This window comes from Cohnella sp. 56, assembly GCF_037963805.1.
GTDB lineage: Bacteria > Bacillota > Bacilli > Paenibacillales > Paenibacillaceae > Cohnella.
On record NZ_JAZDQE010000011.1, the window covers coordinates 57,672 to 170,664 of the forward strand.

The window sequence follows — 112,993 nt, forward strand, 5'->3', positions numbered from 1 at the left end:
GTCCTCCTCGAAGTCGACGCGCCCGAAATAAGGTGACGGCAGCAGCCGCTTGATGCCGTTCCACTGTCGCACCAGCCGGCTATGTCCGCGCTCTCGCTCGGCCAGCAACGCGGATTGCTGCTGGACCGCATAAAAGCTGTCTTCAAAATCGTCGGTCGTACTCGTGTTGATCGTCAGCTCTTCCCAGAACCGCTTGCGGAGATCAGCGGCTTGATCGCGAAGCCCGGTAACCTCCGGCTCCAGCTTTGCCGCTCTCGCTTGCAGCTTGCTTCTGACCTCGACCAGTCTCTCCTGCTCCTGAAGCCAATCCTTCGCTTCCATCTCTCTTGAACACACTCCTTTTTCCGTCGTTTGGGTTAAAAAGAGTATTGACAAATCAAAGCAGAGGATGTAAGATTAAAGTGGGAATAAAGTGAATATGCTCCTTTCTTTAAAACGTCAATGGCGCTATTGAGTATATCATGGCGTTATTTTGCTTTCAATTATTTTTTTGTGATAAAAAAGAGGGACGCCCCTATGTTGGCGTCCCTCTTTGAATTGCCGCCTGCTCAGCTAACCGCTGTCCCCGTACACCTCGAAGCCGTGGCCGCGCTTCTTCTTGGCCTTGTACATCGCATGATCGGCCGTCCTGAGCAGCGACGAGACATCCTGCCCATGCGCCGGATACAGACTGATGCCCAGGCTCCCCCCGATCGCGATGCGAATGGTGTCGATGTCCAGCTCGTCCTCAACCGCGCGGAGCAAGGCGCGCGCAGCGTCGATCGTACATGCGCGGTCTCCCATGATCAGCGCCACGAACTCATCCCCGCCCAGGCGGAAGACGCAATCGATCTCCCGCAGCGCCTCCTTCATCCGGCGCCCCGACTCAATCAGCACACCATCGCCGACCTCATGGCCCCACGTATCGTTCACCTGCTTGAACCGATCGAGATCGATCAGAATGACGCCGAATACTGCAGAATTTTCATCCTTTGCCCGAATCAGCTCCTCCGTCCGACGCTGGAACGACAGGCGGTTCGGCAGCCCGGTCAATAGATCGTGATGCGCCATATGTCTGATGAGCAGCTCTTCCTGCTTTTTTTGCGTGATGTCTCTTACGACAGCCATGACGATCGTTTCATCGCCGTGACGGATGCTGTCCGTATCTATGAGCACGTTTTTGGTCGCGCCGGTGAACGTGCGGATGGCATACTCGAAGTCGATGACACGATTGTTGCTGAAGCCGGAGCGGAACGTATCCAAAAAGTAGGGCTGTCTCGTTTCCGGGATAAACTGGATATAATTTTGTCCGACCAACGTTCTGGACGAATCCCAGTCCAGCAGCTTGTACGCTTGCGGGTTCGCTTCAAGTATGTTGGCTTTTTCATCGAAGAGCAGAATGGCAGACTGGGAGATCTGGAACAGTTTTTTGTATTTCAATTGCTCGGTAGGCAGAAAATCGTATCGGACCATAAGCAGATGAATATAGATCGTAAAGATCAGCACGGAAAGCTCGCTGATGGAATCCGGTATGAACACGATCGGCCTTAAAGCCTTAATGAGCACGGCGAACAATATAAAAGTCGTCATATAAGCGAAAATGCCGTGGTACAGCAATTTGAAGCGTTTTTGCCGATGGTCGTTCCCGGCTCTTTTGATCCCCAGCCAAGCAATCGTTAACGTTGAGCAGGACATGAGCAGCAGCAAACCGAGCAGTCCGTAAAATGAAAGCGCGGGAATCTCTTGCCGCCAAATGCCGTGCACCTCCGTACGCCTGAACAGCCGCTCCCCGTCGCCGCTTAGCAATAAAGCGGCGTAAATCGCCAACGGAACATAGCAGAGAATGCTGGCCTTATGTACATATTTGTAGGCAACGCCGCTGATGCGAATAAAGAAATGCAGGCTCAGGCTCCCGCACAAAAAGGTAAAAAAATAGCTTCCGTACAACGCGATCGGGATCGTATAGGCGGGCGGCAACTGGGACTTTAAAAACTCCGATACGAAAAGAAGCGCGATGCATCCTGTCAAAATCGCGGCCAGCAAGTAATCAAGCTTGCGTGCATTGCGGCGAAACAGATCGACCGACACGCAGCCCGCATAAAAAGCGGGAATTAAAAAAAGGAAAAAGGGAACCAGAGATTGCGCCATGACGATCGCCTCTTCGCTGACAAATCTTTCATTTGAACCATTCGTAATCATAACGTGACGAAGTTCAAATGGAAAGCGTATTCGCAAAAAAAGCGATGCCGTTCACGTTGACCGTTCCTCCCGGATGCTCCGTGTCCGGTAGGCTCTCGGCCTTACGCCCATATATTTATAAAATTGCTCCGCAAAATGGTTGTAGTTCTGATAGCCCACATCGAGCGCGGCCTCCGTCGCATGCCTCCCCTGATGCTCCATGAGCAGCGCCGCATGCCGGATTCGCATGCGATTGACATGCTCGATAATTGTAAAGCCGGTCTCCTGCTTGAATAAATGCGCCAGCCGCGACGCGGACAGGCCGGCTACTTCGGCCAGCCGCTCCAGGCGGATGTGCTCTCGCATCGAGCGGGATAAATACTGAAGCACATCTTCGATGCGGGCATCCAGCTTTTTTTGCCGGCTCCGCGCCATCAGCAGCACAATCTCCCGCAGTCCGTTCAGGCACAAGTGCTGCCATAGTCCTTGCTGCTCGCGGGAATCCTGCAAAATGGCCGCAAACGCCCGCTCGACCCGCTCCCTCGCAGGACCGTCCGTCACCGATTGAACGAGTACTTCCTCCCGGGGCAAATAATCGATCTCGGGCATTCCCTGAAAGTGAACCCAATAAAAATCCCATCGCTGTCCGGCCACCGTACCGTATTCGTGCGGTACCCCGGCGCGAAGCAGGCCCACCTGTCCCGCCTCGCATATTTTAATCCCTTCAGGCGTGCGGAAGTACCCCTTCCCGGCTATCGTGTATACGATCAGCCAATCCTTCATGCCTGCGGGACGTTTGAAAAAATACGTGTCGTCCTGATCGTAGCGGTCGCCGAAGACCGGGTTAAAAACCGATTCGGAATATGTCTCAGACGGTTTGGGCGTTGCCATACTTCCCTCCTGCCGTTGTCGTGGCGTAGCAAGATTCCGTTAGTATTCAGCAGCAAACTTACTTCCTTCAAGTTACGAAAGGCTGTATCTTTTTGTCAAGGACATTATCCGACGAAAGGAAGAATGACGATGAACGCAGCGCCGCGATATTTGACCGAAGATCAGCTTCGGCAATTCCGAACCGAGGGCTATGTGATCGTAAGCGGACTGTTCGATAAAGAGCAGCTCGAGGAGATCGACCGAACGTTCGAAGCCATCGGCAACACCTTCGTACCGGGCCACTTCGAGCCGAGCGACGATGCGCAGGATCCGCTGAAGCGGTATCCGAGAGTGATGCATCCGCACAGATTCAACGACACCGCCAAAAAGTATATGCTCCACCGGCCGGTGATGGATGTATTGTCCGACCTGTACGGCGAGGAAGCGCTGGCGGCGCAAAGCATGTTCTACTACAAGCCGCCGGGTTCGCGCGGGCAGGCGCTGCACCAGGACAATTTTTATTTGCAGGTAGAGCCGGGCAATTGCATTGCCGCCTGGACCGCAATCGATGCGGCGGACGAAGAAAACGGCGGCCTGCTGGTCGTCCCGAAAACGAGCGATTATGAGCTTGTATGCCCCGAACTGGCCGATTCGAAGGAATCGTTCACGATGCATTACGTGAAGCCGCCAAAAGAGGAAAAGGTCGTGCCTGCGGTCATGAACAGAGGCGACGTGCTCTTCTTCAACGGCAATCTCATTCACGGCTCTTACCGCAACAAAACGAAGGACCGGTTCCGCCGCGCCTTCATCTGCCACTACGCCAACGCTTCAGCAACTAAAATCGCGGAGTTTTATCGCCCCCTGTACCGGCAGGACGGCACGGCCATCGATCTGGAGATTAATTCGGACGGCGGCCCGTGCGGCATCGAGTTCGATACGGCCTATCCTCATTAACAGACCCTTTGCCGTCCGCAAGCCCGAATCGGGTAAACGGGCGGCCTTTTTTTGTTCATAGGCCGTGTCGGAATATTTTCCTGATGACCAGACACGCTGACTCTTGAATTAGCTTTGTCCCCTTTGATATGATGGAAGCAAAAAATGAGTGATCACTCACTCAGATGGAGCTGAGCTATGACAAATGCACAAGGAACGCGCTTCGGCGGATACTCTGCTGACACTGCCGATATCGCAGACACCGCCGCTAAGCCGACTGGAAGCGCCGCGATCGAATTAAGCGAGGTCGCGCGGAGCTTCGACGACCGCGCCGTGCTGCGGAGCATCTCGCTGGTCATCGGCAGGGGCGAGCTGTTCGGCTTGCTCGGACCGTCGGGCTCGGGCAAGACGACGCTCATCAAGCTGATCGCGGGCATCGACGCCTCGCCGGACGGGCAGATTCGGGTGCTCGGCGAACGGGTGCCCTCCCTTCGCCTGTTGTCCCACATCGGCTACATGGCGCAGGCGGACGCGCTGTACGGCGAGCTGACCGCAAGCGAGAACCTGCAGTTTTTCGGCGCCATGTTCGGCCTGTCCGGAGAGCGGCTCTCCGGACGAATCGCGTCCTCGCTGTCGACTGTGGGCCTCACGGCGGACGCGGGGAAGCTCGTCTCGCATTTCTCGGGCGGCATGAAGCGGCGGCTGTCGCTGGCCGTGGCGCTGCTGCACGAGCCCGAACTGCTCATCCTCGACGAGCCGACAGTCGGCATCGACCCGGTGCTGCGCGTATCCATATGGGAATCGCTCGCGGCGCTGCGCGACCGGGGCACGACGATCTTGCTCACGACGCATGTGATGGACGAGGCCGACCGCTGCGACCGGATCGGACTCATCCGGGACGGCCTGCTGACTGCCGTCGGCAGCCCGGAAGAGTTGAAGACCGCCGCCGGCGCTGCCACGATCGAGGAAGCTTTCATCCGGCTGGGAGGTGGCGAGGCATGAGAATTCGCGCGCTCACCGTCCGCATTTTCCGGCAGTTTATTCGTGACAAGCGTACGCTCGCACTGTTGTTCGCCGCGCCGCTGTTCATCCTGACGCTCGTCTACTTTGTCTTCGGAGGCGGCGGCACCGTCCCGAAGATCGGCGCGGTCGGCTTGCCCGAATCGCTCGTACAGAGCCTGTCCGTATCGAAGGCGGACATCGTTCCCTATGAATCGGCCGACGAAGCGCGCCGGGCTCTCGATCGCCGCGAGCTCGACGCGGTGCTGTCGCTGTCCGCCGGCAAGCCCGCCCTGCTGCTCGAGGGCAGCGATCCTTCGCGCAGCCGGGCAGTGCTGCTGGCCTTCGCCGCCATCCGCGGACCGGCAGCCGAGTCGCAGGTACAGCCCGAAGTTACGTATCTCCACGGCAAGGCGGGCATGTCCTCCTTCGATTCGTTCGGACCGGTCATGATCGGCTTCTTCTCCTTCTTTTTCGTTTTCCTGCTCGCCGGGGTCGCTTTTTTGCGGGAGCGCACGACGGGTACAATGGAGCGTCTGATGGCGACGCCGATTCGCCGATACGAGATCGTGCTCGGCTATTTGAGCGGCTTCGGCCTGTTCGCGATCGTCCAAGCCGCGCTGATCGCCGTGTTCGCCGTCTATGTGCTCGGCATGTACATGACCGGCTCGATCTGGCTCATCCTGCTCATCAACCTGCTGCTGACGCTCACCGCGCTCACTCTCGGCACGCTGCTGTCCGCTTTCGCAAGCTCGGAATTTCAGATCATTCAGTTCGTGCCGCTCGTCATCGTTCCCCAGGCTTTCTTCTCCGGCCTCTTCCCGCTCGACGGCATGTCGCCGTGGCTTCATAAGCTGACCTATCTGATGCCGCTCTACTACGGCGGGGACGCGTTGAGAGACATCATGATCCGCGGCGCAGGCTTCGGCGGCATCGCCGTCGACGTCGCCGTCCTGCTCGGACTGTCGCTGCTGTTCGCCATGCTGAACGTCGTCGCGCTGAAGAAGCAGCGCGCGATTTAACGATGCTCAGCGGCTTATGGTACGATGAATGCAGCAGGCGCGGACGCGGCCACGCGTCCCCGCTTCAGTAAACCGAAGGAGCACTGCAGATGAACGCCGATAACGAAGCGATGGAACCATGGATGGAGGAGCTGCTGCGCGAGGGCGCCTTGGGTGAAGGGCAGACGATCAAGACGGAGAAGCAAGCGCGCATTCTCGCGGCGGCGATCGAGGTGTTCGCGGCCAAAGGCTATGCGGGCTCTTCTACGAGCGAGATCGCGCAGCGGGCGGGCGTTGCCGAGGGGACGATTTTCAGACATTACCGGACCAAAAAGGATCTGCTCGTCTCGATCGTCACGCCCGCGATGATGCGCATGATGGCGCCGTTCGTCATCCGCGGCTTCGGCAGCGTGCTCGACGGCGAGCACGACAGCTTCGAGCAGTTCGTCCGCCGCATGATCGACAACCGGATCGAGTTCGTGAACCGCAACAAGCGGTTGTTCCGCATCGTCGTCCAGGAGCTTCCTTTCCACCCGGAGATGCGGGAGCAGTTCAAGACGATTATTCTGTCCCAGGTGATGGCGCGCGTGACGGTCCTCGTCGAGAAGTTCCGCGAGCAAGGCAAGATCGCCGCGCTCCCCGCCCCGACAGTCGCGCGCCTCATCGCCTCGACGCTCATCGGCTACGTGCTCATGCGTTTGACGATGGCGGACGATCCGGCATGGGACGACGCGGCCGAGCGCGAAGCGACCGTCTCGTTTCTGGTGAAGGGGCTCTCCCCCGCCTGAATTTCGCCGCTGCGTTTGGCGGAGGCTCATTTAGGGGTATAAGATGAAGTTGCGGCGCTCTCACACTATTCGATGAAGGCGGGGATATCAATGATCGTCACTTTTTTGGGACATGCCTGCGTGAAGCTGGAACAGGACGGGCATTCGCTCATCATAGATCCGTTCCTGAGCGGCAACTCGCTGGCAGCCGCCGCGGCGTCCGAAGTTGAAGCCGAACATATCCTGCTGACGCACGGACACGGCGACCATGTCGGCGACACCGTCGCCATCGCGAAGCGCACGGGCGCCCAGGTCGTCGGCACTCCCGAGCTGGCCACGTTCCTCGGCTGGCAGGGCGTCGAGAATACGGTCGGCATGAACATCGGAGGCACCTACGATCTGGGCTACGCCAAGGTGAAGATGATCCAGGCGTTCCACAGCTCCGGCTATACGCTGGACGACGAGCAGCGGATCGTCTATCTCGGGATGCCGACCGGGCTCATTATTACCTGGGGCGGTCTCACAATCTTGCATGCAGGAGATACCGGGCTGTTCGGCGATATGAAAATGATCGGGGAGCGACATGACATCGACCTCGCCTTCCTCCCCATCGGCGACCACTTCACGATGGGACCGGACGACGCTCTGACGGCGGCCGAGTGGTACAAAGCCAAGCAGGTCGTGCCCGTCCACTACGACACCTTCCCGCCGATCCGCCAGAATCCCGCGGCCTATGTGTCGGCGCTCGAGCAGAAAGGCATCAAGGGCACCGTGCTGAAGCCGGGACAACGGCTCGAGCTGTGACACCGCCTGCACCAGCACACCGCACCGCGAACCGCACAAACTTGTGCGGTTTTTTGCCATGCTGACGTGGCTTGCGAGGTCGCTTCGCGCCGAACCCTCGCCGGCTGCGCCGCTTCATACCACAAAAAGAGGCCTGGCCGCGAGCGGTTTCCCGCTTCGGGTCCAAGCCTCTTTTACGCGAGTGACGTCATTACGCGTAAAACAAATAGTAGACGGCGATACCGATCCCGATGCCCCAGAGCGCGCCCGCGAACACTTCGATCGGACGATGGCCGAGCAGCTCCTTCAGCTCCTTGACCGGGTGCAGCTCGCCGTGCAGGTCGGGCATCTTGCGCAGGAACCGGTTGAGCACCGATGCCTGCAATCCCGCATGCCGGCGGACGCCAGCGGCATCAAACATAATGATCAAGCCTACGACGGCCGCCACGGCGAACAGCGGCGAATCGAGCCCTTCGTCGATGCCGATGGCAGTCGACAGACCCGCCATCGCGGCGGAATGCGAGCTTGGCATGCCGCCGGTGCTAAAGGCCATGCCGGTCTTCCAGGAACGCCTGCCGATAAACTGGATCGGCACCTTGACAGCCTGCGCCGACAGAATGGAGACGATCGCGGCGATGAGCGGAAAGTTGGCGAATAAGGACATGACGGCGGTCTCCCTTCTCTCCAGTGAGCGGCTCACCGATCGTTCGGAGGCCTGCCTTCGAGAACTATTATAGCTTATTACACCTGAGAGGGGCATCCGATTCGCCGACCGTCAGCGCGACTTCGATTTTATCTTTTTGACGAGCGCGGGCAGATGCTTCATCGTGCGCAGCATGTCTCCTTTGCACATCGGGCACTTCTGCTCCTCGCTAGCGAATTCGTCGCGCACCCATGCCTTGCAATCGGGGCTTTTGCATTTCCAAATCTTAGTAAGTATAAGTTTGCTGCCTTCGTCTTGCGATGCCAATCTCGATGCCTTCCTTTCACATTCCGTTTAGAGTCAACTGACCTACTATAGGCTGTCCGGACGGCGGAGTCAAGTATGCGAGCCTGCACCGGTGTCCGGGTCTGAAGTCGTGATACCTGAGTCCCTGTCAGCAGCTGCATCGGGATCACTGCTTGAAGCCGCGACGCCTAGCGCCGCACCGGAGCCGAACTGGCTCTCGAACATCCGGTAGTACGCGCCCCGACGCGCCATCAGCTCCTCGTGCGTTCCCCGCTCGGCGATGCCGCCCTCCATGATGACGAGGATCTGGTCGGCCCCCCGGATCGTATTGAGCCGGTGCGCAATGACGAAGCTGGTCCGCCCCTTCATGACCGTCAGCAGCGCCTCCTGAATCTGGAGCTCCGTGCGCGTATCGATGCTGCTCGTCGCCTCGTCCAGGATGAGAATCGACGGCTGCGCGAGCATCACGCGCGCGATGGCGAGCAGCTGCTTCTGGCCCTGGCTCAGGCTGCCGCCGTTCTCGGTGAGCTGCGTGTCGTAGCGTTTGGGCAGCCGCCTGATGAAGCTGTCCGCGCCGACCAGTCGCGCCGCCTCGATCATCGCTTCCTCGCTGGCGTCCGGATTGCCGTATTTGATGTTGTCCCGGATCGTCCCGGAAAACAAATACGTATCCTGAAGCACGACGCCGAACGCGCTTCGCAGGCTGCCCCGCTCGTAGTCGCGGATGTCGCGCCCGGCAATCCGGATCGTCCCTTCCGTCACGTCATAGAACCGGTTCAGCAGCTGCACGATCGTCGTCTTGCCCGCGCCCGTAGGACCGACAAGGGCGACGCTCGTGCCCGCCTCGGCCTCGAAGCTGACGTCTCTTAATATCGGACGCACCGGATCGTAGCCGAACGATACATTCTCGAAGACGACATCCATCGCGCCTGCGGACAGTCGCGCCGCTCCGGTCCGGTCAGGCTCCTCTTCCGCCTCGTCCAGCACCTCGAACACCCGCTCGGCGCCGGCGACGCCCGATTGCAGCACGTTGTACACGTTTGCGATATCGTTGAGCGGCCGCGCGAACTGCCGGGAATAGCTCAGGAAGCTCGCGATGACGCCGACCGTGATATGCCCCTTCACCGCCAGCACGCTGCCGACGACGGCAACCGTCGCGAAGCCGATGTTGTTGATGACGCTGAGCAGCGGCATCAGCAGGCCAGACCATATTTGCGCCTGAATGCCGATCTCGCTCAGATTCCGGTTGACGGCGTCGAACTCCGCGACCGTACGTCGTTCTCTACCGAATGCCTTGACGAGCGAGAGGCCGGTGACGCTCTCCTCGATCTGTCCGTTCAGCCTGCCGAGATAGGCTTGCTGGGCCTTGAACAGCTTGCCGGTCCTGCGTGTCACGACGCGCGCCAGCAAATAGACGAGCGGCACGGTCACGAGTCCGGCGAGCGTCAGCAGCGGGCTGAGCACGATCATCATGATGAGCGAGCCAATGATGGCCACGCCGCCGGCCATGAGCTGCACGACGGTCTGCGACAGGCTCGTGCTGACGTTGTCGATGTCGTTGGACAGTCGGCTCATAATCTCGCCATGCCTGCGCGTATCGAAATAGGAGAGCGGCAGCCCGTGCAGCTTGCCGAACAGCGCACTGCGCAGCTGGCGCACGGCCCGCTGTGAGACGCCGGCCATGAGCCAGCTCTGTACGAAGCTGAGCGAAGCGTCCATCGCATAGGCGACGGCCAACAGGAAAATGAGCGTGCGCAGCGCGCCGAACCGGACTTGTCCCGCGCCGTCCATCGCATCGATGGCCAGGCCGATCAGGTACGGCCCGAGCAGCGCGGCGCCAGCGCCGGCCAGCGTGAATGCGAATACGATCGCGAGCCACCGGCGCTCCGCCCGCAGGTAAGTCAGCAGGCGGCGCACCGTCGCGCCGAACGCTTTGGGCTTCTGGACGGGCCCGCGCCCGCGGGGGCCCGCGCCGCCCGGCCCGCGCACGGCAACGGCCGGCTCTGCGCCCTGACGCGAGCCGCGCGAATCAGATGCCTGAGACATGGGGAATCGCCTCCTCTCCGAACTGCGAGCGACAGATGTCGCGGTATACTGCGCAGCCGCGCAGCAGCTCTTCGTGCGTACCGAGTCCGACCAGCTCGCCGTCGTCCAGTACGGCGATCCGGTCCGCATCGATGACCGAGGAGATGCGCTGCGCGATGAGCAGACAGGTCAGCTTCCCGCCATAAGCTTTGAGCGCAGCCTTGACCTTGCCCTCCGTGACCGCGTCCAGCGCGCTCGTGCAGTCGTCGAGGATCAGAATGCGCGGACGCCGGACAAGCGCGCGGGCGATGGACAGCCGCTGCTTCTGGCCGCCGGACAGGTTCACTCCGCCCTGCCCGAGGACCGCCTCGTAGCCTTCCGGCAGCGACATGACGAAGTCATGCGCGCTGGCCGCCTTGGCCGCCGCCTCGAGCTCGTCCTGCGTCGCCGCCTCGTTGCCCCATCGCAAATTGTCCGCGATCGTACCCGAGAACAGTACGGTCCGCTGCGGCACGACGGCGACCTGCTCGCGCAGGGAGGCGACGTCGAGCAGACGATGGTCGACGCCACCGATCCGGACGACGCCTTCCGTCTGATCGTACAGGCGAGGCACGAGGTTGACGAGCGTGCTCTTGCCGGCGCCGGTCGAGCCGACGATGGCGAGCGTCTCTCCCGGACGGCAATCGAGCGTCACGTCCCGCAGCACCCGTTCGCCGGCCGCACCCTCGTAGGCGAAGCCGACGCGCTCGAAGACGATGCCCGGCGCCAAATCCGCGGAGTCCGCCCTATCGACACGTTGAGCCGCTTCAGCGAGAACCGCTCCACCGACAGTGTCAGCCGCGCTAACAGACATCGCCGAACCGGCAACGTCCGCAGACCGCCGGTCCGGCGAGGATTCGCCCTCCGGCAGCGCCAGCACTTCGGCGATGCGGCCGGACGAAGCGCGCGCCCGGATGAACATGTTGAACACCCACGAGATGGTCATGAGAGAAAATAAGATCTGCGTCATGTAGTTTACGAATGCGATAATATTGCCGACCTGCATATCGCCGTCGTTCACCCGGATCCCGCCGATCCAGACGATGACGACCACGCCGAGATTGACGACGAGCGTGATCGCCGGCCCGAAGCCCGCCATCGCCCGCAGCGTCGTAATCGAGCGCGTCTGGTATTGTTCGTTGATCGTCTCGAACTTGTCCGCTTCGAAGCCGAAGCGATTGAAAGCCTTGACCGAGCGGACGCCCGACAAATATTCGCGCATCGCGCCGTTCAGCCGGTCAAGCGCCGTCTGTACGCGGAGGAACAGCGGAAAGCCGACCCGCATGTTCAGCGCGATCAGTCCGATGACGAGCGGCACGACGACGACGAGCACGAGCGACAGATGCGGATTCAGCCGCACGGCCATGATCAGCCCCCCGATGCAGAGCAGCGGCGCCTTCGCGAAGATACGCATCATGCCGTTGGCGAAGTTCTGCACCTGGGTGACGTCGTTCGTCAGCCTCGTGACGAGCGAAGCCCGGTCGTAGCGGTCCGCGTCGCGCAGCGACAAATACTGGATTCTGCGAAACAGATCGCCGCGCAGATCGGCGCCGAAGCGCTGCGATACCCGGCTCGAGACAACGTTGCGCCCGAGCGCGGACAGCGCGCCCGCAGCCGTAATCGCGAGCATCCACAGCCCGTATCTGGCGACGATATCGAGGTCGCGCGAGAGCACGCCCCGGTCGATCATATGTGACATAAGCGTCGGCAGCAGCAGATCGCAGACCCCTTCGAGCGCGACGAGCGCCAGCGACAACGTAAACGGCCAACCGTACTTCGACATGTATTTGCGCAAATAGTGCAACTCCGGCTTCCTCCCCGATCCCGATCGTCCTGCATGCTACTGCGCTGGCGTCCGCCAGATGACAAGCTTCAGCTCCGTGAGCTCCTCGATCGCGTATCTGACGCCCTCCCGGCCGAGCCCGCTCTCCTTGATGCCGCCGTACGGCATATGGTCGAGCCTGTAGGTCGGAATATCGTTGATGAGCACGCTCCCGGCCTCCAGCGTCTCCGCCGCATGCAGCGCCGTGTCCAGCCGGTTCGTATAAATGCCGACCTGCAGACCGTAGTCCGAGTCGTTCGCGCGGGCGATCGCCTCCGCTATCGTATTCACTTTGTTCACCAGCACGACGGGCGCGAACGCTTCGCGGCGCGACAGCATCGCATCGTCCGGCACGCCGGTCAGCACCGTCGGCGCCAGCACGCCGCCATGCGCCTCGCCTCCTGCGAGCAGCGTCGCGCCGCGTACCACCGCTTCGTCAATCCATCCCGCTGCGCGCTCGACCTCCCGCGGATTGATCATGGCGGAGATATCCGTGTCCGGATCGAGCGGATCGCCGACGACCAGCTTCGAGGCCGCATCCGCAATCCGCGCCGCGAGCTCGTCCGCGACGGCCGTCATCGCATACACGCGCTGGAGCGAGATGCACACCTGCCCCTGATAGCCGAATCCACCCTCCGCGCAGCGCCTGGCGACGGCCGCGATATCGGCGTCGTCGTCCACGATGACCGCGCTGTTCGATCCCAGCTCCAGCGTGACGCGCTTAAGACCCGCCTGCGCCTTGATGGCGGCTCCAACCGCAGCGCTGCCCGTGAACGAGATCGCCCCGACGCGCCGGTCGCCGACGATCTGCTCGCCGACGCGCTTGCCGTCGCCCGTCACGATATTCAGCGCGCCGTCCGGGAGGCCGGCCTCCGCGAGCAGCTCCGAGATGTAAAAAGCCGACAGCGGCGTCTGCGGCGCCGGCTTCAGCACGACCGCGTTGCCGGCCGCCAGCGCGGGCCCGACCTTGTGGGCGACCAGGTTCATCGGAAAGTTGAACGGCGTGATCGCGCCGACGACTCCGATCGGCTCCCGGCGGGTATAGGCCAGGCGCCCTTCGCCGCCCGGAGCCGCGTCCATCGGCAGCGTCTCGCCGCCGATGCGCTTGGCCTCCTCGGCCGCGAACTTGTACGTCAGCACCGTGCGGTCGATCTCCGCATACGCCGCCTTGAGCGGCTTCGCGGCCTCCTGCGCCACGATGCGGGCCGCCTCGTCCCTGCGGCTCGCCAGCAGCTCGGACAGACGCTCCAGTATAGCCGAGCGTCTGTGCGCCGGCAGCGCGCGCATCGCTGCGGCCGCGCGAGCGGCCGACCCGATCGCCGCATCGACGTCCTCGGGCGCGGCGTCCGCAATCTCTGCCAGCAGCGCCCCATCGTAAGGCGCTCTCAATTCGACGTACGCCTCGGTCTCGCGCCAGGCACCGCCGATCCACAAATGCTTCGTGCAGCTCAATGCCCTTCGCTCCTTATAAAACAGAATGAAAACAACCATACTTCCCAAGAATAGCACTTGCGGTCATCGGGTTCAAAAGCAAACGGTCGATTGCGGACGCTTCTTCATCTGTTCTTCATGATTTGCACACGGTCTTATGTTATGATTTTATCAGAACTTAGATTAAGTCTAAATATAATTATGGAGGAATTACACATGACAACCGCTCAAAAAACCGTCAAGCTGCACGCCGTCCTGAACCGCCAGGTCGCCAACTGGAACGTCCTGTACACGAAGCTTCATCATTTCCATTGGTACGTCAAAGGAAATCACTTCTTCACGCTGCACGTCAAGTTCGAGGAACAGTACAACGAGGCGGCCGAGCGCCTGGACGCGCTCGCCGAGCGGCTGCTGGCGATCGGCGGCAAGCCCGTATCGACGCTGAAGGAGAGTCTCGCGCTCGCCACTGTCCAAGAAGCGGCCGGCGGCGAGTCCGCCGAGCAGATGGTTGCCGCGACAGTCGCCGACTATGAGTCGCTGATCGCCGAGCTGGCCGAGGGCATCGCAGCCGCGGAAGCCGAAGGCGACAGCGCCACGGCGGACCTGTTCGTCAGCCAGACCGCAGACCTGCAGAAGACGGTATGGATGCTGAACGCCTTCCTCGGCCAATAATCCGGACCGGATGAACAACGTACGACAGCGAGCCGGCCGCCTGATCCCAAGATCATGCGGCCGGCTCGCTGCGTATTGCATCGTGATCGGGCCGTTCAATTATGCAGGTTCAGCGCGCATACGCGTATACAGGTTCAACGCGCGGATAGCTCCTCGCCAAGCACCCTGAACGCCTCGCGGAGCTTGTCCTTGGGTACGCCAGCGTATCTGTCGCCGACAGTCGCCTCAAATGCGGAGCTGTGCTCGCCGGTCGCCTTCACCCAGGACGACAGACCGATGCCCGTGCGCCTGCAGACCGCTTCAAGAGCGGCCTCGAACGCACCTTTCGACCGCTCGGCATGTACGTGGAACATACTCGACACGGGCTCTGCGGGCACCGTGCGCACGGACGGGCAGCCGTTGAACAGCGCGGCAAGCTCCCGGGCCTCCTCGTAATATTGCGCCATCCGCCCGACTCGCAGCTCAAAGTAATAATCGGAGCTGATAATATACGGATACAGACTGATCAGATCGCCGCCATGCCTGCGCTTCCATATGTTGGCGTCGGCGACAAACGACGCCTCTCCGGCAAGGATCGCCCCCGCAATCCCGCCCAGCCCCTTGTAAAAAGATACGTAAACGCTGTCGAACAGACTGCAGATGTCGGCGGCCGACTTGCCGTAATAAGGCAGTATCTCGAACAGCCGCGCTCCGTCCAGATGCAGCCTGATCCCCCGGCTGCGGCATAGCTCTGCAATCGCCTCCAGCTCCTCGTACGGCGGCAGCTGCCCGCCGATCTCGCGCTGCGGCAGCTCGAGCAGCAGGCAAGCTGTGTCCTCCTCCTCGCCGAGCGCCCGCACGTCCTCGACCCGAATGAGCCGGTCCGCGTCGCCGAGCAGCGTCGGTTGGATGCCGTGCAGCTCCTTCAGCCCGTCCTCCTCGTGGATCTCCAGATGGCAGAGCGGATGAAATGCGACCCGCTTGCTTTTCTTTTCGTCGCACCAGATTCGCAGCGCGATCTGCTGGGCCATCGTGCCGCTCGGGAAAAACGCCGCCGCCGGCTTGCCCACAAATGCCGCGATTTTCGCCTGGAAATCTTCGATTATTTTACCTTTGCCGTACATGTCGGCGTCTTGAAGCGCGTCCGCGCCCTCGAGCGCTTCAAGGAGCATGCCGAGGTTGCGCCTGCCGTGGCCGACGACGGGATATTCGCATTGTTTAAAAGCATCAGCCAGCCCTGCGCTGCCGTCCATACCGTATAGCCTCCGTTCGATGTCGATTCGCGTGCTGTCTCTACCGGTTTCCTAGTCTACAGCGGCGCGCCGACAAGCGCAAGGCGGCCGCTCCCATGCAGAGAGTCGGCCGCCTCGCGCGGTTGTCGCTTATGATGTTCATGAAGTCATCGTGATCGATCCGGCTAGGCGTCCAGCAGATCGGAGATCAGCTTGGCAAAAGCCTGCGAGCCCGTCTTGCCCATATGGACGCCGTCCTTGCCGAAGTACTCGTCGTGGCCGGCGCTGGCGCCATGCCAATCGCCGATCCTGACGTTCGGATAATCGCTGCCGACGTCCTTCAGCATCTCGTTGACCGTATCCTGCCATTTGCGGGGTACGCGGGTGTTCATCAGAATCACCTCGTCCGCATCGGCCAGTTCGTCCAGCAGCTTCGACAGCTGCTTTTTCGTAAATGGGCCGTTCGTGCCCAGCTCGATGACGACGCGCTTGCCGAGCTGCCCCTGATCCCGGAGCGAGCCGATCGTGTCGATCGCTTCGCGCATCTGCCGGCCGACCTTCCCGTCGACGACGATGCCGGGCAGCAGATCCTCGAGATACGGCTTCACGTTGATCATGACCGAATCGCCGATGACCGTGATGCCGGCGCCGCTGTGCGATGCGCCCTGAGACTGTCCCGCGCCCGACGACGTCTGCCCGCCCCCGCCCTGCTTCGCCGGTGGTGTCGGCGACGGAGAAGGCTTCGCGGACGGCTTGGCGGATGGCTTGGCGGACGGCTTCGCGGTCGGGTCCGGCGACGTCTGTCCGGGCTGGCTTGGCGTCGGCGTCGCTAACGGCGGCTCCGTGTGCGCCGGTGGCTGCGCGACCTGTCCTGCGCCCGGCACATTCACCGGCGGCTTCGCCAGCGGATGCGCGTCGCCCGTGCAGGAGACGCAGAGCAGGATTAGCGTCACGACGGACAAAGCAGCTGCGGGACGGTTCGGTCCGCGTGCCGGACGGCCAGCCGTTCTGCCGCGGCCGGCGGCCAGGGCCAGCCTGCGCCAGCCCTCGCGGACGGCTGCCATGCCGTGGTGGCGAATCGGATTCTCCACATAGCGGTACGACAGCGCTGCGAGCAGGATGCTCGCGCCGAGCTGCAGCGCGGTCCGCAGCGGATGCCAGGATACGGTATCCGTCTGGCTGCTCGTCAGCACGATGACCGGATAATGCCACAGATAGATGCCGTAGGAGCGTTGGCCGAGCCAGCGCATCGGCAGACAGCCGAGCCAGGCGCCGAGCCGGCTCGCCGGGTGGGCGAGCGCGGCGACCAGCGCGGCGGTGCATATCGTCAGCAGCACCATCCCGCCCCGGTACAGGAAGGGATCGTACTCGCTGGTGAAGCGCATCATCAGCAGGACGGCGAGCAGTCCGGCCCCGCCGACCGCATCGAGTCCGAGCCGGAAGCCGCGGCCGACGGCGGCGACGAGGCGGCCGCTCGGCCATACGAGCGCCAGCGCCGCGCCGAGCAGCAGGCCGAATGCGCGCGTATCCGTGCCGTAGTAAATGCGGCTCGGGTCTTCGCCCGGCACGTAGAGGACGGCCATCGCGATCGCCGACGCGGCGGCTCCGGCGGTGACGAGCAGCGCCGTCCGGCCGCGCCGGCCGAGCAGCGCTGCGGCTGCGGGCAGCAGCAGCGGCCACAGCAGGTAGAACTGCTCCTCGACGGCGAGCGACCACAGATGCCCGAACGGCGACGGAGGTCCGAAGCTCTCGAAGTACGAGACATGATGATAGATCAAATACCAGTTGCTTGTATAGGTGACGGCCGACCACACGTCGCCTGCGAGCGGCGCCAGTCGGTCACGGTCGAATAACAGAAGATAGATTAATACGGCTGCCATGACGAGCAGCATCGCCGGCAGCAGACGGCGCGCGCGGCGCAGCCAGAACCTCTTCAGGTCCAGCCTCCCCTCGCGGTGCAGCTCGGCGGCGATCTGATCGGTAATGAGGTATCCGGACAGCACAAAGAAGACGCCTACGCCCAGTAGGCCTCCCGAAGCCCATCCGAAATCCAGATGATAGGCGATAACCGCAAGTACGGCGATCGCGCGCAATCCATCGAGACCCGGCATGTAGCGGGATGTAGCGGATTTAGTTTTCGGCATGCTTAGCGGACTCCTTTGCAGCTCTTGACACTTGCAGCTAATAAAAAACAACTTAAACGCGAACCGTGTTGAAAGTCGTGCTTCATGTGAAATGGCGCTCTCTCGGTTAAGTAGTCGAACGGTCTTGCTTGTCGTGCGGGTACTGCCTCCATGCGGCTTTCCAACGATCACTTGCGTGTCAAGGACTAGCGCTGCTTTCGGTCTGGCATCCGGCTATGCGACTGCTTCGGCAACCCTCCTTTTCTCCGGCTCGCCGGACAAGTTTCGTCATTTTTGACATTCAATCATTAGACGGCGCAGGCCTGTCCGATGTTCACGGAAAAACGCGATTTTTAAATTTATTTTGTAAAATAAAAAAAGTCAGGGGGATCGCCCTGACATGCCTTAAGATCGCTTGCTGCAGCCGCAGTTTCCCCCGCCTTCGGAACAACCGGGTCCGCTATAGGCTGTCTACGATAGCAGCGCCGGACGAGCCCATCGCCGGCAGCCCGTTGTGCGCGCATGAAAAAAGCCGCCCGCCGATAGCTGCGAGAGGCTCACGATTCCGTCAGGCGCCGCCGGATACGCCGAACCGGCGGCGATAGCCGCATTTTCTGCACAGCTCCTCGACGACCTCGCGCCGCGAGAAGCCGTCGTACATGCGCGTCGCCCGCTCCCCTTCGATGATGTCGGCGAACGATCGCTCATGAATGTTGCCGAGATTGATGACGCCCTCGCCGTCAAGGCAGCACGGAATGACCGTGCCGTCGGATAGCACGCCCGCCTGGTTGCGCAAGCCGTGGCAGAAGCCGCGCTCCTCCTCCTCAGGCTCCGCGAGATCCGGCCACTTGAACTCGTGATCCTGGTTGAGGTAGATGCGTTCGGCCAGCTTCAGCCCCTTGCCCCGCTCCCAGCTCTCCTCGATCGGCTGCGAGAGTCCGAATTCCTGTTCGAGCAGCGCCAGAATATCGCGGTTGCGGCCGCGCGCCGTATTTTCCGCATTGTCCGTCTCCAGATTCCACAGCCGTAGCGAGATCGTGACGCCTCCGTCCGCAGCCTCCCTGGCGAACGCGAGAATGCTCCGGACATATGCCTGCTTGTTCGGCCCTTCCATATGTACGCCTTCGCTGTGCAGCGAGAAATTGATCTGTCTGAGCGCCGGCTTGCCGAGCAGCTTGGGACCCGCCTTGTGCAGCAGCGTGCCGTTCGTCGTCAGGTTGACCTTGAAGCCTTTGTCGCCGCTGATGTCGAGCAGCTGATCGAGCTTCGGATGGAGCGTCGGCTCGCCTTTGACATGCAAATAAATATGATCCGTGAAGGGTTTGACCTGATCAAGCGTATAGGCGAAGTCCTCGACCCGTATGAACTTCGCTTGGCGCTCGGTCGGGGGACAGAACGAACAGGACAGATTGCACACGCTCGTCACTTCGATATAAAACTTTTTGAATCGTTTAGCCATCTTGCCGCTCCTTTGCTGTGGTCGTGCCGTTGCTGTCATACGCCCCTCGTTCTCCTGCGTTCGACCAGCAGCTGGGCCGCGAAGATGCCGGTCAGCACGAGGCAGAAAGCGATATAAGAGCCGATCAGCACATGAATGTCGGTATCGGGGAACAGTATCGACGAGCTGACGATGCCGAACAGCCAGATATGCGACATGACGCCGACGAGCGACGAGACCAGGTAGGCGCGGTTCGATATTTTGGACAACGACGCCATGAAGGAGATGACGTTGTTGGGCATGATCGGCAGCGTACGCAAAAAGATGATGGACCACACGCCGTATTTCATAAAATAGTTTTGCCACTTTTCGTAGCGGCCGGCCTTCGCCTTCATCTTGCGGTCGAACCAGTCCGCGAACAAATATTTGCAGGCATAATAGACGGCCAGCGATGCCGCGATGCCGACCAGCCAGCTTGTGATCAGGCCGTTGACCAGGCCGAGCGCGGAGATCTGCAGGAAGATCAGCGTCGAGAAAGGGAAGATGCCGAAGAAGCCTTGAATGACGGCCAGCGGCACGGTGAGCAGGAGCACGTAGAAGCCCTGCAGATTCGTCGTCTCCAGCAGCCAATCGATCGCATTGTTAATGATGTCGCTCACACGCAATCCCCCTAGACTTGGAGCGGGGAGCGCCCGCTCGGGCGGCCCACTATTGTACCTTAACACGGAGCGCGGGACGGAAGCAAAATAAAACGCATTCCCTAAAGTTTTCCTTAATGTGATGAAAAACGGTTTGAGCTGCCGTGCAGGCGGTGTAAGTTTAACAGGGAATTCCAATGTCAATGCCGTTTTCCATACTCAATCCATAAAGGGAGGCAAACAAAAATGAACAAACAATGGAAGCATACGAAAAACTGGCTGAAATGGTCGGCGCCGCTCGGTCTGGCGGTCGTCCTGGCTGCATGCGGCGGCAAAAACGACGACAATGCGGGCGCTGCGGAGTCCGGTGCTTCGGCGTCGGCAATCGCTAGCGCGAGTCCGAGCGCGCCCGAGCCGAGCGCATCGAGTCCGGACGCGAGTCCGTCCGGGAGCGAAGCCGCCGCTTCGCCGGATACTGCGGTTCAACCGGGCTACCTCTTATATGAAGATGCCGAGAGCGGCGTCAGTATGCAATATCCCGAGGATTGGACGACGCAGAACAACGTGCCGGGCGTTACCGCGGCCTTCCTCTCTCCTGCCGAGAGCGCGGACGACGCTTTTCATGAGAACGTAACGATCGTCGTGCAGGATCTGACCGGTGCCGAGTCGGGCACGATGGAGCAATATGCCGACCAGACCAAGCAGGCGCTCGAGAAGATGATAACCGATTTTAAGCTGATCGAATCCAGGGCGTCCGCCGAGGATAAAGGGTTCTTCCTGGAATATACGGGCAAGCAGGGCCAGCTAGACCTGCACTGGCAGCAGGCGGCCGTAATCGAGAGCGACAAAGCGTATATCATCACCTATACGGCAGAGCCGGGCAAGGTCGATAAGTACAAGGACGTCGTCGCCACTATGGTCGACACGCTCTCCTACAAATAACAGCTCGCCAGCTCGCCGATAATGACGCAATAAGGACCGATCGTAGCCGCTCGCGGCCGATCGGTCCTTATTGCGTCATGCGCCCGCTTACTTAAACGACTTCCAATCCAGGCCGCTGTTGTCCAGCAGATGTCCGAAGTCGCCGGCAAGTCGCTTCTCTTCCGCTTTTCTCGCCGCTTCTTCGGCAGCGCGCTTGGCCTCGGCCCGCTCGCGCTCCTCCGCCTTGATGGACTCGGCGCGTTCCTTCAGCTTCTGCAGCGTGTCCGCGCTCAGCAGATCCTTCAGCGTAGACTGCGGCGCGGCGGCTTCCTCCCGGGCTCCCGCATTCGTTCTCGGCTGCGGCCGCGTTTTTTTGTTCGGCATCCTCATCACCTCTCGTCCATGGTGGCTCTAGCATAGCGCGGTTGTGCAATATTCGTCCAGCGCGTATAATAGTCAAACAAATGTTCGCATGCCGCTTCATGACGCATCGGTATCGCTTCGTTGGCCCAGCATGCACGACGGAGGTATTGTTTATGAAAGGTTCCACGCATCTGGCGATCGGTCTCGTCATCGGCGCGGCTGCGGCCGTCTACCATCAGCCGACGGCCGTCCAATCGGCCGCCTACATCGCCGCGGCCGGATTGTCTGCGCTCGCGCCCGATCTGGACGGCACGAACATGCTCAGCGCCAAGCTAAGCGGCCTGTCCCGCGCCATCCACCGCGGCGCGCTCGGCGGCGGCGCGATCGCGGCGGCCGCCGCCGCCTATCTGTATGCTACGGGTCAGACAGTGCCGCTCCTGCTCGTCTGGGTCGGCATCCCGCTCATGCTCGTGCTCATGTCCGTCTCCTCCGGCACGATCCGCAACGGCCTCGTCTCGCTGGTCGGCATCGGCCTCGCCGTCGCCGGCGCGCGCGGCGGCGACGTCTGGCTGATCGGCCTGGGCGCTTATACGGCCTGGGCGCCATGGCTCAAGCACCGCGGCATGACGCATACCGTGTGGGCGCTGCTCTATTGGTACTGGCTCGGCCGGGAGGCGGAGAGCGGGCTGGACATTCCCGGTCTCGCAGTCGTCGGCGCGGCCGGCTATGCCTCCCATCTGGTCGCCGATACGCTCACCTCGCTCGGTGTCAAGTGGCTTTATCCGCTCTACCGCAAGTCGATCAAGCTGCCGTTTTTTTAATGCATGTGGTCTATGACCGCTTCGGCAGCAGCCTTACATACCGATCTGAGAGACCCATCAGCTTCATGATATAGTCGTAATCCCGGCGGTACGGTGCCACATCTCCGACCGGCTCCAGCGTGTCCAGCGAGACGGCCGTCCCGTCGTCGAAGCCGGTGCCCGGCACGAACAGCACCTGATCGTTAAAAAAGGAGCCTGTCGGCAAATAGTACCGGCTGCCGACGATGTTGTGCTCGATATTCAGCAGGTCATGGCCGAAGGCGACGATATTCCCATCCGCCGGACGCACGCCGAGCAGATTGGCGATCGTCGGCATCATATCGAGCTGGCCGCCGACCCGCTTGATCGGCTCTCCCTGCTGCTGGCCGGGCACATGCACGATAAACGGAATATTGAAGCGCGAGATGCGCGAATCGTACCGGATGCCGAGCGTCTCGCCGACCCATGCCGGGTCGTTGTCGTCCGGCTGCAGGCCGAAGTGATCCCCGTAGACGGCGAGCACCGTGCGGTCCCACAGTCCGTCCGCCTTCAAGCCGTCGATGAGCCGGCCGATCGCGTAGTCGGTATAGTTCGCGGCGATCAGATAGTCGCCGAGCTGCGTGCCCTCGAGAGACGCCGGTACGGTCAGCCGCTGCTTGTCCGCCGGGACCTTGAACGGGAAGTGGCTCGATGCGGTGACGAACTGCGCATAGAACGGCGTGCCGGACGCGCCGAGCTTGGACAGCTCCGACAGACCGAAGCGGTACAGCTCCTCGTCCGAGGCGCCGAACTCGTTGAAGTGATCGTTGACGTAGTTCGGCTTGTCGAAGTAGCCGTCGAAGCCGAGCGCCGGGTACAGCCTGTTGCGGTCCCAGAACTTCACGTCGTTGACGTGGAACGTATATGCCTTGTAGCCGCTCTGCCGCAGCAGCCTTGGCAGGCTCGGCAGCGCCCGGTCACCGTAGCCGGTGGACATCGCGATCTTGGCGGTTGGAAAGACCGACGTATTCGCCATGAACTCGGCGTCGGACGTGTTGCCCTGGCCGATCTGCTGGAACACACGGGAAAAGTAAAAGCCCATGTCCGCAAGCTTGTTCAGGACGGGCGTCACCTCCTGCCCGCCGACGGACAGATGGATCGGGAAGTTCTGGAACGCCTCCAGCTGGAGGACGATCAGGTTCATGCCCTTTGCAGTGCCGAAAAAAGCAGGCGCGGCGCCGTCCGCGCCTGGCTGCGTCTGCCCCGCGCCGCTGCCGGACGAACCGGCGTCGCGGTACGGGTAGGTCGCCTGCAGCGTCCGGACCTCGCTCGCGGTATCGGCGAGATTGGCGGCATTGGCGCTCCGCGACGCCTGGCCGGCCTGGATCGCCGCGATGACCTGGTAGCCGAGGAAGCCTTCGCGGTCGGCGGCCGCCAGCTCGTTGTCGATGGCCAGGCCCTGGCGAATGCCGCCGGCGGATATGCCGGCGCAAGCGACGATCACGATCAGCGCCAGCCAGCGGCGTCGGGACAGCGAGCGGACAGCAGGCAGTCTCCGGGCGCGGACACGTCGGCGGACGAAGCCGAACAGCGCCAGCACGGGCAGGTCCAGAAAGAACAGGACGTATAACGGATCCATCGTCGAGCGGACGCTGTCCTTGACCTGCGGCACCTGATGAAGCTCCAGCAGCGCCGTATAGGTCGGCATCGAGCCGAAATGAGCGAAGTAAAGCGCCGCTGCGAACAGCAGCAGCGATACGAGCGCGTTCAGGCACCAGTAAGCGATCCGGCCGCCCCTGGCAGGCAGAGCAAGCGCGATGAGACCGGTCAGCACGGCGACGGCCGAGGCGTCGGCCCCGATATGGCTCCAAGCCACCTCGCCGAAGCAAAAATACCGCAGCAGCAGCAGCTTGGCCAGCAGCAGCGCGGTATAGACGACAAACGGCGAACCGAGGCGTCGGGCAACGCCCCGGTTCGCCCGGACGCGAGCGAGAGCTTTGACCTCGGCGAGGACGTCGCGGGAGGCGCGAAGCTCGGGGACAGCGCCCCCGCTCCGCCTCTCGCCTGCGCCCGGGTTAGGGCCTGTCGGTGACATAGGCGGTCAAGAGCGTGGCCGTGCCGACGATCGCGTCCGCATGGGTGCGCTCCATGCCGTGCGACGCGTGTACGCCGGGTCCGATCAGCGCCGCGCGGATGTTGGCGCCGCCGCGCAGCGCGGCGGTGGCGTCCGAGCCGTAATGGGGATAGATGTCGACGGCATGCCCGATGCCCTCCCGCTTGGCGAGCGCGACGAGACGGGTCGTCATGCCGTAATCGTACGGGCCCGAGGAGTCCTTGGCGCAGATCGATACGTCGCGCTCTGTGCCGGACAGATCGTCGCCGAGCGCGCCCATGTCGACGGCGATCATCTCCTCGATGTCGGTCGGCACCCAAGCCGCGCCGTGTCCAACCTCCTCATACGTCGAAAAAACAAGCCTGAGCGTACGTAACGGCGTGCCGCCGGTCCGCTTGAACCATTCGAGGACGCCGAACAAGGCGGCGACGGCCGCCTTATCGTCCAGATGACGGGACTTGATCCAGCCGTTCGGGTAGATACGCGTCCTCGGATCCCAGGAGATGAAGTCGCCGGGCGCGATGCCGAGCGCAGCGGCGTCTTCCTTGGAGCGGACATCCTCGTCAAGGCGGATCTCCATGTTCTCCTCGTCCCGCTTCCACTCCCGCGCGTCCGAATGAACGTGAACCGACGGCTTCGTGGACAGCACCGTCCCCTCGTAGACGCGGCCGTCTCTCGTATGCACGCGGCAGTATTCGCCCTCGACCGTCTGCATCGCGTATCCGCCGATCGGCGTCATGCGCAGCGTCCCGCCGCTCTTGATCGAACGCACCATCGCGCCGAGCGTGTCGACATGCGCGGTCAGGCCGATCGAAGGGCCTTCCTTCTGTCCTTTTACCGTGACGATCACATTGCCCTTGGGCGTCGTCTCGCTCGCATAGCCGAGCCGCTCCGCCTCCGCCCGCAGCATCTCCGTGATCTGCATGCAGTAGCCGCTCGGACTCGGGCAGTCCAGCAGCCGCTCCAGCCAGTTCACCATATAGGCGCGGTCCAACGTTTTATAGATAGCATCCGTCATCTGAACGACCTCCTGTGATAGTTGCTAATCTGTCTGAACAGCGCACGGCCGTCCGCAGGACGGCTCGCGTCCGGATCGAAGTCGCGGATCATCGCCGAGTAAGGCTCCGGAACCCAAATATATTGATGAACGTACGAGGTACGCTCGAAGCCGCATTTCTCCCAGAAGCGCATGCGCGCTTCGTTGTCCGGCGTCTCGTCGGCCTCGGCCTCGATCAGCAGGCCGCGGAGCTTCAGCCGCTGCGCCCATGCCGCGATCCGTCCGACGAAGTCGGCGCCGATGCCGCGCCCGCGCAAGTCCGCGCGCACTGCGATATAATCGATCAGCAGCAGCTTCGGCTCGTCCAGCACGCCGCAGATCGCCATCGCCGCCAGCTCCTCCGCGTCCTCCATGACGGCGAGCACGCACAATTCTCTCTCAAGCATGCGGGACAGCACCGCGTCCGGCTTGCGTCCCTCCGCTGCGAAGGACTGATGGTAGAGCGCGAGCGCCCGCTCCCAGGTACCGGCGTCCGGCCGTTCGTGCAGCTTCAGCTCCAAGATGCTCGTCCCCCGCTCAGGCCGCCGTTTTGAGGCGGGCATATGCTTTCATTATATTAGTTCACTCATTTTAAAAAGTCCAACCGTCCGGGGCGTTCGCCAGCTGTCCGAACGCGCTCTGTATCGTGTTCGGCGGCATTGGCGACGGGTTGCGCTGGCGTTTTGAGATTAAATGTGCGATTATATAGCACAGATAAAGTGGAATGCATAATTAACTACGAAAGGCGGTGTCCCTATGAAACTAAGCATATTGGATCAGTCCCAAATCGCGGAAGGACGAACCGCATCCGACGCCTTGCACGAGACGACCGAGCTGGCGCGGGAAGCCGACAAACTCGGCTATCATCGGTATTGGGTCGCGGAGCATCACGCCTCCCATGCGCTCGCTTCGTCGAGTCCCGAGGTGCTCATCGCCCATCTGGCGGCAAATACGCGGCGCATCAAGGTCGGCTCCGGCGGCGTCATGCTCTCGCACTACAGCGCATACAAGGTAGCCGAGAACTTCAGAGTGCTCGAGGCCCTGCATCCCGGACGGATCGACGTCGGGCTCGGGCGGGCGCCGGGCGGCATGCCGATCTCCACGCGCGCGCTGCAGGAGGGCAAAGTCTCCCATATCGACAATTATCCGCAGCAGGTAGCCGATCTGATCGGCTACTTGAACGACGCGCTGCCTGAGAAGCACCGGTTCAAAGGGCTGACGGCCTCCCCCTCGATTCCGACGGCGCCCGAGCTGTGGCTGCTCGGCTCGAGCTTCGGCAGCGCGGCAATCGCGGCGGAGATCGGGGCGGCATACGGCTATGCGCAGTTTTTTGGCGTGCCTGACAGCGAGCTGTCGGTTCAGCATTACAAGGAGCGGTTCAAGCCGTCCGCGCTGAACGATTCGCCGAAGCTGCTGGCCGCCGTCTATGTCATCTGCGCCGATACCGATGAAGAGGCGCGGCGGCTGGCCTCGAGCACCGAGCTGTTTTTCCTGTCGCTCGAGAGCGGGCGGCTGCTCGACCGGTTCCCGAGCGTCGCGACCGCCGAGGCGTATCCGTATACCGATTACGACCGCATGCGGATCGAAGCCGGCGCCCACCGCCGCATCGTCGGCTCGCCGGACACGGTGAAGCGGCAGCTCGAAGCGATGTCCGAGCGGCTCGGCATCGACGAGCTGATGATCGTCACCGTCACGCACGACTTTGAAGCGCGGCTGCGCTCCTATCGCCTCGTCGCCGAGGCGTTCGGACTGGGCGGCAGCGACTGAGAGGCGCCTGATGCTCGCCCAGCGCTTCCCATCGACAGCACGCATGCCGGGGCGGCCCATAACGGTACAGACGCAAAGAACCGCCCGGCTCGCAATGGCCGGGCGGTTCCTCTATTTGTATCTTGCAGCACGCTAATCTATTATTGCTTGGCGAACGTGTCCGTCAGCACCGGCACGATCTGCGACTTGCGGGATACGACGCCCTTGAGCACGGCTTTGTTGCCGTCCAGCTTGACGTTGTATGCTTGCTCGACGACCGCAGCGGACTTGCCGAGCGCGATGCCGACCGAGTCGTTGTTCAGAATGTCCGTGACCACGAACAGGAACAGGTCGAGGCTCTTGCTCGCGATAATGCCGTTCAGCTTGTCCTCAAGCTCGCCTTGACGCGACAGCACGTCGTTCACGTCAACCGCGTTCACTTGGGCGATCTCGACCTTGGCTGCGCCCATCGTGAATTCCTTCGCGTCGAGCGAGACGAGCTCGTCGATCGACTTGTCGCTCAGGTTCGCGCCGGCCTTCAGCATATCCAGGCCGTACTTGTCGGCGTCCACGCCGGCGATCTCGGCCAGCTCGCGAGCGGCAGCCACGTCCTCGGGCGTGCAGGTCGGGGACTTGAACAGCAAGGAGTCGGAGATGATGGCGGACAGCATCAGGCCAGCGACGTTTTTGTCGATGGCGACGCCATTTTCCTTGTACAGCTTGTTCAGGATCGTAGCCGTGCAGCCGACCGGCTCCGCACGGTAGTACAGCGGCGCACTCGTCTCGAAGTTCGCGATCCGGTGATGGTCGATGACTTCGATGACTTGCACCTGGTCGATGTCGCTCGCGCTCTGTTGGCGCTCGTTGTGGTCGACGAGGATGACTTGCTTGGCCTCGGCGGCTACCGTCTCGACGAGACGGGGAGCGGCGGCGCCGAAGGTGTCGAGCGCGAACTGCGTCTCGGCGCCGACATTGCCGAGGCGAACGGCTTCGGCTTCAACGCCGAGCTTGTTTTTAAGCGCCGCGTAGGCGATCGCAGAGCAGATCGTGTCGGTATCCGGGTTTTTGTGACCGAAGATCAATACTTTTCCCATCTTCATACTCCTCTTTAATAGAATTGGCTAGCAAATTATAACTCACAATGCGCCGGGCAGGCAAGCCGGCAGCGTCGTCAGCCCCGTCATTTACCGCAGCAGCGTCCTTCCTTTTCCCCCGATACGCCTTGGCCCTATGCCTCGCTCCGCTCAGATCAATCCGCCTTCAACTGGACATGCACCTCTTCGCCTTCGCTCCACTCGGCATACAGCACCGTCTTCACATCCTCGACGCCCTTGGCCAGCAGCTCGCGGACGAGCCAGCCGCCGTCCTTGCCGAGCTCGCGCAGCCCTGCCGTATCGATGTTGCCGTTAATGACGAGCGCCACCGGGAGCACCACTCTCGGCTGCGGCGGCTTGAGATCGGACCGCGATTCGTCCTCCGGATCCGACTTCAGCATGACGCTCAGGCTGCCGTTCGTCTCCAGCACGGCATACTCGACCTGGCTTAAGGCGAACACGCCGCTTTGTCTCAGCATCGCATGCAGCTGGTCGAAGTCCAGATTGTTTTTTTGCATCGCGCCGTACAGCACCTTGCGGTTATGTATGAGCAGCTCCGGCTTGCCGCTGGCGAAGCGGCCGAAACGAAAAAAACGCGCGCCGATTTTTTCAAGACCGATTGACAACAGCGTCCACAGCACAAGCGAGAACAGCAGATGGACCAGCTTGACGTCTTTGTCGTAAATCGTATTCCCGACCAGTTCGCTCAGCATAAGCGAAGATACAAAATCGAATGCGGTCAGCTGGGATATTTCCTTTTTGCCGAGCAGCCGCGTCATCGTCCACAGCCCCAAAATGCCGATAACGAGCTTGCAGGCGATCATTTCAAACGTAATCATGGCATCGGCACCTCTCCGTCAAATGCTATCTATATACCCGAAAAGGCGCGCCCGCCAACAAGCGCATACAACCAAAAAATCCCCCTCGCCTGCGCGAAGGGGATCGGAATCACGATGATTACGGTCTGCTCTCATAATAAGCTTGCAGCGACTGTATAACGCCCAGCGGGTTGCGCAGCAGCGGGGAAGCGCTGTAATAGATGTCTCCGCCGACTTCGGGGTGGCCCTCGTTATATTTAAGCTGGTTAACGATCTCGGCCGGGCTCTGCCAGCCGGCTTCCGACGTTCCTACCTTGTGGACGGCATGCCCGATATACAGCTGCACTCCCGTCCCGGCGACCTCGGCTGACCACCAGTCGACGAGCTTGTCGTAGCGCGCGGCCGAGTAGGACATGCTCCAGTACACCTGCGGCGCGACATAATCGATCCAGCGCTGTCTGATCCAGGTGCGGACATCGGCGTACATGCTGTCGTACGCGGTCACGCTCGCCTTCGTATCGGACCCGGTCGGATCGGATGCGCGGTTGCGCCACACGCCGAACGGGCTGATGCCGAACGACACGCCCGGCTTGGCGCCGTGAATCGACGTGCCCAGATCGCGGACGAACGAATTGATGTTGTCGCGTCTCCAGTCGGATTTGAGCAGGATCGAATTCGGATTGTGCAGGGCGAACGTGGCATCGTCGCTGAACACGCCGCTCGACGGATAAAAGTAATCGTCCAGATGCACGCCGTCGATGTCGTAATTGTTCACGACCTCCATCACCGTATCGATAATGTGCTGGCGCGCCTCGGGAATGCCGGGATTAATATACCGGACCGTCCCTGTCGTCACGATCCACTCCGGATGCAGGATGGCGACATGGTTGAGCGCGAGCGTATCCGTCTTCGTGTCCGTGCTCGCCCGGAACGGATTGAACCAGGCATGGAACTGCATGCCGCGCTTGTGTGTCTCCTCGATCAAAAATTGCAGCGGATCGTATCCCGGATCGCTTCCTTGCTTGCCCGTCAGCACCTTGGACCACGGGACGAGGCTCGAACGATACAGCGCGTCGGCTGCGGGACGAACCTGCACAAATACGGCGTTCAATCCCATGTCCTTGAACCTGTCCAGCATTGCCGCATATTCAAGCTTCTGCTGCGCCTCCTTGCCGGATGCGGCAGCCGAAGGCCAGTCGATATTGAAGACGCTGGCGACCCATGCGCCGCGCAAGCCTGCGGTGTGCGTGCCTCCGCCATCTCCATCTCCGCCGCCGTTATCCCCGCCGCCGGAGCCGCCGCCCGTCTCCGCGGGCGTCTGCATAATGACGGATCGCGCCGCCGCGTCCCATCTGACGTTGAGTCCGAGCTGCTCGCCGATGAAGCGCAGCGGCACCATGATCCGGCCCGCCTTGTTCTGGACGGTCGCGCCGAGCAGGACGTCAATGCCGTTCACCGCAGCCGTCAGCCGTCCGCTAACGAGCACGATCGTATTGGCGCCTTGATTGATCGTCGCCTGCCTGGACTTCGAATCCCAGGCGATCAGCGCGCCCATGCCTTCGCTGACGGTGCGGATCGGCACCATCGTAGCGCCGGCCTTCGAATCGATATACGGAGGGACGTCGGCCGGCAGTCTCTCGCCGTCCAAATAGACGGAGATATCCGCGAGCTTGGCCGCCGCCGCGGCATGCGGCGCGAACAGTGACAGCAGCAGCAGCGCGCACAAGTACGGCAGCCATTTGTTGCGATAAGCGATCAATGATACAGCCTCCAAGCCTTGTATAATAAAAGCATCACTCCTTGTATAGACGACAACCTTCGCCGTTTGTTGCTAAAAAATAATACATGGCTGCCAGATCGTCCCTCATGTAAAGGGAAGGCTGGACCGCTGCTGTCGCAAAAAAACGCGGCGGATGAGAAATCTCTCATCCGCCGCGCTTCATGGCCCAAGGCCGGCCGTCTCAGTTGTCGGAATCGGCGCTGACGCCGGTCGGCTGCGTGTCCGACGCATTGCCGTATTCCTCGACCGACTTCCAGGCGTCGGCATCGTCGAACCGGCCCGCCTGCCGCTGGCGATGCTCGCCGGCTCCTGTAGGCGGCCGCGTCATGACTTCCTCCTCGACCGGTCGATACAGCCCCGGCGCCTGCTCCTCGGCCGGCACATGCTCGATCGCGTAGCGCGCCGCGGGCAGTGCCTCGAGCCGCTCATAGCCGATCGGTTCGCCGCTGATCTCGCACAGGCCGTATGTGCCGTCCTCCATCTTGGACAGCGCGCGCTCGATCTCTTCCCTGCGCTCGGCGAAGCGGTCGTCGATCGCCGCGTCGCGCTCCCGCTCGAACGTCTCGGTCCCGAGATCCGCGGGGTGGTTGTCGTAGGACGACAGCTCGCCCGTATCGTCGGTGAGGGTCGTCGGGCCGTCCTCGCCCTCCATCAAGAAGTGGCGGTCGATGTCATGCCGCTCGGCGAGGAGCGACTCCTTCAGACGAGCCAGCTGTTCTTCGCTCAATCCGTTCATTCGTTGACACCTCCCGGCACGCGTCCCTGACGGTGTTCAAGCGGCTTCTGCATGCCGATCAGCTCGGCGACCGCACGCGCAGCCGCTCTTGACGAAGCCGGATTCTGGCCCGTCACGAGCCCGCCGTCGACGACGACATGCTCGGCGAAGTCAGGGCCGGCATCGAAGTGCGCCTCCAGCTGCTTCAGCTTCGTCTCCAGCAGGAACGGCAGCTTGCTCTGCAGCGGCGAGTTAGCCTCCTCCGCATTGGTGAAGCCGGTCAGCCGCTTGTTCTCCACAAGCGGGTTGCTCGTGTCGAGCTTCGCGCCGACGAGTCCGGCTACGCCGTGACAGACGGCGCCGATCGGCTTGCCCGCCGTCACGAAGTCCGTCAGCAGATTCTGCAGGTGGACGTCGTGCGGAAAGTCGAACATGGCGCCGTGGCCGCCGGCGAGGAAGATGGCGTCGTAATCCTGCGTCTTCGCCTTCTTCAGCTCCGTTGTCGACGACAGCCACTTTTTATAATGATGTTCGGCGTGCTCCCCGGCATCCTTCAGACTCGCCGGATCGACCAGTGCTTCGCCGCCCTTGGGACTTGCGATCGTTACTTCCAAGCCCTGCGCCTTGAACTCTTCGATCGGCTCCGCGACCTCCGACCACCATACCCCCGCGATCGGGCCGTCTTCGAGCTGACGACCGTTTGTCACGACGATCAACACTTTATTTGTTTTTCCCATATTGCTCACTCCCTGGTGGCAGATTGGCTAGGCTATAGCCCTTCTTACCCGCCAGGCCGGATGTGTAATCCGATCGGGAGCCTTCAAGACGTTCGCGTCCGCTCGGGCACGGAGCCCGCCGCCGTCAGCCGCCGCTTCGCTTCCTCATAGACGTCCGCCGGGAGCGCGCCGCGTCCGGCTTGTGCGACATTGTCCCGCAGATGCGCCGGATTTTTGGTGCCGACGATGATCGTGGATACGTCCGGGTGGCTCATCGTGAAGCGAAGCATGAAGCTCGTGCGGCTCTCTCCCTCCGCCAGCAGCTCGTCCAGTCCGGCGCGGTCCCACCATGCCCACTGGTCCTCCTGGCCGAGTCCGGCGCCAGGCTCGCCCCGGCCGACGCCGCCGCGCACGATGACGCCCGCGCCGCGGGCCGCAGCTTCGGCGATCCAATACTCGTGCGCGCGTTCAAGCGCCGAGTACGGCATCTGGATCGTATCGAAGTCTCCCGCTTCGATAAAGTGCGGGGCGGCCGGCAAAAAGCTCGAGATGCCGATCCAGCGTACCTTGCCCGCTTGACGGAGACCGTGAAGCCACTCGACGAGCTCTTCGCTGCGCGCATCTTCGGGCATCGGACCGTGCAGCTGCAGCAGGTCCACGTAGTCGGTATTCAACCGGCGCAGGCTCTCGTCGAAGCTGTCCGTCAGAAACCGGCGGTTCCAGCAGTGCGGCGTCTCGTCATGCGTGCCGCGGTCGATGACCTCCCTGCCGCATTTGGTAGCCAGCATATATTCATGGCGCCGATGGCCGATATGACGGCCGATCAGCGCTTCGGCTTCGCCGTAGGAATAGGCGGTATCGATAAAGTTGATGCCCTGGTCGAGCACTTCGTTCAGCACGCGGCCCGCTTCCCCGTCGTCGACCGGCCGGCCGCTCCACACGCGCGATCCGCGCAGCTCCATAGAGCCGTACCCGATGGCCGTCACCTGCATCCCCGTTCGTCCGAGCGTTCTTGTCTCCATATCCGTCTCCTCTCTCCCGATGAACGGCTTATCCGTCGGCGTCGACCGCTCAGCGCATATCTCCGTTGTTCCCGATCAGCCATTCTCCCGATATGCCCGGCGACGTCATCTGCACCGGATCGAGAATGATGTCAATCTCCTCCTGGGTCAGCAGATTGCGCTCCAGAATGATGTCGCGGAGCGGCTGACCGGTCCTGAGCGCCTCCTTCACCAGTCCGGCAGCGACCTCGTAGCCCAGATGCGGGTTGAGCGCCGTCACGATGCCGAAGCTGTCGCGCACGTAGGCCGCGCAGCGCTCTCTGTTCGCCTCGAGCCCCTCGAGCGCGTACTTCATGAAGACGTCCACCGCATTGCGGAGAATGCGCAACGACTGCAGCAGGTTCATCGCGATGACCGGGCCCATGACGTTAAGCTCGAATTGTCCGGCTTCGCAGGCCAGGCAGATCGTATGATCGTTTCCGATCACCTGGAATGCCGTCTGGTTCACGACCTCCGCCATGACCGGATTCACCTTGCCCGGCATGATGGACGAGCCCGGCTGGCGCGGCGGCAGCGCGAGCTCGCCGAGGCCGGTGCGCGGACCCGAAGCCATCATGCGGATATCGTTGCATATTTTGGACAAATTGACCGCGCACACCTTGAGCGAAGCGGACAGCTCGGTATATGCGTCCGTATTCTGCGTCGCGTCGACGAGATCGTCGGCGGAGACGAGCGGGATGCCGAGATCCTCGGCCATCAGCCGCACGACCTCAATGATGTATTCGGGCTTCGCATTCAGGCCGGTGCCGACGGCGGTAGCCCCCATGTTCACGTGGAGCAGGTGGCCGGTCGCAGTGGCGATGCGCGTGACATCTCTGCCGATGACGGCGGCATAGGCGCCGAACTCCTGTCCGAGCCGGATCGGTACGGCATCCTGCAGATGCGTTCTGCCCATCTTGATGACGTCATCCCACAGGCTGGCCTTCGCAGCGAGGCCGGAGCGCAGCTCCGCCAGCGTCTGGAGCAAACGGTGAGACTGTATGTATGCGGCAATCTTAAGCGCGGTCGGAATCGCGTCATTGGTCGACTGGGACATGTTGACGTGATTGTTCGGGCTGCAGTGGAAATAGTCGCCCTTCTCCCTGCCCATCAGCTCGAGCGCCCGGTTGGCGAGCACCTCGTTCATATTCATGTTGATCGACGTGCCTGCGCCGCCTTGAATCGAATCGACGATGAACTGGTCGGCGAAGCTCCCCTGGGCGACTTCGTCCGCCGCCTGGGCGATCGCATCGGCGATCGGCTGCGGCAGCAGACGCGTCATCGCGTTCGCCTTGGCGGCCGCCTTCTTGACATGCGCCAGCGCCACGATCAGTTCATGCTTGACGGGAATGCCCGTGATCGGGAAGTTCTCGACGGCCCGCATCGTCTGAATGCCGTAATAAGCTTCTTGCGGCACTTCCTTCTCACCCAGGAAGTCCCGTTCAATCCGGTAGGTCATCGCAGATTCCCCCGCTTTCCGCGTCTATGCGCGAATAGTAGTATATGTTGACGATTGTAACATAATCGCCGACAATATCCATCCTATCGGCAAAGAGCCGGCACGCAATCGCGTGCCGGCTCCCAGGAATAAGGTCGTTTAATTAATGTCATTAAAAAATCTGTTCGATCTTGATCAAATTGGTGGCGCCGGACTGGCCGAGCGGGGTGCCGGCCGTAATGACGACGAGGTCGCCGGAGCTTACCAGCCCTTGGTTGCGGCCATGTCTGACGGCAGCCGCAATCAGATCGTCCGTGGTCGCTTCCTTGGTGCCCATGACCGGCACGACGCCCCACAGCAGACAGAGCTTCATCAGCGTCCTGACGTCATAAGCGATGGCGACGACAGGCGCCTTGGGACGGTACTTGGACACCATGCGCGCGGTGAACCCGCTCTCCGTCGGCGTCAGAATCGCCTTGACGCCGAGCTCGAGCGCGGAGCTGACGACCGCCTGGCTGATGACTTCGGTTGTCGTCTGCGGCTGAACCCGGGTCCGCTGCAGGAATTCCTCCTGATAATCGAGCATCGACTCGGCCTTGAGCGCGATGTTCGACATCGTCGCCACCGATTCGACCGGATACTTGCCCGCTGCGGATTCGCCCGACAGCATGACCGAATCGGCACCCTGGATGACCGCATTCGCGACATCGCTCACCTCGGCGCGCGTCGGACGCGGATTGACCTGCATCGAGTCGAGCATATGCGTCGCCACGATGACGGGCTTGCCGGCCCGGTTGCACTTCTCGATCATCTGACGCTGGATCATCGGCACATCCTCGACCGGAATCTCGACGCCCAGATCGCCCCGGGCGACCATGATGCCGTCGGACGCTTCGATGATCGCATCCAGATTGTCGACACCTTCCTGATTCTCGATCTTCGAGATGATCTGGATGTGAGACGCGCCCAGCTCCTCGAGCAAGCCGCGAATTTGCAGGATGTCTTCGGCTCTGCGGACGAACGAAGGCGCGATGATGTCGATGCGCTCCTCGACGCCGAACTTGATGTGCATGATGTCGCGCTCGGTGACGCCGGGCAGCGTCGTCTTGATGCCCGGCAGATTGACGCCTTTGCTCGATTTGATGACGCCGCCGTTCACGACGCCGCAGACGATCTCCGTTTCCGAGACTTCTTTAACCGTCAGCTCGATCAAGCCGTCGTCGATCAGAATCCGGTTGCCCGGCTTGACGACGAGCGGCAGCTCGCTGTAGTTGACCGAGATGCGCTTCAAATCGCCGATGATCGTCTCCGTCGTCAGCACGAGCGTATCGCCCGCCTTCAGCTCGCCCGGCTCGGCCAGCTTGCCGATTCGCACCTCCGGTCCCTTGATATCCATCAGAATGGGGACGAGCGCTTGCTGCGCCGCTGCGGCTTCACGGATGCGGACGATGCGGCCGCTGTGATCGGCCAGCTCGCCGTGCGCCATATTCAGCCGGGCCACGTTCATGCCTGCGCCGATCATCCGTCTCAAGGTATCGACCGAGTCGCACGCCGGTCCCATCGTACATACGATTTTTGTTTTCCTCAAAGCTGCTCTTCCTTTCCGATTGCCGAAATTCGACCTGTCTTGTACATTTTAGACTTATTCCGACCGCTTGGATACGAACTATAGTATGATTGAATGACTATAGTACGATAAATTAAGGAGAGTTTCCGCATGCTCATCGATTGCCGGCTGGACCGCGGACTGCATTCGTCGAATCGCTACCAGGCCGACCGCTCCTATGGTCTTCTGTTTGTTTTGACGTACGGGAAAATCCGGGTGTCGTTCGAAAATATCGCTTGGGTTGCGGAGAAGGGCGATTTTATATACATTCCTCCGCATACGGCTTATGCGACGGACAGTCTGCCCGGCGTCTTTCACGAGAAATATGCCGTCACGCTCGACCTTGCCGCGGCTCCTGCAGGACTGCCGCTCTTCGATGACGGGCTGCCGCGTATCGCCAAGCCCGGCCGGTACGAATGGATGACCGATCGGCTGAGAGTCGTACATACCGAATGGCAGGAGCAGGCGCCGTATGCGAACGTCCGCTGCTCGGCAATCCTGCTCGAGCTCGTCGCCCTGTGGAGCCGGGAGCTGGAGCGGGAGCCGCTCAGTCCTTCGGCACTGCTGCTGGCCGAGCGAATGAAGGCCTATATCGCCGGTCATTACCGGGAAAGGATAACAAAAGAAGATCTCGCCGCCGCAATCGGCCGCTCCCCCAATCACGCCGCCACCTTGTTCAAGCGCACGACAGGTCAGACGATCAGCGAATACGCCCATGCAGCGAGAATCAAGACGGCTGTTAACATGCTTAAACAATCCCGTCTGACCGCAGGCGAGATCGCCGAATATGTCGGCTATCGGGACTTGTCTTATTTCCATCGGATATTCAAAAAACTGACGGGATACGCGCCCGCACACTTCATGAACGAGAGGGATGGCAGGGAATAATGGGGTTGTATGGCGCTTGAAGTCGATTAATGGCCTAAAATGTTGCTTCACGTGAAACATTTCGTATCTTAATTACCGCGCGCATAAACCCGCGAATAGAAGGAACTGCCATTCGCTATAATAAGTTCCATCAACGGAGGTGATCCAACATGGCAAGAAGCAACCGGCTGATCGTGCCGGAATGCCGCTCGGCGCTCGAGCAGCTGAAGTACGAGATCGCAAGCGAGCTAGGCATCAATATCCCGCAGGACGGATACTACGGCAACATGCTGACGCGCGAAGCCGGACAACTCGGCGGCAACATCACCAAGCGCCTCGTCCAAATCGCCGAACAGCAGCTTGGCGGCAGATATTAATCCCGTTAACTATCGGGCGCTTGACGATATCAACCGCCAAGGAAATTCGTTTCCTTGGCGGTTTTCGTATGGGACTGACGCTTCGGCGTTGGCTGACTGATCGCCGCTCCGATAGAGAACGATTTGCCGACTCCATGCCGAATGACGCTACTGCAGCTGCTATTCAGCAGCGAATTTCTTCGGGGAGACCGTTACTTGAGAGGATATTTGTCAAAACGCAGTTAATCCCGGGCGGCTCGGCAAATTTTTAGCACTTATCGCAACATGCGAATGCGGGCTCAGGCTTGGGCTCGGGTTTGGGAGGAAGGCCGCCAAGGGCGAGCCTCATTACAAAGAGCCATCCGCGGCTAGCGCAGCATGGCTCCCTGAACGGTTCTATGAAATCAAACTTTAGACGACCTCGTAGCCTTGATCCTGAATGGCGACCTTGATATCCGCCAGTGCGAGCTTGCTCTCGTCATAGCTTACATCCACCGATCCGCCCGCCAGATCCACCTTCGCTTGCGCGCCGATCTCCTTGAGCGCGCCCTCGATGCTGTTCGCGCAATGTCCGCAGGACATACCTTCAACTTTCAGGGTCGTTTGCATTTCCGACAGCTCCTTTATGTGTTGGTATTTATAATATAATATACCCCCGTAGGGTATGTCAACTGCTGACTGGGATTTTATTTGTATCGTCTTGACCCACGCCGCACAACGAACAATCTTCCCGCATCTCACCGCGAATACCCCTGCGCCGCAGCCGTCGCAGGGGTATTCGGCATCCGCCCTTACAATGTTCAGAGATAACGCGCGAGCGCCGTCCGATACACATCGATCGGGCGGAGCCCGACGAGCTTCTCCACCGGCTGGCCGTCGTTGAACAGAATGACGGTCGGATTGGACATCACGCCATAGGCAGAAGTCGTCTCGGGCGACTCGTCCGTATCGACCTTGACGATCTCCACCCGCTCGCCGTATTCGGTCGCCAGCTGCTCAATGACCGGCTCCAGCGCTCTGCACGGCGGACACCAGGTCGCCCCGAAGTCCACCAGCGTGACGCCCGAGCTCCGGACCGCCATCCCAAAATCAATATCGTTCACTTCTCTCATGCCTCGTCGACTCTCCTTCGCCGGAATCCGATTCGCCTCTGAAGGAAGAGATGCGGTCGACCAGATTGTCGCGAATACGCGCCAGCTGTGCGATCTGGGCCTCAATGTCGGCCAGCTTGCTCTCGTAAACCGGGAGCACCTCGGTGCAGAACTGCTCCGGCCGGCTCAGTACGCAATGCAGGAAGCCCGCGATCTGCTCCGTCGTCAGCCCCAGCTGCAAATAAAACCGGATCGTCCGCACCTGCTCCTCGGCCAGCGGCGAATATTCGCGGTAACCGTTCGCTTCCCGCAGCGGCGCGATCAGTCCCTGCGCCTCATAGTAGCGCAGCGACCGGATGCTCGCGCCCGTCCTGCGCGACAGCTCGCCGATCTTCATGCCGCTCCTCCTCCTTCCCTCCAGGCTGATCCCAGCATACACCCTGCCATTAATGTCAGAGTCAAGCCACCGTGGCGAAGTCGTCAATCCCGCTCATAGATCGAGCCCGAGCGGCTCGCAAAAAACTCGGCGTACACCTTCTCCGCATAGGCGTCCGTCATGCCGGACAAATAGTCCGCCACGAGCCGCTCCCACGGCCAGCGGCCCTTGTGCAGCTCGAAGCTCTCCAGCCAGTCCGGCGGAATGATGAGCTTGCCGGTCTCGTATTCCTTGAAGCTGCCCCACAGCCTGCGGATCATCACCTCGCTGCGCTTGTGCAGCCGCTGTACGCGGAAGTCTTTGATCAGCGTCACCCAGGCGAGCTTCTTCAATATTTCCATCGTCCGCAGCAGCTCGAGATCCTGCGCGCCGTCGCGGATGAACGTGACCTTTTTCCAGCCCCGCGCCGGATCGTCCAGAATTCCGACCTGATTGGCAAACCTGCGCACCCAGCGCGCCTTCATCTCGCGTCTGGCCCGCGAAGGCTCCCCGCCGCATTCGACATAAATCTGCTCCCACTGCTCCAGATAGGCGCTCAGCACAGTGCGCACCATGGACGGCAGGTCGATCTGATCCCAGCTCATATGGTGGTTGCCCGGATCGTCCCTGATCTCCTGCACGAGCGCGGCCACGATGCGGTCGTCCTCGAACAGCGTCCGGCTCATCGGAATCTTGCCCGCCCGGATGCCGTCCTCCAGGTCGTGCGTCGAATACGCGATATCGTCGCACAGGTCCATCAGCTGCGCCTCGAGCGTCGCACAGCCCTCCGGCATTCCCCACAAGTCCCGCAAATAGCCGATGCCTTCCCATTCCATATGATAGACGCCCTTCAGCCTGCCCGGCTCGTCGAGGTTGTAAGGGTATTTGTTGATGCCGAGCAGCACCGAAGCGCAGAGGTCCAATCCGCTGTCGCTGCCCGCCCGCTTCTCGAGGAACATCAGAATCCGGTAGTTCTGCGCGTTGCCCTCGTACTTCAGACCGAACTCCTCCGTCAGCACGTCGTTGAGCACCTCTTCGCCCTTGTGCCCGAACGGCGGATGCCCGAGATCGTGGGCGAGCGCGGCCACCTCCACGACTTCCGGATCAAGCATGAGGCCCGGATGCTCCCGCTTGGCCAGCAGCGCCTCGTGCTTGCCCAATCTGCGGGCGACCTCGCGCGCGATTTGCGACACCTCGATCGAATGCGTCAGCCGCGTCCGGTAGTAGTCCCCGCTGCCCGCGCCGAACACCTGGGATTTGCCCTGGAGCCGCCGGAACGACGGAGATTGAATGAGGCGCGCATAGTCCTTTTCATATTCGTCGCGGTCCTCGCCGGAATGAATGTTTTCGGTATCGAACAGTCTCATCTTGCGCAGGCTCGCTTGTCCTCGGTGCAGCGTCATCGGCATCTTGCTCCTCTTCGTTCAGTGCGTCCATACGGGCCAGCCCCGCATTATATTGGGATATAGTATATGCTCCGGTCCCGCTCGAAGCAAGCCCGACGGCAGGTTGACGGCAGGTTGGGCGCGGGGGGATTGCGATGCTGCGGCCGGTTGCGGTAGGCTGGAGAGAGTGTTCGCAGAAAGGGAATGCCGAGGTCTGTCGGAGACGGCAGCGGAAAAGAGGGACAGCGCGTTGAAAGCAGCTGCGATAAAAAAAATCGGATGGGCCGCCGCCGCATACGGCCTCGTCATCGTCGGGATATGGCTCTGCAAGGACGAGCTGCTCGAGCTCATGGAGCGCGGCTCGGGCTCGCTCGCCGTCATGCTGACGCTGGCCGTCGTCCTCGCCTTGTTCCCGGTGCTGCCGTACAAGGCGTTCATCGCGCTCGCCGCCTATGCGTACGGCGCGCCCGGCGGCGCCCTGATCTCCTGGTTCGGCGCGACGGCCGCGGCGCTCCTCATGTACGGCTATGCGCGATTGTTCCTCGCGGATGCGGCCTCGGACTGGCTGTCCCGCGCGCCGAGACTGCGGGCGCTGACGGCCCGGCTTGGACGGCGGCCGTTCTGGTTCGTATTCGTCGCCCGCCTTATCCCCTTCCTGCCGCAGCCGCTCGTCAATCTGTATGCGGCCGCCGCCGGCATCCGGCCGCTGCCCTACATTGCCGGCACCGCGCTCGGCAAGCTCCCGATGATGTTCGTCTATGCGTTCGCCGGACGACAGCTGCTCGGCTACCTGTTCGGCTGAAGGGCAAACAAGGACGAAGCGGCCAGCGCCCCGTCCCTGTTGCAAATTCTGTGCTTGCGCTCTTACAGATGGCGCAGCAGCATCCGCTCCACATGCGCGAGATGCTCGTTCATGCGCAGCGATGCCGCGAGCGGCTCCTGCTCGGCTACGGCCTCCAGGATGGCCGAGTGCTCCTCGTACAGCCGGCGCGCGACCGACCTGCTCGCGTACAGCTCGACGCGGCGGATGTCGCGGATCGCCCGCTCCATCTGGCCCGTGATCGACGCGAACAGCGAGATCATGATCTCGTTGCGCGTCGCTCTGGCGAGCAGCATGTGGAATTCAAGATCGGTGCGCTCGCCTTCGATATCGTCGCCGATCCCGGCCTCCATCTCCTTCAGCAGCGCGCGCAGGGCGGCGAGATCCTCGGCTGTGCGCTTCGCGGCGGCGATCGAAGCGATCGACACCTCGAGCGTCTGCCGCACCTCGAGCAGCTCGAGCAGCGTCTTGCGCCCGTCGCGCAGCGACAGCAGCTCGGGCGGGCCTGCCGCCTCCGGCGCAGCTCGCTGCGGGTCCGGAGGCGCGGCGGCGACCCGGCAGCCGCCGCCCTGGCGGATGTCGATGAGGCCCATCGCTTTGAGCGCGCTGAGCGCCTCGCGCGTCGTCGAGCGGCCGACGCCGAACTGTTCGGAGATCTCCCGCGTCGAAGGGAGCTTGTCGCCCGGCTTCAGCCTGCCGTCCTCGATCTGCCGCCGGATTTGCAATGCGATCTCTTCATAGTGGTTGCGCTTGGTCAGACGCTTCGCTTCGATCGGTCTCGCCTCCCGTGGATGCTCATGCTCATGATCAGGCTCAGCCGACGATGAGCGCGTACACGACACCGGGACCGTGGACGCCGATCGTCAGGTCGTTCTCGATATCCGACGACCGGCTCGGTCCGGATATGAAGTGGACGCCGGCCGGCAGCGCCTCGCGGCCTGCCTCGTCCATCGGCACGAGCGCTTCGCCCAGCCGGGTGCCGAGCCGCTCGGCTGGAATCAGGATGAACAGCACGGTCGGCAGCAGCGACACCGAGCGCCCCTTGCCGGGTGCGGAGCGCACGACGACCGTGCCGGTGTAGGCGAGCGCCCCATCGGCCAGCACGACGCCGATGTCGGCTTCGGCCGCGCGCGCCTTCCAGTACACGTCCCCGTCGCTATTCCAGACCGATACCTCGGCCTGCGGCACAGCCGCCTCCAGTCCGAGCGTAGCCAGCTCCGGCTGATCCTGGCGCACGATGATGCGGGCGCCCAGCTCCTCCGCCCGCTCAGCGATGAAGCGGCCTGCCGCGTCCAGATCCGCGACGCGCTCCGTATGGCCGCCGACGCTGCGCCAGTTGGCCTGGAAGCGCTCGATGCGCTCCTCGGGCGTCCAATCGAACGCCCGCCAGAAATCCGGCGCGCCGCGCATAGGCTGCTCCGGCTTCACCGTCGTCCGCGCATGGCGCAGCCTGGCGGCGATGCCGTCCATGAACGTCACCTGCTTGGCGCGGGACGCCCGCTCCATGTCCGCCAGCCAGGCGGCGTGTGCCGGATCGGCCGGCGCGTCGCCGGATCCGGACGCCGCGCCGGCGGTCACAGCGCGTTCCTCGGACAATGTCTCGCCTGCTGCCGCCCCAGCCGGCAACGATTCGCTCCCCACCGCTTCCGCTCGCGTCGATCCGCTCCCGGTCGCGGCACCGACTGCCGCATCCCGCTTAATGTCCGCCATGTCCGCCGCCTCCTTGTTCCCGCTGCTTCACGATTTCTTCCATCCTGCGCTGCATGTCCGGCGCCATCTGCGGCCGCGTGCCGCCGACCTCGCGCTCCAGCTTCTCCCACCGGTCGCGGAACGAGCGTCTCGGCAGGCTCGGCGTCACCCGGTAGCTGTTCCAGCCCTTGAGCGGGCCGAGCTTGGTGCGAATCTCGCCGCCGCGCACGACGAGCCGCTGGCCGAGCTTGCCGATCGCGAGCGCGGCTTTCATCGCCGCGCTTGAGCCTGTCAGCGCGGCGAAGCCCTTCATGCCGGCCGTCTCGATCGCTTTGCCGTTGCCCGTCTCCACCTTGCGCCGCCGCAGGTAGATCAGCATATCGTGCAGCGGAATCTTGACCGGGCACGCCTCGTAGCAGGCGCCGCACAGACTGGACGCGTTGGCGATATCGTCCCACTCGGCGATGTTCTTGTTGAGCGCCGGCGTGAGCACCGCGCCGATCGGGCCGCTGTACGTGCTGCCGTACGCATGGCCGCCGATATGGCGGTACACCGGGCAGGCGTTCAGACAGGCGCCGCAGCGGATGCAGTTGAGCAGCTCCTGGAACTCGGGATCGCCGAGCTGGAGCGAGCGCCCGTTGTCGACGATGATGATGTGCATCTCCTCGGGGCCATCGGCGTCGGCCGTCCGCTTGGGTCCGGTGATTGCAGACATGTACATCGTCAGCTTCTGCCCGGTCGCCGAGCGCGGCAGCAGCGTCGCCATCACCTCGAGGTCCTCGAACGAGGGGATAATGCGCTCCATGCCCATGAGCGTGATCTGCGTCTTGGGCACCGTCGTGACCATGCGCGCATTGCCTTCGTTCTCGAACAGCACCATCGAGCCGGTCTCGGCGATCGCGAAGTTGCAACCGGTCATCCCGATGTCGGCCTCGAGGAACTTCTCGCGCAGCTTTTTGCGCACGAAGCCGGCGAGAATCGTCGTGTCGGCCTCCAGCCGCTCACCCGCGACCTCGGACAGCAGGTCGGCGATCTGGTAGCGGTTTTTGTGGATCGCCGGAATGACGATATGCGAAGGCATCTCGCCCGCCAACTGGATGATGTACTCGCCCAGGTCGGTCTCGATCGCCTCGACGCCGATGCCCTCGAGCGCATGGTTCAGGTGCAGCTCCTCGGACACCATCGACTTCGACTTGACGACGGTCTTCGCCGCCTTGCGCTGCGCGATGTCCATCGCGATGGCGACGGCGTCCTCGCCCTTGTCGGCGAAGTGCACGTGCACGCCGTTGGCCCTCGCATTGTCGACGAACAGATTGAGATAGTAGTCGAGGTGAGCGATCGTATGCAGCCGGATCTGCCGCCCCCGCTCCCGCCATTCCTCCCAATTGCCGTGCTCCGCCGACGCATTTTTCTTGCCGTTACGCAGCCGTTCGGTCGTGAACTTGACCGCCTTGACTAGAAATTCGTCGTTCAGCGCCAGCTCCGCCCGCTCTTTGACCGTCGCTCTTCCTTTGTGCGCGCTCATGCCAGACCCGCTCCTTCCGCCAGCACTTCGGCCAGATGCATCACCCGCACCTGCTCGCCGCGATAACGCAGATTGCCCGCGATATTCATGAGGCAGGCCATGTCGAGCCCGACCAGCACCTCGGCCTCGGTCTCCTTGACGTGGTCGACCTTCTCGGACACCATCGCGCCCGATATATCTGCCATCTTGACCGCGAACGTGCCGCCGAACCCGCAGCAATCCTCCGCATAGGGCAGCGGCACGAACTCGAGATCGCGGACATGCGACATGAGCGCCATCGGCTCGTGCTTGACGCCGAGCAGCCGGGTGCCGTGACAGGAGGGGTGATACGTTACTTTGTGCGGGAATCTCGCGCCGACGTCGGTCACGCCGAGCACGTTGACGAGGAACTGGGTGAATTCGTACGACTTGTCCCTGAGGCGCTCGGCGCGCGCGAGCTGGACCGGATCGGACTCGAACAGCTTCGGATAATGGTGGACCATGCCCGTGCACGACCCGGACGGCGAGATGACGAAGTCGCTGTCCTCGAAGGCGTCGAGTATCGTCTTCGCGCTCGCGCGCGCTTCCTGCCAGTAGCCGCTGTTGAACGCGGGCTGACCGCAGCAAGTCTGGACGCGGGGGAACTCGAGCGACACGCCGTACCGCGCCAGCACCCGCACCATCGCCTCGCCGACCCGCGGGTAGATCGCATCTCCGAGACAGGTAATGAACAATGAGACCTTCATAAAAGAACACCTCGCGTATAGATGAAATATGTCAGGTTGTCAGACAAGTTGAGTGTAGAGACAGGCGCAGACGGCGCTGCGCTTTGAGATGTTGGCAAATAATTAGTGTGATAAGAGAGGCCGGCAAGTGCTTGAGCGGGCTTGAGCGGGCTTGAGCGGGCTTGAGCGGGCTTGAGCGGGCTTGAGCGGGCTTGAGCGGGCTTGAGCGCGTATGTTTAACTGCAATTATACATCTATCCGTCTCGTCGTGGGGCGCGCCGAGTGCATAACTGCAAATATACAGTTAAATCGTCCGATTTGGGCCAGATTTGAACCCATCCTCCCGAAATAGATGTATATTTGCAGTTATCCTTCAAAAACAAGCCGCATGGTGCATATATAGATGTAAAATTGCAGTTATTTATTTGCTATGTCCAAGCAAGCGACAACGCGCGATTGCCGCTGCAAGACTGCGCGCTTTGTCGACGCAGCGCCGACCGCGCAGCGCCAACGGCGCAGCGCCCCGCCAGCAAGCTACACCGTGCTCACGCCGATGCCCCGCGCCTCCAGCTCGCGCACGATGTCGCCCGGTACGCGGCGGTCGGTCACGAGGCGGTTCACCTCGGACAAGTCGGATACATGCGTGAACGCCTGCAAACCGAACTTGCTCGAGTCGGCCAGCACGAACACCTGGTCGGCCATACCGATCATCTTGTGCTTGATGCGCGCCTGCAGCTCGTTGGACTCGCTGATGCCGCGCTCCAGATGTACGCCTTTGCACGAGAGGAACAGCTTGTCGACGTGATAGGCGTCGAGCGAGCGCTCGGCGAGCGGGCCGACATACGACAGCGAGCGCCGGGCGAGCTGGCCGCCTGTCGAGATGACCTCGATGCGCTCCTTGCCGGCGAGCTCGAGCGCGACCTTGATCGAGTTGGTCAGCACGGTGAGCGGGATGTCCGGCATCTCGCGCGCCATGTACCAGGTCGTGGAGCTGGCGTCGAGCAGTATCCGGTCGCCCGGCGAGATGAGCTTGATCGCCTCGAGGGCGATCCGCCGCTTGTCGTCCGCGCGGATGATCTCCCGTTCGGAGTACGGCGTCTCGGGCTGCGTGTGCTGATCCTGATCCTTGACGCTGACGGCGCCGCCGTGCGACCTGCGCAGCCGTCCCGCCTGCTCCAGCCGGTCCAGATCGCGCCGGATCGTCTCCTCCGTCACGCCGCACAGCTCGGACAGCTCGGACACGCGGATGCTGCCGCGTTCGTTAACGAGCTCCACGATTTTTTCATAACGTTCCGCGACGAGCATTCGGCGTCCTCCTTTTCCTTATATCCTACTTCGATAGCGATGTCGCCCGCAAGAAATTTCCGTAGGCGGCCTCCCAGGCGGCCGCGTCCGCAGGCTCATAGGTCGCCACGCCGAACGAATCGCGGATGATGCGGCGCGCTTCGCGCAGGTCGGCCAGCTCGCCCGAGGCGATCCACTGTACGGCCAGGTTGCCGATCGCGCTGCCCTCGGCCGGGCCGGCCCATACCGGCTTGCCGATCGCGGATGCGGTCCACCGGCACAGCAGCGTGTTCTGGATGCCGCCGCCGACCATATGGAGCCCGCCGTAGCGGCGCCCGGACAGCTCCTCCACCCGCTCGAGCGCATACCGGTACTTCAGCGCCAGACTCTCGAGAATGCAGCGCATCGTCTCGCCGACGCCCTCCGGCGGCCGCTGCCCCGTGCGGCGGCAGTATTCGGCGATCCTGCCCGGCATGTCGCCCGGCGGCAGGAACAGCTCGTCGTCCGGATCGATATAGGCGGCGAATGCCGGCGCGCCCTCGGCCAGCGCCACCAGCTCAGGGAACGAATAGGCGCTGCCCGCCCGCTGCCACGCTCTGCGGGATTCGTTGACGATCCACAATCCCATGATGTTCTTGAGCAGCCGGTACGTGCCGCAGGCACCGCCCTCGTTGGTGAAGTTCAGCTCCCGTGCGCGATCCGTGAGCACCGGCTCGGCGACCTCCGTGCCGATCAGCGACCACGTCCCGCAGCTGAGATAGGCGAAGTGCTCGTCGAGCGCCGGCACCGCGACGACGGCCGAGCCGGTGTCATGCTCGGCGACCGCGTACACCGGGATCGCCGGCACGCCGAGCTCCGCCTGCACCGCCTCGCTCAGCGTACCTGCCGGAGAGCCCGGCTGGAGCACGTCGCCGAACCAGTCCGCCGGCACCCCGAGCAGCGCCAGCAGCTCCGGGTCCCACGCCTTCGCCGTCGCGCTGAACAGCTGCGTCGTCGTCGCATTCGTGAACTCGCCGTGCATCTCGCCCGTGAGGAAGTAGCGCAGCAGATCCGGCATCATGAGGAAGCGCTTCGCTTCGCGGAGCAGCGGGTTGCCGGCGGTCCTCAGCGCGTACAGCTGAAAGATCGAGTTGAACGGCTGGAACTGAATGCCGGTTCTGGCGAACAGCTCGGCTTCGGATATTTCCCCGAACAACAATGGCATGATCCCTGCCGTATGCGCGTCGCGGTAATGATACGGGTTGCCGAGCAGCTCGCCGCTCTCGCCGACGAAGCCGAAGTCGACGGCCCAGGAGTCGATGCCGATGCTCCTTATCTCGATGCCCCGCTGCTTGGCGATGAGCAGCGCCTGCTTCATCTCGTGCAGCAGCCGCAGGATATCCCAATGCAGCCTCCCGCCGATCTGCACGGGATCGTTGGGGAAGCGGTGAAGCTCCTCCGTCTCGATCCGGCCGTCCGTCAGCCTGCCGAGCAGCGCCCGGCCGCTGCTCGCGCCCAAATCGTAAGCCAATATGTCGGCCATTGTCAGCAACCTCCGCTATAGGTTAAGCTATCAGCCGCGCGCGGCGAGCACGTCCCGCTCGTACGCCTTGACCTCGGCCAGCCAGCGCTCGCGCACCGGCACGCCCTGCGATTCGCAGTAGTAGTCCCAGATCGCGCCGAACGGATACGTCTTGAACTCCTCGACGAGCGCGAGGCGCGTCGTGTAGTCGCCGTCCAGCTCCGCCTTGCGCAGCGCGTCTGTCGGCTCGAGCAGCGCGAGCAGCAGCGACTTGATCGTGTTGCGCGTGCCGATGACCCATGCGGCTACGCGGTTGATGCTCGCGTCGAAGAAGTCGAGGCCGATATGCGTCTTGCCGAGCAGCTCGCCGCGCACGAGCTCGCGGCCGATGTCGAGCAGCTCGTCGTCGAGGACGACGACGTGATCGCTGTCCCAGCGGACCGGACGGCTCACGTGCAGCAGCATGCCTTCGGCGAACAGCGACAGCGAGGACAGCTTGTTCGAGATGACCTCGGTCGGGTGGAAGTGGCCGGCGTCCAGGCAGATGAGCTTGTTATGCTGCAGGCCGTAGCCCATATAAAACTCGTGCGAGCCGACGGTATAGGCTTCCGCGCCGAGACCGAACACCTTGCTCTCGACGGCATCGAGGTTGTGCGCCGGATTCAGCGCCTCCGCGAACACCTCGTCGAGCGATTCCTTCAGCCGCCTGCGCGGCGCGAGCCGGTCGACCGGCGTGTCCTTGAAGCCGTCCGGCACCCAGACGTTCGTGACGCAGGTCTGCCCGAGCTGCTCGCCGAAGTACGCGCCGATGCGGCGGGAGCGCTTGCAGTGCTCGATCCAAAATTCGCGGATCGCCGGGTCCGCATGGCTCAGCGTGAAGCCGTCCTTGGAGTTCTCGTGCGAGAAGCAGGTCGGATTGAAGTCCAGGCCCAGCCCCTGCGCCTTCGCCCACTCGACCCACTTCTCATAGTGGCGCGGCTCGATCGCGTCCAGGTCCACCTTTTCGTCGGTGTCGGCATAGATCGCATGCAAGTTCACCTTGTGCTTGCCGGGAATGAGCGACAATGCCTTTTCCAGATCGGCCCGCAGCTCGGCAGGCGTGCGCGCGGCGCCCGGATAATTGCCGGTGACGGCGATGCCGCCGGTCAGATCCTGGTCGCGGTTCAGGAAGCCGCGCACATCGTCGCCCTGCCAGCAGTGCATGGAGATCTTGATCTCGGACAGCTTCGCGAGCGCCGCATCGACGTCGATGCCATGCGCCGCGTATTGCGCCTTGGCGGCTTCGTATTGCTTGAGCGTATCGTTGGTTGGCATGAACGATGATCCTCCTCTATAAAAGACCGGGAGCGGCGGGCTCTCTTGCGCCGCGCCGCTTCGGCCAAGCTTGCGATTAATGAATCGGATAGGCCATGACCGACATGAGCGCATTTTCCGCCTGCGTCGCGTCCAGCCGGCTGTATTGCACGATGACCTTGATGTCGCTGCGCACCTCGATGGCGTACGGCACGCCGGGCGGGATCGTCCTGCCGTCCTTGGCCAGCGACGAAGTGCGGATATGACGCGTGCGGCGGGCCGGCACGACGACCAGAATATCCTCGATCGGCTCGCGGTCCTCAAAATAAATCGTAAACTGCAGCAGCGCATCGTCCGAAGCCGTATTCAGCACGCATACGGACTCATGGCTCGTGAGCCGGCCGGCGCTATGCTCCGGAATATAGGCGTCGGGAATGAACCAACGCTTTTCGCCTGTCGCCTGGGTCATGCGCCTTCCTCCTTTTCCTTCGTCGGCCGTGCCGACGGAATCGATGTCTTAGCGCGTGAACGCGGCCGGTACGCCGCCGTCGATCGTCAGCATGCAGCCCGTCGTCTTCTCGGCCTTGGACGATGCGAAGAACGCCACGCCCTCGGCGATATCGCGCGGGTAGATGTTCACGAGCAGCGTCGTGCGCTTGCGGTAGTACTCCTCGAGCTGGTCCGGCTCGATGCCGTAGGCGGCGGCGCGCTCATTGCGCCAGCTGCCGTTCCAGATCGCGGAGCCCTGCAGGATGGCGTCGGGCAGAATCGTATTGACGCGAATGCCGTGCTCGCCGCCTTCGGCCGCGATGCAGCGGGCCAGATGGGCTTCGAGCGCCTTGGCCGCGCTGTAGGCGGTGGCGTTTTTGCCGGCGTACACCGAGTTCTTGGAGCCGATGAACACCATGCTGCCGCCGACCGCCTGCGCCTTCATGAGCTTGAACGCCTCGCGAGCGACGAGGAAGTAGCCGGTGCCGAGCACGTTCATGTTCAGGTTCCATTCCTTGAGCGAAGTCTCCTCGAACGGGCTGGACGTCGCCAGACCCGCGTTGTTGACGATGATGTCGACGCCGCCGTATGCGAGCGCGGTCGCCGCATAGGCCGCCTGGACCGCTTCTTCGCTGGTCACGTCCATCTTGACCGCGATCGCGCGGTTGTCGCCGTAGCGGGCGTTGATCTCGGCCGCTATCTTCTCGGCGCCCTCAAGATTGAGGTCGGCCAGCACGACATGCGCGCCTTCGGAGACGAGACGGCGCGCCGTCTCGCTGCCGATGCCGCCCGCGCCGCCGGTGATGAACGCGACCTTGCGCGAGAACTCGGCTTCGGCTGGAGCCAGCGTCAGCTTGTACAGCTCGAGCGGCCAGTACTCGACATTGTACGACTCGTTCTCGCTGAGCGAGACGAACTCGCCGAGCGCCGTCGCGCCGCGCATGACCGCGATCGCGCGGTGGTACAGCGCGCCGCTCACCTGGGACATCGCCCAGCTCTTGCCGGTGTTGATCATGCCGACGCCCGGGATCAGGATGACGCGCGGTGCCGGCTCGAACATGACGTCGCCTTCGTTTTTGTTGCGCTCGAAGTATGCTTTGTACTGCTCCTTGTAGGCGGCTACGCTCTCCTTGAGGATCGCCTTCAGGCCCTCGACGTCGTCCGCATCAGGCGCCCAGTCGACGAACAGCGGCACGACCTTCGTGTGCACGAGGTGGTCCGGGCAGGCGGCGCCGACCTGGGACAGCTTCGGCGAAGCCTCGCCGCCTACGAACGCGAGCACGTCGTCCGCGTCATCGAACGACAGGATCATCTTCTTGGCATCGCTGACCGCGCCGCGAATCGTCGGCATGACCTGCGCCGCGATGCTGCGGCGGACGTCGGCCGGGAGCGCCTCATGCTTGACGCCGCCGAACAGCTTCGCCGCGTCGACGCGCGCTTCGATGAATGCCTCGGCTTCGCTGATGATCTTGATCGTCTGCGCGTACGCTTCCTCGCTCGTCTCGCCCCAGGTGACGAGGCCGTGCTTCTCCATCAGCACCAGCTCGGCGTTCGGGTTGGCCAGCACGCCCTCCGCGATCATCTTGGACAGCTTGAAGCCCGGGCGGATATAAGGCACCCATACGAAGCGGTCGCCGAAAATTTCCTTCGCCAGCGCCTTGCCGTTGTCCGCGCAGCACAGGCTGATGATCGAATCCGGGTGCGTGTGGTCGACATGCTTGAACGGCAGAAACGCATGCAGCAGCGTCTCGATCGAGGCACGCGGGTGCTTAACGTCGATCATGCAGTTGACGAGGTAAGCGACCATCTCTTCGTCCGGCATCTCGTCCTTCTCGAACAGCGGGCGGATGTCGTCCATGCGGAGGCCCGTGAAGTTGCCGGCCTTCATCGAGGCGAGGTCGGAGCCGCTGCCCTTCACATACATCACTTCGACGTCGCGGCCGCGGAAATCCTTCACAACCGTCTTCGCGGACGTGTTGCCGCCGCCCCAGTTGCAGACGCGCCGGTCGGCGCCGATGATGTTGGAGCGGTAGACGAGCTGATCGAGCGCGTTTTGTTGCTTGGATGCTTCCGAGGAATTCCACAGACTTTGAACCATGAGATGAGACCTCCGAGTATTTGTTTTTGTTTTCTTTTGTTTTCACTATATCATCTTTGTTTGTTTTTGAATATACAATTTCGGACAAAAACAAAAACCGCTCTTCGGAGGAAGGCGGCATCGTTGTCGTATGGCAAAGCGATTGTGATAAACTGCAGCACAGCCTGGGCGGAAATAAAGCTCAAGTCGCGGCGCCGGGATCGGCAGCCGCATCCGGCGGGTCGCTATTCAATCCGCGACCCGCAGACCGACGAAAACGAGATCGCGCTCGACACCGTCCAGCGCTGCGACGCGCGGCAGCAGACCCCAGCGCTCGAACCCGTGCTTGCGCAGCAATCCGAGGCTCGGCTCGTTGTGGCCGAATACGAGGCCGACCAGCGTCCGGATGCCGAGCGGCGGCGCGGCCGCGATCGCATGCCGGATCAGTACGCCGCCCAGTCCGCGGCCGCGGCAGTCCGCGGCGATATAAATGCTGATCTCGGCCGTCGCATCGTACGCAGCCCGGCTATGGAACGCCGAGAAGCTGAGCCATCCGGCGATCCGGCCTTCCAGGCGGAGCACCCACAGCGGGTGGCGCTGCGGCGCATGGGCCTCGAACCATGATACCCTGCTCTCGACCGAGACCGGCTCCAGATCGGCCGTCACCTGCCTGCTTGGAATCGTCGCGTTGTATATATCGACGATCCCGGGCAGGTCTTCGATGCGGGCAAGCTCAATCTTCATGTCTTTCTTCTGCACGATGTTCCCTCTCTTTTGCCAGGCTCGCCGGGCCGTCCAATCGAATCCTTACATAGTGGTCGCTCTGCGGCTCCTCCACGTAAAAAGGCGCCAGCGCCTTTTCCCACTCCGCATATCCCTGCGACCGGACGAATGCTGCGACATGATCTCCGACCGACTGCCATTGGACGAGCAGCAGGTACTGGCCGTTCTTTTCCACACATTTGTTCAGCTCATGCGAGATGTAGCCCCTTGCGCCGGTCAACATATGCTGCGCCTTGCGGAAGCTACTCTCGAATTCACTCGCGGATTCGGGCCTAACGCTGAGCAATGCCGACTGTAAGATCATCTGGGCACCTCCGGGTAATGCAGCCGTCGCCGGCTACAAAGTCAGATCATAATAACAGAATGCTTCGTCTCTCTCATAGCCGGCCCGCTCGTAGAGACGCTGCGCGCCGACGTTGTCCAGCGCCGTTGACAGCGTCAGCCCCTTGGCCCCCGTCGCGACCGCGTGACGCTTCGCCGCTTCGAGAAGTCGGCTAGCCACGCCGCCCTTGCGATATAGCGTATGTACGAACAAGTCGTTCAATATCCATAGCCGCTTCATGGAGATCGAAGAAAACGATGGATAAAGCTGGACGAACCCGGCGGCATTCGCGGCTCCCTCGTGCTGCGCCAGCAAGATGACCGACTCGAGCTGTCCGAGTCGGGCGGTCAGATACGACCTGGCGCCGGCCTCGTCGGACGGCTGACCGTAAAACGATCTGTAGGCGTCAAAGAGCGGCACGATCAGCGCCAGATCGTGTATGGTCGCTTGCCGAATGTTTAAATCCGTCATGATGTGCTTATACCTCTCCTTCGTCGTCCTCGCCAGAACGCGCATATAGTCTGATGACACCGTTGTCCCGAACGGCCTCTACGCCGATCGCCTTCAACATCACGAACGACTGCCCGTCCAGCGCGAACAGTTCGATTCCCCGATCGTAATCGTACGCGCAGTGCAGCGTAATTGACGGCCGATTGGGCAAAGAGAATGTGTAGCGGCTGTCCATGACGGCGAGATAATGCCGGAATGCCTTGGTGCGCATATACTGCTCGTCGTCCAGCTCAATCAACTCATACTTGGCGTCAGCGGCAGGATACAGCTCGATATCCTCTGCTTCTACGCGGACTGCAGCCGCGCCCTGGACGACCGCCCGCACCGTATTCAGCGTCGGCGGCAGATCCAGCAAGCGCGCCTGGACATTTTCCGCGATACCGATCAGATGCGACAGCGCCAGCAGCAACAGACCGCCGACAATGCTGACGACGATCAGGATCAGCGATCCGCTCATCGCGCCGAGCAGCGTCCCGAACAACAGGATGATATATCCGAAAATATCAAGCAGCGTGCGCATACTATTCCTCCTGACCGCCCGATTAATCGGCGTCCTCGTCCTCCGGATCGGCGACGTAAATGCAGCGGTAACGTTCCGTGCCCAGATACAGCTCGCCCAGACTATGAATCGTGAACCCGATGCTTCTATAAAAACCGACGCTGTCCTCATCCGTCTCCGCTTCGATCGAGGCCGGATTCTCGGCGCCGAGCAGGAGCAGCACGATGCCTCTGCCGTACCCTTTACCCCGTTCGTCGGGATGAACCGCGATGTGCCGGATGACGAGACGTTTGTCCTCGTTGACGGCATAGCCGACGATGCCGATCATTTCTCCTTCGTCCTCATAGCCTTGAAGATTCAGCTTCGGATCTTGCCTGTACGCACCCAGCACCTCGACGATCCGGTCCGGGTCCGGGAACACGGACATCTCGAGCAGCTCGTATACGGGGCGCTGGTCCAATCTGTTTTTAATGTCGACGAGCACACAGCCTCTTCCTCTCTTATATGATTAATGACATGAATTAATCCCGTTAAATAACAGCGAAATTCCGAAACAACCGTGCGAGGCGTCCTTCATCGTTCAACGCCAACGCGTATTCGATCTAGCGAGCTGATGGATCAGCCATGCGAACGAGGCCAGCGCACACAGCCATATCGCACTCGCGACATACCAATCGACGGCGAAGATCAAGCAATGAACCGCAGCGGTCTGCGCCAAGCTGGAGACGACCTGGCCATCCTTGTCCGAAAAGGCGGCAATGACGGAGAGCGCCAGGAAGGCGAGTATCAGCAGCGTCAGAAGCATCCTCTTGTCAGCTCCTATTCTACGTCAAAGTTGAAATACGTCTTCGGATACGGCTCCTTAATTAACGTATAATGCCACCATTCCTTGCTGTATGCCTTGAAGCCGCGCTTCTCCATCGCTTTCTTCAGCACGTTCCGGTTCGCCGTCTGCACCGCGTTCACCAGCTTCGTACCGTGCCATGAGACGCTGCCGAGAAAGTCGAAGCCGCCGCCCATGTCGACGAGCTTGCCGGTCTTGATGCTGGCGATCGACAGGTCGACCGTGCTGCCTCTCGAATGCCCCGACTTGCTCGACAGGTAGCCAAGCTTGAACAGCTTGCTTTTGTCCGTATCCGGATAAAAAATATTTTTGGTCGTCTGGTCCTTCGGGTCCTTGGACCAGCGGATGAAGTGATCGACCGCCTTCTGCGGGCGATAGGCGTCGTAGACGACCAGCTTGTAGCCCTTCGCGGCCAGATCCGCGCTCACCGCCTTGAGCGCCTTCGCGGCCTGTGCGGTCATGATGGCGTACGGCGCCTTGTAGCCGTCCACCCGGGCGCCCACGAAGTTGTAATCCCCGTAGTAACGGATATCGTACTCCGCGGACGGGATAACTTCGTCCAGATAGACGAATCCTGCAGGCAGCTCGCGCTTCTTGACGGGGATGCTCGCGTCCGGGACATCGGTCTTGTCCGCCGCGGCGACGGCGACGGCGACGGCCGGGGCAGTGGCCGCGGCGCCTGCGGGTTGCGCCTGCGCGCCGATTCGGGCCGATGCGGACGCGGCGTCGCCCAGGGCCGTACCGAGCGGGGCGACCGCAGCGGCGCAAGCTGCGGCGTGCAGGCAGACGACTCCGGCCAATAACGCGGCGATACAGCTGCGGCGCATAGTCCTCCCCCTTCCGTATTGACATTCCATCATTATAGCATCATATCGATAGGGCATCCTATCAAACTGTCGGGCATGCGTTGTTGCATCATTCGGATGTCAGGGTAAACGTTGTTGGTTGATCATAATCCGATATCGAGGGAGCGAACGATAATGGCGAATCAAGCGCAATCCGCGGCAAACGGGGAGCTCGCAGGCAAGGTAGCATTGGTGACGGGCGCAGCTTCGGGCATCGGTCTGGCGTCCGCGGTCAGGCTCGCGCAGGACGGCGCCAAGGTCGCGCTGCTGGGCCGCAGCGGAGACGACGAGCTGGGGCAAGCCGTACATAAAATAACGGAAGCGGGCGGCGAAGCGATCGCAGTCGAGGCGGACATATCCGTCGAGTCCCAGATGCAGGCGGCCGTGCAGCAGGTGCTGGATCGCTGGGGCCGGCTCGACATCGTCGTCGCCAACGCAGGGGTGAACGGCGTGCTGCTGCCGATCGAGGAGATGGGCCTGGAAGATTGGAGCACGACGCTCGGCATCAACCTGACGGGCACCTTCCTGACCGTCAAGCACGCGATTCCGGCGCTCAAGAAGCAAGGCGGCAGCATCATTATCACCAGCTCGATCAACGGCAACCGCGTCTTCTCGAACTTCGGGTTCAGCGCGTACAGCACATCCAAGGCGGGCCAGGTCGCATTCATGCAGATGGCGGCGCTGGAGCTGGCCCAATACCGCATTCGTGTCAATGCGATATGCCCGGGTGCGATCGAGACGAACATCGGGGAAAATACGGACCGCAGACCGGAGGTCGACGAGATCGCGATTCCCGTGGAATTCCCCGAAGGCGATCAGCCGCTGCGGCACAAGCCCGGCAGCGCCAAGCAGGTCGCCAGCCTCGTCAAGTTCCTCGCTTCGGACGAATCGTCGCATATTACGGGTACGCCGATCTACATCGACGGCGCCGAGTCTCTCCTTCACGGCTGATGTTCGGCCCCCGGCCTGAAGGCCGGGCGCTTCTCACAGTTTGCCGGCGCCGGCCTTCGGGCACGACGCCTTTTTTTATATCCGCCGCTCCCACTCTCTTTCTACCATCCCAAGACACGAAGAAGGTGCGCGTCATGCAGCTCGAATGCTTTTACCATTCTCCGCGCAGCAACTGGGCCTATTCCTATGACAAGGATACCTTCCATCTGCGCATCAGAACCAAAAAAAACGATGTCGAGCGCGTATACGCCATCACCGGCGACAAATACGATTGGGAGCGTCACAACCGCGAATGCGGCATGGAAAAAATCGCAAGCGACAAGCTGTTCGATTATTGGGAATGCGAGGTCAAGCCCGAGCGCAAGCGGTTCTCGTACGGATTCCGGTTTGAATCCGGAGCGGACAAGGTTTGGATGGTCGAGTCGGGCTTTTTCGAGGAACAGCCGTTCCCTCCCGGCGGTTACTACGAGATGCCGTTCATCCACGAGATCGATATATTCACGCCGCCCGAGTGGGCGAAGTCGGCCGTCTTCTACCAGATCATGCCCGACCGGTTCGCCAACGGCGACCCGTCCAACGATCCCGAAGGCACGCTCCCCTGGGGAGAGCAGCCGACCCGGGACAGCCACTTCGGCGGCGATCTGCAGGGGATTATCGATCATCTCGATTACTTGACCGAGCTCGGCGTGACGGCCGTCTATCTGACGCCTGTCTTCGAGGCGCCCAGCAATCATAAGTACGATACGACCGACTACCGCAAGGTCGACCCGCACTTCGGCGATACGGACACGCTTAAAAGGCTGGTCGACGCCGCGCATGAAAAAGGAATCCGCGTCGTACTCGACGCCGTCTTCAACCATACGAGCGTCGATTTCCCTCCGTTCAAGGACATTATCGCGCATGGCGAGCAGTCCAAGTATGTCGACTGGTACCATATTTACGACTTTCCCGTCCGCGTCGAAGACGGCAATCCGAACTACGATACGTTCGGCTTTTTCGCACATATGCCCAAGCTCAACACGGCCAACCCGGAGGTCAAGCATTATCTGCTCGGCATCGCGGAGCATTGGCTGAGGGAGGTCGGCATCGACGGCTGGCGGCTCGACGTGGCCAACGAGATCGATCATGCCTTCTGGCGCGACTTCCGCCGAACTGTCAAAAGCGTGAATCCGGATGCGTACATCATCGGCGAGGTGTGGTCGGACTCTCTCCGTTGGCTGCTCGGCGACCAGTTCGATTCGGTCATGAATTATCCGTTTGCCGACCGCGTGAACGAATTTTTCAGCCAGGGCGACGCGAACAGCGGCGACTTCGCCAGCAAGATCAACCATGTGCTCATGCGATATCCGCAGCAGACAAACGAAGTCGTCTTCAACATGCTGAGCAGCCACGACACGCCCCGCATTTTGACGATGATGGGCGGCGACAAGCGCCGGCTGAAGCTTGCGGTCGTCTTTTTGCTTACGTTTATCGGCACGCCTTGCATTTTTTACGGCGACGAGATCGGCTTGACCGGTGATGGCGATCCCGATTGCCGCAAATGCATGGAATGGGACTTCGAGCGTCAGGATCGCGAGCTGTTCGATTTTTACCGGCTGCTGATCGGGCTGCGCAAGGAACATTCGGCGCTGCGCTCGGGACGCTTTCGCATCCTGAAGGCGGACGACGGCGAGCGCCGGCTCGTCTATGAACGGATCGGCTCGGGCGAGCACTTCACGATCTGGATGAACAACGCCGAGGAGGAAGCGCTGCTCGAACATCCGATGGACACGGCGGATTGGTTCGACGCGCTGAGCGGCGAGTCCGTCGCGCCGGAGAACGGTCGGATGCGCATTGCCCTCGAGCCGCTCGGCTATCGTATCTTGCGCAGGAAGGTTGCAAATTGAACGGAGACGGCTGCACGATTCGTGCGGCCGTTTCTATTTTTACGGACACAAACTGTTCACAGTTACCAAAAAAGTTCGGCGTTTCAAGTCATAATCTCGTTGGTTAATAACTATCTATGATCTTGCTGGCAATTAAGTCGAGGGGGAAGAACAGAGGATGAGCAATCAGAACGTTTTGGCCATGCTTCTAGCGGGAGGGGAAGGCAAGCGGCTCCATCCGTTGACGCAGCAGTGGGCCAAACCGGCCGTACCGTTCGGAAGCAAACAACGCATTATCGATTTTCCGGTCAACAATTGCTTGAACTCGGGCATTCAGAGCATCGGCGTCGTCACGCAATATCGGGCGGAATCGATTCACAACCATCTGCGCGGAGCGAACGGCTGGAACGGCGATTCGGGCAAGCAAACAGGACTCACGCTGCTCCCGTCGGACCGGCTCGGCACAGACGGCTACATAGGAACGGCAGACGCAATCTATCAGAACATGGATTATATCGATAGCCACGCGCCGGAGGACGTGCTGATCCTGTCGGGCGATCATATCTATCAGATGGACTACAGGCCGCTGCTGGCGGCTCACCGGTCCCGCGGCGCGAGCGCGACGATCGTGGTCAAGCATGTCGACTGGGCCGAGGCGAGCCGGTTCGGCATCATGAGCACGGACCAGGACGACCGGATCGTCGACTTCGCGGAGAAGCCGGCCGCGCCGAAGAGCAATCTCGCCTCGATGGGCGTGTACGTATTCCGCTGGCAGGACCTGCGGCGCTATCTGCTGCAGGACGCAGCCTCCGCGACATCGTCGCGCGACTTCGGCAAGGACGTGATTCCTCGTCTGCTCGCGGACGGCGAGTCGCTGTACGCACACAAGTTCGACGGCTACTGGCGCGACGTCGGCACGATCGACAGCCTCTGGGAAGCGAATATGGACCTGCTCGACGGCGTCGTCCAGGTCGCTTCGCCCGAATGGCCGATGAACGCCTCCGCCCTGTCTTCGGTCGTGCACTACGCTGCGAACGCCCAAGCGCAGATTCGCGGCTCTCTCCTGCACCAAGGCGTCGCGGCGCGAGGCGAGATTACCCGCTCGGTCGTCTCCTGCGGCGCTCAGATCGGCGCGTTGTGCCAGATCAAGGACAGCGTCGTCATGCCGAACGCGAAGATCGGCAAGCATGCGAAGATCAGCCGCGCCATCATCGGCGAAGGCGCGATCATCGAGGACTACGCCGTCATCGGCGGCGATCAAGCCGAGATCGTCGTCATCGCGCCGGGCGAGCGCGTCAAGGCGAGCGTGTTCATGGCGCCGGCGTTCGAGCGCATCAAGGATATGAAGGATCGCATCGTCGGCGGCAAGCTGGATCAGACCGGGGCGCTGCTGTCGCTGGCCGAATAACGACATACAACAACGGGACTTGGCGGATTAATGTCCGCAAGTCCCGTTTTTGTGCGAGCTTTCCTATGCGTCCGCTGGCCTGACTTCATAGAACACGAGACGGTTGCCCGCAGGATCGAGCACGGTCACTTCGTCGTCCCCCCACGGCATGCGCGCAAGGCCCGGGCGCGAGAACGCCGCGGCCTTCGCCGTCAGTCCCGCATGCAGCGCCGCGATATCGGCGACCTCGATGCGGATCGCCGCGCCGGGGCTGCAGTCTCCGTAATGCTCGCTTAAGTGAATGCGGCACGCCCCCAGCGAGACCTGCATGTACAGCGGCAGATCCGGCTCGAAGCGGTGCTCCCAATCGATCGTCCCGCCCAAATAGTCGGTATAAAAAGCGATTGTCCTGCCGATGTCGAACATGCGCAATATCGGCACGATCGGGCCGTAAGCCATCATTGTCCCCCACTCTCCTTGGTCAGCGTGCTGGCGCGGGCACGGGCTCCGGCCTGCCCCAGAGATAGCCCTGGAACAATTGATAGCCGAGCTCGCGCAGCCACAAATAATCTTCCTCGCGCTCGATTCCTTCGGCCAGCGGGACTGCCCCCGCTTGAAGCGAAGCCGCCAGCATTTGCTCGGCGGTTCTCTGCTTGTCGCCGTCGCGGCTCACGCCGTCCACCGCGCCCCGATCCAGCTTCATATAGTGCGGCCGGATGTCGCGCAGCAGCTCGGGCGTGCTGTAGCCCTCCCCCACATCGTCGAGGGCATAGCTGAACCCTTGCTCGGTGTAATAGGCGAGGATCGATCTGAGATGGTTCACGTCCTCGACCCGCTCGCTCTCGACGACCTCGAATACGAATCTGGAAGCGTCCAGACCGAGCTCGCGCGTCAGGGCGATCGTCGACTTCAGACAATGCTGCGGCGAATAGATCGAGGTCGGGATAAAGTTAATGAATACGCGGCCGATCAGATGCACCGCGCTCCTCACGGCGGCCATGCGGCACATGCGGTCCAGCGCGTACAGCCGGTTGCGCCGCTTCGCCGCGGCGAACACCTCGGCCGGCGGCAGCAGCGCGCTGTCCTCGGAGACGAACCGCGCCAGCACCTCATAGCCGAAGCGCCCGCCGCTCCTGTCCATAATCGGCTGCGCGTACGACACGATCCGCTCCTCCGCGATGATGCCGTCGACCCAACGCTCCCGCAGCCGTTCAGGCAGCCGATGCATCGGCTCCCATTCGGCCCCGTCGACGCGGAAGGACATCCGCTGCAGCTGCATATGATCCGCGCAGAAGTCGTAAAAATCCGCGGCAGCGGACTCGCGGATCTGAAGGGATTGCCGTTCCGGCTTTATTTCGGCTCCCCGCTCTTCCATAAACCGGGCGATCTGCGCTGCGACCTGCTCATTTTCGGCGCCTTCGAGGCTGAATTCGTAGATCGGTTCTCCTGTCAGGCACTGTCTGCAACTCATCTGCACACTTCCTTCGATGTCGAACGCAATTAAGCTCCAACTTTAAACATTCGTCGTCCGTGTGCATTTTCCTATCGACCTCCTGCAAGCGTGTCGAATGATGCAGATAGTCCCCTGCTGGACGAGCTGCCTCTTCCCCTCGGGCGCCGCCGCGGTTACAGTAGAAGAAGCGAATTCGCAAGCAGAAGAATGGAGTGTTGAAATTGACAACAACCGGCGCTGCCCTGCAGCGTACCGAACTGTCGTCTCCGCAGCGCCGCATCAGCGCCAAGGACCATGCGATATTCGGCATCGCCACGCTGCTGTACTGGATGACGATGTATATTTACGTCCCGATCCTGACGCCCTTCCTCGAGGACCGCGGACTGCCGCTCGGCACGATCGGCCTGATCGTCGGCAGCTACGGCCTCACGCAGGTGCTGGTCCGCTTTCCGCTCGGCCTTTATTCCGACCGGCTGCGCAGGCGCAAGCCGTTCCTGTATGCCGGGATGGCGGCGGGCCTCGTCAGCTGCGCCCTCTTCATCGCCGTCGGCGGCGCGGCCGGCCCCCTCGCCGGCAGACTGGCCGCCGGCATCTGCGCCTCGACCTGGGTGCCGTTCACCGTGCTGTACGCCTCTTATTACCCGCCGGAGCAGTCCGGCAAGGCCATGAGCACGCTCAGCTTCCTGACCGTCGTCGGCCAGCTCGGCGGCATGACCGCCAGCGGCTACCTGGCCGGGCAGGGCGGCTGGAACGCCTCGTTCGCTGCGGGCATCGTCATCGCCGCCGCCGGCATCGCCGTCCTGCCGTTCGTGCGGGAGCCCCAAGCAGCGACGACGCCGTCCGCGCCGGCGCTTGCTGCCGCGCAGCCGCGCAGGCGTCCCGCCGAGATGCTCCGCCGCTCGCCGCGGCTGCTGATCGTGTCGCTGCTCTCGCTGCTCGCCCATTGCGTGCTGTTCATCACGATGTTCGGCTTCACCCCGCTGCAGGCCGTCGCATACGGCGCTACGAAGAGCGGGCTCACCTGGCTCGTCGTCGCCTTCATGGTCCCGCATGCGCTCGTCTCGCTCTGGACGGGACGCTATATCGCACCGCGCTTCGGCACGCGCCGCGTCCTCGTCTGCGGATTCCTGCTCGCGGCCGCCTGCACGCTCGCCATTCCCTATAGCGGCGGGTATGCCGGACTGCTCGCGACCCAGGCGGTCAACGGGCTCGCCCAAGGGCTCTATCTGCCGCTGCTGCTCGGGCTCGCGATCCGCGACGTCCGGCCGGCAGAGCGCGCGACGGCGATGGGATTCTATCAGTCGGTCTATGCCGTCGGCATGTTCGCCGGACCCTATCTGGCAGGCTGGCTGAACGCAGGCGGCGGACTCAAGTCAGGGTTCGCGTTCGGCGCCGCGACGGGCGCAGCCGCAGCGTCGATCGCCTGGCTCGCGGTGAAGGATGAGTCGGATACGCGCGGCCGAACGCGCGCTTAAGCCCACCGCCCCGGGAGCATGAGCACGACCGCGAGCGCGGCGACGGCCGCCAGCAGCGCGGCATCCCGCCTGCGCCAGCGGAGCCGCTCGGATACGGTCGGCTCCGCGCGCCGTCCGACCCCGCGGCTCTCGAGCGCGAGCGTCACCGTCTCTCCGAGCCTGAACAGGGAGAGCAGGAACGGAATCGCCGTGCTCCGCAGCCGGCGAAGCAGTGCGCCGGGCGTACGGCGCATGTCTTTGCCGCGCGCGAGGGCGATGCGCGTGTAGCGCTCCCACTCCGCCAGCAGCTGCGGCACGAAGCGCAGCAGCAGCGTGACGGCGAGCACGATCCGCTGCGCGAGCATCCCCGCCCTGCCGCGCCGCGGCAGCGTCTGCGCGAGCGCGCGGCGCAGCCGCAGCGGAGATACGGCGGACGGCAGGCCGATCCCGATGGCGAGCACGAGCCATGTCTTGGCGAACGAGCGGAAGGTGGCCAGGCTGTCGGCCATATGCCACCAGCCGTCCCCGCCGCTGTCGCCGGTCAGTCCCGACAGCGCCGCAGAGATTACCGTGAACGTGCCGAAGGCGGCGAGCGGTCCCCGATACCGGCGCAGCGGCAGCCGCCCCAGCATGACGATCGCCGCCGCAGCGGCTGCGGACGCAGCCAGGCCCGCCCAGCCGGACGCCGCAAAAAAAGACAAGGACAGCAGCACGTACGACAGCCACACCGCTCTCGGATCGAAGGCGGCGAGGGGATTGTCCTTGCCCGCGGCCGGTCGCTGCGAGGCAGGCAACTGCGGGGCAGGCAACTGCGAGGCAGGCAACTGCGAGGCAGGCAACTGCGAGGCAGGCAACTGCGGGGCAGTTTGCTTTGCTGGCCATTGCGATATAGCCGGTTCCGGCCGGACGAGCGTCTCGCTTCCTTCCACCGCTCGCATATAGGCGGCGATATCCGCAGCGCACCATATATGCGCCGGCTCCGCGCCGAGCAGCCAGGCCCGCCGCGCCGCCATATAAAGTTCCGGCGCCTGCAGTCCCGCCTCCCGCCACCAGTCGGGCTGCGCCAGCAGCGCCTCCCGGCTGCAATGACGGAGCTCGCCGCCCGGACCGAGCAGCAGCAGCTCGTCGGCCAGTGGCAGCGCCCAGTCCGGCTCGTGCGAGACGAGCAAGATTCCGCGGCCGCCGCGGCGCTCGGCCGCGAGGTCCGCGGCCAATCGGGCATAGCCCGCCGCGTCCAGCCCGGAGGTCGGCTCGTCCAGCAGCAGCCACGGCGCCGGCGCGGCGAGCGCGCAGGCGAGCGCGGCCCGCCGCCGCTCCCCGCCGCTCATCGCGTACGGATCGCGGCCGAGCCAGGTATCGTCCCAACCGACGGCCGACAGCGCATGTCCGATCCGGGCCGCCTTATCCCGATCGCTCAGTTCATAGGCGCGCAGCACATAATCCATCTCATCCGCGACCGACCGCGCGAACAGCTGCTCCTCGGGCGACTGGCACGCGTAGCTGTAGCTAAGCAGCGCATCCTCCCCCAGCGCGCCGCCCCGCTTGCCTGCAAGCTTGCCGGCGCGCCCGGCACGGACCGCACTCCCGCCGTAGCTCACGGCGATGCCCTCCGCCTGCCGCAGGCCGGCGGCGAGCTCGAGCAGCCGCGTCTTGCCGGCGCCGTTCGCGCCGAGCAGCAGCGTGATCCGGCCTGTGCGCAGCGCCAGTGCGCCGGCCGGCGCATCCGAGCCCGCAGGCATGACTTCGTCGGCCTCGCGGATTGGCCGCAAGCCTGCGAAGCTTAGCGGCGGTCGCTGCGGGGCCGGCTGATTGCCGGCAGCCGCGCCGTCTGCGCGCTGCCCCCGGACATGCTCCCGATCCTCGCGCCGGTCCGCAGCCGCCGCTCCCCTCTCGCGCTGCTGCGACGCCGTCTCGAGGCTCTCAATGCGCAGCGCCCGCGCCAGCTCCGCGCGGAACGGCAGCCGGAGTCCGCATCTCAAGCAGGGCGGCTCACCTGGTTCGTCCCCGTCGTCGCCATACAAAAATTGTTCGCCGCTGCCGTCGAACACAAGTCTGCCTTCCGACAGCGCCGCGACGCGACGCGCCGGCTCCAGCTCCTCCAGACGCTGCGTGATCCAGACGACTGTCGCGCCTTCCCGATGCCTGCGGTCGATCAGACTGCGGATGCGTCCGCGCGCGTCGCCGTCGAGCATCGAGGTCGCCTCGTCGAGCACGAGCAGCGGAGCACGGCCGGCTGCCGAAGCGGCAATGGCAGCGAGCTGACGCTGTCCGCCGGACAGCGCCTCCCACGGCAGATCCGCCAGTGGCTCCAGGCCGGCCTCCTTCAGCACCGACCGGACGGCGCCGTCAATCGCCGTACCTTCGACGCCGAGCCATTCCAGCGCGAACACGATCTCCTCCCGCGGCGTGCTGCCGAACAGCTGCGCATCCGGCTGCTGCATGACGTACGGCGCCGGATCGTCGCCCGCGAACCCTCTGTCCCAACGGGCGGCGCTCAGCCGCCCGGGGAAGCTGAGTCCGGCCAAGATCCGGCCCAGCGTCGACTTGCCGCTGCCGTTGGCGCCTACGATGTACAGCCATTCCCCCGGCGCCAGCGTCATCGTCACCCGATCGAGCAGGACCGAATCCGTATCGTTTTCATTTTCGCGGCTCGCGGTGAGCGTCTCCAGCACCAGCGGCGAAGACGAGCGCGGCTGCCAGGCGCCCGATTGAACCGACATTTTCATTTCCTTCTTCCCAAACCGGATATCCCGTGCTAAAATTCCAATTGTTAACCACCAACTCGATTACAGGTTAACATTTGGGAGGAGATTTGACAATGATCGATCCGATGACCGAAGCTGCAGACAGGGCGGCGCCCCCCGCGACGCATCAGAACAACCTACATAAGCAGCCTGCAGCCGCGCGTTGGCTCGGGAGCACCGTATTCACGGCTTTGTTCGCCGCGCTGTTCGTCGCCTTCAGCTATGTATCCGTCCCGCTCGGTTTTACGACCGTGCCGATCACCCTCCAGACGCTGGCCGTCATGCTGGCCGGCGGCCTGCTCGGCGCCCGTCTCGGCTTCTGGAGCATCGCGCTGGTCGTGCTGCTGTCGGCGGCCGGTCTGCCGCTGCTGCACGGCCGCGGCGGGCTCGCTACCGTCTTCGGACCGACGGGCGGCTTCATCTGGATGTTCCCGTTCCAGGCGCTGTTCCTCGGCATGGTCTGCGACCGGCTGTTCAAGCGCGGCGCCAAGCCGGGCGTTGCCGCCTACGCGCTGCTGTCCGGCGCGATCGTACTGTTCGGCATCGCGCTCTCCTATGTGAGCGGCGTCCCGTGGCTTGCTTACAAATACTACGATATGAACATCCACGCGGCGCTCATCGGCGGCTGCTATCCGTTCCTCGCCGGAGACTTCGTCAAGGGCATCGCAGCCGCCTTCATCATCGCGACGCTGCGGCCCGTGCTCTCCGGCACGCTGCGCCGGCTGACAGCTTAAGCTGCGAATGTGTGCGCAACCGCCGGGCCAATCCGGCGGTTGCCGGCCCCCGAATTGCCGCAAGCCCGAACAGCACGTCCCCCGTGCCGTTCGGGCTTGCTCTGTTGTGATCGGCTTCAGATGACCGTCAGGCCCCCGTACCGCGCCAGTTCCTCGACCAGCCGCTTGTAGATCGGCATTCTGAATTCCATCGGCCCCGTCCGGTGGATGCCGCCGCGATGATGCACGACGACCTCCTGGGCATATACCGCATAATAACGGCTGCCTGCGGCGATCGAGCCGAAGGCGAGCTCGCCCCGCGCTACCCTGGCAGCCGCCATCGCACGGCGGTCCATACGCACGCTCTCGCACGGTACGACGCTGACGATATGCTCGAATAAAATATAGTAGTTCATGTGCGGCTTCTGTACGACCAGCTCGCGCGTCGACAGCGTGAGGCCGAACGGTCCCTTTTTATGGGAAACCTTGAGCTCCCCCGTCAATCCCTTGATCTGCAAAAAATCAGTCATCAGGATCATCCCTTCTGTCCTGTCTTGTCCGCTCGTCCACGATGCACGTTGCGGCCGGAGAGGCTAGTCAAAGGTACAGGCATGCGCTCGCCGAGTCGCATATGCTGAAGTCATGCGGCTGTCCTCGGGCAGCTAAGCCCTGTGATCGGGAGCGTGATTTCGCAATATGATCAGCGGCATCCTTGACTTTATCGTAAACGATCTGCCCGATCGAACGGTCCATATGACGACGGACTGCGCCTACGGCGACGACAACCCCTTAAGCGCGATCGAGGACGGTACGGAATTGACGTTCACATACGGACGTCAGTCCGTCGAAGCCCGCATTCGGCTGCGCAGCGGCGGCGAGTGCTTCCATGGCAGCTTCGAGATGGGCGAAGCGCTCGCCAGACGGCTCGGCCTGCCTGCGGGCAGGCGTTATAAGCTGACGTATGCACCGGACGACAAAACGATGACGATCGTCGCGGCTCCTGTCTCGTCCGTACGCGCATCGCTCACGCACGGACCGAAGCTCGGTTCGCGCGTATTGTCGATCGGCTACGGGCTGATGAGCAAGCTCGGTCTGCCGGAGAGCGGCGCCAGGCAAGGCAGCGAGATCACCGTGAGACACGGCTCGTCCAGCAGCAAGCTGCGCGTCGCGACGCCATCGAATCTTTTCGACGGCGGACTGCGCCTTCATCCGTCGGCAGCCGGCGCGCTCGGCCTGAAGGCCGGCGTGCCGTACACATGGACCTACGACCAGCGCGCCAGGGCGCTCGTCGTGGGCGGTACGGCGTCGCGCCGCGCCGGCGGAGGCGACCGCGATGCAATGGACGCCGCGGACGCGAAGAAGCGGTCCGGCGGCAGCGCGGTTGACGGCGGGCGCGCTGCTGCGCCCCCGGCAGCAACGCCCCGCGCGCCGGCGGCAGCGCCGCGTCAAGCGTCCAAGAGCGGTGCGGCCTCACGTCCGGCGGCCCGGCCAAAGCCCAAGCCCAGCGCCAAGCCGCGCCGGGCACCAGCAGCCGCGGCGGACGCCCGCAGCGTGCGGCGGCCGGCCGCCGCCAAGCCCGCGGCCCCGGCCGACAGGCCAATCGCCGCCGTGCGTGCGAGTGCCGGCCGCAAGACCGGGCGCGCCGTCCCGCCGCCGTCGATCTATATGCCAAAGGGCCGCGTGTGATCGACGCGGCCCTCTGTCGTTGCGGCGAGCTTCGGCCGCGGCTCCCGCCGCCGCCGGTCTCGCTGCTTGCTTGTACACGCTTGCGTCCCGCCCGCGTCCGCGCGGTCAGTCGATGCAGGTCTCCGGCTCCTCGGCCTTCGGCGTCGCCGCCTCGACGTCGAGCTTCTCGGCGACCGTATCGCGGATGATGCTGACGATCGACTGCAGCATATAGTTGACGTCGGTCTGGCTCTGCTGGAATTGCTGCACGACCGGCATCCCGTCGAGCTCGTCCTGGAGCGTCGCGATTTCCTGCTCGATCTTCTCGACCATTTGCGCGTTTTTGAACGTCGTCTGGAAGGCGACGAGCTCCTTTTGCTTCTTTTTGATCTGGGCGATCAGGCCCTGCACCCGCTCATGGCGCTGGATGAGGCGCTCGGCATGCTGGTACGTCTGCACCTCGTCGGCCGTCGTGATCAGCTGCGCCAGCTCCCTGGCACGCGCCAGGATGTCGTCGCGCAGAATAAGCTCGCGATTGTCGAATTCCGGAATAACGTAGCCCTCGGGCTGGCCGAGATCCGGCACGCCGTGGCTGCAGGCATCATGAGCGTGTGTGTGATCGTGCGTGTGCTGAGACATCGTATGGGTTCCTCCCGAATATGGACTTCCAAACTTGCGCACTGCAGTTTAAACGGCGCTGGCCGCGCCGGGCAGGGATGCGGACGCGAGGCCGATCGCCTCGGCCCGGATGAACCAGGTCTGCGGCTGCGTGACCCTCACGTTCACGAACTGTCCGATCCATTCCTTGGGTCCCTCGAAGTGGATCAGCTTGTTGGAGCGTGTGCGGCCCGACAGCACATTCGCATTGTTCTTGCTCTCGCCCTCGACGAGCACCTCGACGACCTGGCCGGCCAGCCCCAGATTGCTCGCCAGGCTCATCTCGCCGATCAGCTCGTTCAGCCGCGCGAGACGTTTTTGCTTGGCCTCGTACGGCACATTGTCCTCCATATCGGCGGCCGGCGTACCGGCGCGGGGCGAATAGATGAACGTATAGGCCATCGAGATGCCCGCCTCGCGGACGACCTCCATCGTCTCCTCGAACTGCGCCTCCGTCTCTCCCGGGAAGCCGACGATGATATCGCTCGACAGCACGACGTTCGGCATTGCCGCGCGGATGCGGCCGACCAGCGCGAGGAACTGCTCGCGCGTATATTTGCGACTCATGCGTTTAAGTATCTCGGTGCTGCCCGACTGGAACGGCAGGTGGATATGCTCCACCAGATTGCCGCCCTTGGCGAGCACCTCGATCAGATGATCGTCGAAGTCCCGCGGATGGCTCGTCGTAAACCGCACGCGCGGAATGTCGATCTTGCGGATGTCGTCCATCAGGTCGCCGAACCGGTACTGGCGGTCCGTGAAGTCTTTGCCGTAGGCGTTGACGTTCTGGCCGAGCAGCGTGATCTCCTTGAAGCCGAGCCTGGCCAGGTCCCGCACCTCGGCGATGACGTCCTCGGGCAGACGGCTGCGCTCCTTGCCTCGCGTGTACGGCACGATGCAGTACGTGCAGAACTTGTCGCAGCCGTACATGATGTTCACCCAGGCGCGCAGTCCCTCCCGCTTTTTCGGCAGGTTCTCGATGATGTCGCCTTCCTTGGACCAGACCTCGACGACCATCTCTTTGGCATAATCCGCTTCCTTCAGCAGCTGCGGCAGCCGGTGGATGTTGTGCGTGCCGAATATGAGATCGACATGCGGATGCTTCTCCAGAATCCGGTTCACGACCGACACTTCCTGGGACATGCAGCCGCAGACGCCGAGGACGAGCTCCGGCTTTTGCTGCTTCAGCTTTTTCAGATGACCGAGCTCGCCGAACACCTTGTCCTCCGCGTTCTCCCGCACGGCGCAGGTGTTGATCAGGATCACGTCGGCCTGCAGCTTGTCCTCGGTGGCGGTATAGCCCATCTCCTCGAACAGACCGCGCATGACCTCGCTATCGTGCTCGTTCATCTGGCAGCCGTACGTATAGATGCAATAATACCGGCCCTGGCCGAACGTCTTCATGTCCTCGGGGATGCCGGCATCGTAGTGAACCTCGATGTCTTCCTTGCCGCGCTTCTTGCCGGCGCGCAGATCCGGCGGCGATACGATCTGGACGTTGCGCCCGTTGATCCGATATGTCGTCTTGCCGTCCTCTTGGGCGACGACCTTCGCGCCCGAGAAGTCGAAGTACTTGGCGTAATCCTTGTCGACGCCGGCAGCCTTCTGTCCTTGGCCTTCCTTCGTCATGCGAAGCGATTCCTCCTGTCGTCCGCCTCTAATGCTAGGCACCGTTCGATTCTCCATTATAGCATAGCGAATGCGCGCCGCCCAAGTATATTCGACCGCCGCAGGATCGTTGTTGCCGCAAAAGTACAAAAAGCCCCGGCAGCCTGATCGCTGCCGGGGCGGGTGTGACGCTATTTGCGCAGGTTGCGCGTATCGATCATCCGGTTCTGCCTGTCGGGGTTCGCGTTCGTGCCTGTCGGCCGCTGGTTCTTGACCGCATCGAAGTTCGATTTGGCCCGGTCCGCATGCTCCTGCCACTGCCTGCCTTCTTCCTGCACCGTGATGCCCTGCCTGTCCAACCTGCCGTTGCTTGTCATGCCGATCCACCTCCGGGTTGAATAAGGACTCGCTTACTCCTTACCCGGTATCGCTGTCGGTCAAGCAGAGCGTTGGCACCCGCCCCGTGCGGTCCAGCCTGTCAGGTCCAGCCTGTCACCGTCTTCGCCAGCCGAACACTTTGACGTGAACGAAGGCTTTGGTGCCCCAGTTCGCCAGCACATACAGCACGATGAAGGCGACCACAAGCGGCTTGAACACGACCCAGGCGACGAACCATGAGAGGAAGATCTGCCAGGGCTTCAGCCTGCGCAGCAACCGGCCGGGCGCCGAGAAAAAGCGAAACATCGGATTCGCGCGCTGCAGCGCGATCAAATATTCGTCCTGGAATTGCTTGTCGTCCGGCTGAAGGCGAACCGCGCTCTTCATATAAGTCTCGTCCAGCTCGTCATCGCCGCGCGAACGGGCGGCCCAGGCGAGATGCAGGAGCACATAGGGATCCTCGGCATCTTGACGCAGCGCCTGCCGGTCCAGACGGGCCGACGCCGCATCGTCGCCGAGCAGCGCCTCGACGTAGCTGAGCGTCGCCAGATAGAGCGGCCGCTCCGGGTTCAGCTCCAGCGCCTGCAGCAGCTCTTCCTTGGCCTCGCGGAACTTCCCCTTTTTATTCAGCAAGTTCGCCTTCATGTAATAATAGAAAGATTCGTACGGATCGATCCGCTGCGCCTCCACCAGCGCTTCCTCGCAGGCTTTGCTCTGCCCGTTCTCATAATAGACGCCTACGCGGACGAACCATGCCAGCGGATGCTCGGGCTCCCGCCGCAGCGACTCGCCCGCCCATCTGAGCGCGTCGTCGTACCGGTTCAAATGCAAATAAATTTTCCCGATCAGCGCCATCGTGTCGGGATCCTCGGGGTCCTGGCCCAGCAGCCGCTGCGCTTCGGACAATGCCTCCTTGTAGCGGTTCCACTCGATGAGCTGAACGGCCGCCTGATAGGAGGCTTGCCTGGCTGTCTCTTCCATCCTCTCCGCCCTCCAGCTTCGCGCTGTCTTACTTAATGCCGTGCTTCTTTGCGTAATCGAGCACGATCTGGTAATCCTGGTTCACGTCGCTGAACGTCGCATAATTTTTGGCGGTCGAGAACCATTCCAGCGTCGTCGCCTTGCGCAGCTTGGCCGCCTTGACCAGATCGTCGTGCAGGATCGGCTCAAGCTCGCCCGAAGCGAACATGCGTTCCATCGCGGATTCGACCGCATCCTTCACGACCTGCTCCAGGTCCGCGCCGGAGAAAAGCCGTGTCTGCGCTGCAATCTTGCCCAGATTCAATCCCTGCGCAGGCTTGCCGGCGAGCTTGAGCTCGAGGATACGCGCACGCTCGGCTTCCTCGGGCGGCGGGACGAACACCAGATGATTGAAGCGGCCGGGCCGTCTCAGCGCCGAATCGAGATACCAGGGCGTATTGGTCGCCCCGATGACGAACACCTGCTCGTTCTCCGCCTGCAGCCCGTCGAGCTCCAGCAGCAGCTGGTTGACAAGCATCCGGTCATGGTGCTGCCGCATCTGATGACGGCTGCCGCCCATGGCGTCCAGCTCGTCGATGAAGATGACGCATGGCTTGCTCTCCCGCGCCTTTTCGAATATATCGTGCAGATTATGCTCGCTCTGCCCCGAATACATCGACAGAATCGCCTGCAGCTCAATATGAAGGAAGTTCGCTTCGATCTCTCCCGCGACGGCGCGCGCGAGAAATGTCTTGCCGCAGCCGGGAGGTCCGAACAGCAGCAGGCTGCCGCCGGCTTCCTTGCCGTAAGCCGCGAACATGTCCGGATGCTGGAGCGGCAGGATGAAGTTCATGCGGATTTTCTTTTTCACTTCGTCCAGTCCGCCTACGTCGGCGAACGTTTCCTTCGGTTTTTCCGATTCCACGAGCGACTGGTCGTCCTTGCTGAATTGGATAAGCTTCAAGTTTTTGCGTCTTTGCTCCGCGATCTCGTCCCGATCGGACATTGTTTTCTCACCTTGCTTCGATAGGATATGAGTCTACGATAACAATAACAGTTTACCATTTATATGTAAGAGCGAAGCAACTTATCCTGAGCAAATAAGCGCGCGGACCGCTGATATGCGGTTCGCACGCTTAATGTGGACGATCCGGCTTGCCGTTCGCAAGCTTGGGCGTGCGTCGGATCGCGGACGCCGTCAGTCCAGCAGCTCTCCATAATCACCGGTGGAGACGCCCGCGGCATTGCCTTCATCGGTGTCGATATGCATGTCCAGCGCAAAGGAAGGCGAGACGCGCGCGATCACGTTCTCGAACACGACGCCGCGCTCTCCGCCTACGCGCACCTTGAGCAGCTGCTTGTCCGCGACGCCGAGGCGCTCTGCGTCGGTCGTATGGAAGTGGATATGGCGCGCCGCGACGATGACGCCCTCGTCGACCGTCACCTCGCCGGCCGGACCGACGATCCGCATGCCCGGCGTACCTGCGATATGGCCGGATTCCCGCACCGGCGGCTTCAGTCCGAGCGAGAATGCGTCCGTCCGCGACACCTCAAGCTGGGTCGCCTTGCGGACGGGGCCGAGAATGCGTACTTTGGGAAAAGAGCCCTTGGGGCCGAATACGGCTACTGTCTCGTTCGCCGCGAATTGGCCCGGCTGGGACAGCGGCTTCATCTCGGTCAGCTCGGCACCTTCGCCGAACAGGATGTTGACATGCTCCTGGGTCAAATGAATGTGCCTCGCGGACACGCCAACAGGTATTTGTCTGGATTCGCTCATTGGATGTTCCTTCCTTTCGCCGGCGGTGTTTGCTCATTATCTACACCCTGTCATTATATCGCAAACATCGGCCGAAGACGCAATCTGCCGCGCTTGTTCACAGGCCGTCCATACAGTTGTCGCGAATCCGTCGCATTTGCCGGGGAATGACTTATTTTACTTTTTTCCCTTTGCCGGACAAGATCTTCAGAATGCCGTTCTCCAGCCCGACCTGGTAGGTGGAGTTGTACGTACTCGAACGGTATTCGTCGCCGCCGACATCCTCCGTCGCCTCGAGCATGACGGCGACGACGGCGGACTCGGTCGTCGACGAGGTGGCGTCCAGCTTTTCAATCGCCACGTCCACGGTATTGATGTAGCCTTTGCGGAACGCCTCATAGCTCGTCTTCGACTGCCAATCGCTGCCGAGCAGGCTGTATGCCGTCACGAAGTCCTGCTGCGCGATGCTGTCGTAGAAATCTTGTAGCAGATATTCCGCTTCGGTCGCCATCGCTTCCTTCGTATAGCCGGAGGCGCCGCCCGCTTCGCCGGACGTGCTCTCCTTGACGAGCTGCTCGTCGGGATGAGCGCTCCACTCGTCAATCAGGTCGACCGCCTGCCGGATCGGAATGCTGAACCCGATCGTCCCTTCGCTGCTCGCCGCCGTATTGATGCCGATCACCTTGCCGTTGGCCCGCAGGACGAGCGGCCCGCCGCTGTTGCCGTGCGTGATGGGCGCGGAGATCTGATACAGTCCCGTGTAGCTCGTCTCCTCGACCTCGAGATCGCGGTCGACGCCGCTGACGATGCCTGTCGTCACCGTATTGTCGAGCCCGAGCGGGCTGCCGAATGCGATGACCTCGTCCCCCGTCTCCGCCTTGTACGAGATGTCGGCTTCGAGCGGCTCGCGTCCGGCCATGTCGGCGACCCGGATGAGCGCCAGATCCTTCTCGACGCTGATCCCGATCAGCTTGCCTTGATGCAGGCTCGTATCGTAACCCTTCACGGCGATATGCGTCGCGCCGGACACGACATGCGCGTTCGTCACGATATCGCCTTTGTCGTTGTAGAGGAACCCCGAGCCGGTCGCGACGCCGTCCTCGAACGTCGCCTCGATCGCGACGACCTTCTGCTGATCCTCCTTGATCCAGGCTTTCAAGTCCTTCGACTCCGGCGATACAGCCTGCGCCTCGCCCGGCTTGCCCAGCAGCGAAGCGTCCTTCACGACCGGGTCGTTCCATTGACCGTGCAGCGCATATGCCGCACCGCCCCCGCCCACCAGGATCGCGGCGGTCAATGCGATGGACAATCCCAGCTTCATCTCGCCTCGTTCCCCTCTATTCAATCTGCCACTCGATTTTCGTTACTTGGATGTCGTTCATCGTTTCTTCATTATAATAGCTTCCGTAAAACGTGCCGACTTCGCCGACACCCACATAATCGGGATAGACGTACAGCGTATCGGCATAGATCGCCGTGCCCTGCGCGTCGACGATGTCGAAGTAGACCGTGACGGCGCTGATCGGCTTGGTCGCGTTGTTCTTGATGCTGCCGCTGACGACGAAGTTGCCGTCCTCGTCATAGCTCTTGACGGCTTCGACCAGCTCTACGGCGTCGGTCCGGTTGTACAGATCCTCGGCGTCCGCCGCCTTGATCGCTTTCTCGATCCGGTCCTGCTCCGCCTGCTCGAATGCCGCCTTGCGCTCCTTTACCGTTTTTTGCAGCGCGAGCAGCTTTTCGTTTTTTTCGTCGTACTTCAGCGCGTCGGCAACGATCTGCAGCGCGGCGTCGAAGTTTTTTGAATTCAGCTTGGCCGACGCCTGGACATAGGACAGATCGGCGATTTTTTGCTTGACGAGCTGTGCGGCTTTGACCGCGTCCGGGCTATCGTACGGCGACAATCGCGCGAGCAGCGGCGTCAGGCCTTCTAGCTTCTTTTGCCCGGGCAGCTGGCTGCTTACTTGCGCCACGACGACGGACTCTTCTTTTTGCGCGGCCAGCTTCAGAATGCTGTCGATCAACGGGCCGGAACGGCCTTTCAGCGTTTTTTGCACGGCGCCGATGTCCTTGAGCGCACCGTCGTAATCCGCCGCGTCCTGCTCCGCCCGTCCGGCCGCCAGCTCGATATCGGCTTTGAGCTGGATTGCTTCCGCCAGCAGCGTCTTGTCGTCTTGGAGCGTCGCGTGCTGCGGACGCCTGCCGAGCGCGCGGTCGATCCGCTCCATGCCGCCGTCGTAGTCGCCTTCGAGCGCGAGCCGCTCCCCCTCCAGCCGCAGCGATTCGACCTGATCGTTGATCCGCTGCTGATACCAATAGTCGGCGCCAAGCCCTGCCAAGACGAGCAGCAGCGCGATGCCGGGCAGCGCCCACCGCCAAGCCGCGCCAGCGCGTCCCGTACGTGCAGGCGCGGCGGCGGGCGCGGTTACGGCTGCATCGCGCGGCGGCTGTACGGCTTCGGCGACGAGCGTCTCGGGCCGCACCCAAAGTCCCGCCTGCGCTTCGGCCGTCGCGGCTGACTCCATACCGGCTTCTTGCTCGCCTTGCTCATTTTCCGCAGAACGTTCGGGCGCTGTACCCGCTTCACCGCCGACGGTCACCGCAGCACCGCAGCTTAGACAAAACCTGCTCTCAGGCGGCAGCTGTGCGCCGCATGTCGTGCAATTCATCATCGTTCCCACCTATTGTCCGCATCGTTGTATGATTGCGTTTTTAGCTTCTATGATAATAAATACAATATATTGCATTTGCAAGTTTTAACCGGGCGAACGCGATATTGTATGCGCCTCGTTGACCCTTTCCCTGAACGACAAGTGCCGGACGCAACAAAATAGCCAAACCAAGCACGATCTTATCGCGTTGGAATGGCTTATAATGACCGCATTCATGTGGCATCTTCGTTTCCCGTCTGCCCATTCAATGAATAATTTTGTTTTTTTGCGCGAGCGTATATTGTTGGTTAGCCTTCCATGCACAATACATGTAGATGACGATCGTCGCAGGCAAGATCGCCCATATCCCGCCACGGAACAGGGCAAACGGCGTCTCAAAGAGAAAAGCCTTCCAAAAAGCCGCACCGTGCATCTCCCATAGTCCTTGTGTGTAATAAAGCGTCTTGGGATTCAGCCATACGCTGGGATCGATCATGTCGGTTGAGATGAGTGCCACCAGCACCGGAAACAGGGCAAGCGCCAACACAGCCCACATTTCCGACAATCGCTTGTAGCGGCCGGCTCTCGAATCGTCATCCGAGAAGATCTCATCGCTTCCGAACGGGGCCATCTTCTTGAAGTAATGTTAGCCCGAGCTTTTCTTACCCGCGATATGCTGCCAGCCGCAGTCTGCGAACAACAAGACGTAGTCCTCATAGTCCGCCCAGGTTTTAAAGGACCGGTAATCTACTTTGATGGTCGCGTTCTCCGGTTCGCACGGCTCAAACGAGTAGCTGAAAGACCCCTTTTTCACCAGACGGCAACCTTGCCTTGCCATGCCGTTCAACCAGTTCTCTTCCTCGTCAAAATTCGTAAAAAATTTGTACACGTTCATTCGCGGCGCCTCCGTTTCATTTGAGTACGGCGTACGTGACATCCATCATATGCCTCATTCGTTGCAGATCCAGACGCAATATGTCCAGTCCTCTGGCGGTAATGACGTATACTTTGCGCCGGCTGTCCGGGCTGGCCGCAGGCGCGATGAATTTCTGCTTCACCAGATTCTCGATCGCGCCGTACAGCGTGCCTGCAGCCATTCGAACCTGCCCGCCGCTCAGCTCCTCCACCTTTTGCATGATGAGATATCCATGGGCCGGCTCGACTACAGCCAGCAGAATGTAATACACGGTTTCGGTTAACGGCAGGTGCTTGTCTCTGTCCATGCCCATCCTCCTGGCACTATTGAACTCGTCAATATACAGTTCAACTATATAGCTACACTGTATACAGTTCTGCTGTATATTGCAACATCATTTTTCCAACAAATAAAAAAACGGCAGACCTGGATGCCATCCGCCCCGGTCTGCCGCTATTGCTATTGCTATTGCTATTGCTATTGCGATCAACCACAATACCATCATCGCTCGTACTATCGTTTTAATTGCTTAAGCATGACAGTCCAGATTCTTAGCCCCGTCACCCACAGCGTCAGCGCAGAGCCACAGCCGATAAAAACAGAAGTCGCAATCAGGTCGACATCGTTCACGGCAGCATCCGCCGGCAAAAAGAAAGTAATCACGCCCAAAACACAAAGCACAACACCAGTGCCATTATAAAATTTCTCGCGGAACAATCGAGCTAACGGGAAAAAGTGTATGCCGACAATGATCGCCATGATCGGAAAAAAGAACTCAAATTTATCGAGCGAGTTGCAAACGATGCTTGCGACACAGATGGCCAATCCTTCAAGACCGCCGATCATACCAAACCTCTTATTTAATTTTTTCCTTTGTTCTCTCTCCTCGGGCGTAGGCGTCTGGCTCAGGCTGCGAGCCTTGCCGAACAGCGATATGGCTCCGCTAAGCAAGATTAGCGTCACAATGGCTGCAAAAATAATGGACCAAGGCGCTCCGAGACCATGCGCTCCTACAATGCCAATGGACGACCACAACGCCCCAAAAAAGGTCATGAAAATTACACCGTTTGCAGCACCGATGACAGATGATTTGGATACCATTTTACGGAAAACTCCTCCAGCAAATTATTATCTCTCTGCTTATCTAATCATCCATTCTCTATATTGTCTAGTTTTCGGCAGCTCGAGAGATGTTTGTACGAATCTAAGGAAATATAGCGCGTCAAAGCTCTGTTTCAGAGTTTCTATGCAAGCCCAATATTTCAACTACTTCGACGCGTCCAATTTTTCAAGGACCCTCCATAAAATAACCGGCGACACCAATTTTAATTCGATTCACATGAACGAGGCTTCTCATCTCAGGAATGAGTATCCACATCGTTGCCGTTCCCTGTTTGGGCACGGGTGCAGTTCTATCAAGAATGATACCTCCGAATTCATCTTGAAATTCAGGATGTATCATAAACAATCCCGTTTCTTTAATGTCATCGCCCTCATATGAAAAATCGCAACGCAAACCTTGAAAAACGGTTTTTTTTCTTCCGCCTTCTGCTTGAGAAAACAATCGATAATGTACGCTGAAATCCGGAGGATGATTTCTCTTAGCTTCATATGGAGTCCATAGTTCCATTAATGAACTCTCCCTTCGAAAAATATCCGGCCATCATCCATATGGTTTAGTAGCCATCATCAAGTCGCCTTCACTTTCCAAATATCTCAGCGTACGCTCGACATCATGAATCTCGTAGCTTCTGACAATAATCATATGCGGGATAGACAACCCTGGCGGATGAATACCCGGACGCGAAAGGTTATTTTTAAGGCGATCGGGAGTGTATAATATGCTCCAACGTTTGCTGCCATCTTCAAAGGTCAGTGTGATTTCTACCCAGTTCCACTCATCTTCAGGGGCAAGAATTTCATCGTCATATTTCCAACTGATCAACTTCATTTCCTTCCCAGCCCCCTTCCGACCAATTACGCTTCAGCGTTAAGAAATTTCGTTAAAATAATAGAAAATCCTCTTTTTGAAATGCGTTAGATCTCTTGCCGGATTGCGAGGTTCAACATGTGATATTATAAAGCCGATTGAGTCTGCGTGGGACGAATCGTCCAGGGAGTTTGAACAAGAATGAAAAAAATCCTCATTATCGGAATTGTGGCCAGCGGCAAGACGACATTGGCGAAACGCCTGTCGCAAACAATTCGTGTGCCGTGGTATGAACTTGACTCCATCGTCCATCATCAAACACCCGCGGGACAGCTACAAGCCAGATATCAAGATGTTGAAAATGATGTACAAATGGACGAGAGATTTCGAGCATAGCAGAAACGATTTTGAAGCCAAGTTGAACATATTCGATGCGAAAGTAATCCGGTTAATCGATAACAATAATTTAGATTTTACGAACAGAGGATGATTATGCTAGGCGCGAGAACGTAAAAACAGTCATAACAATAACACTTGGAGGTGGAACATTGCTCCCCGCCCTTATCGATAGGGAAATTAACTTTGACCATGAGATCTGTCGATTAAGAATTTCACGTTTCCACGGTGATTACTTGATCACAGTAAATCAATACAGCGGCAATAATCGGTCGGTGCTAGACACAAAGTTTTTTCTTCACTTTGGACACCGCAACACAAGATTCAGGGAAATATACTACGCATATCTTCATCAGGGTCTAAATGAAGTAGCAAGTATATTCCGGGAGCTTGCCTTTCGACTTTTTGGTGAAGGAAACTGGTCAAATAACGACAGGAAACGTAAAGGGCTAGCTTCTATTTCGAGGATTAAAAAAGCACACTTTTTCCCGCGAATATCTCGACCCAATGAAAAATAGCGCCTCTCCATCCATCCCCTCCAAATAAGGGATTAAGATTAGATAGGCGCCTGTGTTCAATACATTTATCTGAACTCCGCCAGCAGCTTGTCGAACTCGGCTTCAGGCAGCGTGAGGTCCTGCTTCGCCAGCGCTGCTGCGCCGAAGCCTACCGCCATATCCTCGTACGACTTGCGCGTCGTGTCCTGATAGATCAGGCCCGTCAGCATGCCGTTCGTCTCCATGATCTTGGTCATGGCGGCGATGCGGTTGCTCGGATCGTAGCCCTCTCCGGCTTCACCGTCGAGGTTGACGATGTTCTCCTTGAACCAGTCGTACGTATTGACTTTGTTGAACGTAACGCAAGGCGAGAACACGTTGATCAGCGAGAATCCTTTGTGCCGGATCGCCTGCTCGATCAGCGAGGTCAGCTGCTTGAGATCGCTCGAGAACGACTGGGCGACGAAGGTAGCGCCCGCGGACAGCGCGATCTCGAGCGGCGACAGCGTCGTCTCGATCGAGCCCTCCGGCGTCGACTTCGTCTTGAAGCCTTCGGCGCTGCGGGGCGACGTCTGACCTTTGGTCAGGCCGTAGATCTGATTGTCCATGACGATATAGGTGATGTCCAGATTACGGCGAATCGCATGCACCGTATGGCCCATGCCGATCGCGAAGCCGTCGCCGTCGCCGCCGGAGGCGATGACGGTGAGCTCGCGGTTCGCGAGCTTGACGCCTTGGGCGATCGGCAGCGCGCGGCCGTGAATGCCGTGGAGGCCGTAGGCGTTGATATAGCCGGAGATGCGGCCGGAGCAGCCGATGCCGGAGATGACCGCGAGCTGCTCGGGCTCGAGGCCGACGTTGGCCGCCGCCCGCTGAATGGACGCCTGGACGGTGAAGTCGCCGCAGCCCGGGCACCAGTTCGGCTTGACATTGTTGCGGAATTCCTTGAATGTAGCCACTACAGCTTCAGCTCCTTGCATGCTTGATATACTTCGGAAGGCAGAAACGGCGTGCCGTCGTATTTAAGCAGATTCACGATCTTGTCGTGATATCCGGCGTTTTGCTTAATCAGATTGGCCAGCTGGCCCGTCGCGTTGTTCTCTAGCACGACGACCTTCTTGGCGCGCTCGAGCCACGGTGTCAGCAGGTCGCTCGGGAACGGATGCATCTGCCGCACCGTCACATGGTTCGTGGCGATGCCCTCCTGAGACAGGCGGCTCTGCGCTTCATTGATCGTACCGCCCGTGGAGCCCATGGACACGATGAGCAGGTCTGCCGGCTCGATCGGCCCGTCCGCCTTGACGGCGTCGGTAACCCGGAGCGCATTCAGCTTGTTCAGCCTCTTGTCCATCATCTTGCGGCGGTTGACCGCGCTCTCCGACGGGCGGCCTTCTTCGTCATGCTCGACGCCGGTCACATGGTGGATGCCGTGCTTGGCCCCCGGCAGCACGCGCGGCGAGACGCCGTCTTCGGTGAATTCGTAGCGCTTGAACAGTTTGTTCGGCTCGGTCGGCGCCAGCTCCTGCTCGAGCGGGATCAGCTTGCCCCGCTTGATCTCGATACGGCTGTAGTCGAGCGGCTCGCACGACTGCTTGCCGAGCGACAGCTGCAGGTCGGTCGCCACGATGACCGGCACCTGGTATTCCTCAGCGATATTGAACGCCTCGATCATATCGTAAAAGCATTCTTCGATCGTGCTCGGCGCGATGACGACCTTCGGAATCTCGCCGTGCGTGCCGTAGATGAGCGCATTGATGTCGGACTGCTCCTGCTTCGTCGGCAGGCCGGTCGACGGACCGCCGCGCTGCGTGTCGATAATGACGAGCGGTGTCTCGGTCATGCCCGACAGGCCGATCGCCTCCATCATGAGCGACAGTCCCGGACCGGCCGAAGCCGTCATCGTGCGGACGCCGCCGTAGTTGGCGCCGATCGCCATCGTGACCGCCGCGATCTCGTCCTCCGTCTGGATGACCGTGCCGCCGAACTTCGGCAGCTTTTTAATGAGATACTCCATGACCTCCGAAGCCGGCGTGATCGGATAGGCGGACATCAGGCGGCAGCCTGCCGCGACCGAGCCGAGGCCCAACGCCTCGTTGCCGATCATGAACAGCTTCTGCTTGCCGTCCGCTTCGGCCAGCTTGAACGCCTCGATCGGTCCGCCCGCCTGCGCCAGCACGAACTCGGCGCCTCGGCGCACGGCTTCGACGTTTTTCTCGACGACGGCCGCGCCCTTGCGTCCGAACTCCTCCTCGACCGCACGGTTGAACACATCGATCGGCAGACCGAGCAGCGCCCAGGACGCGCCGGAGGCGACCATATTCTTCATGAGCGACGTACCGAGCTCCTCGGCGATCGCCGTGATCGGCACCGCGAACAGCTGGGCATCCACGCCTTCGGGCACGACCGGCGAGAACTTCGCGTCTGCGACGATGACGCCGCCAGCGCGCAGCTCCCCTGCGTTCAGATCGATGCTCTCCTGGTCGAACGCGACGAGAATGTCGAGATCGTCCGAGATCGCGCGGATCGGATGCGTGCTGATGCGAATCTTGTTGTTCGTATGCCCGCCTTTGATCCGGGAGGAAAAGTGGCGGTAGCCGTACAAATAATATCCGAGCCGGTTAAGTGCGGTCGAGAAGATCCGGTCCGTGCTCTCTACACCCTCCCCCTGCTGGCCGCCGATTTTCCATGACAGTTGATCGATCAATGCTTCCATCTCCTCATGCGTATGGTGACTGTTGTATATACCGGCAAAGCATGCCGGATGCGTTATATGCTGGATCGAATTTTTCAGTAAATCCGACTTGTATGACCTAGTAAATTTTATGTTTCGTCATGTTAAATTGCAATAGTTTCGGGACATTTGTCACTATAATACTTTTTAATGTCGCCCTGCTCATTCATCTATAGCTGCTGGGAGACAGTCCAGTCATCCCAGATTGTCGGTCAGAAAACGCTTCGCATGCCCGGACAGCCAGCCGCGCACGAGCGGCTCGGGAAATCGCTTGAGCAGCGCTTCGACGAGCGCGCCATAATCGGCCGGCGTCCGCAGCCCGCGCGTATATGTCTCGATGCCGTCGAAGTCCGAGCCGAAGGCGATATGATGGGCGCCGCCCAAGGCGCACAGGTGCTCCGCGTGCCGCAGGATGTCGTCGATGGCCGCAGTACGGGAAGCATGCAGAAAAAAGGGCACAAACGTAAGCCCGACGAGACCGTTGGCAGCGATGAGCGCGCGAATCTGCCCGTCGCTTAAGTTGCGGGGGTGCGGACAGATCGCGTATGCATTGGAATGCGATGCAATGAACGGGCGCCCGGCTAGCTCGGCCACTTCCCAGAAGCCGCGCTCCGACAGATGCGATACGTCCAGCAAGATGCCCAGCGCCTCGCATTCGACGACGAGCTTGCGCCCGTCTCCGGTCAGTCCTCCGCCCCGAGGCTCCATAATCCCGTCACTGGCCCAGTTCGCCTCGTTCCAGGTGAGCCCGAGCATCCTGAGGCCGAGACGTCTGAGCAGGCGCAGCGCCCACCATTCGCCGCGCAGCGAATCCGCGCCTTCGAGCGCCAGCAGCGCTCCGGTCTCCGAAGCGTCCGGCGCCAGCACCGCCTCGACGTCAGCCGCACACTGCACATGACGCATGCCCGGCGCCGCCAGCACCTTGCTGTGGAACAGCTCCGCCTGGCGCAGCGCGCTCTCTGGTGTCCTCGGCATGGACGGCGACACCCAGATGGCGAACACCTGCAATCCGACGCTCCCCTGCGTCAGCCCGCCGGTCGTCACGTCCAGCCCGCTCCCTGCGGGCGCCGTGAGCTCCAGCGTTGAATCGCGATCGAGCTTGCTCAGCACATCGCAATGGAGATCCGCAATTCGCATTCGCATGCTTCCTCCTTCTGCCTTGGCTTATTGCGCCGCAGCAGCGCTTTTTCAGACAAAACAAAAAAACCTGCGGCGCATGTGAGAAGGCAATTCGCACGGTATCCTCCGCCGCCCGCCCCTATGCGATTGCAGGTTGATTCATACCGCTGCCCAGCCGCGGCCGGATTATCTCGGCTCGACGATCAGCTTGATGGCCGTACGGTCCTCTCCGTCGATGACGATATCCGTAAAGGCAGGTATGCATATCAAATCTACGCCGCTCGGCGCGACGAATCCTCTCGCGATCGCCACGGCCTTGACGGCCTGATTGAGCGCACCCGCGCCGATCGCCTGCAGCTCTGCCCCTCCACGCTCACGTAGCACCCCTGCCAATGCGCCTGCGACGGAGTTTGGGTTCGACTTTGCAGATACCTTTAATACATCCATGACCAGTTCCTCCTCGGGGTAAGGATGGGCTTACTAACCGATCATATTCGGGGGGGAGCCGATTCATTCCTGCATGTGACGAGCGGCTTGGTGCCGAAGCACGCGGCATACAAAAAACCGCCGAAGCTCCGTCTGCAAAGGAGCCTCGGCGGCGATAAATATTCAGGCGCGGAGGGACTCGCCTAGCGCTTCTCGTCGTGCAGGCGATGACCACTTCTGGCGCGCCATCTCGCCGATCGCCTCTCCTGGGGCAGGCGATGGCCACTTCTGGCGCGCCATCTCGCCGATCGCCTCTCCTGGTGCTGGCGATGGCCATTTCTGGCGCGCCATCTCGCCGATCGCCTCTCCTGGTGCAGGCGATGGCCACTTCTGGCGCGCCATCTCGCCGATCGCCTCTCCTGTTGCAGGCGATGGCCACTTCTGGTGTGCTATCTCGTCGATCGCCTCTCCTGGTGCAGGCGATGGCCACTTCTGGCGCGCTATCTCGTCGATCGCCTCTCCTGGTGCAGGCGATGACCACTTCTGGCGCGCCATCTCGCGGGTCGCCCCTCCTGGTGCAGGCGATTCGCCCAAGAATGCAGCGACCTCACCCGGCTTATGCCGATATCCAGCTGTCTTCGTCCACACGGATCGTCCGTACGCTAACCGCCCGACCGGTCGACTCGTCGATATCGACGAACAATCCGTTCAGATGCCACTTCGTCTCGGCCACCTGGAACCTGGCGGGCATGCCGGTGATGAACTTGCGGATGACGGTCTCCCTCTCCATGCCGAGGACGCCGTCACGTGGGCCCGTCATCCCCGCATCGGTAATATAAGCCGTTCCTTCCGGCAGGATGCGGTCGTCGTTCGTCTGAACGTGAGTATGCGTCCCGAGCACAACCGAAGCGCGTCCGTCCAGATGCCAGCCCATCGCGATTTTCTCGCTCGTCGCCTCGGCATGGAAGTCGACCAGAATACACTTCGTCTTGCGACGCAGCTCGTCAATAATCTCATCGGCCTTGCGGAACGGACAGTCCGATGGCGGCAGGAAAGTCCGCCCGATCAGATTCACGACGCCCAGCTCTCTGCTGCCGCTCTTGATGATCGTATAGCCGCGGCCCGGCGTCCCCGGCGGCAGGTTGGCCGGCCGAATCATGCGGGCTTCGTCGTCGATAAATTCGAAGATCTCCTTGTTGTCCCATGTATGGTTGCCCATCGTGATGCCCTGCACGCCCGCTGCGAACAGCTCGCGTGTGATGGCCGCGTTTATGCCTCGTCCGGCTGCGGCATTTTCGCCGTTCGCGATGACGATATGCGGCTGATATTTATCTTTTAGCCAGGGTAGCAGCCGCTTGACGGTGTCCCGCCCGATGCTGCCGACGATATCCCCGATGAACACGACTTTCATAATATCCACCTTTCTCCGGATGCCGGCGCGCCGTCCGGCCAGCCGTTAAAAACTCCGTATAACGGGAGAAGTGGCCGCCAATTTGACGGCCACTCCCAGCGTATAATTTTGCTTTATTTGGCGTACTCGACCGCTCGCGTCTCGCGAATGACCGTGACCTTGATATGGCCCGGATAGTCGAGCTCGCTCTCGATCTTTTTCGTGATGTCGCGGGCGAGCCTGAAGGCTTCCCCGTCGTCTACCTTCTCAGGCTGCACCATGACGCGAACCTCGCGTCCTGCCTGGATGGCGTAAGACTTCTCGACACCGTCGAACGATTCCGAGATCGCCTCCAGCTTCTCCAGCCGGCGAATGTACGTCTCAAGCGTCTCGCGACGCGCGCCCGGACGGGCGGCGCTGAGCGCATCGGCTGCGCCGACCAGCATCGCGATGACCGAGGTCGCCTCCACGTCGCCGTGGTGGGATGCGATACTGTTGATGACGACCGGATGCTCCTTGTATTTCTTCGCCAATTCAACGCCAATCTCGACGTGCGAACCTTCCACTTCGTGGTCGAGCGCCTTGCCGATATCGTGCAGCAAGCCGGCGCGTCTGGCTAGGGAGACATCCTCTCCAAGCTCGGCAGCCATCAGTCCGGTCAGATAAGCGACCTCCATCGAGTGCTTCAGCACGTTCTGGCCGTAGCTCGTGCGGAACTTCAGGCGGCCGAGTATCTTGATGAGATCCGGATGGAGACCGTGAACGCCCACTTCGAAGGTTGCTTGCTCTCCGTATTCGCGAATTCGCTCGTCCACCTCGCGGCGGGACTTGTCCACCATCTCTTCGATGCGGGCCGGATGAATCCGGCCGTCCGCGACGAGCTTCTCGAGGGCGGTGCGTGCGATCTCGCGGCGAATCGGGTCGAAGCCCGACAGGATAACCGCCTCCGGCGTATCGTCGATGATCAGGTCGATACCCGTGAGCGTCTCCAGCGCACGGATGTTGCGGCCCTCGCGGCCGATGATCCGGCCCTTCATCTCTTCGTTCGGCAACGTCACGACGGATACCGTCGTCTCCGCCACGTGGTCCGCGGCGCAGCGCTGAATCGCGAGCGAGATGATGTCGCGGGCGCGCTTGTCGCCTTCTTCCTTCGCCTGCTGTTCGATGTCCTTGATCAATTGAGCGGTCTCGTGCCGCACTTCCTGCTCGACCGTCGACAGAATCAGCTGCTTGGCATCTTCCATCGTCAGGTTCGAGATGCGTTCGAGCTCCGTAATCTGCTGCTTATGAAGCGTCTCGATCTGTTCTTGGGTCTCTTCGATTCGTTTCTCTTTGTTGGCGACTTGCTCCTCCTTGCGTTCCAGCTGCTCCAGCTTGCGGTCCAGCGATTCTTCCTTCTGAACCAGCCGGCGTTCCTGCCGCTGAATCTCGTTGCGGCGCTCTCTAATATCGCGTTCCGCTTCGTTCCGGAGCTTGTGCACCTCGTCTTTGGCTTCCAGTACCGTTTCCTTGCGGAGAGCGTCGGCTTCCTTTTTTGCATTTTCTACAATCTGTTTAGCCGCCTCTTCAGCGCTGGAAATTTTGGCTTCCGCAATAGACTTGCGTACGACATAACCGATCCCAAAGAAAAGCACGCCAACAACGATGACGATCAAGACCCAGAGTCCACTGTTCATGGTCTTCACCTCCTCGTTGCATCACCAAGGGCAAATCTTGGGACACCTATTTAATTGTGCTCCGGCTTCAGAGCCGTTCCGTAGACATGTGTAAATCGTCGAAAAATCACTTTCCGAATCATTTTTTGGAAGGAAAAAGAATCGGAATCGCGATGATGGAATACTCATTCATTGTATCTTTTGTGAAAATGGATTGTCAAGCAAAGCCGGGACCGCCTAGCGGCGCCCGAATCCGCTCTCTATTCACTGAAAATCTTCGCCGTCCGGGCTATCGTCCATTCCGTCCCAGTCGCCTTCATCGGTCACGCTCTCGGAGGCCAGCCGTACCGCCTCGCGGGCAGTTGAACCGGGGAAGCCTCTGCGCAGCAGCATGTTCATCAGCTTCATCTGGCGCTCTCGCTCGCTCTTGCCCTTCACCGACGGCCATCTCTTCTTGGCCAGCGCGAGCGCCGATGCCCGCTCCGCGTCCTCGTCCAGCCCGCGGATCGCCTCGTCGATCTGAAGTTTGTCGACGCCGCGCTGCATCAGCTCCTGGCGAATCAGGCGGCTTCCCTTTTTATGCCCTGTTACCCGCTGCTCCGCAAAGCGCTGCGCGAACACGGCGTCGTTCACATAGCCTTGGCGGACGACCCGTTCGAGACAGCCCGCGATTGCATCGGTCGAGTACCCTTTGCGCGCGAGCCCGCGGCGCAGCTCGGTTTGCGTGCGGGTTTTGAACTCCAGCATATACAGCGCCGACCGGTAGGCCTCCTCCTTTTCTTGCTCCTTGCGCAGCATCGCCCATTCCTCCGGCGACAGTCTCCTGCCTTTGAGCAGCCGCCAGGCGACGAGCGTATCCTCGTGGATGCTCAGCATCGCCTCCTCGGACGCTCCCTCGGACGCTCCCTCGACCGCTACCGCCAGCTTGTACATGGACGGCCGCTTCGGATCGGCCTCGACGGCCGTGATGACCGCTGCGGCCGGTACGCCATCGTCCGGCCCATCATCCGGCTCGACCGGATTCGCCGGCGCCGCCTGCTTCCGCTTGGTCCCGCCGGCCGACGCCCGCGACTTGGCGCCCCCTCCGTTCCCGCCGAACGATGCGCGCGGCTTGGCGCTCCCCCTGCTCCCGCCGATGGTTGGGCGCGGAGACGTATCCGCCGCCTTCTGGTCGGCTTGCAGGCGCTCCCAGTCTGCCTCCTCGGATATGTCGACGATGCGCTCGTCCGAGTTCGCTTCCTTATTGTTCATGACCAATGCCGATCAGTCTCCTCTCTTCCGTCGCCCCGCGCAGGACGACATACGACAAAAAGGCATCCGCATTAGCGGACGCCCTTCGGCCGATGCTTATTCAAGTTCAAATTCGGGCTCGTCCTCGTCTTCATCTGGCTGCGCGGCATTCGCGCTCGCCGCCACGGCCACCTCGTTCAGCGTCGCTTCGCGAATCTGACGTTCGATCTGGCCGGTTATATCTGCATGATCCTTCAAATATTGCTTCGAATTCTCCCGTCCTTGACCAAGGCGCTCGCCACTGTACGAGAACCAGGCGCCGCTCTTCTGCACGATATCCAGCTCGACGCCGATATCGATGATGCTGCCTTCGCGCGAGATGCCTTCGCCGTACATAATGTCGACTTCGGCCTGCTTGAATGGCGGCGCCACCTTGTTCTTCACGACCTTGATACGCGTGCGGTTGCCCACGACATCGTTGCCCTGCTTGATCGACTCGATCCGGCGCACGTCCAGACGTACGCTGGCGTAGAACTTCAGCGCGCGGCCGCCGGGCGTCGTCTCGGGATTGCCGAACATGACCCCGACCTTCTCGCGAAGCTGGTTGATGAAGATCGCGATCGACTTGGACTTGCTGATGGCGCCGGACAGCTTGCGCATCGCCTGGGACATCAGACGCGCCTGCAGGCCGACGAACGAGTCGCCCATATCGCCCTCGATCTCCGCCTTCGGCACGAGCGCCGCGACCGAGTCGACGACAACGATGTCGACCGCGCCGCTGCGCACGAGCGCCTCGGCGATCTCCAGCGCCTGCTCGCCGGTATCCGGCTGGCTCAGCAGCAGCTCGTCGATGTTGACGCCCAGGTTGCGAGCGTAGATCGGATCGAGCGCATGCTCCGCGTCGATGAAGGCGGCTTGTCCGCCGGCCCGCTGTACCTCGGCGATCGCGTGCAGGGCGACAGTCGTCTTGCCCGAGGATTCGGGTCCGTATACTTCAATAATGCGGCCCCGCGGGAATCCGCCGATTCCCAGGGCGATATCCAAAGCCAGCGCTCCGCTGGAATAAGTCTCAACTTGGAGGTTGGTTTGCTCTCCCAATTTCATAATCGAACCTTTGCCGAATTGCTTCTCAATCTGGCGCAGAGCCATCTCTAATGCGGCGCGACGATCGGACAACACACCCACATCCTTATCATTTAATAGTTATATTATAACTTTTATTATACCGTTTGCCAAGCTTTTTGCGAACATTTGTTCGAATTATTTCCGAAAAAGAACCGCAGCAAAGTAATCTTCGCTACGGTTCTTCCGCAACTTTCCTCATTAATCTATCATAATTCGACAGCAAGCGCAAGCGAGGCTCGTATACGTCCCGGCAGGGCGCGTGCGCTCCGAGATACCGCGTCAGCTAGGCCTTGCCCTTCAGCCGCAGCCAGGCCATGTACAGCGCCCGCTTGGCCGCGCGGATCCGGATGCCCTCACGGTCTCCCTGCAGCTGCAGCTTCTCCGCCCGGGGGGGCTGCCCGCGCTCCGCGATGCCGATGTACACGAGCCCTACGGGCTTGCCTTCGGACGACGCCGGCCCGGCCACGCCGGTCGCCGACAGCGCCAGATCCGTATTCGCGGCGCTGCGGATACCCTCGGCCATCGCCATCGCCGTCTCCTCGCTGACGGCGCCCGGCGCACCCTCGCCCTCGAGCAGCGACGGATCGACGCCGAGCAGATCCCGCTTCACCGGGTTGCTGTAGCTGACCACGCCCCCCAGAAATGCGTCCGCGCTGCCCGGCACCGTCGTCAGCAGCGTCGCGATCAGCCCGCCCGTACAGCTCTCGGCGCACGAGATCGTGCGCCGCTGCTCCGTCAGCAGCCGGATGACCTCGGCCTCCAGCGCGATGTCGCTCTCCGCATAGAGGTAGCGTTCGCCGCGCCGGCGAATCTCCTGCAGCGTCGGCTCGAGCTTGCGCAGCGCCTCCTCCTCGGTATCGGCCTTGGTCGATACGCGCAGCGTGACCTCGCCTTCCTTGGCGTAGGTGGCCAGCGTCGGATCGGTCTGCGCTTTGATCAGATCCTTGTACAGTTCCTCGAGCGCCGACTCGCCGATGCCGCAGAAGCGGAGCATGGCCGAATGAAGCGCATCGGCGCGGCCCAGCCTGTCCCTCAGCCAAGCGGCCCCGTCGCCCAGGAACATCGGCTTCATCTCGCGCGGCGGCCCCGGCAGCAGCATATAATGCGTGCCGTCCTCCGCGGTCAGAGCGCCCCCGATCGCCAGGCCGGCATCGTTGCGGAGCGGAGTGGCGCCGGCGACGAGCATCGCCTGACGGCGGTTGATCTCGATGAGCGAGGGTTCGCGTCCGGCGAACATCGCTTCAATCTTGGCCAGCGTCGGCTCGTGCATCTCGATGCCCAGACCCAGCTGCGCGGCGAGTGCGTCCCGCGTCAAGTCGTCCATCGTCGGGCCGAGACCGCCGGTGAAGATGACGATGTCCGCCCGGGATTGGGCGATCCGTATCGCCTGCTTCAGCCGCTCCTCATTGTCGCCGACGACCGTCTGATAGTAGACGTCGACGCCAAGCTCGGCGAGCCGCTGGGACAGGAACTGCGCGTTCGTGTTGACGATCTGGCCGAGCAGCAGCTCGGTGCCGACCGCGATGATCTCCGCTCTCATGGGTTGCGGCGCACCTCCTTGGGGCCGCTACCTGCAGGCGGATCGGACAGCGGGATCAGGTTCTTGTTCTTCACGAAGTAATCGATGCCCGAATAGACCGTGATCGCCGCCGCCGCCCATACGGCAATCGTATCCAGCGGGATATGAACGAACGAGAAGGGGAAGTTGTTCAGCAGCAGCACGATGATCATCGCGATCTGAATGGCCGTCTTCCACTTGCCCCACTTGCTGGCCGCGAGCACGGCGCCTTCGAGCAGCGCGACCTGGCGCAAGCCCGTAACCGCCCATTCGCGGCTGATGATGACGATCGCGACCCATGCGTCCAGCTTGCCCATCTCGACGAGCGAGATGAGCACGGCCGCGACGAGCAGCTTGTCGGCCAGCGGGTCGAGCAGCTTGCCCAGATTGGTGACGATTTTGTGCTTGCGCGCGATGTAGCCGTCCAGACCGTCCGTGCTCGCCGCGATGATGAACAGAAGCAGAGCGAACACTTGATTGTAAGAGATCGTGTAGGAGCCGATCGTGAGCGGGGCCACGTTCAGCTTGATCAGCAAAAAGAAAGTCATGATCGGCACCAGGAAGATGCGGGCGAGTGTGATCCGATTCGCGAGATTCATGCAGGCACCTCCCCTTCGTCATGCATGCCGCGGCCGTATGCCGGTTGCCGCTGGCTGCGAAGTCCTCTGCCGCCGAATGTCTCAATCATGAATGACTTCCCCCAGGTTTGCGCCAAATTAACATTCAAGTCAGTATAAATGAAGCTGCGCGACAGTGTCAAAAAATGCCGAAAGCGGCAAGCAGGATCAGCGGTAATTCGTGAACTGAAGCTCAAGCGGCAGATCCGCGCCTTTGAGAAGCGTCATGACGGCTTGCAGATCGTCCTTGCTCTTGCCCGTCACACGGAGCTGGTCCCCTTGGATCTGGCTCTTGACCTTCAGCTTGGAGTCGCGGATCAGGATGTTGATCTTCCTGGCATTGTCCTGATCGACGCCCATCTTGAGCTTGATGTTCTGCCGGACGGTGCTGCCCGAGGCCGGCTCGATCTTGCCGTAGTCCATATTGCGGATCGGTACGCCCCGCTTGATCAGCTTGCTCTGCAAGATGTCGATCACGCTCTTGAGTCTGAATTCGTCGTCCGAGGCGACGACGAGCGACTCGCCCTCCAGCGAGATGTTGCTCTTGCTGCCCTTGAAGTCGAACCGGGTCTCGATCTCCTTCATCGCTTGCTGAACGGCATTGTTCACTTCCTGAAGCTCCACCTTGGATACGATGTCGAACGAGTATTCGGATGCCATATGTAGTCTTCCTTTCTTTGTCATCGGTGAGCATATTATAGCACGATATGGCGGCGGGATTCCAAATGCCCGCTTCATCTTAAGGAAGCCACAAAAAAAGAAGGGGCATAAGCGCCCCTCCTTCTATCCGGTCGCGGCCGCCTCATCTGCTCCGGGCCGGTTCGCGAAGCAAATACAAAATCCCGAGCACAATCCATGCCAAGCCGAAGCCCAATATGCCGTAACCCCAAGCATCCGGCGTCATAAACCAGCCGAGCAGGCTGACCACGACGCCGATCGCAACTACGATCCAGCTGAACGCCATTCTGCAACCTCCATTGCCAGTATGCTCTCGCCGTACTAGCTTTTCTACAGAGTCGTCCGTTTATGCGTCCGCCGTCTCCTCATCAAGGCGTAGGCGTCGCCGATTGTCCGGCGCCCGCCTCATCGACGACAGTGAAGATGAACCGTCTGCGGCCCGGCACGTCCTCGTCGTCGACGATGTTGCCGTCGATCTCGATCTGAGCGCCCTTGGCGTAGCCGAGATTCACATACAGCGGCGTCTTGTCGAGCGTGAACGTCAGCTCCTCGTCTTGCTTGGGCGTAGCGCCATATATCGATTTGCCGTTGGAGTTGTTCTCGTTGATGCCGACCCAGCTCTTGCCTCCCGGGAACGTAATCTTAAGCACGTGCGAGCCGGCGGGAGAGACGTCAAAGTAATAACGGCTGTTCTTTTTTTCCCGGAAAGTAACGGTCGTCGTCGGCGTAGGCGTCGGCGTGGGAGTAGGTGTCGGCGTCGCTGTCCGAACGGGGGTAGGCGATGCCGTCTCCGTGGAGATCGGAGGCGGCGACGAGCCTTCCGGTTCGGATCCTTTGTCTTTGTCGTTCAGATAGTACACATACAGTACGACCGCGATCAAAATGGGAAACAGCCACATAAGCGAAGTGACGGCGACTTTGCCGACGCGATCGTTGTGCTGGACCCTCCGGCTTTTGGGCTGTATATAGGGCTCCGGCGCAGCGGTCTCGGGCGCGGGCGCTTTTGGCAGTTCCTTATGGTAAAGGCGAAGCACTTCCTCGGCGTCCAGTCCTACCGTCTCCGCATATGTTTTAACGAAGGCGCGTACGTAGAACGAGCCGGGCAGTACCTTATAATCGCCGGATTCGATCGCTTCGAGGTAGCGCTTGCGTATTTTCGTAATCTCCTGAATGTCGTCGAGCGTATACCCGCGCTGCTCCCTCGCTTTGCGAAGCAGCAATCCCAGATCGGACACAAACTTCACCTCCGGCCGTTTCTATATAATGAATGATGGTCAGAATCCACCGTCGAGCCCTGCCGTCGTGAAGTTCTCGTACGTAATCTCCTCGTCGGGCGTATTGCGCAGCTCGATGATGCAATCGAACAGATCGTAGTCGAAGCTCGATTCGCGCACGAAAATGTCGGGATGCTCGATGACCTTGGTCGACGGCATCGCCATAATGTCCTGCAGCAGGCTGTAGTGCTTGTCGTTGGAGCGGATCGTGCTCACGATGCCGTCGATGATGAAGACGTTGTGCGGATTCATCTCTTCCTCGGACAGCTGGCTGCGCACCGTCTGGCGCAGCAGCGTGGACGATACGAACGCCCAGCGCTTGTTCGCGCATACGCTGCCCGCGATGATCGATTCGGTCTTGCCGACGCGCGGCATGCCGCGCAGCCCGATCGTCTGATTGCCGTCCTGCTTGAACAGCTCGCCGAGAAAATCGACAAGCAGCCCCAGCTCGTCGCGCGTAAAGCGGAACGTCTTGCGGTCGTCGGAATCCCGCTCGATATATCTTCCGTGCCGAACGGCCAAAATATCCGTCAGCCGGGGCGGACGCAAAGTAACGATCGAGATGTTCTCGACCTTGGCCAGCATCTTGCCCAGCAATTCGATCTTCTCGTCGTCGTTGGTCTGCAGCAGCATGCCCCGCGTTCTGTCCTCGACGCCGTTGATCGTCAAAATGTTAACCTCGAGCATGCCGAGCAGCGAAGCGATGTCGCCGAGCAAGCCGGGACGGTTTTTATGTATCTTATATTCCATGTACCACTGTTTTGTATTCATTAGACACCTCATATGCGTTTCCTTCAACCTTCATTCTACAACGCAGGACGCACTCCTGCAAAAGACAACAAAAGATTCCTACTTTAGACCTATTTTTAATGAGAACTTCATCAAAATGAAGACCCCGCCTCGTTCAGGCAGGGCCTTCATTTGCCTCCGGCTTTTCAGCCTCGGCCCGCGAGCTTCACCATCAGCGAGGCCATCGTTTTGCGCTCCGACTCGTCGCCCACGTCCCACAATTCCTTCAGAACGCGCTGCTCCTCGTTTTTAGGATCGACTTTATTGTCGAGGAATTCGCCGATCTCATAAGCGAGCTTGGCGATCGTCTCTTCCCCGATCCCCATATCCTTTGCGGCTTCGATCCGGTCGCCGAGGAATTTCTTCCACGACTCAAAGTTGCTGAGCACGGTAGACATCGAGCATCCTCCTTGAGGTTGGCATCATTGCTCTCTTAAGATGTCCATGCCCGCTCCGCTTTATTCGAATCGCGAACCCGCGCGCTCACATGCGCCAGCCGCCCGTCAGCGCCACGATCTGACCCGTTATATAACCGGCATCCCCGAGTGTCAGGAACCGCACCAGCTCCGCCACCTCGTCTGCATCCGCGAAGCGGCGAAGCGGCATCTCCCGCAGCAGCGCCTCGCGTTCGTCCGGCGCCAGCTCCGCGAGCATATCGGTCTCTACGACGCCGGGGGCGACTGCATTGACCGTCACGCCCGAAGCGGCCAGCTCGCGGGCGAGCGACTTCGTCAAGCTGTTGAGCCCGCCCTTGGCAGCGGCGTACGCCGCTTCGCCGGCTGCCCCGACGATGCCCCATACGCTGCTGATATGGACGATACGTCCGCGGCGGTTCCAGGACATGGCCGGCCCGAAGTGCTTGGCCAGACTGTAGGCCGCCTTCAGATGCACATGCTGGATGTCGTCCCATTCGTCCTCGTCCAGATCCTCGAGCAGTCCGTAATGGGCGGTCCCCGCGCTGTGCACGAGGATGTCCGGCATCATGCCCGACCGCGCGAGACTTGCCCGCATGGCGGCGACCTCGCCCGGCACGCGAATATCGGCGCCGACAGTTACGGCGAACCGCGCGCCGAGCGCCAGACAGTCCGCCGCCACCGCGTCGGCCAGCTCCGCGGCGCTGCGGTAATGGATAATGACGCCTGCGCCGTCGCGCGCCAGCCTGCGCGCGACGGCGGCCCCGATGCCGCGCGAGGCGCCCGTGATCAACGCGCAGGCGGTCGCCTGCCCCTCCTGCCGCGCAGCGGAAGTCACGACGCCGCGTCGGGCCTCACGATGCATACGGAACGCTTGCCCGTATCCGCCAGCACCCGCAGCCGCTCCTCCACCTCTTCGAGCGTGATGCTCTCGTACAGACGGACGACATCGAACAGGTCGCCGCCCTTGAAGCGATAGCGGGTGAACTCGCCCGCGATCGCTTCGGGGCTGTTGAGCATCCGCAAGTACGCGCCGATCTTCTTCGCCCGCGTCCGCTCGAACGAGGCCAGCGGCAGACCGTCCTTGGCCGCGGCTTCGATCGCCTCGCCGATGCGCCGGATCAGCTCGTCGGGATTTTGCGTATCCCCTCCGATGACCGCGAACGCATAGCCCGGCCCGGTATTGTATTCGTGACCGAAGCTGTCGGAGATCAGATTGTCGTCGTACAGCTGCTGATAGAGCGGCGAGCTGGAGCCCGTGAGCAAGTCAAGCATGAGCTTGGTAGCCAGCTCCCTGCGGATGCCGGCTTCGCCGTCAGGCAGCGGGCCGGTCTCCTTGAAGCCGATCATGCACTTGGGCAGCGATACCGGCAGCTTGACGACCCGCCTCGTCTCGCGCACGTCCTCCGGCTCCGCCTCGAACAGCCGCTCGATCGGCCCGCCCGGCGGGAACGTCTTGCGGGCCTGATTGGCGCGCACCCGCGACAGCGTCTCCTCGGGATCGACGCCTCCGACGACGAACAGCGTCATGTTGGACGGGTGGTAGAACGTGCGGTAGCAGTCGTACAGCTGCTCCTTCGTGATCGACCGGACGGACTGCTCGGTGCCGGCGATGTCGATATGCACCGGATGCTTGGCATAGAGCGCTTCGATCAAGCCGAAGTACACGCGCCAGTCGGCATTGTCCTTGTACATGTTGATTTCCTGCACGATAATGCCTTTTTCCTTCTCGACGTTTTCGTCCGTGAAGTACGGATTCTGCACGAAGTCGAGCAGGGTATCCAGACTCGCGAGCGGCTCGCCGGCCGAAGAGAACAAATAGGAGGTCCGGTCGAAGCTGGTGAACGCATTGGCCATCGCCCCCTGCTCCGCGAAGCGGGAAAAGACGTCGCCGTCCGGCTCCTCGAACATTTTGTGCTCGAGGAAGTGGGCGATGCCGTCGGGTACGGAGCGGGCTTCTTCGCCTGCGGGCCGGAAATGATTGTCCACGGAACCGTACCGGGTCGTGAAGGTGGCGTACGTCTTCGTGAAGCCGGGCTTGGGCAGCACGAACACCTCGAGGCCGTTGTCCATCACTTCGCGGTACAGCGTCTCCTGCAGCTGCGGATACTCAAGCTTGGACATGGGCCGTCTCCTCCTTCAGGTCGCGCAGGAAGTAGATCGTGTCCAGCTCGACGCTGGCCGCGGCAGCCGCGGCCCGTTCGGCCGTGACCGATTCGATCGACGCGATCAGCTCATCCGCGCTGCGCTGTTTGCCGGACACGATGCCGTTGTAGTCGAAGGCGATGCGTTCGAACGCGGAGTCCTGGATCTCGCGCAGTTGGTTGATGAGCATCGCCTTCGTCTTGGACAGCTCCTGATCCTCGATGCGGCCGGCCTTCATGGCGTCCAGCTGCTCGCGGATAATCTCGAGCGCGCGCTCGTAGTTGGCGATCTCGATGCCCGATTGCACGGTGAGCAATCCTTTGTGGCCGTCGAGCCGCGACGACGCGTAGTAGGCGAGGCTCGCCTTTTCGCGCACATGGATGAACAGCTTGGAATGGGGAAAAGCGCCCAAAACGCCGTTGTACACGAGCAGGTCCGGATAGCGGTCGTCGGAATAGGCGATACCGGTGCGAAGGCCGAGATTCAGCTTGCCCTGGCCGACGTCCAGCCGCTCGACGACGGTGCGCGGCGCCTCGCTGGCCGGCACAATCCGAGCCGGCGTGTACGTCCCGGGCGCGCCGCCGGGCAGCTTGAAGTGCTGGCCGGCCAGGTCCGTCACCTCGTCCAGGGAAGTGTCGCCGGATACGTACAGATCGAATACGGCGTCGTCCAGCCACTTGCGGTAGCTCTCGAACAGGGAAGCCGGCGTGATATCGGGCAGCTCCTCCTTGCGGCCGAGCGCGAGCAGGCGGTAAGGCTCATGCCTGCACATCTCCTCGAGGCAGCGTTCCGCCGCATAGCGGATCTTGTCGTTGACGATCGACTCGATCCGCTTCTGGACCGTAGATTTCTCCGATTCGACGTACTTGGCTCTGAAGACGCCCTGCTCGAGCGCGGGCGCGGTCACGACTTCGCCGAGAAAGCGCAGCGCCTCCTGCAGCAGCGACTGCGAGGCCGACACGAACGCGTCGTTGATGATATCCAGCCTGAACTGGACGATCTGATAATCTCCGCGCTTGTAAATATCGAAGCCGAACCCGGCGCCGTACAGCTCGTCGAGCCGTTCGCGGAAGGAGATCGTCTCCGGGTAGGTCTCGGTGCCTCTGCGCAGCACAAAAGGTGCGAGCGCTACCGGGGTGACGCGGGATTCGTCCAGCGGCACGCCCGCGAACAGCGAGATCGAGAATGTCTTGAATCGGGCGGTGGGCAATACATGAACGCGCATGCGGCCGACAGTGCCGCGCTTGAAAACTTCAGTCTGCAAGGCCTCAGATCCCTTCCCTGATTCTGGATTCAAGCCCCATTCTAGCGCATGGCCAAGCCCGAAGCAAATAAGGCGGAAGGGACTGCGATCGGTTTAATTGCAAAAAATATGCTGGCCGATCGTCTTGTATTGCGGCCTCGACCAGATCCACTTGGAAGTCGCCGTCTTGGGGTTGAAGTAATACAGGCATCCGTCCGACGGGTCCCACCCGGATAGGGCGTCCTTGACCGCCTTGGCTGCCGTCTCGTTCGGCTCGAGATAGATCTGTCCGTCCGCGACGGCGGTGAAGGCGCCGGGCTGGAAGATAACGCCCGATACGGTGTTGGGAAATTCGGAGGCCCGCACCCGGTTCAAGATAACGGCGGCGACAGCCACCTGCCCTTCGTAGGGCTCGCCGCGGGATTCCCCGTATACGGCGTTCGCCATCAGCTTCAGGTCGTTTTTGGACAATCCCATATTGTTGGACGCCGGCAGATCCGCCTTGCCGGATGTCGCCTCGCCGCCGCCGCTCGGCGCGCTCGGCTTCTCTTCCTTGCCCAGATCGGCTGCCGTCGGCTTCCAGTCCTTCGTCGCCTGCCACAGCTTGAGCTTCGTCTTGCCGCCGACGACGCCGTCCGCCTTCATGCCGAATTTCCACTGGAACCACTTCACCGAATTCAGTGTGTCACCGCCGAAGTTGCCGTCGACTGTGCCGCTGTAATAGCCCAGGTACTTGAGCCTGCCTTGCAGCTCGTATACGTCCTTGCCGGATGCGCCGCTCTTGATGATCGCACTGCTGAACGCTTCTTGCACAGCACGCGGCTTGCCCGCGTGGTTCAACGTATACAAGCCGAACAAACAGCAGACCAGGCACACGGTCAAAAAAACTAAACGATAGCGCATCTCGCAATCACGCCTTCCTCACGTAGTGTTGCACGGTGCCGCCGTCATGCGGCGGACATGCTTCGCGTTTAGTATGAGGAAGGTCATGGATGGCTATGCATAATCGTCTTGAACGTGTCGGCAAAAGTAAAAACGCCCGCTCCCGACGAATCAGGAGGAGCGCTGCTGGAATTGTTCGAGCGTGACGAGCACTTCGCGGGGCTTGCTGCCCTCGTAAGGACCGACGACGCCCTTGGCCTCCATCGAGTCGATCAGCCGGGCGGCGCGCGTATAGCCGATGCGCATGCGGCGCTGCAGAAGCGAGACGGATGCCTGCTTGGCCTCGAGCACGATGCCGACCGCCTGGTCGAACAGCTCGTCGAGCTGCTCGTCGGCTGCGCCGTCGTCGTTGTCCTCGATCTCGGGCACGAGCTCCTCGTTGTACTCGGCTTCGGCCTGGCCGCGCGCATATGCGACGACGGACTCGACCTCGTTGTCCGACAGGAACGCGCCCTGCACGCGGATCGGCTTGGAGGCGCCCATCGGCAGGAACAGCATGTCCCCGCGGCCGAGCAGCTTCTCTGCGCCGACCATGTCGAGGATCGTGCGCGAGTCGACCTGCGACGATACGCCGAACGCGATCCGGCTCGGAATATTCGCCTTGATGACGCCCGTAATGACGTCGACCGACGGCCGCTGCGTCGCGATGATCAGGTGAATGCCGGCGGCGCGCGCCATCTGCGCCAGACGGCAGATCGCATCCTCGACGTCCCCGGCGGCGACCATCATCAGGTCGGCGAGCTCGTCCACGATGACAACGATATACGGCAGCACGCCGTCCGGGTTGTCGCCGCTCAGCATCAGATTGTTGTAGCCTTCGATGTTGCGGGTGCCGGATTTGGAAAATTTCTCGTAACGCTTTTCCATCTCGACGACGATCTTCTTCAGCGCCAGCGAAGCTCTGCGCGGGTCCGTCACGACGGGCGCCAGCAGATGCGGGATGCCGTTGTATACGTTCAGCTCGACCATCTTGGGGTCGATCATGAGGAACTTCACTTCGTCCGGCTTGGCCTTGTACAGCAGACTCGTGATGATGCCGTTGATGCAGACGGACTTGCCCGAGCCGGTCGCGCCGGCGACGAGCATATGCGGCATCCGGGCCAGATTGCCCACGATCGGCTGCCCGGAGATGTCGCGGCCGAAGGCTATCGTGAGCTTGCTCGGCGCCTCCTGGAACGTCGGCGTCTCGAGCACCTCGCGCAGCGTCACGACGCTGACCTCGTTGTTGGGCACCTCGATGCCGATCGCCGACTTGCCCGGGATCGGCGCCTCCATGCGGATGTCCTTGGCCGCCAGCGCCAGTGCGATATCGTCGGTCAGACTGACGATCCGGCTCACCTTGACGCCGACGTCGGGCTGCAGCTCGTAGCGCGTGACCGCAGGTCCCCGCGCGACGTCGAGCACTTTGGCGCGGACGCCGAAGCTCTCCAGCGTCGCCTCGAGCTTGCGGGCGACCTCGCGGCCGCCTTCGCCGCCCGCCCCCTTCCCTCCGCCCTGCGGCTTGCCGAGCAGGTGGAGCGGCGGCATGCGGTATATGCGCTTGGGCTTGACGGGCGGCTGCGCATTGGCCGGCGTCTCCGCAGACGCGCCGGCATTCGCTCCGGGGACAGCGGAGGCGGCCGCGCCGGTCAAGTCCTCCCCGCCCGGCGGGGGCAGATCATGTGATCCTGCCATGTCCGGTTCGGCGGCGGGTACGGCGCCATCAACGTCCGCGAGCTCCAGCTCGGACTGCGTCCATGTGTCTTCGTCCCGCACATCCGCCAGCTGGTCGGCAAAATCGTGGAACCGGGGTCCCTCGTCGGTCCGGCTGTCCGAAGCCCAAGGCAGCTCATCCGTTATGTAAGGCTCGGAGACGTCGTCCGCCTCCGCGACCGGAGCCGCGACGAACGCGTCCTTGACCTTGCCGCGGCGGGTCCGTCCTTCGGGACGCGCCGCTATGTTCACCGCCGGCTGCTGCGAAGGGTACAATGCCGGCTCGTCGTCAAGCTCGTCCTGCCCCTCTGCCTCCTGTGCGCCCTGCTTGCCGTGGAACAGCTGAAAGAAATAAGGCTTCTTCGCATCGCCGCCGGACTGCCGCGGTTCTTCGTCGAAGTCGTCGTCCCCCAGCGACGCCAGCGCGACTGCGGGCGCCGCCTTCTTGGGTCTGCCGCGCACCGGAACCGCCTTGGCCCTGGCCAGCTTGCGCCCGCCGGACAGACGCTGCGCGAGCAGCGGCACCAGCCGGCGCAAAAACGTGCGCACGCCCTTCATCATATCCACGTACGATCGGTTCACGAGCAGCATGAAGGCGATAATGAATTCGACGATCAATACGAACTTTGCGCCGTAGTAGCCGAACAGCCAATAAAAAATCGAGTATTGCGCGGCGCCGAGCAGCCCGCCTCCGATATCCTTGCCGGTGATGCGGGCTTCGGTCTCGACCGGCGCCCGCCACAGCTCCTCGTAAAGCTGATGCGTCGTCTGGCTGAAGATCGCCGACGGCGTGATCGCATCCAGCGGTCCCAGCCTCGAATTGACGAAGCTCATCGAGCTCAGCAGCGTCAGGCCGCAGCAGACCATGACGAATCCGCTCCTGCGGATCGTCCAGCCGCGCGGCCATGCGCGCCGGATCATCACATGCAGACCGAGCCAGATGCCCGCGATCGGGATCAGAAAATAAAACTTGCCGAGCATATATCCGAAAAGCTTGGACAGCGAGCGCCCGCCCGCCGCTTCGCCGTACATCGCGATGACGGATATCGTCATAAGCAATATGCCGTAAATTTCATATTTGAGACTTGCGCCAAGCGTTGCCTTTTTGCGCTTTCGTTTTGCCAACACCGCCACCTCCGGTCACTCATTATACCATAGAATACCTGGACACGGCATGAGTGCGGCGACGCTGGCACACGTGCTAAAGGCCCCATTCTCCCGCGGATATCGGCGTCGAATCGACAATCGTCCGCTGCTCGGCGGCGCCGTAGCAGATCAGTCTGCCCGGCTCCAGGGACGAGAGCAGATAGGCTTCCAGCGGCGCCGACAGCAGCCGCACGATCTTGCCGATGCCCGGTGCGACAGGCGCGACCAGCATGCGCACCGCGCCTTGCTCGATCTCGATCATCGTCTCCTGGCCCGCGCTCCAGCCTTCCAGCACGAGCTCGAGCGGCACTGTCGTATAGAGCGTCATTGGATCTCCCCTCCCTGCGGGGAGATGCAGGCGAGTCTTCGCTGCGCAATTCTGCGATTAAGCTCTCTGAGCGCGTCCCCGATCCCGCCGATGGCGTCGATCAGACCGTAGGACACGGCGTCCGGCCCGACGACCGTCGTACCGATATCCCGCGCCAGCTCGCCCGTCTTGAACATCAGCTCCTTGAACTTCTTCTCGCCGACGCCGCTGTGGCGGGTGACGAAGCGCACGACGCGCTCCTGCATCTTGTCCAAATACTCGAACGTCTGGGGAACGCCGATGACCAGGCCGTTCATGCGGATCGGATGAATCGTCATCGTCGCGCTCTCGGCGATAAACGTATAGTCGGACGCTACGGCGATCGGCACGCCGATGGAGTGCCCGCCTCCGAGGACGACCGCCACCTTGGGCTTCGAGAGCGACGAGATCATCTCCGCGATCGCGAGCCCCGCTTCGACATCGCCGCCGACCGTATTGAGCACGATCAACAGACCCTCGACCTTCGGATTTTGCTCCGCGGCGACGAGCTGCGGGATGACATGCTCGTATTTCGTCGTTTTGTTCTGGGGAGGCAGCATCATATGTCCTTCGACCTGTCCGATGATCGTCAGGCAGAATATGTTCGATTCAGCCGCAGGAACCGCTGTCGTGCCGAGCTGAATCAACGTATCCGTCGCCGTGCTCTTGCGCGGCTCTTCGGGTACTGCCGCCGGCTGCTCCGCTACGCTCGGCGCCTTGTTCATCTCCATCGTCATCAGGTCCCACCCTCTCGTATCGCAGCTTGGCCGCGCGGCCCGATGGCCGGCGCGGGGTTCGACATAGTATGAGCGAGGGCGGATACATTATGCGGCACGAGGCAGCCGAGGCGGCCTGCCGGCTGGCTGGCGGCCTTGACAGCGGGGCCCGGGGCCCGACACGAAAAGACCGCCAGCCGCGCACGATACGCGGTTGACGGTCTTTTGCCTGAGTGTGGGGTTGCTCGTGCCTGAATTATACTTCCATGATGATCGGCAGGATCATCGGTCGTCTTCTCGTTTGCTCGTAAAGGAAGCGGCCGAGCGCATCCTTCACATTGGTCTTGAGCGATGCCCATTCGTTGACATTGTCGCTCATGAGCTTGTGCAGCGTACCGGTCACGATGCGGTTCGCTTCTTCAAGCAGACCCTCGGATTCGCGCACGTACACGAAACCGCGGGAGATGATGTCCGGTCCGGACAAAATCGTGCCGTCCTGCTTCGACAGCGTGACGACGACGACGAGAATACCGTCCTGCGACAGCAGCTTGCGGTCCCGAAGGACGATGTTGCCGACATCGCCGACGCCGAGGCCGTCGATGAGCACGTTGCCGGAAGGAATCTTGCCCGCCTTGCGCGCGGTGCCGTTCTGGAACTCTACGACGTCGCCGATGTCGCACAGGAAAATGTTCTCCCGCTCGATGCCGACCGATTCGCCGAGATTCGCATGATGGCGAAGCATCCGGTACTCCCCGTGAATCGGGATGAAGTACTGCGGACGGATCAGGTTGAGCATCAGCTTGAGCTCTTCCTGGCTGCCGTGTCCCGATACGTGTACGCCGGACACGGAGCCCGGGCCGTAGATGACATGCGCGCCGAGGCGCATGAGCTCATCTACCGTACGTCCTACATATTTCTCGTTGCCCGGTATCGGCGTCGCCGAGATGATGACGGTGTCGCCGGCCAGGATGTCCACCTTGCGGTGCGTCGAGCGCGCCATTCTGGACAGCGCCGACATCGGCTCGCCCTGGCTGCCGGTCGACAGGATGACGACACGGTCGGCCGGGAGCTTGTTCACTTCTTCAGGCTCGATGATCATGCCTTCGGGCACTTCGAGATAGCCCATCTCCGAAGCGATCGTGACCACGTTCACCATGCTGCGTCCGACGACGGCCATCTTGCGGCGCGTCTCGGCGGCCGCATTGATAACCTGCTGAATACGGTGCACGTTGGACGCGAACGTCGCGACGACGACGCGCTGCTTCGCCCTGCGGAAGATCTCCTCGAATTCCTTGCCGATATTGCTCTCCGACGGCGTGAATCCGGGACGCTCCGCATTGGTGCTGTCCGACAGCAGCGCGAGCACGCCGCGCTTGCCGATCTCGGCCATGCGCTGCAGGTCGGCATACTGGTCGTTGACCGGCGTATGGTCGAACTTGAAGTCGCCCGTGTGCACGACGATGCCCTCCGGGGTCTCCAGGCAGACGCCTACGGAGTCCGGAATGCTGTGGTTCGTGCGGAAGAAGGTCGCCTTGATCGACCCCATCTGCACTTCGGAATCGGCGGTGATCAGAATCCGCTTCGTATCACCGAGCAAACCGGCTTCCTTGAGCTTGTTCTCGATCAGGCCGGTCGTCAGCCGCGTCGCGTAGATCGGGACGTTCAGCTGCTTCAGCACGTACGGCAGGCCGCCGATGTGGTCCTCGTGACCGTGCGTGACGAGAATGCCGCGAACCTTTTCCCGATTGTCGAGCAGATGCGTGATATCCGGGATGACGACGTCGATGCCGAGCATTTCCTCTTCCGGAAATTTAAGACCCGCGTCGACGACGACGATATCGTTGCCGTATTGGACGACATACATATTTTTCCCGATCTCGCCGACGCCGCCCAGGGCGTAAATCAATAATTTGTCTGTGGTGTTTTTCTTGGACAAGTCTAGTACCTCCTACAATAATTCGACGATCCCGATCTATGGAATTGTCAAGTTGCAAATTTTGGCCGCACCCTTTCACTCCACCTCATTATACATGATGCCAATCCACTCATACAAGTCAGGCTAACGAATACGGCCGGATACGATTAATTTCTCCATTTAACGCAAAACCGATGCCGGCGGCATCGGTTCTGTCCCCTATGCGATTCATGCCGCACCGGCGGGCGGCTCCGATCAGTCGAACAGACCGGCAATAAACTGCTGCTCGTCGGGTGTGGCGCCGGCCAGCGGCAGCCTCACCCCGCCGACAGGCAGCCCCTTGACGGCCAGCGCGTGCTTGACGGCGACCGGATTCGGCACCGGATGCGGACAATTGAAGAGCCCCTTGAACACCGGATACAGCTTCGCATTCAGCGCCGCAGCCTCCGCGATGCGACCCTCGAGGAACGTCGCGATCAATTGCTTCATCTCGGCCCCGATCACATGGCTCGCCACGCTGATGATGCCGTAACCGCCGACGGCCAGCGTCGGGAGCGTGATGCCGTCGTCGCCGCTGTACACGAGGAAGCCTTCGGGCGCGCCCGCCACCAGCTCGGTAATCTGCTCGACGGAAGCGCATTCCTTGGTCGCTACGACATTGGGCAGCTGCGCCAGTCTCAGCGTCGTCGCCGTCGTCAAGCTGACGACGGTACGTCCCGGCACATTGTACAAAATGACCGGCAGCGACGTCGACTCGGCGATTGCCTTGAAGTGCAGGTACAGGCCCTCTTGATTGGGCTTGTTGTAATAGGGAGCCACCAGCAGCAGCCCGTCCACGCCCGCCTCCTCGGCGAGCTTGCTCGTATGGATGGAATGAGCCGTATCGTTGCTCCCGGTGCCCGCGATAATCTTGGCGCGTCCGGCCGCCCGGCGTACGGCATAACGGAACAGCGCCAGCTTCTCCTCTTCGGTCAGGGTGGGGGATTCGCCCGTCGTACCGCATACGACCAGACTATCCGACTTCTGCGTATCGATCAGCTCGTCGATGAGTCTGCCGGTCGCCTCCCAGTCAATCTGCTGACGCTCGTCAAAGGGAGTAACCATCGCTGTAATCAGGCGGCCGAAATTCATAGCCAACATCCTCCTTCATCTGGTAAGACCATTATAATCGCTAGAGTCGTATGAATGCGATCAAGAAACCGCATGCAGCGCGAATGCGGAGTGAAGCGCGGTGAGCGAGGCTGCCATATCGGCCTCCGAGACGAGCACCCAGATCGTCGTGTTCGAGTCCGCGGACTGGAGAATCGGGATCTGCCGATCGGCCAGCGCCTCCACGATCTTGGCCATGACGCCCGGTTCGCCGTTCATGCCGCCGCCGATGACGGATACCTTCGCGCAGCCGCTGCGCACCCTGGGCTCGAAGCCCATCTCCGTCAGCAGCCGCACCGCGAGCGACGCATCCCGGTCCGTGACAGTATACAGCACGCCGGAGGGCATCACATTGATAAAATCGACGCTGATGCCGTTCATCGCCATGGCGCGGAATACTTGGAGCTGCGGATTGAGCGCCGCGCCCTCGGTCGCGATCGAGATCTGCGTCACGCCCTTGACATGCGCGAGCCCGGTGACCGTGCGGTCGCTCCAGCCGATATGGCCCTCGGCCGCGTCCGCATGCGTCACGAGCGTCCCCTCGCCGTCCGAGAACGTGGAGCGGACGCGGACGGGAATGCCGGCCCTCATCGCGATCTCGACGGCGCGCGGGTGGATGACCTTCGCACCGTTGTGCGCCATGTTGCATATCTCGTCATAGCTCACGACGGCGAGCTGGCGCGCCTCGGATACGATACGGGGATCGGCGGTCAGTATGCCGTCCACATCCGTATAGATGTCTACGACCTGCGCCTGCAGGGCGGCGCCGAGCGCCGTGGCCGACGTGTCGCTGCCGCCTCGCCCGAGCGTCGTAATCTCCCCTTCGGCCGTCGCGCCCTGGAACCCGGTCACGACGACGATCCGGCCTTGCTTCAGATGCGAGACGATCCGCTCCGTCTTGACTTCGATGATTCGCGCTGCGCCGAACTTGTTGTCGGTGACGATGCCCGCCTGTCCGCCGGTCAGAACGACGCCGGGCAGGCCCGCAGCGTTCAGCAAACTGCACAAAGTAGCCGCGGAGATCAGCTCCCCGCAGCTCATGAGCAGATCCAGCTCCCGCTCCGCCAGTCCGTCTCCGTTCGCGGATATCCATTCCAGCAGCGTATCCGTCGCGTACGGCTCGCCTCTGCGTCCCATGGCCGATACGACGACGACGAGCTCCGCTCCCGCTTCATACTCGCGCCGAATATGACGGAGGACGTGCTCCCGACCGCTAGCGTCGGACAGCGACGTCCCTCCGAACTTCTGTACCGTAATCATGCCGAGCATCCTTCCTCGCCTTGAAAATATCGTCCCCGCGATGACCGGGCGCCGCCTGTAGGGCAGTTGGGAAAGACGCGTATCCGCAGTCCAGCCCTCCCCCGTCTACGGAAGAGGGCTGGCGCACGGGTCGAGAACCTCCGCTCTATCTATTCGGTCAAGCGTACAAAAACCGCTCGATAATCATCGGTTGCAGCTGCCGGCCCTGAAGGGCGGCTTCGCATGTATCCATCGCCAGATCCATCCTGGCGACGAGCGAATTGGGCTTCTGCTGCGGATTGTCCTGTCCGAACGGCACGAAGTAGATGCCCTTCGCGACGAGGAGCTTGGCGATGTTGGCAGCGTTCAGGCCGAGCCCGTCGTTGGTGGAGATGGCGAGCACGAGCGGCCTGCCGTTGCGCATCTGGGCCTTGGCGGCCATCAGTACCGGACCGTCGGTCATGGCGCTCGCGAGCTTGCTCGTCGTATTGCCCGTGCACGGCGCGATGATCATCACGTCGAAGCGCTTGGACGGTCCGAGCGGCTCCGCATCCACGATCGAGCTGATGATCTCGTTGCCGGTCATGCGCTTCAGCTCCGATTGCCAATGCGCCGACTCGCCGAAGCGCGTGTCGGTCGTCATCACACTCTGACTGACGACGGGCACTACGTTGGCGCCTGCGTCCACGAAGCGCTGTATCTGCGGCATGATCTCCGGCAGCGTGCAGTGAGAGCCGGACAATGCGTATCCGACCGTGATTCCTTGCCAATTCATGGCGCTTCCCCCTGTTTGTGGTCGTCCAGAATGCTCTGGCACAGACTGTTCGCGATGATGCGGCCTGCCGTCTTGGGGGCGACGATACCGGGCAATCCGGGCGCGAGCAGCGCCTTGATGCCGCGCTTCTCGGCGTAGCGGAAGTCGGTGCCGCCTGGCTTGGAGGCAAGGTCGATAATGACCGCGCGAAGGGGAAGTTTGGAGATCACTTGTGCTGTGACTATCATATGCGGTATCGTATTAAAAATCAAGTCAATGTTCCCCGTCTGACGGGCCAAATCCGCGATATAGAAAGGCTCGAAGCCCATCTCGTACGCCCTCGCATAAGCGTCCTCCCTGCGTACGCCGGCCATGACATGCGCGCCCAATCCCTGCAGCGTGCGCGCCATCGTCAGCCCCGTCCGGCCCAGTCCGAGCACCATGCATCTGGACCCGTGAATCGTGATATCCGTATGCTGAATCGCCATCATCAAGGCGCCTTCGGCCGTCGGTATCGAATTGTATATCGCCACGTCGTCGCGCTCGAACAGCTCCACGACCGTCAGCCTGTGCTTCTCGCCGAGCTTGCGAAGATACGGTCTGGCCAGCCCCGTGTAGATCTTGCACGTCTTCGGCAGCGCCGCCGCATATTCATCCGTCAGCTTCAGCTCCAGATCCGTAAAAATCGCCGGTACGACGCCGTCCTCCTCCGTGCCGGCCGCCGGCAGCAGCAGCGCATCCGCGCTTCGCAGCGCATCCGGCGTCCACTCGGCTCTCGCAACGCCCGAAAAAGGCGTGTCGAGCCGCTCGAAGCCGATCAGGGACACCGTCGCATCAAGCTCGGTGAGCCGCCTGATGACTTCAAGCTGACGCGCGTCTCCTCCCGCTACAATAATATGCACGCCCGTAAGCATGACTTTCCCCCTCCTTTGACCTTGCGCCTGACGAGCTTCCTCAGCGCGGCGGCCGAGGGCTTACCCCTGCCCGGGCTTGCCGATCGCGGCCGGGGCGGCACATATGGCAACTTGCATAGCACATCGTATGCAGCCGCCGCGCGGCGGGTGCGGAGGTTATCGGCGCGGCGCCGCAAGCCGCCGCGCAAAAAGCGCGGAGCATAAGATCGCTTCGCGCTGGCAGCTCGACTTCTGTTCAGGAGCGTATCGGAATCTCGATCCGGTACGGCTGCTCGATATATTGCGGGTACATATGCAGCTCGAATGTCAGCGGCTGCTCGTAGTCGCCTGCCGGAATCTCGTATCGATCCTCCATGTCGGTATATTTGCTCTCGACAAAATGGGAGGACGTGCCGGTGGACACCGCTTCGCCCCGCTTGCCGGCCGCGTCGACGAACGGGCCGCGCAGGAGCATATAAGCCATCCTGTCCGCCTCATTCGTCACCTTGATGCCCAGGCCAAGCTGCGTTTTGCCGAAGCTCTTGTCCGCTTGAATGACCTCGACCTGGCGATCGGGCGCATCGACGACGACACCTTTCTCCGTGTCGACGACAAGCTTCATTTTGTTTTTGTCCAGCGCTCTGAACCAGGTGCCGGTCACATACAGCTTCTTCGGCTGCCGGAAATAATTGCTTTTGAACTCGAAGCGCGCACGGGTTGGCTCGCTCGTGCCTGCGCTGATGTTCGCGACGCCCCACTCTTTGCCCTCGTCGTCCACGATTTTCATATCGCCGGCGCTAAAAATCGTTTTGGTATTGTCGTCCGGGTAGCGCGCTTCGATAGCGATTCGCAGCGGCGAGATCCGTGCCTGCTCGAAGACGATCTCCTGTCCCGACACCATGAGCGAGACATTCAGCGGTACGATTCTCTCATTGCCGGCGAACAGCAGCTTGTCGATTTTGAAAAATACGGTATAATCCGAATCGCGCAGCTTGATCGTCATCCCCATCTCGTCGGGCAGCGGACTCTGTTCGGAAAACAGCACTTCGACGGAGTCGGTCACGGCCTTGCTGTCGTCCGATCCGCTCGCATAACCCGAAAAGCCAAATGCTACGCCAAGCTCGTGTCCGTCTTTGTCCTTCCATCCGATGTTGCCGATCGAATGCCGCTCATCCCGCCCGAGCCCCACGATCGTATAGACGAGCACCATACGCGATTCGTCCGCCACGATGCCGTCTACAGTAAACTTCAAACCGTCGTGCTCGTCGGAAATCCCGATCTTCTGCACATAATCGTTGTCCAGCGCATCCTGCAGCGTCTCGTTGTTCGCATAATCCCGATTGATCGCGTCGACGATCGCTTCCATGCCGGGCAGATGACGAACGGCCGAGGCGAAGACGGGAGATACGCGAATCGAGATCAGACCGCCTATTATAATGAAGAAAAGCGAGGCAACGGCGAGCGCTCTCCGCTTCCGCTTGCCGTGCCGCTCCCGCACGGCCGCCCGGCCTGCGCCGTAGCCGGCCCGGATCGCCTCATCCGCGCGCAAGGCCAGATCATAATCGATCCGCTTCCCGGTCCGCAGCGCGAACCCATCCAGTCGTTCCTCTTCCATCTCTCGCTTCCTCCTTCCCGGCTTGCTTGCGAAGCGCGACGAGCGCCTTGTTCAACCATGTCTTGACCGTTCCCTCCGGCCGCTTGAGCCATCTCGCGATGTCGCTCAGCGTCATATCTTCGACGTACTTGAGGATGACGATCTGCCGAAGCTTCGGCGGGAGCCCCGCAATCGCATCTTCGATCATCCAGTCCTCGCCCGGATTGTCGCCGGACGCTATGCGCTCGGGCAGCGCGCTTGACGGCCGCTGTCTGCGCAGCCGCTTCTGTTCGTCCGCACATACGTTCATCAGAATCCGGATCAGCCATGTACGGAAGTAAGCGGGCTCTCTAAGCTTGCGCAGCTTCGCATACGCGCGGCAGGTCGTCTCCTGAATCGCTTCGAGCGCCGCATCCTCGCTGCGCAAATAGGCAAGCGAGATACGCAGCATGGAATCCCGCGCGTTCGCCATCAGCGTCAGGAAGGCTTCGTCATCCCCGCTGCGCGCTCGCATGGCCAGCTCGGACTCACGGGTCGGATCCGGCGGCACGGCCCGTTTGGCCATGCCGATCGAACCGCTGCTTGCGGCTTCGAGCGGCCTCGGCTCGCTCTCGTTCATTCGTTCGTGCAAGCGTGTCGCCCTCCATTCGACCATTCGACCTATTAGACTGGCAAGAGCGGCATTCGGTTTTAATCCAATTAAAAAAACGTTCCCCGGCAATCAGCCGACAGAACGTTTCTTTATCTCATTTGCCCGTATGGCCGAAGCCCCCGGCGCCTCGGACCGTGTCCGGGAGCTCGTCGGTCTCCTCGATCGTCACCTGCGGCACGCGCTGGAACACCATCTGGGCGATACGCTCGCCGCGCTCGATCGTGAACGGCTGCTGGCCCAAGTTGATGAGCAGCACCTTCACCTCGCCCCGGTAATCGGCATCGATCGTGCCGGGCGAGTTGAGGCAGGTGATGCCGTGCTTGAACGCCAGGCCGCTGCGCGGCCTGATCTGCGCTTCGAGCTCGGCCGGCATCGCCATCGCGAATCCGGCCGGTACGAGCGCGCGCTCGCCGGGCGCTAGCGTCAGCGGCTCGGCGACGGCGGCGTGCAGATCGAAGCCCGCCGCCCATTCGGACATGCGGCGCGGCAGCGGGACGTCTTCATTCCCCGGCAGCCGCTTCAACTGAATTGGATACAACGAACTCCCTCCCTATTCCGGACAATACCTTTTCCTGCGAGCCGACGAGCGCGATTGCGGCCGGCTCGCTCATGATGCGGTCCATCATCCGCTTGACGTCGTCCATCGTGACGGCGTCGATGCGCGCGATCATCTCATCGAGCGTCAGATGGCGCCCGAGCATGAGCTCGTTTTTGCCCATGCGGTTCATCCGGCTGCTCGTGCTCTCGAGGCTCAGAATCAGATTGCCCTTGAGCTGCTCCTTGCCGCGGCTGATCTCGGCTTCGCCGAGACCTTGCGCATGAGCCTCGCCGAGCATCTCCATCGTCAGATCGTACACATCGCGCGTCTGCTTGGGCGCCGTGCCCGCGTACACGGTGAACAGGCCGCTGTCCGCATAGCTCGTATGGTAGGAGTAGACGGAGTAGGCGAGGCCGCGCTTTTCGCGGATCTCCTGGAACAGGCGCGAGCTCATCCCGCCGCCGATCGCATTGTTCAGCAGCGTCATGGCATACATGTTCGGATCGTCGATCGGACAGCCCGGGAAGGTCAGACACAGATGGTTCTGCTCGGTCTTCTTCCCGTGGAACAGCGTATCCGGACGGAATGTAGGCGCGACCAGCAGAGGCGGCTGCGCATGAACCGCAAAGTCGCCGAAATGCCGCTCAAGCAGCTCCAGCACGCTCTCGTCGACATTGCCGGCGAGGCTCACGACCGTATTCTCTATCGTATACTGCTGCGACATATAAGCGCGCAGATCGTCCGGTCCCATCGCATGCAGGCGCTCTGCCGTACCGAGAATCGAATAGGCCAGCGGGTGGTCGCCGTATGCGGCCGTGGAGGCCAGATCGTGAACGGTGTCGTCCGGCGTATCTTCGTACATGGCGATTTCTTCGAGAATGACGTTTTTTTCCTTGGCCAGCTCTTCCTCGGCGAGCTGCGATTCAAAGAACATGTCCGATAAAATATCCACCGCGATCGGCAGATGCTGGTCGAGGACCTTGGCGTAATAACACGTATATTCCTTGCCCGTGAAGGCGTTCACATTGCCGCCGATTCCGTCGAAGCGGTCGGCGATATCCTTCGCCGAATGACGGCGCGTGCCCTTGAACAGCATATGCTCGATAAAATGCGAGATGCCGTTGTCCGCTGTCGTCTCGTATCGGGACCCCGTCTTCACCCATATGCCGAACGCAACCGACCTGCTGGTCGGAATGTTCTCGATCATCACGCGCAGGCCATTCTTCAGCGTGTACTTGTTCAACCGTTCTCCCCCTTGCCATGAATGATAACACTATATCAAAAATCGACATGGCTCACAACCGATTGCGCATGCGTCGACAAACGGATACCGCGGCCTCAGCCGTTCTTTTCATTCCGCTCCAGTCTGGCCGGCGACAGCGTCTCCGCAACGGTTCCGGGCACGAGTCCCTTGGCCTTGATCGCCCGGATGATGCCTGCAAGCGCCTGCTCGGTCGTATCCGTCGGGTGCATCAGGATCAAGCTGCCCGGCGCCACGTTCGCGCTGATCTTCGCGACGACCGCGGATGCGGGCGGATGCTTCCAATCGACGGTGTCGAGCGTCCACAGCACGGTCGTCAGGCCCAGTCCGGCCGCGATCCGGACCGTGCGCGCATCGTAGTCCCCCGACGGCGGCGCGAACAGCCGATTGTCGACGCCGAGCGACTTTTTCAGAAGCGCTTGCGTCTTGGACATTTCCTGCAGCTGGTCGGCATCGCCGATGC

General features: G+C 61.5%; 112 protein-coding genes and 1 pseudogene (2 of these 113 only partly in view). 19 read left to right on the forward strand and 94 right to left on the reverse strand.

Annotated features, from left to right (window positions below):
- The 3 genes from helD to VQ071_RS18655 all read right to left on the reverse strand — a co-directional run.
- Positions 1-321 carry the start of an RNA polymerase recycling motor HelD gene (gene helD / locus VQ071_RS18645; RefSeq protein WP_340515647.1) on the reverse strand. The gene continues 2,094 nt to the left of window position 1, outside the view, so 321 of the gene's 2,415 nt are visible here — the first part of the coding sequence; its start codon is at positions 319-321; its stop codon lies beyond the left edge, outside the window.
- Between the two features lie 231 nt (positions 322-552).
- Entirely contained in the window at positions 553-2,127 is a 1,575-nt protein-coding gene (locus tag VQ071_RS18650) for a sensor domain-containing diguanylate cyclase (protein ID WP_340515649.1), read from the reverse strand.
- A 102-nt stretch (positions 2,128-2,229) separates the two neighbouring features.
- Positions 2,230-3,048, reverse strand: coding sequence for a helix-turn-helix domain-containing protein (locus VQ071_RS18655; RefSeq protein ID WP_340515650.1), 819 nt, complete (start codon positions 3,046-3,048; stop codon positions 2,230-2,232).
- A gap of 129 nt (positions 3,049-3,177) precedes the next feature.
- On the opposite strand from VQ071_RS18655, the gene VQ071_RS18660 reads away from it, so the two are divergent.
- The 5 genes from VQ071_RS18660 to VQ071_RS18680 all read left to right on the forward strand — a co-directional run bounded on the left by VQ071_RS18660 (position 3,178) and on the right by VQ071_RS18680 (position 7,531).
- Positions 3,178-3,981, forward strand: a complete 804-nt coding sequence (locus VQ071_RS18660; protein WP_340515651.1) for a phytanoyl-CoA dioxygenase family protein — start codon at positions 3,178-3,180, stop codon at positions 3,979-3,981.
- A 177-nt stretch (positions 3,982-4,158) separates the two neighbouring features.
- Positions 4,159-4,962, forward strand: coding sequence for an ABC transporter ATP-binding protein (locus VQ071_RS18665; protein ID WP_340515653.1), 804 nt, complete (start codon positions 4,159-4,161; stop codon positions 4,960-4,962).
- Complete coding sequence (locus tag VQ071_RS18670; RefSeq protein ID WP_340515654.1) at positions 4,959-5,981, forward strand: ABC transporter permease; 1,023 nt, start codon at positions 4,959-4,961, stop codon at positions 5,979-5,981. The genes VQ071_RS18665 and VQ071_RS18670 overlap by 4 nt, the downstream gene beginning before the upstream one ends.
- An 89-nt stretch (positions 5,982-6,070) precedes the next feature.
- On the forward strand, positions 6,071-6,748 hold the full coding sequence (locus VQ071_RS18675) for a TetR/AcrR family transcriptional regulator (RefSeq protein ID WP_340515655.1): 678 nt from the start codon (positions 6,071-6,073) through the stop codon (positions 6,746-6,748).
- Positions 6,749-6,838: 90 nt separating this feature from the next.
- A complete protein-coding gene (locus VQ071_RS18680; RefSeq protein ID WP_340515656.1) occupies positions 6,839-7,531 on the forward strand; it encodes a metal-dependent hydrolase in 693 nt (230 codons plus the stop codon).
- Positions 7,532-7,721: 190 nt separating this feature from the next.
- Here VQ071_RS18680 and VQ071_RS18685 read toward each other — a convergent pair whose 3' ends face one another.
- The 5 genes from VQ071_RS18685 to VQ071_RS18705 form a co-directional block, all read right to left on the reverse strand.
- Positions 7,722-8,174, reverse strand: coding sequence for a divergent PAP2 family protein (locus VQ071_RS18685; protein ID WP_340515657.1), 453 nt, complete (start codon positions 8,172-8,174; stop codon positions 7,722-7,724).
- A 111-nt stretch (positions 8,175-8,285) separates the two neighbouring features.
- Positions 8,286-8,480, reverse strand: coding sequence for a cold-inducible protein YdjO-related protein (locus tag VQ071_RS18690; RefSeq protein ID WP_340515658.1), 195 nt, complete (start codon positions 8,478-8,480; stop codon positions 8,286-8,288).
- Between the two features lie 69 nt (positions 8,481-8,549).
- The gene (locus tag VQ071_RS18695) at positions 8,550-10,505 is read right to left on the reverse strand and encodes an ABC transporter ATP-binding protein (RefSeq protein ID WP_340515659.1); all 1,956 of its coding nucleotides are present in this window, start codon (positions 10,503-10,505) and stop codon (positions 8,550-8,552) included.
- Positions 10,489-12,327, reverse strand: a complete 1,839-nt coding sequence (locus VQ071_RS18700) for an ABC transporter ATP-binding protein (RefSeq protein WP_340515660.1) — start codon at positions 12,325-12,327, stop codon at positions 10,489-10,491. Before VQ071_RS18700 ends, VQ071_RS18695 begins: the two co-directional genes overlap by 17 nt.
- A gap of 36 nt (positions 12,328-12,363) precedes the next feature.
- Entirely contained in the window at positions 12,364-13,797 is a 1,434-nt protein-coding gene (locus VQ071_RS18705) for an aldehyde dehydrogenase family protein (RefSeq protein WP_445293308.1), read from the reverse strand.
- A gap of 195 nt (positions 13,798-13,992) precedes the next feature.
- Here VQ071_RS18705 and VQ071_RS18710 point away from each other — a divergent pair, with 195 nt between their 5' ends.
- Complete coding sequence (locus VQ071_RS18710) at positions 13,993-14,448, forward strand: Dps family protein (RefSeq protein ID WP_340515662.1); 456 nt, start codon at positions 13,993-13,995, stop codon at positions 14,446-14,448.
- Positions 14,449-14,582: 134 nt separating this feature from the next.
- Here VQ071_RS18710 and VQ071_RS18715 read toward each other — a convergent pair whose 3' ends face one another.
- The 4 genes from VQ071_RS18715 to VQ071_RS18730 form a co-directional block, all read right to left on the reverse strand.
- Positions 14,583-15,680, reverse strand: coding sequence for a threonine aldolase family protein (locus VQ071_RS18715; protein ID WP_340515663.1), 1,098 nt, complete (start codon positions 15,678-15,680; stop codon positions 14,583-14,585).
- Between the two features lie 164 nt (positions 15,681-15,844).
- Positions 15,845-17,803, reverse strand: coding sequence for an acyltransferase family protein (locus VQ071_RS18720; RefSeq protein ID WP_340515665.1), 1,959 nt, complete (start codon positions 17,801-17,803; stop codon positions 15,845-15,847).
- Between the two features lie 547 nt (positions 17,804-18,350).
- On the reverse strand, positions 18,351-19,241 hold the full coding sequence (locus tag VQ071_RS18725; RefSeq protein WP_340515666.1) for a radical SAM/SPASM domain-containing protein: 891 nt from the start codon (positions 19,239-19,241) through the stop codon (positions 18,351-18,353).
- Positions 19,242-19,276: 35 nt separating this feature from the next.
- On the reverse strand, positions 19,277-19,879 hold the full coding sequence (locus VQ071_RS18730) for a TVP38/TMEM64 family protein (protein ID WP_340515667.1): 603 nt from the start codon (positions 19,877-19,879) through the stop codon (positions 19,277-19,279).
- Positions 19,880-20,104: 225 nt separating this feature from the next.
- Here VQ071_RS18730 and VQ071_RS18735 point away from each other — a divergent pair, with 225 nt between their 5' ends.
- Positions 20,105-20,800 carry a PsbP-related protein gene (locus tag VQ071_RS18735; protein ID WP_340515668.1) on the forward strand — a complete coding sequence of 232 codons (696 nt, stop codon included), beginning with the start codon at positions 20,105-20,107 and terminating at the stop codon, positions 20,798-20,800.
- Positions 20,801-20,887: 87 nt separating this feature from the next.
- On the opposite strand, the gene VQ071_RS18740 is transcribed toward VQ071_RS18735, so the two are convergent.
- On the reverse strand, positions 20,888-21,163 hold the full coding sequence (locus tag VQ071_RS18740; protein ID WP_340515669.1) for a YqkE family protein: 276 nt from the start codon (positions 21,161-21,163) through the stop codon (positions 20,888-20,890).
- A 152-nt stretch (positions 21,164-21,315) separates the two neighbouring features.
- On the opposite strand from VQ071_RS18740, the gene VQ071_RS18745 reads away from it, so the two are divergent.
- Positions 21,316-21,963, forward strand: a complete 648-nt coding sequence (locus VQ071_RS18745) for a metal-dependent hydrolase (RefSeq protein WP_340515670.1) — start codon at positions 21,316-21,318, stop codon at positions 21,961-21,963.
- A 10-nt stretch (positions 21,964-21,973) separates the two neighbouring features.
- On the opposite strand, the gene VQ071_RS18750 is transcribed toward VQ071_RS18745, so the two are convergent.
- From VQ071_RS18750 to VQ071_RS18760, 3 genes are read right to left on the reverse strand one after another with little or no spacing between them, the layout of a single operon-like run.
- The gene (locus VQ071_RS18750; RefSeq protein ID WP_340515671.1) at positions 21,974-24,016 is read right to left on the reverse strand and encodes an LTA synthase family protein; all 2,043 of its coding nucleotides are present in this window, start codon (positions 24,014-24,016) and stop codon (positions 21,974-21,976) included.
- Complete coding sequence (locus VQ071_RS18755; protein WP_340515672.1) at positions 23,997-25,052, reverse strand: M42 family metallopeptidase; 1,056 nt, start codon at positions 25,050-25,052, stop codon at positions 23,997-23,999. Before VQ071_RS18755 ends, VQ071_RS18750 begins: the two co-directional genes overlap by 20 nt.
- Complete coding sequence (locus VQ071_RS18760) at positions 25,049-25,591, reverse strand: GNAT family N-acetyltransferase (RefSeq protein ID WP_340515673.1); 543 nt, start codon at positions 25,589-25,591, stop codon at positions 25,049-25,051. The genes VQ071_RS18755 and VQ071_RS18760 overlap by 4 nt, the downstream gene beginning before the upstream one ends.
- A gap of 235 nt (positions 25,592-25,826) precedes the next feature.
- Here VQ071_RS18760 and VQ071_RS18765 point away from each other — a divergent pair, with 235 nt between their 5' ends.
- Positions 25,827-26,837 carry an LLM class flavin-dependent oxidoreductase gene (locus VQ071_RS18765; protein ID WP_340515674.1) on the forward strand — a complete coding sequence of 337 codons (1,011 nt, stop codon included), beginning with the start codon at positions 25,827-25,829 and terminating at the stop codon, positions 26,835-26,837.
- 140 nt (positions 26,838-26,977) lie between these two features.
- Here the strand turns inward: VQ071_RS18765 and VQ071_RS18770 are convergent, their stop codons facing one another.
- The 8 genes from VQ071_RS18770 to pyk form a co-directional block, all read right to left on the reverse strand.
- A complete protein-coding gene (locus tag VQ071_RS18770) occupies positions 26,978-27,910 on the reverse strand; it encodes a manganese-dependent inorganic pyrophosphatase (RefSeq protein WP_340515675.1) in 933 nt (310 codons plus the stop codon).
- Positions 27,911-28,065: 155 nt separating this feature from the next.
- Positions 28,066-28,749 carry a DUF421 domain-containing protein gene (locus VQ071_RS18775; protein ID WP_340515676.1) on the reverse strand — a complete coding sequence of 228 codons (684 nt, stop codon included), beginning with the start codon at positions 28,747-28,749 and terminating at the stop codon, positions 28,066-28,068.
- A gap of 118 nt (positions 28,750-28,867) precedes the next feature.
- Positions 28,868-30,487: a family 10 glycosylhydrolase gene (locus VQ071_RS18780; RefSeq protein ID WP_340515677.1), complete on the reverse strand. Its 1,620-nt coding sequence runs from the start codon at positions 30,485-30,487 to the stop codon at positions 28,868-28,870.
- Positions 30,488-30,689: 202 nt separating this feature from the next.
- On the reverse strand, positions 30,690-31,244 hold the full coding sequence (locus VQ071_RS18785) for a TraR/DksA C4-type zinc finger protein (protein WP_340515678.1): 555 nt from the start codon (positions 31,242-31,244) through the stop codon (positions 30,690-30,692).
- Positions 31,241-31,960 (reverse strand): type 1 glutamine amidotransferase domain-containing protein, encoded by a 720-nt coding sequence (locus VQ071_RS18790; RefSeq protein ID WP_340515679.1) that lies wholly within the window; start codon positions 31,958-31,960, stop codon positions 31,241-31,243. Before VQ071_RS18790 ends, VQ071_RS18785 begins: the two co-directional genes overlap by 4 nt.
- 83 nt (positions 31,961-32,043) lie before the next feature.
- On the reverse strand, positions 32,044-32,961 hold the full coding sequence (locus tag VQ071_RS18795) for an aldo/keto reductase (protein WP_340515680.1): 918 nt from the start codon (positions 32,959-32,961) through the stop codon (positions 32,044-32,046).
- A 49-nt stretch (positions 32,962-33,010) separates the two neighbouring features.
- Positions 33,011-34,438: an aspartate ammonia-lyase gene (locus VQ071_RS18800; RefSeq protein WP_340515681.1), complete on the reverse strand. Its 1,428-nt coding sequence runs from the start codon at positions 34,436-34,438 to the stop codon at positions 33,011-33,013.
- A 151-nt stretch (positions 34,439-34,589) separates the two neighbouring features.
- Positions 34,590-36,005, reverse strand: coding sequence for a pyruvate kinase (gene pyk, locus VQ071_RS18805; RefSeq protein WP_340515682.1), 1,416 nt, complete (start codon positions 36,003-36,005; stop codon positions 34,590-34,592).
- A 129-nt stretch (positions 36,006-36,134) separates the two neighbouring features.
- On the opposite strand from pyk, the gene VQ071_RS18810 reads away from it, so the two are divergent.
- Together VQ071_RS18810 and VQ071_RS18815 are read left to right on the forward strand one after the other, a co-directional pair.
- Positions 36,135-36,911 carry a helix-turn-helix transcriptional regulator gene (locus tag VQ071_RS18810; RefSeq protein WP_340515683.1) on the forward strand — a complete coding sequence of 259 codons (777 nt, stop codon included), beginning with the start codon at positions 36,135-36,137 and terminating at the stop codon, positions 36,909-36,911.
- 149 nt (positions 36,912-37,060) lie between these two features.
- Positions 37,061-37,267, forward strand: coding sequence for an alpha/beta-type small acid-soluble spore protein (locus tag VQ071_RS18815; protein ID WP_340515684.1), 207 nt, complete (start codon positions 37,061-37,063; stop codon positions 37,265-37,267).
- Between the two features lie 390 nt (positions 37,268-37,657).
- Here VQ071_RS18815 and VQ071_RS18820 read toward each other — a convergent pair whose 3' ends face one another.
- The 4 genes from VQ071_RS18820 to VQ071_RS18835 form a co-directional block, all read right to left on the reverse strand.
- Entirely contained in the window at positions 37,658-37,855 is a 198-nt protein-coding gene (locus VQ071_RS18820) for a cation transporter (protein ID WP_340515685.1), read from the reverse strand.
- A 191-nt stretch (positions 37,856-38,046) separates the two neighbouring features.
- Positions 38,047-38,358 (reverse strand): thioredoxin family protein, encoded by a 312-nt coding sequence (locus VQ071_RS18825; protein WP_340515686.1) that lies wholly within the window; start codon positions 38,356-38,358, stop codon positions 38,047-38,049.
- Positions 38,336-38,734, reverse strand: a complete 399-nt coding sequence (locus VQ071_RS18830; RefSeq protein WP_340515687.1) for a MerR family transcriptional regulator — start codon at positions 38,732-38,734, stop codon at positions 38,336-38,338. The genes VQ071_RS18825 and VQ071_RS18830 overlap by 23 nt, the downstream gene beginning before the upstream one ends.
- An 83-nt stretch (positions 38,735-38,817) precedes the next feature.
- Positions 38,818-40,155 (reverse strand): deoxyguanosinetriphosphate triphosphohydrolase family protein, encoded by a 1,338-nt coding sequence (locus VQ071_RS18835; protein WP_445293309.1) that lies wholly within the window; start codon positions 40,153-40,155, stop codon positions 38,818-38,820.
- A 232-nt stretch (positions 40,156-40,387) separates the two neighbouring features.
- Between VQ071_RS18835 and VQ071_RS18840 the strand changes: the two genes are divergently transcribed.
- Positions 40,388-40,939 carry a TVP38/TMEM64 family protein gene (locus tag VQ071_RS18840; protein ID WP_340515688.1) on the forward strand — a complete coding sequence of 184 codons (552 nt, stop codon included), beginning with the start codon at positions 40,388-40,390 and terminating at the stop codon, positions 40,937-40,939.
- A gap of 62 nt (positions 40,940-41,001) precedes the next feature.
- Here VQ071_RS18840 and VQ071_RS18845 read toward each other — a convergent pair whose 3' ends face one another.
- The 16 genes from VQ071_RS18845 to VQ071_RS18920 all read right to left on the reverse strand — a co-directional run bounded on the left by VQ071_RS18845 (position 41,002) and on the right by VQ071_RS18920 (position 55,304).
- Positions 41,002-41,799, reverse strand: a complete 798-nt coding sequence (locus tag VQ071_RS18845; protein ID WP_340515690.1) for a FadR/GntR family transcriptional regulator — start codon at positions 41,797-41,799, stop codon at positions 41,002-41,004.
- Positions 41,771-42,463 carry a LutC/YkgG family protein gene (locus tag VQ071_RS18850; protein ID WP_340515869.1) on the reverse strand — a complete coding sequence of 231 codons (693 nt, stop codon included), beginning with the start codon at positions 42,461-42,463 and terminating at the stop codon, positions 41,771-41,773. The genes VQ071_RS18845 and VQ071_RS18850 overlap by 29 nt, the downstream gene beginning before the upstream one ends.
- A 190-nt stretch (positions 42,464-42,653) precedes the next feature.
- Positions 42,654-44,171: a LutB/LldF family L-lactate oxidation iron-sulfur protein gene (locus VQ071_RS18855; protein WP_340515691.1), complete on the reverse strand. Its 1,518-nt coding sequence runs from the start codon at positions 44,169-44,171 to the stop codon at positions 42,654-42,656.
- On the reverse strand, positions 44,168-44,896 hold the full coding sequence (locus VQ071_RS18860; protein WP_340515694.1) for a (Fe-S)-binding protein: 729 nt from the start codon (positions 44,894-44,896) through the stop codon (positions 44,168-44,170). The genes VQ071_RS18855 and VQ071_RS18860 overlap by 4 nt, the downstream gene beginning before the upstream one ends.
- A gap of 513 nt (positions 44,897-45,409) precedes the next feature.
- A complete protein-coding gene (locus VQ071_RS18865; protein WP_340515695.1) occupies positions 45,410-46,180 on the reverse strand; it encodes a DeoR/GlpR family DNA-binding transcription regulator in 771 nt (256 codons plus the stop codon).
- 25 nt (positions 46,181-46,205) lie between these two features.
- On the reverse strand, positions 46,206-47,681 hold the full coding sequence (locus VQ071_RS18870) for a rhamnulokinase (protein WP_340515696.1): 1,476 nt from the start codon (positions 47,679-47,681) through the stop codon (positions 46,206-46,208).
- Positions 47,682-47,711: 30 nt separating this feature from the next.
- Positions 47,712-48,974: an L-rhamnose isomerase gene (gene rhaA, locus VQ071_RS18875; protein ID WP_340515697.1), complete on the reverse strand. Its 1,263-nt coding sequence runs from the start codon at positions 48,972-48,974 to the stop codon at positions 47,712-47,714.
- Positions 48,975-49,050: 76 nt separating this feature from the next.
- A complete protein-coding gene (locus VQ071_RS18880; protein ID WP_340515699.1) occupies positions 49,051-49,422 on the reverse strand; it encodes a sensory rhodopsin transducer in 372 nt (123 codons plus the stop codon).
- Between the two features lie 48 nt (positions 49,423-49,470).
- A complete protein-coding gene (locus VQ071_RS18885) occupies positions 49,471-51,540 on the reverse strand; it encodes a bifunctional aldolase/short-chain dehydrogenase (protein ID WP_340515700.1) in 2,070 nt (689 codons plus the stop codon).
- A gap of 228 nt (positions 51,541-51,768) precedes the next feature.
- Complete coding sequence (locus tag VQ071_RS18890; RefSeq protein ID WP_340515870.1) at positions 51,769-52,263, reverse strand: GNAT family N-acetyltransferase; 495 nt, start codon at positions 52,261-52,263, stop codon at positions 51,769-51,771.
- Complete coding sequence (locus VQ071_RS18895; protein ID WP_340515701.1) at positions 52,253-52,606, reverse strand: antibiotic biosynthesis monooxygenase family protein; 354 nt, start codon at positions 52,604-52,606, stop codon at positions 52,253-52,255. The genes VQ071_RS18890 and VQ071_RS18895 overlap by 11 nt, the downstream gene beginning before the upstream one ends.
- Before the next feature lie 33 nt (positions 52,607-52,639).
- Positions 52,640-53,095, reverse strand: coding sequence for a GNAT family N-acetyltransferase (locus VQ071_RS18900; RefSeq protein ID WP_340515702.1), 456 nt, complete (start codon positions 53,093-53,095; stop codon positions 52,640-52,642).
- 7 nt (positions 53,096-53,102) lie between these two features.
- Complete coding sequence (locus VQ071_RS18905) at positions 53,103-53,654, reverse strand: hypothetical protein (RefSeq protein WP_340515703.1); 552 nt, start codon at positions 53,652-53,654, stop codon at positions 53,103-53,105.
- A 22-nt stretch (positions 53,655-53,676) separates the two neighbouring features.
- The gene (locus VQ071_RS18910) at positions 53,677-54,117 is read right to left on the reverse strand and encodes a GNAT family N-acetyltransferase (RefSeq protein ID WP_340515704.1); all 441 of its coding nucleotides are present in this window, start codon (positions 54,115-54,117) and stop codon (positions 53,677-53,679) included.
- A gap of 96 nt (positions 54,118-54,213) precedes the next feature.
- On the reverse strand, positions 54,214-54,438 hold the full coding sequence (locus VQ071_RS18915) for a hypothetical protein (RefSeq protein ID WP_340515705.1): 225 nt from the start codon (positions 54,436-54,438) through the stop codon (positions 54,214-54,216).
- Between the two features lie 14 nt (positions 54,439-54,452).
- Positions 54,453-55,304 (reverse strand): M15 family metallopeptidase, encoded by an 852-nt coding sequence (locus tag VQ071_RS18920; RefSeq protein WP_340515706.1) that lies wholly within the window; start codon positions 55,302-55,304, stop codon positions 54,453-54,455.
- Between the two features lie 153 nt (positions 55,305-55,457).
- On the opposite strand from VQ071_RS18920, the gene VQ071_RS18925 reads away from it, so the two are divergent.
- The 3 genes from VQ071_RS18925 (at position 55,458) to VQ071_RS18935 (ending at position 59,546) form a co-directional block, all read left to right on the forward strand.
- Positions 55,458-56,273, forward strand: coding sequence for an SDR family oxidoreductase (locus VQ071_RS18925; RefSeq protein WP_340515707.1), 816 nt, complete (start codon positions 55,458-55,460; stop codon positions 56,271-56,273).
- A gap of 134 nt (positions 56,274-56,407) precedes the next feature.
- Positions 56,408-58,159, forward strand: a complete 1,752-nt coding sequence (locus tag VQ071_RS18930; protein ID WP_340515708.1) for an alpha-glycosidase — start codon at positions 56,408-56,410, stop codon at positions 58,157-58,159.
- A 157-nt stretch (positions 58,160-58,316) separates the two neighbouring features.
- Positions 58,317-59,546 (forward strand): sugar phosphate nucleotidyltransferase, encoded by a 1,230-nt coding sequence (locus tag VQ071_RS18935; RefSeq protein ID WP_340515709.1) that lies wholly within the window; start codon positions 58,317-58,319, stop codon positions 59,544-59,546.
- A gap of 63 nt (positions 59,547-59,609) precedes the next feature.
- On the opposite strand, the gene VQ071_RS18940 is transcribed toward VQ071_RS18935, so the two are convergent.
- On the reverse strand, positions 59,610-59,987 hold the full coding sequence (locus VQ071_RS18940; RefSeq protein WP_340515710.1) for a glyoxalase superfamily protein: 378 nt from the start codon (positions 59,985-59,987) through the stop codon (positions 59,610-59,612).
- Positions 59,988-60,006: 19 nt separating this feature from the next.
- Entirely contained in the window at positions 60,007-60,996 is a 990-nt protein-coding gene (locus VQ071_RS18945; RefSeq protein WP_340515711.1) for an EAL domain-containing protein, read from the reverse strand.
- Positions 60,997-61,193: 197 nt separating this feature from the next.
- Here VQ071_RS18945 and VQ071_RS18950 point away from each other — a divergent pair, with 197 nt between their 5' ends.
- Entirely contained in the window at positions 61,194-62,453 is a 1,260-nt protein-coding gene (locus tag VQ071_RS18950) for an MFS transporter (protein ID WP_340515712.1), read from the forward strand.
- Here VQ071_RS18950 and VQ071_RS18955 read toward each other — a convergent pair.
- Positions 62,450-65,152 (reverse strand): ATP-binding cassette domain-containing protein, encoded by a 2,703-nt coding sequence (locus tag VQ071_RS18955; RefSeq protein WP_340515713.1) that lies wholly within the window; start codon positions 65,150-65,152, stop codon positions 62,450-62,452. The genes VQ071_RS18950 and VQ071_RS18955 overlap by 4 nt on opposite strands.
- 98 nt (positions 65,153-65,250) lie before the next feature.
- Between VQ071_RS18955 and VQ071_RS18960 the strand changes: the two genes are divergently transcribed.
- Positions 65,251-65,910 carry a biotin transporter BioY gene (locus tag VQ071_RS18960; protein WP_340515714.1) on the forward strand — a complete coding sequence of 220 codons (660 nt, stop codon included), beginning with the start codon at positions 65,251-65,253 and terminating at the stop codon, positions 65,908-65,910.
- A 116-nt stretch (positions 65,911-66,026) separates the two neighbouring features.
- On the opposite strand, the gene VQ071_RS18965 is transcribed toward VQ071_RS18960, so the two are convergent.
- Positions 66,027-66,419 (reverse strand): hypothetical protein, encoded by a 393-nt coding sequence (locus VQ071_RS18965; RefSeq protein ID WP_340515715.1) that lies wholly within the window; start codon positions 66,417-66,419, stop codon positions 66,027-66,029.
- 166 nt (positions 66,420-66,585) lie between these two features.
- On the opposite strand from VQ071_RS18965, the gene VQ071_RS18970 reads away from it, so the two are divergent.
- On the forward strand, positions 66,586-67,575 hold the full coding sequence (locus tag VQ071_RS18970) for a hypothetical protein (RefSeq protein WP_340515716.1): 990 nt from the start codon (positions 66,586-66,588) through the stop codon (positions 67,573-67,575).
- Between the two features lie 105 nt (positions 67,576-67,680).
- On the opposite strand, the gene VQ071_RS18975 is transcribed toward VQ071_RS18970, so the two are convergent.
- The 13 genes and pseudogenes from VQ071_RS18975 to VQ071_RS19040 form a co-directional block, all read right to left on the reverse strand.
- Positions 67,681-68,193: a RicAFT regulatory complex protein RicA family protein gene (locus VQ071_RS18975; RefSeq protein WP_340515717.1), complete on the reverse strand. Its 513-nt coding sequence runs from the start codon at positions 68,191-68,193 to the stop codon at positions 67,681-67,683.
- 48 nt (positions 68,194-68,241) lie between these two features.
- A complete protein-coding gene (gene miaB, locus VQ071_RS18980) occupies positions 68,242-69,897 on the reverse strand; it encodes a tRNA (N6-isopentenyl adenosine(37)-C2)-methylthiotransferase MiaB (protein ID WP_445293313.1) in 1,656 nt (551 codons plus the stop codon).
- Positions 69,898-70,010: 113 nt separating this feature from the next.
- Positions 70,011-70,196, reverse strand: coding sequence for a hypothetical protein (locus tag VQ071_RS18985; RefSeq protein ID WP_340515719.1), 186 nt, complete (start codon positions 70,194-70,196; stop codon positions 70,011-70,013).
- A gap of 115 nt (positions 70,197-70,311) precedes the next feature.
- Positions 70,312-71,178: a tetratricopeptide repeat protein gene (locus VQ071_RS18990; protein WP_340515720.1), complete on the reverse strand. Its 867-nt coding sequence runs from the start codon at positions 71,176-71,178 to the stop codon at positions 70,312-70,314.
- A gap of 28 nt (positions 71,179-71,206) precedes the next feature.
- Positions 71,207-72,163: an ATP-binding protein gene (locus VQ071_RS18995; protein WP_340515721.1), complete on the reverse strand. Its 957-nt coding sequence runs from the start codon at positions 72,161-72,163 to the stop codon at positions 71,207-71,209.
- 192 nt (positions 72,164-72,355) lie between these two features.
- Positions 72,356-72,934, reverse strand: a complete 579-nt coding sequence (locus tag VQ071_RS19000; RefSeq protein WP_340515722.1) for a phosphate propanoyltransferase — start codon at positions 72,932-72,934, stop codon at positions 72,356-72,358.
- A 151-nt stretch (positions 72,935-73,085) separates the two neighbouring features.
- Positions 73,086-74,234: a S1C family serine protease gene (locus VQ071_RS19005; protein WP_340515723.1), complete on the reverse strand. Its 1,149-nt coding sequence runs from the start codon at positions 74,232-74,234 to the stop codon at positions 73,086-73,088.
- A gap of 16 nt (positions 74,235-74,250) precedes the next feature.
- Complete coding sequence (locus VQ071_RS19010; RefSeq protein WP_340515724.1) at positions 74,251-75,579, reverse strand: zinc-ribbon domain-containing protein; 1,329 nt, start codon at positions 75,577-75,579, stop codon at positions 74,251-74,253.
- Between the two features lie 247 nt (positions 75,580-75,826).
- Positions 75,827-76,456, reverse strand: a pseudogene (locus tag VQ071_RS29335) (DUF2812 domain-containing protein).
- Positions 76,457-76,472: 16 nt separating this feature from the next.
- The gene (locus VQ071_RS19025) at positions 76,473-76,784 is read right to left on the reverse strand and encodes a PadR family transcriptional regulator (RefSeq protein WP_340515727.1); all 312 of its coding nucleotides are present in this window, start codon (positions 76,782-76,784) and stop codon (positions 76,473-76,475) included.
- 206 nt (positions 76,785-76,990) lie between these two features.
- A complete protein-coding gene (locus VQ071_RS19030; protein ID WP_340515728.1) occupies positions 76,991-77,578 on the reverse strand; it encodes a DUF7010 family protein in 588 nt (195 codons plus the stop codon).
- A gap of 187 nt (positions 77,579-77,765) precedes the next feature.
- Positions 77,766-78,107 (reverse strand): hypothetical protein, encoded by a 342-nt coding sequence (locus VQ071_RS19035; RefSeq protein ID WP_340515729.1) that lies wholly within the window; start codon positions 78,105-78,107, stop codon positions 77,766-77,768.
- A 33-nt stretch (positions 78,108-78,140) separates the two neighbouring features.
- Positions 78,141-78,428, reverse strand: a complete 288-nt coding sequence (locus VQ071_RS19040) for a hypothetical protein (RefSeq protein WP_340515730.1) — start codon at positions 78,426-78,428, stop codon at positions 78,141-78,143.
- A gap of 180 nt (positions 78,429-78,608) precedes the next feature.
- Here VQ071_RS19040 and VQ071_RS19045 point away from each other — a divergent pair, with 180 nt between their 5' ends.
- A complete protein-coding gene (locus VQ071_RS19045; RefSeq protein ID WP_340515731.1) occupies positions 78,609-78,803 on the forward strand; it encodes a EutP/PduV family microcompartment system protein in 195 nt (64 codons plus the stop codon).
- A 583-nt stretch (positions 78,804-79,386) separates the two neighbouring features.
- Here the strand turns inward: VQ071_RS19045 and VQ071_RS19050 are convergent.
- The 33 genes from VQ071_RS19050 to VQ071_RS19210 all read right to left on the reverse strand — a co-directional run.
- Positions 79,387-80,259 (reverse strand): 2-oxoacid:ferredoxin oxidoreductase subunit beta, encoded by an 873-nt coding sequence (locus tag VQ071_RS19050; RefSeq protein WP_340515733.1) that lies wholly within the window; start codon positions 80,257-80,259, stop codon positions 79,387-79,389.
- A complete protein-coding gene (locus tag VQ071_RS19055) occupies positions 80,259-82,004 on the reverse strand; it encodes a 2-oxoacid:acceptor oxidoreductase subunit alpha (RefSeq protein WP_340515735.1) in 1,746 nt (581 codons plus the stop codon). Before VQ071_RS19055 ends, VQ071_RS19050 begins: the two co-directional genes overlap by 1 nt.
- A 222-nt stretch (positions 82,005-82,226) precedes the next feature.
- Entirely contained in the window at positions 82,227-83,168 is a 942-nt protein-coding gene (locus tag VQ071_RS19060; RefSeq protein ID WP_340515736.1) for a dipeptidase, read from the reverse strand.
- A gap of 168 nt (positions 83,169-83,336) precedes the next feature.
- Complete coding sequence (locus tag VQ071_RS19065) at positions 83,337-83,597, reverse strand: stage V sporulation protein S (protein ID WP_044877525.1); 261 nt, start codon at positions 83,595-83,597, stop codon at positions 83,337-83,339.
- A gap of 162 nt (positions 83,598-83,759) precedes the next feature.
- Positions 83,760-84,131, reverse strand: a complete 372-nt coding sequence (locus VQ071_RS19070) for a hypothetical protein (RefSeq protein WP_340515737.1) — start codon at positions 84,129-84,131, stop codon at positions 83,760-83,762.
- Between the two features lie 61 nt (positions 84,132-84,192).
- A complete protein-coding gene (locus VQ071_RS19075; RefSeq protein WP_340515738.1) occupies positions 84,193-84,987 on the reverse strand; it encodes a TIGR00282 family metallophosphoesterase in 795 nt (264 codons plus the stop codon).
- 113 nt (positions 84,988-85,100) lie between these two features.
- Positions 85,101-86,642, reverse strand: a complete 1,542-nt coding sequence (rny, locus tag VQ071_RS19080) for a ribonuclease Y (protein WP_340515739.1) — start codon at positions 86,640-86,642, stop codon at positions 85,101-85,103.
- A gap of 243 nt (positions 86,643-86,885) precedes the next feature.
- Positions 86,886-87,872 carry a regulatory protein RecX gene (locus VQ071_RS19085; protein ID WP_340515871.1) on the reverse strand — a complete coding sequence of 329 codons (987 nt, stop codon included), beginning with the start codon at positions 87,870-87,872 and terminating at the stop codon, positions 86,886-86,888.
- A gap of 96 nt (positions 87,873-87,968) precedes the next feature.
- Complete coding sequence (gene recA, locus VQ071_RS19090; RefSeq protein ID WP_340515740.1) at positions 87,969-89,027, reverse strand: recombinase RecA; 1,059 nt, start codon at positions 89,025-89,027, stop codon at positions 87,969-87,971.
- A 232-nt stretch (positions 89,028-89,259) separates the two neighbouring features.
- Complete coding sequence (locus VQ071_RS19095) at positions 89,260-90,516, reverse strand: competence/damage-inducible protein A (protein ID WP_340515742.1); 1,257 nt, start codon at positions 90,514-90,516, stop codon at positions 89,260-89,262.
- Positions 90,513-91,133: a CDP-diacylglycerol--glycerol-3-phosphate 3-phosphatidyltransferase gene (gene pgsA / locus VQ071_RS19100; protein WP_340515744.1), complete on the reverse strand. Its 621-nt coding sequence runs from the start codon at positions 91,131-91,133 to the stop codon at positions 90,513-90,515. The genes VQ071_RS19095 and pgsA overlap by 4 nt, the downstream gene beginning before the upstream one ends.
- 186 nt (positions 91,134-91,319) lie before the next feature.
- Positions 91,320-91,811 carry a YajQ family cyclic di-GMP-binding protein gene (locus tag VQ071_RS19105; protein WP_340515745.1) on the reverse strand — a complete coding sequence of 164 codons (492 nt, stop codon included), beginning with the start codon at positions 91,809-91,811 and terminating at the stop codon, positions 91,320-91,322.
- A 142-nt stretch (positions 91,812-91,953) separates the two neighbouring features.
- Positions 91,954-92,115 carry a hypothetical protein gene (locus tag VQ071_RS19110; RefSeq protein WP_340515746.1) on the reverse strand — a complete coding sequence of 54 codons (162 nt, stop codon included), beginning with the start codon at positions 92,113-92,115 and terminating at the stop codon, positions 91,954-91,956.
- An 82-nt stretch (positions 92,116-92,197) separates the two neighbouring features.
- Positions 92,198-93,064 carry a helix-turn-helix domain-containing protein gene (locus VQ071_RS19115; RefSeq protein ID WP_340515747.1) on the reverse strand — a complete coding sequence of 289 codons (867 nt, stop codon included), beginning with the start codon at positions 93,062-93,064 and terminating at the stop codon, positions 92,198-92,200.
- Positions 93,065-93,103: 39 nt separating this feature from the next.
- Positions 93,104-93,874: a DUF3388 domain-containing protein gene (locus tag VQ071_RS19120; protein ID WP_340515748.1), complete on the reverse strand. Its 771-nt coding sequence runs from the start codon at positions 93,872-93,874 to the stop codon at positions 93,104-93,106.
- Positions 93,875-94,038: 164 nt separating this feature from the next.
- The gene (locus VQ071_RS19125) at positions 94,039-94,290 is read right to left on the reverse strand and encodes a DUF3243 domain-containing protein (RefSeq protein WP_340515750.1); all 252 of its coding nucleotides are present in this window, start codon (positions 94,288-94,290) and stop codon (positions 94,039-94,041) included.
- Between the two features lie 85 nt (positions 94,291-94,375).
- Positions 94,376-95,170 carry an elongation factor P 5-aminopentanone reductase gene (gene ymfI, locus VQ071_RS19130; RefSeq protein WP_340515751.1) on the reverse strand — a complete coding sequence of 265 codons (795 nt, stop codon included), beginning with the start codon at positions 95,168-95,170 and terminating at the stop codon, positions 94,376-94,378.
- On the reverse strand, positions 95,140-96,429 hold the full coding sequence (yfmH, locus tag VQ071_RS19135; RefSeq protein ID WP_340515752.1) for an EF-P 5-aminopentanol modification-associated protein YfmH: 1,290 nt from the start codon (positions 96,427-96,429) through the stop codon (positions 95,140-95,142). The genes ymfI and yfmH overlap by 31 nt, the downstream gene beginning before the upstream one ends.
- Entirely contained in the window at positions 96,416-97,714 is a 1,299-nt protein-coding gene (gene yfmF / locus VQ071_RS19140) for an EF-P 5-aminopentanol modification-associated protein YfmF (RefSeq protein ID WP_340515753.1), read from the reverse strand. The genes yfmH and yfmF overlap by 14 nt, the downstream gene beginning before the upstream one ends.
- 93 nt (positions 97,715-97,807) lie before the next feature.
- The gene (sleB, locus tag VQ071_RS19145) at positions 97,808-98,596 is read right to left on the reverse strand and encodes a spore cortex-lytic enzyme (RefSeq protein ID WP_340515754.1); all 789 of its coding nucleotides are present in this window, start codon (positions 98,594-98,596) and stop codon (positions 97,808-97,810) included.
- A 150-nt stretch (positions 98,597-98,746) separates the two neighbouring features.
- A complete protein-coding gene (locus VQ071_RS19150; protein WP_445293310.1) occupies positions 98,747-101,452 on the reverse strand; it encodes a DNA translocase FtsK in 2,706 nt (901 codons plus the stop codon).
- Positions 101,453-101,528: 76 nt separating this feature from the next.
- Positions 101,529-101,801, reverse strand: a complete 273-nt coding sequence (locus VQ071_RS19155; RefSeq protein ID WP_340515757.1) for a YlzJ-like family protein — start codon at positions 101,799-101,801, stop codon at positions 101,529-101,531.
- Positions 101,798-102,550 (reverse strand): ClpP family protease, encoded by a 753-nt coding sequence (locus tag VQ071_RS19160; protein WP_445293314.1) that lies wholly within the window; start codon positions 102,548-102,550, stop codon positions 101,798-101,800. The genes VQ071_RS19155 and VQ071_RS19160 overlap by 4 nt, the downstream gene beginning before the upstream one ends.
- A gap of 241 nt (positions 102,551-102,791) precedes the next feature.
- On the reverse strand, positions 102,792-104,471 hold the full coding sequence (locus VQ071_RS19165) for a ribonuclease J (RefSeq protein WP_340515760.1): 1,680 nt from the start codon (positions 104,469-104,471) through the stop codon (positions 102,792-102,794).
- Positions 104,472-104,705: 234 nt separating this feature from the next.
- Positions 104,706-105,581 (reverse strand): 4-hydroxy-tetrahydrodipicolinate synthase, encoded by an 876-nt coding sequence (gene dapA, locus VQ071_RS19170; RefSeq protein ID WP_340515761.1) that lies wholly within the window; start codon positions 105,579-105,581, stop codon positions 104,706-104,708.
- 60 nt (positions 105,582-105,641) lie between these two features.
- On the reverse strand, positions 105,642-106,859 hold the full coding sequence (gene dapG / locus VQ071_RS19175) for an aspartate kinase (RefSeq protein ID WP_340515762.1): 1,218 nt from the start codon (positions 106,857-106,859) through the stop codon (positions 105,642-105,644).
- 157 nt (positions 106,860-107,016) lie between these two features.
- Positions 107,017-107,613: a dipicolinate synthase subunit B gene (locus tag VQ071_RS19180; protein ID WP_340515763.1), complete on the reverse strand. Its 597-nt coding sequence runs from the start codon at positions 107,611-107,613 to the stop codon at positions 107,017-107,019.
- Positions 107,610-108,506 (reverse strand): dipicolinate synthase subunit DpsA, encoded by an 897-nt coding sequence (dpsA, locus tag VQ071_RS19185; protein WP_340515764.1) that lies wholly within the window; start codon positions 108,504-108,506, stop codon positions 107,610-107,612. Before dpsA ends, VQ071_RS19180 begins: the two co-directional genes overlap by 4 nt.
- A gap of 235 nt (positions 108,507-108,741) precedes the next feature.
- A complete protein-coding gene (locus tag VQ071_RS19190; RefSeq protein ID WP_340515765.1) occupies positions 108,742-110,100 on the reverse strand; it encodes a DUF4179 domain-containing protein in 1,359 nt (452 codons plus the stop codon).
- Positions 110,042-110,710, reverse strand: a complete 669-nt coding sequence (locus VQ071_RS19195) for a sigma-70 family RNA polymerase sigma factor (protein ID WP_340515766.1) — start codon at positions 110,708-110,710, stop codon at positions 110,042-110,044. The genes VQ071_RS19190 and VQ071_RS19195 overlap by 59 nt, the downstream gene beginning before the upstream one ends.
- 115 nt (positions 110,711-110,825) lie before the next feature.
- Positions 110,826-111,269 carry a dUTP diphosphatase gene (gene dut, locus VQ071_RS19200; protein WP_340515767.1) on the reverse strand — a complete coding sequence of 148 codons (444 nt, stop codon included), beginning with the start codon at positions 111,267-111,269 and terminating at the stop codon, positions 110,826-110,828.
- Positions 111,232-112,512 (reverse strand): M16 family metallopeptidase, encoded by a 1,281-nt coding sequence (locus VQ071_RS19205; protein ID WP_340515769.1) that lies wholly within the window; start codon positions 112,510-112,512, stop codon positions 111,232-111,234. The genes dut and VQ071_RS19205 overlap by 38 nt, the downstream gene beginning before the upstream one ends.
- Before the next feature lie 95 nt (positions 112,513-112,607).
- On the reverse strand, positions 112,608-112,993 hold the 3' portion of the coding sequence (locus VQ071_RS19210) for a polysaccharide deacetylase family protein (RefSeq protein WP_340515770.1). Its footprint extends 670 nt past the window's final position; 386 of the gene's 1,056 nt are visible here — the last part of the coding sequence; its start codon lies off the right edge, out of view; its stop codon occupies positions 112,608-112,610.

What these genes read in the sequence shown, in the direction of transcription:
- VQ071_RS18650 (WP_340515649.1), bottom strand. Translation starts at nt 2,127, where the DNA reads ATGGCGCAATCTCTGGTTCCCTTTTTCCTTTTTTTAATTCCCGCTTTT.
- VQ071_RS18655 (WP_340515650.1), bottom strand. Translation starts at nt 3,048, where the DNA reads ATGGCAACGCCCAAACCGTCTGAGACATATTCCGAATCGGTTTTTAAC.
- VQ071_RS18660 (WP_340515651.1), top strand. Translation starts at nt 3,178, where the DNA reads ATGAACGCAGCGCCGCGATATTTGACCGAAGATCAGCTTCGGCAATTC.
- VQ071_RS18665 (WP_340515653.1), top strand. Translation starts at nt 4,159, where the DNA reads ATGACAAATGCACAAGGAACGCGCTTCGGCGGATACTCTGCTGACACT.
- VQ071_RS18670 (WP_340515654.1), top strand. Translation starts at nt 4,959, where the DNA reads ATGAGAATTCGCGCGCTCACCGTCCGCATTTTCCGGCAGTTTATTCGT.
- VQ071_RS18675 (WP_340515655.1), top strand. Translation starts at nt 6,071, where the DNA reads ATGAACGCCGATAACGAAGCGATGGAACCATGGATGGAGGAGCTGCTG.
- VQ071_RS18680 (WP_340515656.1), top strand. Translation starts at nt 6,839, where the DNA reads ATGATCGTCACTTTTTTGGGACATGCCTGCGTGAAGCTGGAACAGGAC.
- VQ071_RS18685 (WP_340515657.1), bottom strand. Translation starts at nt 8,174, where the DNA reads ATGTCCTTATTCGCCAACTTTCCGCTCATCGCCGCGATCGTCTCCATT.
- VQ071_RS18695 (WP_340515659.1), bottom strand. Translation starts at nt 10,505, where the DNA reads ATGTCTCAGGCATCTGATTCGCGCGGCTCGCGTCAGGGCGCAGAGCCG.
- VQ071_RS18710 (WP_340515662.1), top strand. Translation starts at nt 13,993, where the DNA reads ATGACAACCGCTCAAAAAACCGTCAAGCTGCACGCCGTCCTGAACCGC.
- VQ071_RS18715 (WP_340515663.1), bottom strand. Translation starts at nt 15,680, where the DNA reads ATGGACGGCAGCGCAGGGCTGGCTGATGCTTTTAAACAATGCGAATAT.
- VQ071_RS18720 (WP_340515665.1), bottom strand. Translation starts at nt 17,803, where the DNA reads ATGCCGAAAACTAAATCCGCTACATCCCGCTACATGCCGGGTCTCGAT.
- VQ071_RS18725 (WP_340515666.1), bottom strand. Translation starts at nt 19,241, where the DNA reads ATGGCTAAACGATTCAAAAAGTTTTATATCGAAGTGACGAGCGTGTGC.
- VQ071_RS18735 (WP_340515668.1), top strand. Translation starts at nt 20,105, where the DNA reads ATGAACAAACAATGGAAGCATACGAAAAACTGGCTGAAATGGTCGGCG.
- VQ071_RS18740 (WP_340515669.1), bottom strand. Translation starts at nt 21,163, where the DNA reads ATGCCGAACAAAAAAACGCGGCCGCAGCCGAGAACGAATGCGGGAGCC.
- VQ071_RS18745 (WP_340515670.1), top strand. Translation starts at nt 21,316, where the DNA reads ATGAAAGGTTCCACGCATCTGGCGATCGGTCTCGTCATCGGCGCGGCT.
- VQ071_RS18750 (WP_340515671.1), bottom strand. Translation starts at nt 24,016, where the DNA reads ATGTCACCGACAGGCCCTAACCCGGGCGCAGGCGAGAGGCGGAGCGGG.
- VQ071_RS18755 (WP_340515672.1), bottom strand. Translation starts at nt 25,052, where the DNA reads ATGACGGATGCTATCTATAAAACGTTGGACCGCGCCTATATGGTGAAC.
- VQ071_RS18765 (WP_340515674.1), top strand. Translation starts at nt 25,827, where the DNA reads ATGAAACTAAGCATATTGGATCAGTCCCAAATCGCGGAAGGACGAACC.
- VQ071_RS18770 (WP_340515675.1), bottom strand. Translation starts at nt 27,910, where the DNA reads ATGGGAAAAGTATTGATCTTCGGTCACAAAAACCCGGATACCGACACG.
- VQ071_RS18775 (WP_340515676.1), bottom strand. Translation starts at nt 28,749, where the DNA reads ATGATTACGTTTGAAATGATCGCCTGCAAGCTCGTTATCGGCATTTTG.
- VQ071_RS18785 (WP_340515678.1), bottom strand. Translation starts at nt 31,244, where the DNA reads ATGAACGGATTGAGCGAAGAACAGCTGGCTCGTCTGAAGGAGTCGCTC.
- VQ071_RS18790 (WP_340515679.1), bottom strand. Translation starts at nt 31,960, where the DNA reads ATGGGAAAAACAAATAAAGTGTTGATCGTCGTGACAAACGGTCGTCAG.
- VQ071_RS18795 (WP_340515680.1), bottom strand. Translation starts at nt 32,961, where the DNA reads ATGGAGACAAGAACGCTCGGACGAACGGGGATGCAGGTGACGGCCATC.
- VQ071_RS18800 (WP_340515681.1), bottom strand. Translation starts at nt 34,438, where the DNA reads ATGACCTACCGGATTGAACGGGACTTCCTGGGTGAGAAGGAAGTGCCG.
- VQ071_RS18810 (WP_340515683.1), top strand. Translation starts at nt 36,135, where the DNA reads ATGCTCATCGATTGCCGGCTGGACCGCGGACTGCATTCGTCGAATCGC.
- VQ071_RS18815 (WP_340515684.1), top strand. Translation starts at nt 37,061, where the DNA reads ATGGCAAGAAGCAACCGGCTGATCGTGCCGGAATGCCGCTCGGCGCTC.
- VQ071_RS18820 (WP_340515685.1), bottom strand. Translation starts at nt 37,855, where the DNA reads ATGCAAACGACCCTGAAAGTTGAAGGTATGTCCTGCGGACATTGCGCG.
- VQ071_RS18825 (WP_340515686.1), bottom strand. Translation starts at nt 38,358, where the DNA reads ATGAGAGAAGTGAACGATATTGATTTTGGGATGGCGGTCCGGAGCTCG.
- VQ071_RS18830 (WP_340515687.1), bottom strand. Translation starts at nt 38,734, where the DNA reads ATGAAGATCGGCGAGCTGTCGCGCAGGACGGGCGCGAGCATCCGGTCG.
- VQ071_RS18835 (WP_445293309.1), bottom strand. Translation starts at nt 40,155, where the DNA reads ATGACGCTGCACCGAGGACAAGCGAGCCTGCGCAAGATGAGACTGTTC.
- VQ071_RS18850 (WP_340515869.1), bottom strand. Translation starts at nt 42,463, where the DNA reads ATGGAGCGGGCGTCCCGCGCCAAGCAGGTGACGTTCATGGACGGCATC.
- VQ071_RS18855 (WP_340515691.1), bottom strand. Translation starts at nt 44,171, where the DNA reads ATGAGCGCGCACAAAGGAAGAGCGACGGTCAAAGAGCGGGCGGAGCTG.
- VQ071_RS18860 (WP_340515694.1), bottom strand. Translation starts at nt 44,896, where the DNA reads ATGAAGGTCTCATTGTTCATTACCTGTCTCGGAGATGCGATCTACCCG.
- VQ071_RS18865 (WP_340515695.1), bottom strand. Translation starts at nt 46,180, where the DNA reads ATGCTCGTCGCGGAACGTTATGAAAAAATCGTGGAGCTCGTTAACGAA.
- VQ071_RS18870 (WP_340515696.1), bottom strand. Translation starts at nt 47,681, where the DNA reads ATGGCCGACATATTGGCTTACGATTTGGGCGCGAGCAGCGGCCGGGCG.
- rhaA (WP_340515697.1), bottom strand. Translation starts at nt 48,974, where the DNA reads ATGCCAACCAACGATACGCTCAAGCAATACGAAGCCGCCAAGGCGCAA.
- VQ071_RS18880 (WP_340515699.1), bottom strand. Translation starts at nt 49,422, where the DNA reads ATGACCCAGGCGACAGGCGAAAAGCGTTGGTTCATTCCCGACGCCTAT.
- VQ071_RS18885 (WP_340515700.1), bottom strand. Translation starts at nt 51,540, where the DNA reads ATGGTTCAAAGTCTGTGGAATTCCTCGGAAGCATCCAAGCAACAAAAC.
- VQ071_RS18890 (WP_340515870.1), bottom strand. Translation starts at nt 52,263, where the DNA reads ATGAAGATTGAGCTTGCCCGCATCGAAGACCTGCCCGGGATCGTCGAT.
- VQ071_RS18895 (WP_340515701.1), bottom strand. Translation starts at nt 52,606, where the DNA reads ATGATCTTACAGTCGGCATTGCTCAGCGTTAGGCCCGAATCCGCGAGT.
- VQ071_RS18900 (WP_340515702.1), bottom strand. Translation starts at nt 53,095, where the DNA reads ATGACGGATTTAAACATTCGGCAAGCGACCATACACGATCTGGCGCTG.
- VQ071_RS18905 (WP_340515703.1), bottom strand. Translation starts at nt 53,654, where the DNA reads ATGCGCACGCTGCTTGATATTTTCGGATATATCATCCTGTTGTTCGGG.
- VQ071_RS18915 (WP_340515705.1), bottom strand. Translation starts at nt 54,438, where the DNA reads ATGCTTCTGACGCTGCTGATACTCGCCTTCCTGGCGCTCTCCGTCATT.
- VQ071_RS18920 (WP_340515706.1), bottom strand. Translation starts at nt 55,304, where the DNA reads ATGCGCCGCAGCTGTATCGCCGCGTTATTGGCCGGAGTCGTCTGCCTG.
- VQ071_RS18925 (WP_340515707.1), top strand. Translation starts at nt 55,458, where the DNA reads ATGGCGAATCAAGCGCAATCCGCGGCAAACGGGGAGCTCGCAGGCAAG.
- VQ071_RS18930 (WP_340515708.1), top strand. Translation starts at nt 56,408, where the DNA reads ATGCAGCTCGAATGCTTTTACCATTCTCCGCGCAGCAACTGGGCCTAT.
- VQ071_RS18935 (WP_340515709.1), top strand. Translation starts at nt 58,317, where the DNA reads ATGAGCAATCAGAACGTTTTGGCCATGCTTCTAGCGGGAGGGGAAGGC.
- VQ071_RS18940 (WP_340515710.1), bottom strand. Translation starts at nt 59,987, where the DNA reads ATGATGGCTTACGGCCCGATCGTGCCGATATTGCGCATGTTCGACATC.
- VQ071_RS18945 (WP_340515711.1), bottom strand. Translation starts at nt 60,996, where the DNA reads ATGAGTTGCAGACAGTGCCTGACAGGAGAACCGATCTACGAATTCAGC.
- VQ071_RS18955 (WP_340515713.1), bottom strand. Translation starts at nt 65,152, where the DNA reads ATGTCGGTTCAATCGGGCGCCTGGCAGCCGCGCTCGTCTTCGCCGCTG.
- VQ071_RS18960 (WP_340515714.1), top strand. Translation starts at nt 65,251, where the DNA reads ATGATCGATCCGATGACCGAAGCTGCAGACAGGGCGGCGCCCCCCGCG.
- VQ071_RS18965 (WP_340515715.1), bottom strand. Translation starts at nt 66,419, where the DNA reads ATGACTGATTTTTTGCAGATCAAGGGATTGACGGGGGAGCTCAAGGTT.
- VQ071_RS18970 (WP_340515716.1), top strand. Translation starts at nt 66,586, where the DNA reads ATGATCAGCGGCATCCTTGACTTTATCGTAAACGATCTGCCCGATCGA.
- VQ071_RS18975 (WP_340515717.1), bottom strand. Translation starts at nt 68,193, where the DNA reads ATGTCTCAGCACACGCACGATCACACACACGCTCATGATGCCTGCAGC.
- miaB (WP_445293313.1), bottom strand. Translation starts at nt 69,897, where the DNA reads ATGGAGAATCGAACGGTGCCTAGCATTAGAGGCGGACGACAGGAGGAA.
- VQ071_RS18985 (WP_340515719.1), bottom strand. Translation starts at nt 70,196, where the DNA reads ATGACAAGCAACGGCAGGTTGGACAGGCAGGGCATCACGGTGCAGGAA.
- VQ071_RS18990 (WP_340515720.1), bottom strand. Translation starts at nt 71,178, where the DNA reads ATGGAAGAGACAGCCAGGCAAGCCTCCTATCAGGCGGCCGTTCAGCTC.
- VQ071_RS18995 (WP_340515721.1), bottom strand. Translation starts at nt 72,163, where the DNA reads ATGTCCGATCGGGACGAGATCGCGGAGCAAAGACGCAAAAACTTGAAG.
- VQ071_RS19000 (WP_340515722.1), bottom strand. Translation starts at nt 72,934, where the DNA reads ATGAGCGAATCCAGACAAATACCTGTTGGCGTGTCCGCGAGGCACATT.
- VQ071_RS19005 (WP_340515723.1), bottom strand. Translation starts at nt 74,234, where the DNA reads ATGAAGCTGGGATTGTCCATCGCATTGACCGCCGCGATCCTGGTGGGC.
- VQ071_RS19010 (WP_340515724.1), bottom strand. Translation starts at nt 75,579, where the DNA reads ATGAATTGCACGACATGCGGCGCACAGCTGCCGCCTGAGAGCAGGTTT.
- VQ071_RS19025 (WP_340515727.1), bottom strand. Translation starts at nt 76,784, where the DNA reads ATGGACAGAGACAAGCACCTGCCGTTAACCGAAACCGTGTATTACATT.
- VQ071_RS19030 (WP_340515728.1), bottom strand. Translation starts at nt 77,578, where the DNA reads ATGGTATCCAAATCATCTGTCATCGGTGCTGCAAACGGTGTAATTTTC.
- VQ071_RS19035 (WP_340515729.1), bottom strand. Translation starts at nt 78,107, where the DNA reads ATGGAACTATGGACTCCATATGAAGCTAAGAGAAATCATCCTCCGGAT.
- VQ071_RS19040 (WP_340515730.1), bottom strand. Translation starts at nt 78,428, where the DNA reads ATGAAGTTGATCAGTTGGAAATATGACGATGAAATTCTTGCCCCTGAA.
- VQ071_RS19045 (WP_340515731.1), top strand. Translation starts at nt 78,609, where the DNA reads ATGAAAAAAATCCTCATTATCGGAATTGTGGCCAGCGGCAAGACGACA.
- VQ071_RS19060 (WP_340515736.1), bottom strand. Translation starts at nt 83,168, where the DNA reads ATGCGAATTGCGGATCTCCATTGCGATGTGCTGAGCAAGCTCGATCGC.
- VQ071_RS19065 (WP_044877525.1), bottom strand. Translation starts at nt 83,597, where the DNA reads ATGGATGTATTAAAGGTATCTGCAAAGTCGAACCCAAACTCCGTCGCA.
- VQ071_RS19070 (WP_340515737.1), bottom strand. Translation starts at nt 84,131, where the DNA reads ATGGCGCGCCAGAAGTGGTCATCGCCTGCACCAGGAGAGGCGATCGAC.
- VQ071_RS19075 (WP_340515738.1), bottom strand. Translation starts at nt 84,987, where the DNA reads ATGAAAGTCGTGTTCATCGGGGATATCGTCGGCAGCATCGGGCGGGAC.
- rny (WP_340515739.1), bottom strand. Translation starts at nt 86,642, where the DNA reads ATGAACAGTGGACTCTGGGTCTTGATCGTCATCGTTGTTGGCGTGCTT.
- VQ071_RS19085 (WP_340515871.1), bottom strand. Translation starts at nt 87,872, where the DNA reads ATGAACAATAAGGAAGCGAACTCGGACGAGCGCATCGTCGACATATCC.
- VQ071_RS19095 (WP_340515742.1), bottom strand. Translation starts at nt 90,516, where the DNA reads ATGAGAGCGGAGATCATCGCGGTCGGCACCGAGCTGCTGCTCGGCCAG.
- pgsA (WP_340515744.1), bottom strand. Translation starts at nt 91,133, where the DNA reads ATGAATCTCGCGAATCGGATCACACTCGCCCGCATCTTCCTGGTGCCG.
- VQ071_RS19105 (WP_340515745.1), bottom strand. Translation starts at nt 91,811, where the DNA reads ATGGCATCCGAATACTCGTTCGACATCGTATCCAAGGTGGAGCTTCAG.
- VQ071_RS19110 (WP_340515746.1), bottom strand. Translation starts at nt 92,115, where the DNA reads ATGGCGTTCAGCTGGATCGTAGTTGCGATCGGCGTCGTGGTCAGCCTG.
- VQ071_RS19120 (WP_340515748.1), bottom strand. Translation starts at nt 93,874, where the DNA reads ATGAATACAAAACAGTGGTACATGGAATATAAGATACATAAAAACCGT.
- VQ071_RS19125 (WP_340515750.1), bottom strand. Translation starts at nt 94,290, where the DNA reads ATGTCTACCGTGCTCAGCAACTTTGAGTCGTGGAAGAAATTCCTCGGC.
- ymfI (WP_340515751.1), bottom strand. Translation starts at nt 95,170, where the DNA reads ATGCATCGTGAGGCCCGACGCGGCGTCGTGACTTCCGCTGCGCGGCAG.
- yfmH (WP_340515752.1), bottom strand. Translation starts at nt 96,429, where the DNA reads ATGTCCAAGCTTGAGTATCCGCAGCTGCAGGAGACGCTGTACCGCGAA.
- sleB (WP_340515754.1), bottom strand. Translation starts at nt 98,596, where the DNA reads ATGCGCTATCGTTTAGTTTTTTTGACCGTGTGCCTGGTCTGCTGTTTG.
- VQ071_RS19155 (WP_340515757.1), bottom strand. Translation starts at nt 101,801, where the DNA reads ATGACGCTCTATACGACAGTGCCGCTCGAGCTCGTGCTGGAAGGCTGG.
- VQ071_RS19160 (WP_445293314.1), bottom strand. Translation starts at nt 102,550, where the DNA reads ATGGAGATGAACAAGGCGCCGAGCGTAGCGGAGCAGCCGGCGGCAGTA.
- dapA (WP_340515761.1), bottom strand. Translation starts at nt 105,581, where the DNA reads ATGAATTTCGGCCGCCTGATTACAGCGATGGTTACTCCCTTTGACGAG.
- dapG (WP_340515762.1), bottom strand. Translation starts at nt 106,859, where the DNA reads ATGATTACGGTACAGAAGTTCGGAGGGACGTCGCTGTCCGACGCTAGC.
- VQ071_RS19180 (WP_340515763.1), bottom strand. Translation starts at nt 107,613, where the DNA reads ATGAATTGGCAAGGAATCACGGTCGGATACGCATTGTCCGGCTCTCAC.
- dpsA (WP_340515764.1), bottom strand. Translation starts at nt 108,506, where the DNA reads ATGCTTACGGGCGTGCATATTATTGTAGCGGGAGGAGACGCGCGTCAG.
- VQ071_RS19190 (WP_340515765.1), bottom strand. Translation starts at nt 110,100, where the DNA reads ATGGAAGAGGAACGACTGGATGGGTTCGCGCTGCGGACCGGGAAGCGG.